General features: G+C 69.6%; 97 protein-coding genes, 1 tRNA gene and 6 pseudogenes (1 of these 104 running past the window's edge). 64 read left to right on the forward strand and 40 right to left on the reverse strand.

All coding sequences use genetic code 11. The annotated features are described in order from the left end of the window. Nucleotides 1-636: 636 nt before the first annotated feature. Complete coding sequence (locus tag ACFY16_RS12145; RefSeq protein WP_390646985.1) at nt 637-1,002, reverse strand: hypothetical protein; 366 nt, start codon at nt 1,000-1,002, stop codon at nt 637-639. A 166-nt stretch (nt 1,003-1,168) separates the two neighbouring features. After that, complete coding sequence (locus ACFY16_RS12150; RefSeq protein WP_390646986.1) at nt 1,169-1,291, reverse strand: hypothetical protein; 123 nt, start codon at nt 1,289-1,291, stop codon at nt 1,169-1,171. A gap of 179 nt (nt 1,292-1,470) precedes the next feature. Between ACFY16_RS12150 and ACFY16_RS12155 the strand changes: the two are divergent. After that, nucleotides 1,471-1,961, forward strand: a pseudogene (locus tag ACFY16_RS12155) (hypothetical protein); the annotation flags it as partial. Between the two features lie 15 nt (nt 1,962-1,976). Here ACFY16_RS12155 and ACFY16_RS12160 read toward each other — a convergent pair. Next, nucleotides 1,977-2,050, reverse strand: a tRNA-Gly gene (locus tag ACFY16_RS12160). Between the two features lie 520 nt (nt 2,051-2,570). Between ACFY16_RS12160 and dcd the strand changes: the two genes are divergently transcribed. Both dcd and ACFY16_RS12170 read left to right on the forward strand, forming a co-directional pair. Continuing rightward, complete coding sequence (gene dcd, locus ACFY16_RS12165; protein ID WP_390646987.1) at nt 2,571-3,146, forward strand: dCTP deaminase; 576 nt, start codon at nt 2,571-2,573, stop codon at nt 3,144-3,146. Beyond that, nucleotides 3,143-3,646: a phosphoribosyltransferase gene (locus ACFY16_RS12170; protein ID WP_390646988.1), complete on the forward strand. Its 504-nt coding sequence runs from the start codon at nt 3,143-3,145 to the stop codon at nt 3,644-3,646. Before dcd ends, ACFY16_RS12170 begins: the two co-directional genes overlap by 4 nt. Nucleotides 3,647-3,744: 98 nt before the next feature. Here the strand turns inward: ACFY16_RS12170 and ACFY16_RS12175 are convergent, their stop codons facing one another. Further along, a complete protein-coding gene (locus tag ACFY16_RS12175; RefSeq protein ID WP_390646989.1) occupies nt 3,745-5,958 on the reverse strand; it encodes a trypsin-like serine protease in 2,214 nt (737 codons plus the stop codon). Between the two features lie 55 nt (nt 5,959-6,013). After that, nucleotides 6,014-6,505 (reverse strand): hypothetical protein, encoded by a 492-nt coding sequence (locus tag ACFY16_RS12180; protein ID WP_390646990.1) that lies wholly within the window; start codon nt 6,503-6,505, stop codon nt 6,014-6,016. Between the two features lie 640 nt (nt 6,506-7,145). Here ACFY16_RS12180 and ACFY16_RS12185 point away from each other — a divergent pair. From ACFY16_RS12185 to ACFY16_RS12200, 4 genes are all read left to right on the forward strand, one after another. Beyond that, nucleotides 7,146-10,700, forward strand: coding sequence for an ALF repeat-containing protein (locus tag ACFY16_RS12185; RefSeq protein WP_390646991.1), 3,555 nt, complete (start codon nt 7,146-7,148; stop codon nt 10,698-10,700). A 3-nt stretch (nt 10,701-10,703) separates the two neighbouring features. Continuing rightward, nucleotides 10,704-11,102: a hypothetical protein gene (locus tag ACFY16_RS12190; RefSeq protein WP_390646992.1), complete on the forward strand. Its 399-nt coding sequence runs from the start codon at nt 10,704-10,706 to the stop codon at nt 11,100-11,102. 76 nt (nt 11,103-11,178) lie between these two features. Further along, nucleotides 11,179-11,382 (forward strand): hypothetical protein, encoded by a 204-nt coding sequence (locus tag ACFY16_RS12195; protein WP_390646993.1) that lies wholly within the window; start codon nt 11,179-11,181, stop codon nt 11,380-11,382. Continuing rightward, the gene (locus tag ACFY16_RS12200; RefSeq protein WP_390646994.1) at nt 11,379-11,855 is read left to right on the forward strand and encodes a hypothetical protein; all 477 of its coding nucleotides are present in this window, start codon (nt 11,379-11,381) and stop codon (nt 11,853-11,855) included. The genes ACFY16_RS12195 and ACFY16_RS12200 overlap by 4 nt, the downstream gene beginning before the upstream one ends. Nucleotides 11,856-11,940: 85 nt before the next feature. Here the strand turns inward: ACFY16_RS12200 and ACFY16_RS12205 are convergent, their stop codons facing one another. The 3 genes from ACFY16_RS12205 to ACFY16_RS12215 form a co-directional block, all read right to left on the reverse strand. After that, nucleotides 11,941-12,996: a YIP1 family protein gene (locus tag ACFY16_RS12205; protein WP_390646995.1), complete on the reverse strand. Its 1,056-nt coding sequence runs from the start codon at nt 12,994-12,996 to the stop codon at nt 11,941-11,943. Between the two features lie 61 nt (nt 12,997-13,057). Continuing rightward, a complete protein-coding gene (locus ACFY16_RS12210) occupies nt 13,058-14,530 on the reverse strand; it encodes a VCBS repeat-containing protein (protein ID WP_390646996.1) in 1,473 nt (490 codons plus the stop codon). A 271-nt stretch (nt 14,531-14,801) separates the two neighbouring features. Further along, nucleotides 14,802-17,084 (reverse strand): (Fe-S)-binding protein, encoded by a 2,283-nt coding sequence (locus tag ACFY16_RS12215; protein ID WP_390646997.1) that lies wholly within the window; start codon nt 17,082-17,084, stop codon nt 14,802-14,804. Between the two features lie 230 nt (nt 17,085-17,314). On the opposite strand from ACFY16_RS12215, the gene ACFY16_RS12220 reads away from it, so the two are divergent. The 5 genes from ACFY16_RS12220 to ACFY16_RS12240 all read left to right on the forward strand — a co-directional run bounded on the left by ACFY16_RS12220 (nt 17,315) and on the right by ACFY16_RS12240 (nt 22,632). Then, on the forward strand, nt 17,315-18,355 hold the full coding sequence (locus ACFY16_RS12220; RefSeq protein ID WP_390646998.1) for an MraY family glycosyltransferase: 1,041 nt from the start codon (nt 17,315-17,317) through the stop codon (nt 18,353-18,355). A 94-nt stretch (nt 18,356-18,449) separates the two neighbouring features. Then, nucleotides 18,450-20,303, forward strand: coding sequence for a molecular chaperone DnaK (dnaK, locus tag ACFY16_RS12225; RefSeq protein WP_390646999.1), 1,854 nt, complete (start codon nt 18,450-18,452; stop codon nt 20,301-20,303). Then, the gene (gene grpE / locus ACFY16_RS12230; RefSeq protein ID WP_390647000.1) at nt 20,300-20,956 is read left to right on the forward strand and encodes a nucleotide exchange factor GrpE; all 657 of its coding nucleotides are present in this window, start codon (nt 20,300-20,302) and stop codon (nt 20,954-20,956) included. The genes dnaK and grpE overlap by 4 nt, the downstream gene beginning before the upstream one ends. Before the next feature lie 36 nt (nt 20,957-20,992). After that, nucleotides 20,993-22,174 carry a molecular chaperone DnaJ gene (gene dnaJ, locus ACFY16_RS12235; RefSeq protein WP_390647001.1) on the forward strand — a complete coding sequence of 394 codons (1,182 nt, stop codon included), beginning with the start codon at nt 20,993-20,995 and terminating at the stop codon, nt 22,172-22,174. Nucleotides 22,175-22,179: 5 nt separating this feature from the next. After that, nucleotides 22,180-22,632, forward strand: coding sequence for a heat shock protein transcriptional repressor HspR (locus tag ACFY16_RS12240; RefSeq protein WP_390647002.1), 453 nt, complete (start codon nt 22,180-22,182; stop codon nt 22,630-22,632). Nucleotides 22,633-22,724: 92 nt separating this feature from the next. On the opposite strand, the gene ACFY16_RS12245 is transcribed toward ACFY16_RS12240, so the two are convergent. Continuing rightward, nucleotides 22,725-25,154, reverse strand: coding sequence for a PA14 domain-containing protein (locus ACFY16_RS12245; RefSeq protein ID WP_390647003.1), 2,430 nt, complete (start codon nt 25,152-25,154; stop codon nt 22,725-22,727). 306 nt (nt 25,155-25,460) lie between these two features. Here ACFY16_RS12245 and ACFY16_RS12250 point away from each other — a divergent pair, with 306 nt between their 5' ends. Beyond that, nucleotides 25,461-26,558 (forward strand): sugar ABC transporter substrate-binding protein, encoded by a 1,098-nt coding sequence (locus ACFY16_RS12250; protein WP_390647252.1) that lies wholly within the window; start codon nt 25,461-25,463, stop codon nt 26,556-26,558. 243 nt (nt 26,559-26,801) lie between these two features. After that, nucleotides 26,802-27,839 carry a LuxR C-terminal-related transcriptional regulator gene (locus ACFY16_RS12255; protein ID WP_390647004.1) on the forward strand — a complete coding sequence of 346 codons (1,038 nt, stop codon included), beginning with the start codon at nt 26,802-26,804 and terminating at the stop codon, nt 27,837-27,839. Here ACFY16_RS12255 and ACFY16_RS12260 read toward each other — a convergent pair. After that, nucleotides 27,802-28,782, reverse strand: a complete 981-nt coding sequence (locus tag ACFY16_RS12260) for a LuxR C-terminal-related transcriptional regulator (RefSeq protein ID WP_390647005.1) — start codon at nt 28,780-28,782, stop codon at nt 27,802-27,804. The genes ACFY16_RS12255 and ACFY16_RS12260 overlap by 38 nt on opposite strands. After that, on the reverse strand, nt 28,779-29,816 hold the full coding sequence (locus ACFY16_RS12265; RefSeq protein WP_390647006.1) for a helix-turn-helix transcriptional regulator: 1,038 nt from the start codon (nt 29,814-29,816) through the stop codon (nt 28,779-28,781). The genes ACFY16_RS12260 and ACFY16_RS12265 overlap by 4 nt, the downstream gene beginning before the upstream one ends. A gap of 331 nt (nt 29,817-30,147) precedes the next feature. Between ACFY16_RS12265 and ACFY16_RS12270 the strand changes: the two genes are divergently transcribed. Then, nucleotides 30,148-30,444: a (2Fe-2S)-binding protein gene (locus tag ACFY16_RS12270; RefSeq protein WP_390647253.1), complete on the forward strand. Its 297-nt coding sequence runs from the start codon at nt 30,148-30,150 to the stop codon at nt 30,442-30,444. Between the two features lie 161 nt (nt 30,445-30,605). On the opposite strand, the gene ACFY16_RS12275 is transcribed toward ACFY16_RS12270, so the two are convergent. After that, nucleotides 30,606-31,019, reverse strand: a complete 414-nt coding sequence (locus ACFY16_RS12275; RefSeq protein WP_390647007.1) for a pyridoxamine 5'-phosphate oxidase family protein — start codon at nt 31,017-31,019, stop codon at nt 30,606-30,608. Between the two features lie 145 nt (nt 31,020-31,164). Here ACFY16_RS12275 and clpB point away from each other — a divergent pair, with 145 nt between their 5' ends. Continuing rightward, complete coding sequence (clpB, locus tag ACFY16_RS12280) at nt 31,165-33,798, forward strand: ATP-dependent chaperone ClpB (RefSeq protein WP_390647008.1); 2,634 nt, start codon at nt 31,165-31,167, stop codon at nt 33,796-33,798. A 33-nt stretch (nt 33,799-33,831) separates the two neighbouring features. Here the strand turns inward: clpB and ACFY16_RS12285 are convergent, their stop codons facing one another. Further along, a complete protein-coding gene (locus ACFY16_RS12285; RefSeq protein ID WP_390647009.1) occupies nt 33,832-34,284 on the reverse strand; it encodes a hypothetical protein in 453 nt (150 codons plus the stop codon). Nucleotides 34,285-34,410: 126 nt separating this feature from the next. Here ACFY16_RS12285 and ACFY16_RS12290 point away from each other — a divergent pair, with 126 nt between their 5' ends. Continuing rightward, nucleotides 34,411-34,941: a YbjN domain-containing protein gene (locus ACFY16_RS12290; protein ID WP_390647010.1), complete on the forward strand. Its 531-nt coding sequence runs from the start codon at nt 34,411-34,413 to the stop codon at nt 34,939-34,941. Between the two features lie 14 nt (nt 34,942-34,955). On the opposite strand, the gene ACFY16_RS12295 is transcribed toward ACFY16_RS12290, so the two are convergent. Then, entirely contained in the window at nt 34,956-36,194 is a 1,239-nt protein-coding gene (locus tag ACFY16_RS12295; protein WP_390647011.1) for a glycosyltransferase family 39 protein, read from the reverse strand. Between the two features lie 163 nt (nt 36,195-36,357). Between ACFY16_RS12295 and ACFY16_RS12300 the strand changes: the two genes are divergently transcribed. The 5 genes from ACFY16_RS12300 to ACFY16_RS12320 all read left to right on the forward strand — a co-directional run bounded on the left by ACFY16_RS12300 (nt 36,358) and on the right by ACFY16_RS12320 (nt 42,490). Continuing rightward, a complete protein-coding gene (locus ACFY16_RS12300; protein WP_390647012.1) occupies nt 36,358-38,067 on the forward strand; it encodes a recombinase family protein in 1,710 nt (569 codons plus the stop codon). Between the two features lie 742 nt (nt 38,068-38,809). Continuing rightward, nucleotides 38,810-39,397, forward strand: coding sequence for a hypothetical protein (locus tag ACFY16_RS12305; protein ID WP_390647013.1), 588 nt, complete (start codon nt 38,810-38,812; stop codon nt 39,395-39,397). A 43-nt stretch (nt 39,398-39,440) separates the two neighbouring features. Then, nucleotides 39,441-39,731, forward strand: a complete 291-nt coding sequence (locus ACFY16_RS12310; RefSeq protein WP_390647014.1) for a hypothetical protein — start codon at nt 39,441-39,443, stop codon at nt 39,729-39,731. A 672-nt stretch (nt 39,732-40,403) separates the two neighbouring features. Further along, nucleotides 40,404-41,573: a phage major capsid protein gene (locus ACFY16_RS12315; protein ID WP_390647015.1), complete on the forward strand. Its 1,170-nt coding sequence runs from the start codon at nt 40,404-40,406 to the stop codon at nt 41,571-41,573. Between the two features lie 305 nt (nt 41,574-41,878). Continuing rightward, entirely contained in the window at nt 41,879-42,490 is a 612-nt protein-coding gene (locus ACFY16_RS12320; RefSeq protein ID WP_390647016.1) for a hypothetical protein, read from the forward strand. Nucleotides 42,491-42,672: 182 nt separating this feature from the next. On the opposite strand, the gene ACFY16_RS12325 is transcribed toward ACFY16_RS12320, so the two are convergent. From ACFY16_RS12325 to ACFY16_RS12340, 4 genes and pseudogenes are all read right to left on the reverse strand, one after another. After that, complete coding sequence (locus ACFY16_RS12325; protein ID WP_390647017.1) at nt 42,673-43,521, reverse strand: helix-turn-helix domain-containing protein; 849 nt, start codon at nt 43,519-43,521, stop codon at nt 42,673-42,675. Nucleotides 43,522-43,541: 20 nt separating this feature from the next. Continuing rightward, nucleotides 43,542-44,057: a DUF6879 family protein gene (locus tag ACFY16_RS12330; RefSeq protein WP_390647018.1), complete on the reverse strand. Its 516-nt coding sequence runs from the start codon at nt 44,055-44,057 to the stop codon at nt 43,542-43,544. Next, nucleotides 44,029-44,283 carry a hypothetical protein gene (locus ACFY16_RS12335; RefSeq protein WP_390647254.1) on the reverse strand — a complete coding sequence of 85 codons (255 nt, stop codon included), beginning with the start codon at nt 44,281-44,283 and terminating at the stop codon, nt 44,029-44,031. Before ACFY16_RS12335 ends, ACFY16_RS12330 begins: the two co-directional genes overlap by 29 nt. 709 nt (nt 44,284-44,992) lie before the next feature. Further along, nucleotides 44,993-45,433: pseudogene (locus tag ACFY16_RS12340) on the reverse strand (aminotransferase class I/II-fold pyridoxal phosphate-dependent enzyme); the annotation flags it as partial. A gap of 271 nt (nt 45,434-45,704) precedes the next feature. Between ACFY16_RS12340 and ACFY16_RS12345 the strand changes: the two are divergent. The 5 genes from ACFY16_RS12345 (at nt 45,705) to ACFY16_RS12365 (ending at nt 50,329) form a co-directional block, all read left to right on the forward strand. Further along, nucleotides 45,705-47,792 (forward strand): hypothetical protein, encoded by a 2,088-nt coding sequence (locus ACFY16_RS12345; RefSeq protein ID WP_390647019.1) that lies wholly within the window; start codon nt 45,705-45,707, stop codon nt 47,790-47,792. A gap of 117 nt (nt 47,793-47,909) precedes the next feature. Beyond that, nucleotides 47,910-48,656, forward strand: a complete 747-nt coding sequence (locus ACFY16_RS12350) for a UPF0158 family protein (RefSeq protein WP_390647020.1) — start codon at nt 47,910-47,912, stop codon at nt 48,654-48,656. A gap of 61 nt (nt 48,657-48,717) precedes the next feature. After that, nucleotides 48,718-49,287 (forward strand): transposase family protein, encoded by a 570-nt coding sequence (locus tag ACFY16_RS12355; RefSeq protein WP_390647021.1) that lies wholly within the window; start codon nt 48,718-48,720, stop codon nt 49,285-49,287. A gap of 209 nt (nt 49,288-49,496) precedes the next feature. Then, a complete protein-coding gene (locus ACFY16_RS12360; RefSeq protein ID WP_390647022.1) occupies nt 49,497-49,982 on the forward strand; it encodes a prevent-host-death family protein in 486 nt (161 codons plus the stop codon). Then, nucleotides 49,979-50,329 (forward strand): hypothetical protein, encoded by a 351-nt coding sequence (locus ACFY16_RS12365; RefSeq protein ID WP_354720386.1) that lies wholly within the window; start codon nt 49,979-49,981, stop codon nt 50,327-50,329. Before ACFY16_RS12360 ends, ACFY16_RS12365 begins: the two co-directional genes overlap by 4 nt. A gap of 136 nt (nt 50,330-50,465) precedes the next feature. Here the strand turns inward: ACFY16_RS12365 and ACFY16_RS12370 are convergent, their stop codons facing one another. After that, on the reverse strand, nt 50,466-51,659 hold the full coding sequence (locus ACFY16_RS12370; RefSeq protein ID WP_390647023.1) for a pyridoxal phosphate-dependent aminotransferase: 1,194 nt from the start codon (nt 51,657-51,659) through the stop codon (nt 50,466-50,468). Nucleotides 51,660-52,467: 808 nt separating this feature from the next. Here ACFY16_RS12370 and ACFY16_RS12375 point away from each other — a divergent pair. From ACFY16_RS12375 to ACFY16_RS12440, 14 genes are all read left to right on the forward strand, one after another. Further along, nucleotides 52,468-52,986, forward strand: coding sequence for a DUF2617 family protein (locus tag ACFY16_RS12375; RefSeq protein ID WP_390647024.1), 519 nt, complete (start codon nt 52,468-52,470; stop codon nt 52,984-52,986). 115 nt (nt 52,987-53,101) lie between these two features. Next, a complete protein-coding gene (locus ACFY16_RS12380) occupies nt 53,102-54,748 on the forward strand; it encodes a polyamine aminopropyltransferase (RefSeq protein ID WP_390647025.1) in 1,647 nt (548 codons plus the stop codon). Nucleotides 54,749-54,835: 87 nt separating this feature from the next. Continuing rightward, nucleotides 54,836-55,684 (forward strand): SRPBCC domain-containing protein, encoded by an 849-nt coding sequence (locus ACFY16_RS12385; RefSeq protein ID WP_390647026.1) that lies wholly within the window; start codon nt 54,836-54,838, stop codon nt 55,682-55,684. Between the two features lie 71 nt (nt 55,685-55,755). Beyond that, nucleotides 55,756-56,544 carry an aldose 1-epimerase gene (locus ACFY16_RS12390; protein ID WP_390647027.1) on the forward strand — a complete coding sequence of 263 codons (789 nt, stop codon included), beginning with the start codon at nt 55,756-55,758 and terminating at the stop codon, nt 56,542-56,544. A gap of 10 nt (nt 56,545-56,554) precedes the next feature. Continuing rightward, entirely contained in the window at nt 56,555-57,127 is a 573-nt protein-coding gene (gene pyrE, locus ACFY16_RS12395; RefSeq protein WP_390647028.1) for an orotate phosphoribosyltransferase, read from the forward strand. A 173-nt stretch (nt 57,128-57,300) separates the two neighbouring features. Further along, a complete protein-coding gene (gene fbaA / locus ACFY16_RS12400) occupies nt 57,301-58,323 on the forward strand; it encodes a class II fructose-bisphosphate aldolase (RefSeq protein ID WP_390647029.1) in 1,023 nt (340 codons plus the stop codon). A gap of 102 nt (nt 58,324-58,425) precedes the next feature. Beyond that, entirely contained in the window at nt 58,426-59,925 is a 1,500-nt protein-coding gene (locus tag ACFY16_RS12405; RefSeq protein ID WP_390647030.1) for an MFS transporter, read from the forward strand. An 82-nt stretch (nt 59,926-60,007) separates the two neighbouring features. Then, entirely contained in the window at nt 60,008-60,421 is a 414-nt protein-coding gene (locus ACFY16_RS12410; protein ID WP_390647031.1) for a DUF3151 domain-containing protein, read from the forward strand. Nucleotides 60,422-60,572: 151 nt separating this feature from the next. Continuing rightward, complete coding sequence (locus ACFY16_RS12415) at nt 60,573-61,430, forward strand: tryptophan 2,3-dioxygenase family protein (protein WP_390647032.1); 858 nt, start codon at nt 60,573-60,575, stop codon at nt 61,428-61,430. Further along, nucleotides 61,423-62,721 carry a kynureninase gene (gene kynU, locus ACFY16_RS12420; RefSeq protein WP_390647033.1) on the forward strand — a complete coding sequence of 433 codons (1,299 nt, stop codon included), beginning with the start codon at nt 61,423-61,425 and terminating at the stop codon, nt 62,719-62,721. The genes ACFY16_RS12415 and kynU overlap by 8 nt, the downstream gene beginning before the upstream one ends. A 185-nt stretch (nt 62,722-62,906) precedes the next feature. Beyond that, nucleotides 62,907-63,791: an alpha/beta hydrolase gene (locus ACFY16_RS12425; protein ID WP_390647034.1), complete on the forward strand. Its 885-nt coding sequence runs from the start codon at nt 62,907-62,909 to the stop codon at nt 63,789-63,791. 106 nt (nt 63,792-63,897) lie between these two features. After that, the gene (locus ACFY16_RS12430; RefSeq protein WP_390647035.1) at nt 63,898-65,250 is read left to right on the forward strand and encodes a sensor histidine kinase; all 1,353 of its coding nucleotides are present in this window, start codon (nt 63,898-63,900) and stop codon (nt 65,248-65,250) included. Beyond that, nucleotides 65,247-65,912: a response regulator gene (locus ACFY16_RS12435; RefSeq protein ID WP_390647036.1), complete on the forward strand. Its 666-nt coding sequence runs from the start codon at nt 65,247-65,249 to the stop codon at nt 65,910-65,912. Before ACFY16_RS12430 ends, ACFY16_RS12435 begins: the two co-directional genes overlap by 4 nt. Before the next feature lie 71 nt (nt 65,913-65,983). Next, complete coding sequence (locus tag ACFY16_RS12440) at nt 65,984-67,201, forward strand: cytochrome P450 (protein WP_390647037.1); 1,218 nt, start codon at nt 65,984-65,986, stop codon at nt 67,199-67,201. 9 nt (nt 67,202-67,210) lie between these two features. Here the strand turns inward: ACFY16_RS12440 and ACFY16_RS12445 are convergent, their stop codons facing one another. The 4 genes from ACFY16_RS12445 to ACFY16_RS12460 all read right to left on the reverse strand — a co-directional run bounded on the left by ACFY16_RS12445 (nt 67,211) and on the right by ACFY16_RS12460 (nt 70,577). Beyond that, complete coding sequence (locus tag ACFY16_RS12445) at nt 67,211-67,747, reverse strand: hypothetical protein (RefSeq protein ID WP_390647038.1); 537 nt, start codon at nt 67,745-67,747, stop codon at nt 67,211-67,213. A gap of 92 nt (nt 67,748-67,839) precedes the next feature. After that, nucleotides 67,840-68,058, reverse strand: a complete 219-nt coding sequence (locus ACFY16_RS12450) for a hypothetical protein (RefSeq protein WP_390647039.1) — start codon at nt 68,056-68,058, stop codon at nt 67,840-67,842. A 45-nt stretch (nt 68,059-68,103) separates the two neighbouring features. After that, entirely contained in the window at nt 68,104-69,612 is a 1,509-nt protein-coding gene (locus ACFY16_RS12455; protein WP_390647255.1) for an ABC transporter permease, read from the reverse strand. A 71-nt stretch (nt 69,613-69,683) separates the two neighbouring features. Then, complete coding sequence (locus tag ACFY16_RS12460; RefSeq protein ID WP_390647040.1) at nt 69,684-70,577, reverse strand: ATP-binding cassette domain-containing protein; 894 nt, start codon at nt 70,575-70,577, stop codon at nt 69,684-69,686. Between the two features lie 75 nt (nt 70,578-70,652). Between ACFY16_RS12460 and ACFY16_RS12465 the strand changes: the two genes are divergently transcribed. Continuing rightward, nucleotides 70,653-71,144: a GbsR/MarR family transcriptional regulator gene (locus ACFY16_RS12465; protein ID WP_390647041.1), complete on the forward strand. Its 492-nt coding sequence runs from the start codon at nt 70,653-70,655 to the stop codon at nt 71,142-71,144. Between the two features lie 14 nt (nt 71,145-71,158). Here ACFY16_RS12465 and ACFY16_RS12470 read toward each other — a convergent pair whose 3' ends face one another. After that, nucleotides 71,159-72,025 (reverse strand): diacylglycerol kinase family protein, encoded by an 867-nt coding sequence (locus ACFY16_RS12470; RefSeq protein ID WP_390647042.1) that lies wholly within the window; start codon nt 72,023-72,025, stop codon nt 71,159-71,161. 210 nt (nt 72,026-72,235) lie between these two features. Here ACFY16_RS12470 and ACFY16_RS12475 point away from each other — a divergent pair, with 210 nt between their 5' ends. Further along, a complete protein-coding gene (locus tag ACFY16_RS12475; RefSeq protein WP_390647043.1) occupies nt 72,236-73,519 on the forward strand; it encodes an adenylosuccinate synthase in 1,284 nt (427 codons plus the stop codon). A gap of 259 nt (nt 73,520-73,778) precedes the next feature. On the opposite strand, the gene ACFY16_RS12480 is transcribed toward ACFY16_RS12475, so the two are convergent. The 4 genes from ACFY16_RS12480 to ACFY16_RS12495 all read right to left on the reverse strand — a co-directional run bounded on the left by ACFY16_RS12480 (nt 73,779) and on the right by ACFY16_RS12495 (nt 79,120). Next, entirely contained in the window at nt 73,779-74,429 is a 651-nt protein-coding gene (locus tag ACFY16_RS12480; RefSeq protein WP_390647044.1) for a hypothetical protein, read from the reverse strand. A gap of 68 nt (nt 74,430-74,497) precedes the next feature. Next, on the reverse strand, nt 74,498-76,927 hold the full coding sequence (locus tag ACFY16_RS12485) for a dolichyl-phosphate beta-glucosyltransferase (RefSeq protein ID WP_390647045.1): 2,430 nt from the start codon (nt 76,925-76,927) through the stop codon (nt 74,498-74,500). Nucleotides 76,928-76,947: 20 nt separating this feature from the next. Next, nucleotides 76,948-77,649: a GntR family transcriptional regulator gene (locus tag ACFY16_RS12490; RefSeq protein WP_390647046.1), complete on the reverse strand. Its 702-nt coding sequence runs from the start codon at nt 77,647-77,649 to the stop codon at nt 76,948-76,950. A gap of 115 nt (nt 77,650-77,764) precedes the next feature. Beyond that, nucleotides 77,765-79,120 carry an aspartate aminotransferase family protein gene (locus ACFY16_RS12495; protein WP_390647047.1) on the reverse strand — a complete coding sequence of 452 codons (1,356 nt, stop codon included), beginning with the start codon at nt 79,118-79,120 and terminating at the stop codon, nt 77,765-77,767. A gap of 122 nt (nt 79,121-79,242) precedes the next feature. On the opposite strand from ACFY16_RS12495, the pseudogene ACFY16_RS12500 reads away from it, so the two are divergent. Then, nucleotides 79,243-79,734 (forward strand): annotated as a pseudogene (locus ACFY16_RS12500) (serine/threonine-protein kinase); the annotation flags it as partial. Nucleotides 79,735-79,747: 13 nt separating this feature from the next. After that, nucleotides 79,748-79,912, forward strand: a pseudogene (locus tag ACFY16_RS12505) (phosphate ABC transporter substrate-binding protein); the annotation flags it as partial. Between the two features lie 14 nt (nt 79,913-79,926). Here the strand turns inward: ACFY16_RS12505 and ACFY16_RS12510 are convergent. Continuing rightward, nucleotides 79,927-80,673: an SLATT domain-containing protein gene (locus tag ACFY16_RS12510; RefSeq protein WP_390647048.1), complete on the reverse strand. Its 747-nt coding sequence runs from the start codon at nt 80,671-80,673 to the stop codon at nt 79,927-79,929. A gap of 280 nt (nt 80,674-80,953) precedes the next feature. On the opposite strand from ACFY16_RS12510, the gene ACFY16_RS12515 reads away from it, so the two are divergent. From ACFY16_RS12515 to ACFY16_RS12525, 3 genes are all read left to right on the forward strand, one after another. Further along, nucleotides 80,954-81,298, forward strand: coding sequence for a YbaB/EbfC family nucleoid-associated protein (locus ACFY16_RS12515; RefSeq protein ID WP_390647049.1), 345 nt, complete (start codon nt 80,954-80,956; stop codon nt 81,296-81,298). A gap of 100 nt (nt 81,299-81,398) precedes the next feature. Then, complete coding sequence (recR, locus tag ACFY16_RS12520; protein WP_390647050.1) at nt 81,399-81,998, forward strand: recombination mediator RecR; 600 nt, start codon at nt 81,399-81,401, stop codon at nt 81,996-81,998. Beyond that, the gene (locus ACFY16_RS12525; protein WP_390647051.1) at nt 81,991-82,653 is read left to right on the forward strand and encodes a DUF5063 domain-containing protein; all 663 of its coding nucleotides are present in this window, start codon (nt 81,991-81,993) and stop codon (nt 82,651-82,653) included. Before recR ends, ACFY16_RS12525 begins: the two co-directional genes overlap by 8 nt. Before the next feature lie 40 nt (nt 82,654-82,693). Here ACFY16_RS12525 and ACFY16_RS12530 read toward each other — a convergent pair whose 3' ends face one another. Continuing rightward, entirely contained in the window at nt 82,694-83,413 is a 720-nt protein-coding gene (locus tag ACFY16_RS12530; protein WP_390647052.1) for a sulfite exporter TauE/SafE family protein, read from the reverse strand. Nucleotides 83,414-83,810: 397 nt separating this feature from the next. Between ACFY16_RS12530 and ACFY16_RS12535 the strand changes: the two genes are divergently transcribed. The 4 genes from ACFY16_RS12535 (at nt 83,811) to ACFY16_RS12550 (ending at nt 88,442) form a co-directional block, all read left to right on the forward strand. Continuing rightward, nucleotides 83,811-85,085: an aspartate kinase gene (locus tag ACFY16_RS12535; protein ID WP_390647053.1), complete on the forward strand. Its 1,275-nt coding sequence runs from the start codon at nt 83,811-83,813 to the stop codon at nt 85,083-85,085. Continuing rightward, on the forward strand, nt 85,085-86,152 hold the full coding sequence (locus tag ACFY16_RS12540; RefSeq protein ID WP_390647054.1) for an aspartate-semialdehyde dehydrogenase: 1,068 nt from the start codon (nt 85,085-85,087) through the stop codon (nt 86,150-86,152). Before ACFY16_RS12535 ends, ACFY16_RS12540 begins: the two co-directional genes overlap by 1 nt. Before the next feature lie 533 nt (nt 86,153-86,685). After that, the gene (locus ACFY16_RS12545; RefSeq protein ID WP_390647055.1) at nt 86,686-87,273 is read left to right on the forward strand and encodes a SigE family RNA polymerase sigma factor; all 588 of its coding nucleotides are present in this window, start codon (nt 86,686-86,688) and stop codon (nt 87,271-87,273) included. 116 nt (nt 87,274-87,389) lie between these two features. Next, nucleotides 87,390-88,442, forward strand: a complete 1,053-nt coding sequence (locus ACFY16_RS12550; RefSeq protein ID WP_390647056.1) for a hypothetical protein — start codon at nt 87,390-87,392, stop codon at nt 88,440-88,442. A gap of 140 nt (nt 88,443-88,582) precedes the next feature. On the opposite strand, the gene ACFY16_RS12555 is transcribed toward ACFY16_RS12550, so the two are convergent. Further along, a complete protein-coding gene (locus ACFY16_RS12555) occupies nt 88,583-89,365 on the reverse strand; it encodes an SURF1 family protein (RefSeq protein WP_390647057.1) in 783 nt (260 codons plus the stop codon). 159 nt (nt 89,366-89,524) lie between these two features. Between ACFY16_RS12555 and ACFY16_RS12560 the strand changes: the two genes are divergently transcribed. Then, nucleotides 89,525-91,351, forward strand: a complete 1,827-nt coding sequence (locus ACFY16_RS12560; protein ID WP_390647058.1) for a prolyl oligopeptidase family serine peptidase — start codon at nt 89,525-89,527, stop codon at nt 91,349-91,351. Between the two features lie 84 nt (nt 91,352-91,435). On the opposite strand, the gene ACFY16_RS12565 is transcribed toward ACFY16_RS12560, so the two are convergent. After that, nucleotides 91,436-93,439: an NAD-binding protein gene (locus ACFY16_RS12565; RefSeq protein ID WP_390647256.1), complete on the reverse strand. Its 2,004-nt coding sequence runs from the start codon at nt 93,437-93,439 to the stop codon at nt 91,436-91,438. Nucleotides 93,440-93,610: 171 nt separating this feature from the next. Here ACFY16_RS12565 and ACFY16_RS12570 point away from each other — a divergent pair, with 171 nt between their 5' ends. Continuing rightward, nucleotides 93,611-94,660 (forward strand): permease, encoded by a 1,050-nt coding sequence (locus ACFY16_RS12570; protein WP_390647059.1) that lies wholly within the window; start codon nt 93,611-93,613, stop codon nt 94,658-94,660. After that, nucleotides 94,657-95,403 carry a TIGR03943 family putative permease subunit gene (locus tag ACFY16_RS12575; RefSeq protein ID WP_390647060.1) on the forward strand — a complete coding sequence of 249 codons (747 nt, stop codon included), beginning with the start codon at nt 94,657-94,659 and terminating at the stop codon, nt 95,401-95,403. The genes ACFY16_RS12570 and ACFY16_RS12575 overlap by 4 nt, the downstream gene beginning before the upstream one ends. 18 nt (nt 95,404-95,421) lie before the next feature. On the opposite strand, the gene ACFY16_RS12580 is transcribed toward ACFY16_RS12575, so the two are convergent. Beyond that, on the reverse strand, nt 95,422-96,171 hold the full coding sequence (locus tag ACFY16_RS12580; protein ID WP_390647061.1) for a hypothetical protein: 750 nt from the start codon (nt 96,169-96,171) through the stop codon (nt 95,422-95,424). 62 nt (nt 96,172-96,233) lie between these two features. Continuing rightward, the gene (locus tag ACFY16_RS12585; protein ID WP_390647257.1) at nt 96,234-96,860 is read right to left on the reverse strand and encodes an RNA polymerase sigma factor; all 627 of its coding nucleotides are present in this window, start codon (nt 96,858-96,860) and stop codon (nt 96,234-96,236) included. Nucleotides 96,861-97,226: 366 nt separating this feature from the next. Between ACFY16_RS12585 and ACFY16_RS12590 the strand changes: the two genes are divergently transcribed. The 3 genes from ACFY16_RS12590 (at nt 97,227) to ACFY16_RS12600 (ending at nt 102,275) form a co-directional block, all read left to right on the forward strand. Continuing rightward, nucleotides 97,227-99,521 (forward strand): peptidoglycan recognition protein, encoded by a 2,295-nt coding sequence (locus tag ACFY16_RS12590; protein WP_390647062.1) that lies wholly within the window; start codon nt 97,227-97,229, stop codon nt 99,519-99,521. 39 nt (nt 99,522-99,560) lie between these two features. Next, nucleotides 99,561-100,889: a YncE family protein gene (locus ACFY16_RS12595; protein WP_390647063.1), complete on the forward strand. Its 1,329-nt coding sequence runs from the start codon at nt 99,561-99,563 to the stop codon at nt 100,887-100,889. A 174-nt stretch (nt 100,890-101,063) separates the two neighbouring features. Continuing rightward, nucleotides 101,064-102,275, forward strand: coding sequence for an amidohydrolase family protein (locus tag ACFY16_RS12600; RefSeq protein ID WP_390647064.1), 1,212 nt, complete (start codon nt 101,064-101,066; stop codon nt 102,273-102,275). Between the two features lie 244 nt (nt 102,276-102,519). On the opposite strand, the gene ACFY16_RS12605 is transcribed toward ACFY16_RS12600, so the two are convergent. From ACFY16_RS12605 to ACFY16_RS12615, 3 genes are all read right to left on the reverse strand, one after another. After that, on the reverse strand, nt 102,520-103,275 hold the full coding sequence (locus tag ACFY16_RS12605) for a glycosyltransferase family 2 protein (RefSeq protein WP_390647065.1): 756 nt from the start codon (nt 103,273-103,275) through the stop codon (nt 102,520-102,522). 8 nt (nt 103,276-103,283) lie between these two features. After that, complete coding sequence (locus ACFY16_RS12610; RefSeq protein WP_390647066.1) at nt 103,284-103,901, reverse strand: UTRA domain-containing protein; 618 nt, start codon at nt 103,899-103,901, stop codon at nt 103,284-103,286. Between the two features lie 270 nt (nt 103,902-104,171). Further along, nucleotides 104,172-108,215 carry an AAA family ATPase gene (locus tag ACFY16_RS12615; protein WP_390647067.1) on the reverse strand — a complete coding sequence of 1,348 codons (4,044 nt, stop codon included), beginning with the start codon at nt 108,213-108,215 and terminating at the stop codon, nt 104,172-104,174. 650 nt (nt 108,216-108,865) lie between these two features. Here ACFY16_RS12615 and ACFY16_RS12620 point away from each other — a divergent pair. From ACFY16_RS12620 to ACFY16_RS12635, 4 genes and pseudogenes are all read left to right on the forward strand, one after another. Further along, nucleotides 108,866-109,474, forward strand: a complete 609-nt coding sequence (locus ACFY16_RS12620) for a DJ-1/PfpI family protein (protein ID WP_390647068.1) — start codon at nt 108,866-108,868, stop codon at nt 109,472-109,474. Between the two features lie 898 nt (nt 109,475-110,372). Next, nucleotides 110,373-110,678, forward strand: coding sequence for a hypothetical protein (locus tag ACFY16_RS12625; RefSeq protein WP_390647069.1), 306 nt, complete (start codon nt 110,373-110,375; stop codon nt 110,676-110,678). 330 nt (nt 110,679-111,008) lie between these two features. After that, nucleotides 111,009-112,859 (forward strand): hypothetical protein, encoded by a 1,851-nt coding sequence (locus ACFY16_RS12630; RefSeq protein WP_390647070.1) that lies wholly within the window; start codon nt 111,009-111,011, stop codon nt 112,857-112,859. An 83-nt stretch (nt 112,860-112,942) separates the two neighbouring features. Further along, a pseudogene (locus tag ACFY16_RS12635) lies at nt 112,943-113,086 on the forward strand (site-specific integrase); the annotation flags it as partial. Between the two features lie 48 nt (nt 113,087-113,134). Here ACFY16_RS12635 and ACFY16_RS12640 read toward each other — a convergent pair. Then, the gene (locus ACFY16_RS12640; protein ID WP_390647071.1) at nt 113,135-113,593 is read right to left on the reverse strand and encodes an Lrp/AsnC family transcriptional regulator; all 459 of its coding nucleotides are present in this window, start codon (nt 113,591-113,593) and stop codon (nt 113,135-113,137) included. Nucleotides 113,594-113,686: 93 nt separating this feature from the next. Here ACFY16_RS12640 and ACFY16_RS12645 point away from each other — a divergent pair, with 93 nt between their 5' ends. Further along, a complete protein-coding gene (locus ACFY16_RS12645) occupies nt 113,687-114,505 on the forward strand; it encodes an LLM class flavin-dependent oxidoreductase (RefSeq protein WP_390647072.1) in 819 nt (272 codons plus the stop codon). Further along, a complete protein-coding gene (locus ACFY16_RS12650) occupies nt 114,502-114,939 on the forward strand; it encodes a nucleoside deaminase (protein WP_390647073.1) in 438 nt (145 codons plus the stop codon). Before ACFY16_RS12645 ends, ACFY16_RS12650 begins: the two co-directional genes overlap by 4 nt. 19 nt (nt 114,940-114,958) lie before the next feature. Here ACFY16_RS12650 and ACFY16_RS12655 read toward each other — a convergent pair. Further along, a pseudogene (locus ACFY16_RS12655) lies at nt 114,959-115,129 on the reverse strand (helix-turn-helix domain-containing protein); the annotation flags it as partial. A gap of 73 nt (nt 115,130-115,202) precedes the next feature. After that, a protein-coding gene (locus tag ACFY16_RS12660) for a hypothetical protein (protein WP_390647074.1) crosses the window boundary here: on the reverse strand, nt 115,203-115,343 show its 3' portion. It continues 72 nt past the right edge of the window; the window shows 141 of its 213 coding nt (coding positions 73-213); its start codon lies off the right edge, out of view; the stop codon is at nt 115,203-115,205.

The raw sequence follows: 115,343 nt of genomic DNA on the forward strand, positions 1-115,343 counted from the left end.
TGAACACAGTGGTGATGGCGAGCACGCGGGCGATCGTGTCAGAGACCGTGATCCAAGGATCGGGTACGCCAAGGAGTCGCACGAGCTCTGCGATCACTACGACCAGCCCGAACATGAACGGCAACCATTCCCAGTGAGTCCGTGAACGCCACCTCACTGCTGCCTGGCGCCTGCGTCGCCACCGACGAGTTACCAAGCTGAGGATGAGACTTAGGACCATCAGCAAAACAGGTGCTGCCAGATCCTCCCAGTGCACAGTGAGCTGCACGATTCCTCCCCGTCCTGCGGCTCTGAAGCCTGCCTATGCGGGCGGTGAGGGTAGCGCACGGTCGGTGTAGCGACTTTGGCCGGGAGCTGCTTCGGCGCGAGTGATCATGGCCCCGTAAGCTTCCGGCGCGTCGGGCGGTCTGTGGACCTGCCCGGTAAAGCACGACGTTGGGGCCATGATCTGCGAGGCTCGCGCCAAAGTGGTCGATCCCCGGTTGGCGCTGCTTGCCTCAGAGGCGAGAGCACATCTTGCCGCGTACCCATCCATGGACAGGCGTTCTGAGGCGGGAACATGGAGACCCGGCCTCAAACGGAGGCCGGGCCGAATGTGCGTCTCACTCAATACAGTTGGTGAGCGCTGTCCCTGATCTATGAGGCGCTGGCGGATCCGCTGGATGCCGGTGACTCTTCCTCAGCCGGGGCGCCGCGTCCGATGGTTATGGACCAGCGGACGGCTGAAGGAGCTGTGACGGATACGGTGCCGCTGCGGTCCACACCGCTGACTGCCACCTGGTTGTAGGTGGTGCTGACTTGGCCGGCGACGCACTCCAGGGGGAAGGAGACGTGGACGGACGGCACCGCCACCTTGATCTTCCCCTGGCCCTGGCAGCGCACCGCGACGATGAGGGCGTCGCCTGTTCTGCCCTTGCTGAACTGGAGACTGGCGTTGCCGTTGGTCGCGCTCTGACGGCCGGCGAGTGTTTCGTCATCGTCGAGTTCAGGGGGCTGTTGCACAGAGGGCTGTGTCGTGCTGGGGGATGCTGCAGCAGAGGTTGGTTCGGAGGAGTGCGTGGGGGGCGCGGACCGTTTGGCGTCCGTGGTGTTGGATGTGCATGCCGTGACTGGCACGAGTATCGCGATACAGACGATGCTCAGGCCTGCAAGAGTCCGGTGGAACATGTCACCCCTCCCGGATTGCCCAGCCGATGCGGTGCGGCGTGTAGATGGTGAGGTTCTTCTTTGCGCCCTTGGTGCAGTTGAGGTGCGTGTACTGGCTGTAGCCGTAGCTCTTGAGGCGGTACACGCCGTAACGGGCGTAGGTCGTCTTGCGAGAGGGGGTGTCTAGGCGTGCGCATGACATTCTTCTTGATCAGGGGAGTACCGCACAGTGAAATCAATTTCCCCCCGGCGGCTGTCGACATCATGTCTGGGTGTGTAGGTGGAGGCCTGGCTTCCGGGCGTTTTCTGAGCAAGATGTGAGGTAGGGGCGACGCGGGTGTCCGTGCCGTCGTCCCTTCCGGCCTTTCTCCACAAGGAGGTGAGGCAGCACCTCGCGTACGCCGAGAAGGGCCCTGACGGCCTGGTCTTCGTCGGCGAGAAGGGTGCACCTTTTCGACGCACCTCGTTCGGGCGGAAGTGGCGTCGGGCTCGCGCCGCCGTCGGTCTCCCGGACGGCTACACACGCTCTCGACCCGTTCGGGCGCCACCCTCAAGGACACGATGGTCCGTCCGGCCAGTCCTCCGAGAAGGCGGCGCTGATCTATCAGCACTCCGACGAGGAGCGGCAGCGGGATGTAGCGGCCGGGCTCGACGACATGGTGCGCGCCGAGCGTGCGAAGCACCACGAGGACCACGACGACAGCCGCGCGCACCACAAGGAGAAGCCCACCGGCAGCCAGACCGGTCCTTATGGTGCGGATGGGGTGCGCGCCCCGCTGACCGGTCTAGACAACAAAGAACCCCCGGGTCTCTGACCTGGGGGTTTCGCATGGAGCGGGTGACGAGAATCGAACTCGCGCTCTCAGCTTGGGAAGCTGATGTTCTACCATTAAACTACACCCGCGTAAGACGCCGGTCGAAACCGGTGTCGGAACGCTCCGTCACTCTACCCCATCCCAGACCCCGGGCGCTGAAGCCTGCGGGTCTGAGTGCGTTTCAGGGGAGGGATCGGGCTGCGGGGGGCCGGAGTTGGGGCGTACGGTGGGGGACCGGAAGAGGACTGGAAGAGGGCTCGGCCGGGTAGGGGTGCCGCCTGGAGGGCCGTCCCGTTCGTCCCGTAATGTGGCTTTCGTTGTCCGGCAAGCAGCAGCCGGACGCGGCTCTTTGGGGAAGGGACTCTAGGACTTGATGGAGCGCACCGTCGTCCGTTGTGCCGATGGGCACGTGTTCAGCACCGCTTCGTTCCCGATGCAGCAGGCCGAGCGGCTCGGTCCCGGACGGCTTGTCCGGTGCCCTCGCTGTGCCCGGCTTCGCAGTGTCGTGCCGGTGACCCTCGAGAAGCGGTAGCCGAGAGGCGGTACAGGCCCGGCGCGCGGAGTCGTCCGATTGCGGGCGCTCCGCGCGCCTTGCGTATCCTCGGGAACGTGCTTCTCTCAGACAAGGACATCCGGGCCGAGATCGACGCCGGACGGGTACGGATCGAGCCCTACGACGAATCCATGGTGCAGCCGTCCAGCATCGACGTGCGCCTCGATCGTTTCTTCCGGGTGTTCGAGAATCACCGGTACCCCCACATCGACCCCTCCGTCGAGCAGGCGGACCTGACGCGCCTTGTGGAGCCCGAGGGGGACGAACCGTTCATTCTGCATCCCGGGGAGTTCGTGCTCGCCAGCACGTACGAGGTCATCACGCTTCCCGACGATCTTGCGTCCCGGCTCGAGGGGAAGAGCTCGCTCGGGCGGCTCGGGCTTGTCACACACTCCACCGCCGGGTTCATCGACCCCGGGTTCTCCGGGCATGTGACGCTCGAGCTCTCCAATCTCGCGACCCTGCCCATCAAGCTGTGGCCGGGGATGAAGATCGGGCAGCTGTGCATGTTCCGCCTCACCTCGCCGGCCGAGTCCCCGTACGGCAGTGAGCGGTACGGGTCCCGGTACCAGGGGCAGCGCGGACCGACGGCCTCCCGGTCCTTCCTCAACTTCCACAGGACGCAGGTATGAGCGCCGCAAACGTACGGGAGAACCTCACCTACGAGCGGTTCGGCGTCGCCATCCGCGAGCTCGCGCAGACCATCGCCGACGACGGGTACGAGCCCGACATAGTGCTCTCCATCGCCCGCGGCGGCGTCTTCGTCGCCGGTGGGCTCGCCTACGCCCTCGACTGCAAGAACCTTCATCTGGTCAACGTGGAGTTCTATACCGGGGTGGGGACCACCCTTGAGATGCCCGTCATGCTCGCCCCCGTCCCCAACGCCATCGACTTCAGCGACAAGAAGGTACTCATCACCGACGACGTCGCCGACACCGGCAAGACGCTGAAGCTCGTGCGCGACTTCTGCCTCGACACCGTCGCAGAGGTGCGCTCCGCGGTGATCTATGAGAAGTCCCACTCCCTCGTGAAGTGCGAGTACGTGTGGAAGCGGACCGACGACTGGATCAACTTTCCGTGGTCGGTTCAACCGCCCGTGGTGAAGCGCGTGGGACAGGTCCTCGACGCCTGAGAGCCGGAGCGGTACGAGCGGTATGCCAAGAGAGGGCCCTCGACACAGGTCGAGGGCCCTCTCCATTGCTGGGTCAGCGAGGTTGACGTGCTACCGGACTACCGGGCCGCGTAGCCGAAGCGGTCGCCGACCGCCGGGAGGCCGCCCGTGCCGGGCTGGTAGGTGGTGACCGCGGCGACGGTGCCGCCGGCGGTGACGTTGGACAGGGGCAGGGCGTAGAGGGTCCCGTAGGTGCTGGGGCCCAGGGGCATGCCGACGTACAGCTTGCTGCCGGTGTAGTGGATGCTGGTGCCGAGGAGCTGGCCGGCGCCGGGGGTGCCGGGGATGCCGTCGCCGTCGCCGACCTCGAGCCAGCGGTCGTTGGCGCCGGGGGCGCCCAGCAGGGAGAAGGTGTGGACCGCTCCCGCGTTGGCCGTCGTACCGATGGTCTCGTTGGGGGTGCCGACGGCCAGCTTCATCGTGGCGGTGGTGCTCAGGGCGCGAGGGGCGGTGTTGATCGCGGTCAGGGCGGCGCCCATGCGGTCACCGGCCTCCGAAGTGCCGTTCACGTCGTCGTCACCGGTGCCCTGGGAGATGCCGTAGAGCTGGGTGAAGGTGCCGGCGGCGGTGATGCGGAAGGTCAGGACGGTGCCGGCGTCGGCCTTGGCGACGCCGTCGATGTCGAGGTCCTCACCGGGGGAGCCGACCGCGAGGATCGACTCGGTGGCGCTGGTCGCGCCGGAGGGGCGGTACGGGGCCAGGGCCAGGGCGTAGCCGAACTGGTCGGCGGCCTCGGCGGCGCCGGAGACGGTGTCGAGGTCCTGGTCGAGACCGAACTTCGGGGTGGGCAGGCCCGCGGAGGTCAGGGTGTGGCTGAAGACCGCGATGTTGCCCGCGCCGTCGTCGCTGCCGATGGCCTCGTCGGGAGCGCCGACGGCGAAGAAGTTGGTGTCGGCCGCGACCGCGCCGCCGAAGCCGTCGCCCGCTTCCGCGCCGCCGGGCACGTCGGTGCTGTCCTGGTGGATGATGATGTTGGTGCTGCCGTGGATGTAGAAGGCCGCGCCGGCCTTGGCCAGGCCGCTGACGGTCTCGCCGGGCGCGCCGCTGACCACGAACGGCTCACCGTTGGCTGTGACGCCGGCGGCGATGGAGTCGCCGAAGCGGTCGCCGGCCTGGGCTGCCGCCGTGGCCAGGGAGCCGGTGCCGGAGCCCTCTTCGAAGTGGGTGTACTTGACCGCGCCGGTGCCGAGGCCGCCGGGAGCGCCGTGCAGGATGTCGACCATGCCGGCGTCGGAGGTGCTGCCGAGGTCCTCGGCCGGGGTGCCCACGACGAGGTCGGTGCAGCCGTCCTCGTCGTAGTCGACGGTGGCCAGGGACTCGCCGAACCAGTCGCTGGCCTCGGCGCCGCCGGGAACCCAGTCGAGGTTCTGGTTGATCTCCGCGGTGCCCTTGCCGGCGCCGTAGACGATCCGGATCAGGCCCGCGGCGCCGACTCCGTCGACGGTCGCCCGCGGGTCGGAGACGGCGATGTCCTCGGCGCCGTCGCAGTTGAAGTCGGTGACGCGGACCGCGCCGGTGGCGGAGTTCACCCAGGAGGCAAGGTCGTCCACGCGCGTGACGATGCCGCCGGTGCGGGTCTCGGTGGCATCGATGCCGTAGCAGCCGCCCTGGTACGACTGACTGCCCAGCGCGGCGAGTTGGGCCGTGCCGCCACTGACCCGGACCAGCGGGCCGCCGGTGTCGCCCATGCACGCGGCCACGCCGGCCGCCCCGGTGACCGAGGCGGTCGTGGTGGCGGCGGAGTCCACGGTGAAGGTGCCGGTGTGCAGGCTCAGCGGTGCCCACTCGCTCGCGGTGCGGCCGAAGCCGGCGAGCGTGAGGGTCTCGCCGGTGGTGGGCGCGGCGGTGGCCAGGGCGATCGGGGCGACGCCGGTGACCGGGCGGTTCAGGCGGGCCAGGACCGCGTCGCGGTCGGTACGCGGGACCAGCTCGACGATCTCGCGGACCGCGCCGGCGGTGCCGGTCAGGTCGGAGCGGCCGATGACCGCGGTGGTCTCCAGACCCGGCTTGCCCGCGGGCACGGTCAGGCTCACGGCCGGGTTGTCGGCGAAGCAACTGGCGGCGGTGAGCAGCCACTCGCGGTCGACCAGGACGCCGGAGCAGCCGCGGTCGTGGTCGCCGACGGTGATCTGGGCGGCGTAGGCGTAGGTGGTGTCGGCGGCGGCGACGGCGGGGCCGGTGACGGCGGCGGAGGGGCCGGCCGTCAGCGCGACGGAGCCCAGGGTCAGGGTGGCGGCCAGTGCGGCGAGGCGCACAGGTCTGGCGTAGGTCATGAAGTCGGTTCCCCGGTGGGTGGTGGCGGATCGGGCAGGAGGACTGAGCAGGGCGCTACTTGGAGGTCCGAAGCTCCAGGAGCGTCCACTCACGGGCCTCTTCGTCCGCGCTCTCACCCACGGCGGTCCAGGTGTTCTTGGTGATGTCGTACGTCGTCTCCTCGGTACCGACCGTCATGTCCGCCTCGGTGGCGTAGTCGTTGCCCCGGATGAGGTAGACCGAGGGGACCTCCAGGGTCAGCCAGCCGGAGTTGCCCTTGACGGCGAAGCAGATCTTGCTCTTGTCGCGCGCCATGACCTCCAGCTGACCGGTACCGGTCACACAGTCGGCGAGCGTGATGTGGCCGTCGCCACGCTTGAGCAGGATGTTCTTCTCGGTGAGGATCTTGTCCGCCTGCGGGTAGTCGAAGGTCTCGACGGCGTAACCGGGAGCCTCGTCAGACACCGCCGTCACTGCCCCGGACGCCCTGTTCGCGGTGGCCTCCTGGCCGGAAGCGCTGCCCGTCACGGCGGTCCACGCCAGGGCCCCGGCGGCCAGAGCCGCCATGGCTGTGCCTATGAGTCTCTTGCGGTGCGATCTCGACGGCATAAACGTCCCTTCATCACAATCCTGGCTTGTTGTTCCGGACTAGGAATCACAGGACGGAACGCATTTCGCGCACGGGCGTGAAGGAAGACGGAATCAATACGCAGCCCCCCACTCCCGGCAATGAAAAAGGTCCCTGACCGCCTGCCGGAAAACTGCTTGAACCGGCCATGCAACCTCGCGTCGTGGAGCCTGTCCACTTCGTGAATTCTCACAAATGGGGCGAGTCGTGGAGGGTTGGCATGAAGTCGATCACACTCGGAAAAGGTTGTACCGATCTCTGCAAAGAAAAGACAACCAAACGGTTGTGGAAATCTGCCCAAAATGGTGAGTAAAGGTGAGAAACCGCAGTTCGGGCGTGCCGAAGCCACCACACAGGGGACCAAGCTCCTTTATCGGAACCGGGCAAGGAACCGGCCGGGGTTGGCTGTGAATCGGGTGTGAAAACGGTAAGGTGCGGTTAAGGATCGGAGCTTGGCACGCCCGCGACCTGGCTGAAAATACGGGGGATAATCTGATTTCGGAATGTCCCGTGCGCCTGGCTCCGGTTCCCGCTGAATTCAAAACGAGCTGAATATCAACGGAACGAGGGAGCAATACGTTGAGTGTCAGATTGCGGGCCGTGCCGGCATGGCGCGGCTCGGTGGCGGCGCTGATAGCCCTGGTGATGGTCCTGGGCATCGACCCGAGGCCGGCGTCGGCCGAGGACGAGACATGGGTCTACTACAGATCCGACGTGCTGGAGGCCTGGGAGTACGGCGGTCCGGGCGTGCGTGCGGCGGCCGAAGTGGCCCTGGCCGGCTCGGACGCCGACATCCAGACGTTCATGAGCGTGGACATGCCGAGGCTGGAGGTGGAAGACCTGCGGGTGCAGGCGGCCACGCTCATGGCCTCCGGCGGCCCGGCCGTACGGGACGAGGCCGACGTCGCCCTGAGCGGCGGCGAAGAGGAACTGCACGCCTTCCTGGACAACGGCTTCACCACCGCCTACGAGGAGGATCAGCGCGTCCAGGTGGCGCAGGTCATGGCCTTCGGCGGTCCGGGCGTGAAGAAGGCGGCCAATACGGCGCTGAGTGGCACGGCCGACGACGTGAGCGCGTTCCTCGAGACGGGGCAGTACAAGGCGCGGGCCGACGACAACCGCGTCCGGGTCGCCCGGCTGCTGTACACCGGCGGCACGAACGTGAAGCTGCTCGCGGGACAGGCGCTGGACGGTACGGACGAGGACGTACAGGAGTTCCTGGACGACGGGTGGGCGGTCGCGGCCGCGCGCGACCAGGAGACGATCACTGTCGCGCAGCTGGCCGAACTCGCCGACACGGCGCAGAAGCGAGCCAACGAGCTGACCGAGACCGCCAAGGAAGAGGCGGCCAAGGCGGCGAAGGCCACGCAAGAGGCCAAGGAGGCGGCGCAGGTCGCGGCGGCGGAGGCTGCCGCGGCCAAGGATTCGGCCGGTGCGGCGGCGGCCGCGGCGTCCCGCGCCGCTGCCGCCGCCGACCGGGCGGCCCAGTCGGCCCGTACGGCGGTGGCTGCGGCCTCGGCGGCGAACGCGACCGCGCGGGTGGCCGCGACCGCCGCAGCGCAGGCGGCCTACGCCGCCAGCCGGGCGGGCGGCGCGGCCTCCGCTGCCAGGTCCGCGGCAGCGGCGGCGGCGGGTGACGCCAGCCGGGGCGAACAGGCCCGTATAGCCGCGCAGAAGGCGCGCGACGCCGCCGACGGGGCCGAGAAGGCGGCGGACGCCGCCGACCAGGCGGGCATCGCCGCCGACAACGCGGCGAAGGCGGCTTCGGCCGCGGCCAGCGCGGGCGCCAACGCGGCCGCTGCCGCAGCCGCGGCGGCCGACGCGGGCCGCTGGGCCGGCGAGGCCGGCGCCAAGGGCGACGAGGCCGCGGCCGCGGCGGCGCGGGCCAAGCGGCTCGCCGACCAGGCCACGCGCGCGGCCAACTCCGCGCAGAGCAACGCCAACCAGGCCGCTACCGCAGCCCGGCAGTCGCGTGACGCGGCCAATGACGCGGCCGCGCACGCCAGGGCCGCCGCGGTGGCGGCCGACGCGGCGGCCGACGCGGCGGGTCAGGCGGTGGACGCCGCCGCGGCGTCCACCGAGGCCGCGAACGCGGCCACCGAGGCCGCGAACAATGCGATGACGGCCGCGGAGCAGGCCTCGACGGTGGTGGAGCTGGCTCGCAAGGCGGACGCGGAGCGGCTGGCCCAGCAGCAGGAAGAGGAGGTGCTGTCGGCCGAAGAGGCCAGCCTGGCCTACGACTCAAGCGTGGCCGCCGCCCAGCACGAGATGGGCCGGCAGCAGGAGCTCGAGGCCCAGACGCAGCAACTGTTGACGGATGCCGCTGCGGCCACCGACCCGGCGGTCAAGGCGGCCAAGGGCCGACAGGCCGCGGTCAACCTGCTGCCCGGCGCCGGGACCTGGGTGAAGCAGGCGGCCGAGATCGCCCTGCAGGGCACCGACGAGGACGTGGCCGAGTTCGTGGACTCCACGCTCGCCGTGGCCATGGAGCAGGACGACCGGGCCAGCGTGGCGTACATCGCCTCGACCACCGAGATCTCCGCGCAGCAGCAGGCCGCGCTGGATGTGATGGACAAGCCGATCGACCAGGTGCGCGAGTGGCTGCGCACGCGTGCCTACCCGGGCAAGGAGGACGACGACCGGGTTGTCGTGGCCAAGATCTCCGCCGCCGGCGGTCCGGGCGTGAAGGCTGCGGCGAGCGCGGCGCTCGACGGCACCGGGGACGACGTGGCGCACTTCCTGGAGGTCGGGCAGTACGAGGCGCGGGAGGACGACGATCGCGTCGCGGTCAGCGAGGCCCTCGCCACCGGCGGCCCGGAGGTCCAGGCCGCGGCGCAGTCCGTGCTGTCGGGCCCGCCGACCGGACTGCGTTCCTTCCTGGAGAGCGGCCTGTACAAGGCGCGCCAGCGGGACGCCAATGCCGCCGCCCACATCGCCGAGGTCAGCACCCTGCTCCAGGCCGCCTACAAGTCGGCGGCCCTCGCGCAGAAGGATGCCGCCGAGGCGCAGAAGGTCGCCGCGGAGGCTCGTAAGGACGCCGCCAAGGCCACCGAGTGGGCCAACAAGGCGAAGGCGTCCTCCGACCAGGCGAACACGTACGCCGAGCAGGCCGACACGTCGGCCGACCAGGCCGCGGACTCGGCCGCCGAGGCGGCTGAGTCGGCCAAGACGGCCAGGAACGCGGCCGCGTCGGCCCAGCAGTCCGCCCAGTCGGCGGCCCGCTCGGCGCAGTCCGCCCAGCACTCCGCCGGAGTCGCCAGGGGGTACGCCGCGCAGGCGGACCAGTCTGCCTACGAGGCGAAGTTGTCGGAGCTGGCGGCGGGGAAGGACGCCGCCGCGGCTGCCCAGGCCTACGCCGATGCGCTGACGATCACCGCGAAGAAGCTCGTCACGGAACTGAAGGAGCAGATCGAGAAGGAACTCCAGGAGTCCAGCAAGCCGATCTCGGACCAGGAGTTGCGCGAGGCGCTGGAGAAGCGGCTGGTCACGTACCGTCACGCGAACTGGGGCGACATCAAACCGGGTGAGACGCTTCTGGTCTGCGGCTCCGACGGAGCCGGCGGCATGGGCTGTATCACCAGCACGTACCTGGACCGCCTCATCGCCTGGTACGTCGGCGCGGACGAGATCGAGAAGTGCATCACCAAGCCGGACGTCTCGTGCTTCGAGGGCCTTGCGATGTCGGCCCTGCACCTCAAGCTGAAGGGGTTGAAGGCGCCCTGCGTGAAGAGCCTGAGCGGCATGTCGACGATGTCGCTGTCCGCGTCGTCCAGCGAGTGCAAGCTGTGGAAGAACCTCGAACCCGACGACAAGCCCATCCCGCTGGAGAAGGTGCCGCTCGAGAAGCTGGACGACCTGCACGAGGCGACCGGACGGTTCGTGTACGTGGTTCTGCCGGGCGGTGAGCTACGGGTCACCCGGCTCGGCAGCATCTACGGGCACATCGACCTCGCGCAGGGAGAGCAGGTCATCGCCGCCGGCGAGCTGAAGCTCTACCAGGGCAGGATCAAGTCCATCGACAACAGGTCGGGTCACTACCAGCCGAAGGGACCGGAGGCACGGGCCGCCGCCGAGCAGGCCTTCCGTGACGCCGGTTTCGATGTCGGCGAGAAGAGCTACAAGGAACGGTGGTAACGGATGCCTCGATCGGAGTCGCAACGGATGTACGAACTGCTCGTCGACGGATTCCACCAGGTGTCCGGGATCCTCGACCAGCGGAAGTCGACACTCGTTGCGGATCCGGTGCTGGCGGAGCTGGCCGCCCGGGTGGCCGCGGCACCGGATCCGGAGTCGGACGAAGTGAAGCGGGCCCTCCTGTACGCCCTCGACTCCCGGGAGCTGTCCGGGGCCGCCGAGGTCGTCCAGTACTTCGCTCACCGGTTCCGGTGGGCCTGGCTGCGCGGTGAGGTGGAACAGCGCTATCTCGACTGCCTCACACAGGTCAACCGCAGGCTCATCCGGCACTACGAGAGGATGCTGGAGGCATTCTCCTCGGACTGGGAGGACAGGGACCTGTTCCCGAGCCTGGACCACTGAGCACAGGACAGGGCCCCGCCGGATCACTCGGATCCGGCGGGGCCCTCTCAGGTCAAATACTTGATGGACATACTTCATGGACAACTTCTCCCACGTTCTGACATCGCCGGAGAAGACGTTCGACTGGAAGATCGGTGGCACCCAGGCCAAGGGCTTTGCCAAAAAGGTCAATGGCAAGGTGGTGGTGATTTTCGTGGCGAAGGAAGGGCCCTACCAGGGCAAGATCCTGAGCTCGATGGTGCCCGGAGCCAAGAACATGACGAAGTGGGGCCTCTGGTGAGCTCGCTCAAGGAGGCCATCAGCTGGAGCGGTCCCGCGGTCGTCGTTCTCTTCACGCTCGGGCGAGTCGAATCCTCCTTGCCGGAGGGCGAGTTCGACCTGTCCGGCACGCGTCCGGACGAGGTCGAGCTCTTCGGGATCTCCTCTGAGCCCTGGGAGAGGCAAGCCGTCGTCTGGGAGTACGACCTCACCTTCGAGGACGGTCACCTGGACGACCAGGATTTCCCCGCCTATCTGCGGGAGTGCCTGCGGAAAGCGTCTTCACACGCGGAGGGAATCGCGTGGTTGACGTTCGAGGGAGCCTTTCATTTCGACCACCTCTTCACGGACGACATCGCGGACCAGATCTATGGTTACTGCGTGGCAGGGGACGAACCTGTGTTCACCTGGGATCACGAGATCATGAAGAGTGATCGATGGAAGCGTGAGATCAGGCAGGTGCGATCGGTGCTGGACCGCACTTTCCCGGGGTAGCCGGTTTCCCCGGATGAGTGAGTAAGAAAAAAGAAGGGCTCCCGGCCCAGGCCGGGAGCCCTTCTTCGTCATAGCGCGAAAAAACCTAGAAAGTGCCCAGCTTCACGATCGACAGCAGGGCGATCAGCTGGATCGCCGAGGCGCCGAGAGCCTTCGGCCAGGGCAGGTCGTGGGAGGCCTTGACCATGAGGGTCAGGAGGGCGCCGGCCGCCACCCACGTCGCCCAGCCCAGCAGCTGTACGAACGACGCGTCGCCGCCGAAGAACATCGCGACGACCAGCCGCGGGGCGTCCGTGAGGGACATGATCAGCATGGAGAGGCCGACCGTCGGCTGCCACGCGCCGTCCCCGCCGAGCTGGCGGGCCAGGGTGTGGGTGACCACGCCCAGGATGAAGGAGCTCAGCACCATCGCCACGGCCGTCGTCAGGACGATCGGGATCGCGTTGGAGAGCGTGGCGTTGATCGCGTCCTCGCGGGCGCCGTCGAAGCCGAAGACCGCGAGCAGCCCGTAGAGGAAGGTGACGACGAGGGCGGGGCCCCACATCGTGTAGTCGCGCATCCGCAGGAAGGTCTGGTTGGGGGCGGTCACGATGCCCCTCAGCAGCTCCTTCCAGTGCAGAGGCGGGCCGATCGGGGCCGACGGGGCCGTCGAGCCCGCGTGGTAGGTACCGCCCTGGTTGTAGCCGGGCTGGTCGTCGATCGAGAACGCCTGGGTGTGGCCCGGGTTGTTCGCCGCGTACGGGTCGTGCGGGGTGCCCTGGCCGGGGGCGTACGGGTCATCGCCCCCGAAGTACTCCGGTTCGCCTCCGCCCGGACCGCCGTTCGCCTGCGGCCACGGGGAGCCGCCGCCGCCTCCGCTGCCGTACGGCGGCTGCTGGCCGCCCCGGTACTGCGGCCGCTGCTGCGGGTACGGCTGCTGCGCCGACGGGTAGCCGTACGACGACCCCGAGGGCCGCGCCGACTGTCCCTGGGGCGCCTGCTGCCCGTGCGGGGGGTGTTGCGGTCGCGCTTGCGGGGCGCGGTCGTCCCGGCCGCCGCGTCCGATCCTGAATCCAGCCACGCCTTCGAACGTACCTGGTCCCGGAGAGTGACGTGCGGGGCCGGGGCTTCCGGACCCGGCTTTGCTGCCGAGCTGTGACATCCCTTAAGGGAGGCAGGCGCATCCCTTAAGGGAGAGATCGGTCAAGGGAGATGTCGGGGCCTCAGTCCGCGAAGTTCGCGCCGAAGAACGGTGTGCCCGTCGTCGAGACGCCCGCGTCGCCCGGCCAGATGCTGCGTGCGCCGGTCGGGGCGATCTTCGTGCCGTTGGACGGGAGGTAGGTGACGGAGCCGTCGCCGCTGTTCTCGCCCGAGCCCACGATCAGGTCCGCCTTGCCGTCGCCGGTGACGTCGTCGAGCTTGACGTCGAGGCCGAAGTTGTCGTTCTTCTCGTCGTTGCCGGGGACGCCCGGGTCGTTCTGGCCGAAGGCCTGGGCGCCGGTGATGGTGTCCAGGCCGTTCGCCGAGCCGTAGAGGACGGTGACCATGCCGGTGTGGGCGACGCCGTTGAGGGTCTCGCCGGGGGAGCCGATCACCAGGTCCAGGTAGTTGTCGCCGTTGATGTCGCCGAGGTCCAGCTCGTAGCCGAAGCCATCGGCCGTCTCCGAGGAGCCGGGGACGCCCGCGGTGTCCTGGGTGATGCCGGTGGCCGAGCCCGGGCCGCTCGCCGTGCCGTAGGTGACCCACACCTTGCCGCCCTTGGCGGAGTCGGGGATGGTCGTGCCGTCGCCCGTGGTGGGGTCCCACTCCGCGCCGCTGACGATGTCCCCGTAGCCGTCGGCGTCGATGTCGCCGATCGCGGTGATCACGCCGGGCTTGAGCGTCTTGGCGGAGGCCACGCTCAGGCCGCTCGCCGAGCCGGGTATCCAGTAGTTGCGGTTCCAGCCGTACTGCGTGGTCGTCTCGTAGCCGTCGACCACCAGGTCGGTACGGCCGTCGCCGTTGACGTCGCCGGCGGTCAGGTTGAGCGCGCCGATGCCCTCGCCGGAGTAGACCGGAGGCTTGATCGTGTAGCGGCCGCCCGGCGTGCCGGACGTGGTGAAACCGCCCTTGTAGACGTAGATGGTGGAGTTGTTGCTGCCGACGGCCAGGTCGGCCTTGCCATCGCCGTCGAAGTCGCCGGCGGCGAGGAAGCGGCCCCAGTTGTCGTGGCCGGTCTGCGCCGGGTCGGGGATCGCGATGCCCTTGCCGGTGATGCCGGACGCCGAGCCCCACAGGATGGACACGGCGCCGCCGTCGACGTCGGTGCCGACGTCCTCGCCCGGGCTGCTGACCGCGAGGTCGTCGTAGCCGTCGTGGTTGAAGTCGGCGTACGCCGTGTCGGAGCCGAACGCGTCGCCCGCCTCCACACCGCCCGGGGTGCCCGAGGTGTCCTGGCTGATGGTGGAGCGCTTGGCGGCGGTCACGCCGGTGCTGGTGCCGTACAGGACGACCAGCTGGCCGGCGCCCTTCTTGCCCTTCACGTAGGCCTCGGAGGCGGAGAAGGCGACATCGGCCTTGCCGTCGTTGTTGAAGTCGGCGAAGGGGGTGGCCGTGGAGTCCGCGGCGGTCGCCGCCGTGGACGCGAAGCTGAGCAGACCGCCCGTCAGCGCGGCCGCGGTGGCCGTCGCGAGGGCGGTGCGCAAGTGCTTGTGCATGCGGGTTCTCCTGCGGCATGCGGGGGATGCCCGGTGGCATCCGTGGGCGATGAGGTACGGACCGTCCGTGTTTGCCGGAGCTTGTCTCTCCGTTTACCGGGCGGACCTGTGATCAGGAGACCTGCGGTGAGGGGTGAGGGTTGTACGAGGGGCCGGTGCTTGTTCGAGTTCTCGCCGACTGCACCTCTCGACTTCGGGGCCGAAGCGGAAAGCCGATACCCCCGTGACCGGCCGGTCACGGGGGTATCGGTTGGGCCGAAGGGGCGAGGGGCTACTTCACCGGTTCCGGCTCCGGCTCGCTCTCCGCCTCCGTCTCGCCCGCCGGGTCCATCGGCGTCTTCACGGATTCGAGCAGCAGCTGGGCCACGTCCACCACCTGGACGGACTCCTTGGCCTTGCCCTCGTTCTTCTTGCCGTTGACCGAGTCGGTCAGCATGACGAGGCAGAACGGGCAGGCGGTGGAGACGATGTCCGGGTTGAGGGAGAGGGCCTCGTCGACGCGCTCGTTGTTGATGCGCTTGCCGATCCGCTCCTCCATCCACATCCGCGCGCCACCGGCGCCACAGCAGAAGCCGCGCTCCTTGTGGCGGTGCATCTCCTCGTTCCGCAGACCCGGGACGTTGGCGATGATCTCGCGCGGAGGCGTGTAGATCTTGTTGTGGCGGCCCAGGTAGCAGGGGTCGTGGTAGGTGATGATCCCCTCGACGGGCGTCACCGGGACCAGCTTGCCCTCGTCCACCAGGTGCTGGAGCAGCTGGGTGTGGTGGATGACCTCGTAGTCGCCGCCGAGCTGCGGGTACTCGTTGCCGATCGTGTTGAGGCAGTGCGGGCAGGTCGCGACGATCTTCTTCGCCGACTTGGGCTTCCGCGACTCCTCGGTGACGTTGCCCTCGTCGTCCGTCTCCTCGCCGAACGCCATGTTCAGCGCGGCCACGTTCTCCATGCCGAGCTCCTGGAACAGGGGCTCGTTGCCGAGGCGGCGGGCGGAGTCACCGGTGCACTTCTCGTCGCCGCCCATGATCGCGAACTTGACGCCCGCGATGTGCAGCAGCTCGGCGAAGGCCTTCGTGGTCTTCTTCGCGCGGTCCTCGAGGGCGCCCGCGCAGCCGACCCAGTACAGGTACTCGACCTCGGTCAGGTCCTCGATGTCCTTGCCGACGACCGGGACCTCGAAGTCGAGTTCCTTCGTCCACTCCAGGCGCTGCTTCTTGGCCAGGCCCCAGGGGTTGCCCTTCTTCTCCAGGTTCTTGAGCATCGTGCCCGCCTCGGACGGGAACGCGGACTCGATCATGACCTGGTAGCGGCGCATGTCGACGATGTGGTCGACGTGCTCGATGTCCACCGGGCACTGCTCGACGCAGGCGCCGCAGGTGGTGCAGGACCACAGGACGTCCGGGTCGATGACGCCGTTCTCCTCGGCGGTGCCGATGAGCGGGCGCTCGGCCTCCGCCAGAGCCGCGGCCGGCACACCGGCCAGCTGCTCCTCGGACCCCTTCTCCTCGCCCTCCATGGTCTTGCCGCCGCCGGCCAGCAGATAGGGGGCCTTGGCGTGCGCGTGGTCGCGCAGCGACATGATCAGCAGCTTGGGGGAGAGCGGCTTGCCCGTGTTCCAGGCGGGGCACTGCGACTGGCAACGCCCGCACTCGGTGCAGGTGGAGAAGTCCAGCAGGCCCTTCCAGGAGAACTGCTCGACCTGGGAGACGCCGAAGACGTCGTCGTCACCGGGGTCGGTGAAGTCGATCGGCTTGCCGCCGGAGGTCATCGGCAGCAGCGCGCCGAGCGAGGTGGCGCCGTCCGCGTTCCGCTTGAACCAGATGTTCGGGAAGGCCAGGAAGCGGTGCCAGGCGACACCCATGTCGGTCTTCAGGGCGACCGTGATCATCCAGATGAAGGAGGTCGCGATCTTCAGGCCCGCGAAGAAGTAGGTGAGGTTCTGGAGCGTGGAGACGTCCAGTCCCTCCAGCCACGACACCACCGGGTACGAGATGAAGAACGAGGACTCGTAGCCGTCCACGTGGTGCTGGGCGCCCTCCAGTGCGTGCAGCATGAAGATGCAGACGCCGACGATGAGGATGACGGCCTCGACGAAGTACGCCTGGCCGAAGTTGGAGCCGGCGAAGCGGGACTTGCGGCCCGGCTTGTTCGGCTTGCTCAGCTGGCGGATCACGATGAGCGTCAGGATGCCGAGCACGGTCATCGTGCCGATGAACTCGACGAAGACGTTGTACGGCGCCCAGTCGCCGATGACCGGCAGGATCCAGTCGGCCTGGAACAGCTGGCCGATGGCGTTGACGATCGTCAGCAGCAGCGAGAAGAAGCCCACCGCCACGAACCAGTGCGCGACACCGACGATGCCCCAGCGGTTCATCCGGGTGTGACCGAGGAACTCCCTGGCCACGGTGACGGTGCGCTGGACGGGCTCGTCGGTGCGGGTGCCCGCGGGCACGTTCTGGCCGAGCCGCATGAAGTTGTAGATCTGCAGGAGGGCGCGGCCGAACAGGGCCACGCCGACCACGATCAGAACCAGCGACACGATGATCGCGGCGAGTTGCATTTCGGGGCTCCTCGGGCCTGCGAGGGTTTTCTCGAGCGAGATTACTAAGCGGTAACTTATGCAGTCCGTCTGAGACTACCCGCATCCTCCGCCGCACTGTAGTCAGCCGCTCGGTGATCTGCGTCGCTGAGGGTTGCCTCACGATCCGGTCGGATCCGGTCGCGCGATCCGTCGCGGATCCGATCGTGTTATTCGTACCAAATTGATACATTTACCCCTAACTTATATCCGTGCTCTACGGGATCGCCGCCGCCACCGCCGCCCTGCTCCTCGCCGCCCTGCTCGCGGCGATGCTCCGAACGCCTGCTCGCCGGCTCGGGATCCTCGACCGACGGCGGCAGCGGCCGGTGCCGCTGCTGGGGGGAGCGGCCGTCGTGGTCGCCACCTGCGCCGTCGCCGCGGCGGGCGAGGGGACGGGGATCGCCCCGCTGGGGGTCGGGGTCGGGGAGCTGCTCGTCGCGGGCGTCGCGGTCGCCGCGCTCGGGCTGGTCGGAGACGTGTGGCGGTTGAAGGCGCGCTTCCTGGTGATCGGTACGGCCGTGGCGGCGGCCTGTGTCGTTCCGTACCGGGAGACAGGGGTGCCCGGCGGGCTGCTGGCCGTGGGGTGGATCGTGTGGGTCGCGGTCGCCTTCAAGGGGCTCGACCATGCCGACGGCCTCGCGGGCACCGTAGGGGTCGTCACCGCCTTCGGGGTGGGCGCCTGTGCCGCCGCCGAGGTCATGGACGGGCTCGCGGTGCTGCTCAGCGTGCTGGCCGCCGCGCTGACCGGCTTCCTCATGCACAACTGGCATCCCGCGCGGGTCGGTCTCGGGGCCTGCGGGTCGCTGTTCACGGGCTTCATGCTCGCCTCGGCCGCCGTGCTCACCCGGAGCGGGTACGCGCTCGCCCCCAGCGCGGGCGTGCTGTTCGCGCTCACCGCGGTCGCGAGCGCCGACGTCGTTCTCGTGGTCCTGGCGCGCCGCGTCGCCGGGCGGCCGCTGCTGCGTCGCGGGCCCGACCATCTCGGCCACCGGCTGCGGCGGCTCGGGCTCACCCCGCAGGGGGCGACCGTGGTGCTCGGCGCGGGCGCCTTCTCGGCGGTGCTCGTCGGGGTGCTGGCGCACGCCGGGTGGATCGGCGCGAGCGCCGTGCTGTGGGTGGCGGGGGTGGCGCTGGTCGTCGTACTCGGGTTGCTGCGGCTCCCTCCGCCCAGTGCGCGGCGAGCTGTGCCTCATGCGCGGCGGACCACATCGGCGCAGGTCAGGCCCCAGTTGCGTGTAAGGAACGGATAAGAGTTGAGTCCGTGTGACTCAGCTCTGTTGACCGGGCGGGGGCCTTCGTGCACACTTGAGTCCGTTCCACTCAAGTCAGCTGGAGGAAATCACCATGGCACGTGCGGTCGGCATCGACCTGGGCACGACTAACTCCGTCGTCAGCGTTCTGGAGGGCGGCGAGCCCACCGTCATCACCAACGCCGAGGGTGCCAGGACCACGCCGTCCGTCGTCGCCTTCGCGAAGAACGGTGAGGTGCTCGTCGGCGAGGTCGCCAAGCGCCAGGCGGTCACGAACGTGGACCGGACCATCCGCTCCGTGAAGCGTCACATGGGCACGGACTGGAAGATCGAGCTTGACGGCAAGGTCTTCAACCCGCAGCAGATGTCCGCGTTCATCCTGCAGAAGCTGAAGCGCGACGCCGAGGCCTACCTGGGCGAGAAGGTGACCGACGCGGTCATCACCGTCCCGGCGTACTTCAACGACTCCGAGCGTCAGGCGACGAAGGAAGCCGGTGAGATCGCCGGTCTCAACGTCCTTCGTATCGTCAACGAGCCCACCGCGGCCGCGCTCGCGTACGGCCTCGACAAGGACGACCAGACGATCCTGGTCTTCGACCTCGGTGGCGGCACCTTCGACGTGTCCCTGCTGGAGATCGGCGACGGCGTCGTCGAGGTGAAGGCCACCAACGGTGACAACCACCTCGGCGGTGACGACTGGGACCAGCGCGTCGTCGACTACCTGGTGCAGCAGTTCAAGTCCGGCCACGGCGTGGACCTCGCCAAGGACAAGATGGCCCTCCAGCGCCTCCGCGAGGCCGCTGAGAAGGCGAAGATCGAGCTGTCCTCGTCCACCGAGACCTCGATCAACCTGCCCTACATCACGGCGTCCGCCGAGGGCCCGCTGCACCTGGATGAGAAGCTCACGCGCGCCCAGTTCCAGCAGCTCACCGCTGACCTGCTGGAGCGCTGCAAGACGCCGTTCCACAACGTCATCAAGGACGCCGGCATCCAGCTCGGCGAGATCGACCACGTCGTCCTCGTCGGTGGCTCCACCCGTATGCCCGCCGTCGCCGAGCTCGTCAAGGAGCTGACCGGTGGCAACGAGGCCAACAAGGGTGTGAACCCGGACGAGGTCGTCGCCATCGGCGCCGCCCTGCAGGCCGGTGTCCTCAAGGGTGAGGTCAAGGACGTCCTGCTCCTCGACGTGACCCCGCTGTCCCTCGGTATCGAGACCAAGGGCGGCATCATGACGAAGCTCATCGAGCGGAACACGACGATCCCGACCAAGCGGTCCGAGATCTTCACCACCGCCGAGGACAACCAGCCGTCCGTGCAGATCCAGGTCTACCAGGGCGAGCGCGAGATCGCGGCGTACAACAAGAAGCTCGGGATGTTCGAGCTGACCGGTCTGCCGCCGGCCCCGCGCGGTGTCCCGCAGATCGAGGTCGCCTTCGACATCGACGCCAACGGCATCATGCACGTCACGGCCAAGGACCTCGGCACGGGCAAGGAGCAGAAGATGACCGTCACCGGTGGCTCCTCGCTGCCGAAGGACGAGGTCGACCGCATGCGCCAGGAGGCCGAGAAGTACGCGGAGGAGGACCACGCCCGCCGCGAGGCCGCCGAGGCCCGCAACCAGGGCGAGCAGCTCGTCTACCAGACCGAGAAGTTCCTCAAGGACAACGAGGACAAGGTCCCGGGCGAGATCAAGACCGAGGTCGAGGCGTCGGTCGAGGAGCTGAAGACCGCGCTCAAGGGCGAGGACACCGCCGAGATCCGTACGGCGACCGAGAAGGTCGCTGCCGTCTCGCAGAAGCTGGGCCAGGCCATGTACGCCGACGCCCAGGCCGCGCAGGGTGCCGCCGGTGGTCCGGAGGGCGCTGCCCCGGGTGGTGCCGCCGCCGCTGACGACGACGTCGTCGACGCCGAGATCGTGGATGACGAGCGCAAGGACGGTGCCGCGTGACGGAGGAGACCCCGGGCTTCGAGGAGAAGCCCGACGTCCCCTCCGGCGCCACCCCTGACGACGCCGAGCCGAAGGCCGCCACCCCCTCCGCGGAGGAGGCGGCGGCCCCGGCCGGGGACGCGAACCAGACAGCGGGACTGGTGGCCCAGCTGGACCAGGTGCGTACGGCGCTCGGCGAGCGCACGGCGGACCTCCAGCGGCTCCAGGCCGAGTACCAGAACTACCGCCGCCGGGTCGAGCGCGACCGGATCGCGGTCAAGGAGATCGCCGTCGCGAACCTCCTGACCGAGCTCCTGCCCGTACTCGACGACATCGGCCGCGCTCGGGAACACGGCGAACTGCTCGGCGGATTCAAGTCCGTCGGGGAGTCGCTGGAGACCGTCGCGGCGAAGATGGGTCTGCAGCAGTTCGGCAAGGAGGGCGAGCCCTTCGACCCGACGATCCATGAAGCCCTGATGCACAGTTACGCGCCGGACGTCACCGAGACGACGTGCGTGGCGATTCTGCAGCCCGGGTATCGGTTCGGCGAGCGCACCATCCGCCCCGCGCGGGTGGCGGTGGCCGAACCCCAGCCGGGAGCGCAGACGGTCAAGGCCGACGAGTCGGCCGAGACGGCTGACGACAAGGAGAGCGGTGGCCCGGACGAGGGCTGACGTTGCGATACGGATGAGGAAGGAGGGACGTCGGGGATGAGCACCAAGGACTTCATCGAGAAGGACTACTACAAGGTTCTCGGCGTCCCCAAGGACGCCACCGAGGCCGAGATCAAGAAGGCGTACCGGAAGCTCGCCCGCGAGTTCCACCCGGACGCCAACAAGGGCAACGCCAAGGCGGAGGAGCGCTTCAAGGAGATCTCAGAGGCGAACGACGTCCTCGGTGACGCCAAGAAGCGCAAGGAGTACGACGAGGCCCGCGCGCTCTTCGGCAACGGCGGCTTCCGTCCGGGGCCCGGCGCGGGCGGCGGCTCCTTCAACTTCGACCTGGGCGACCTCTTCGGAGGCGGCGCCCAGGGCGGCGGTTCCGCGGGCGGCTTCGGCGGCGGCATCGGTGACGTCTTCGGGGGCCTGTTCAACCGGGGCGGCGCGGGCACCGGCACGCGCACCCAGCCCCGGCGCGGCCAGGACATCGACACCGAGGTCACGCTGAGCTTCACGGAGGCGATCGAGGGCGCGACGGTCCCGTTGCGGATGACCTCGCAGCAGCCGTGCAAGGCCTGCTCCGGCACCGGCGACAAGAACGGCACACCGCGCGTGTGCCCGACCTGCGTCGGCACCGGCCAGGTGGCACGGGGCTCCGGCGGCGGGTTCTCGCTGACGGACCCCTGCCCGGACTGCAAGGGCCGCGGTCTGATCGCCGAGCACCCCTGCCCGGACTGCAAGGGCAGCGGCCGCGCCAAGTCCTCCCGCACGATGCAGGTCCGCATCCCGGCGGGCGTCACCGACGGGCAGCGCATCCGGCTGCGCGGCAAGGGCGCGCCCGGCGAGCGGGGCGGCCCGGCCGGCGACCTGTATGTCGTCGTGCACGTCGACTCCCATCCGGTGTTCGGCCGCAAGGGCGACAACCTCACCGTCAGCGTCCCGGTGACGTTCACGGAGGCGGCGCTCGGCGGCGAGGTCCGGGTCCCGACCCTCGGCGGCCCGCCGGTGACGCTGAAGCTGCCCCCGGGCACGCCCAACGGCCGCACCATGCGCGCCCGCGGCAAGGGCGCGGTCCGTAAGGACGGCACCCGCGGCGACCTCCTGGTCACCGTCGAGGTGAGTGTCCCGACGGACCTGTCGGGGAAGGCTCGTGACGCACTGGAGGCGTATCGCGAGGCGACCGCGGGTGAGGATCCGCGGGCGGAGCTGTTCGAGGCCGCGAAGGGAGCTTGAGAGTGATGGAAGGCCGTCGGCGTAACCCGTATGAACTGACCGAGGAGACCCCGGTCTACGTCATCTCGGTGGCGGCCCAGCTCTCCGGCCTGCACCCGCAGACGCTGCGCCAGTACGACCGGCTGGGCCTGGTCTCCCCGGACCGCACCGCGGGCCGGGGCCGGCGCTACTCGGCCCGCGACATCGAACTGCTGCGCACCGTTCAGCAGTTGTCGCAGGACGAGGGCATCAACCTGGCCGGCATCAAGCGGATCATCGAACTGGAGAACCAGGTCGCCGCCCTCCAGTCCCGCATCGCGGAGATGGAAGCGGCCCTGGACGGCGCGGCGGCCGCGATGCAGCAGCGCGAGGCCGCGGTGCACGCCTCCTACCGGCGCGACCTGGTCCCGTACCAGGAGGTCCAGCAGACCAGCGCGCTGGTGGTGTGGCGGCCGAAGCGGCAGCAGTCCTCGGACTGACGGTCCGACGGTACGCGTGCGAAGGGGCCCGGGACATCTCCCGGGCCCCTTCGTGTGTGGTCGGAGCCGTGCGGCCGGAGCCGTGTGTGCGGTCAGAGCCAGGAGACCCAGATGCCGTGCGCCACCTGCTCGACGACCTCCTCCTTGCCCGTGGGGTCGATGTAGACGGCCCGGTAGTAGTACAGCCCGAGCAGGTCCTCGTGCACGGTGGTGTCCGTGTGGGATTCCGGGTCGGTCACCTTGCCCGTGGCGAACGTGGTCCAGGTGCCGGCGGCCGCGTCCCACTTCTCCCAGCGGTAGTCCGTGTAGTCACCGCACGGCATGTCGTAGATGGTCTCGCCGCAGCGGACGTAGAGCTGCGGGTACTGGCCGTCACGGACCTCGGTGCCGGTCCAGCCCGGTGGGCGGGTGTCCGGCAGGGTGACGGCGACCTCGGCGGGGTGGAAGGCCTCGACGTCGTCCGGGTCGGCGAGAGCGGTGCCGTCCGTGGCGGCGACCCGGTAGAGGTGGGTGGCGCCGTCGGGGACCGTCGGGCAGATGATCTCGGTCTTCGACATCGAGGTGCTGGACCAGCAGTTGGAGTCCCAGACCGTCTCGCCGGTGTCCGGGTCGGTCGTGCTCTGCCACACGTGATAGCCGCTCACGTCGTCGTCGGCGGGCGGTGTCCAGGTCAGCCGGACTCCGAGTGGAAGCTGTTCGGCCGTCAGGTTCTCGACCGGCGCCGGACGTACGGTGTCCGACGTGGTCGCCGTGCCGGCCGGACCGGGCGCCGACTCATGGCCGTACGGGTCGATCGTCACGACCGTGTAGTCGTACGTCGTCTCGGACGCGCCGGAGATGTCCCGGCAGACGCCGTTGATCTGCTGGGGGCCGGCGTAGGCGGGGGCGTCGTCACCGGCCCAGGTCCAGTACGTGTGGGGGTCCGTCACCGGCAGGTCCTGCGAGCTGTTCGGCTTGCACCCGGTCACGACGCTGCTCTCGCCGGTCGCCTTGTCGGTGCGGACGATCCGGTAGGTGAGCAGCGGCTGGTCCGAGTCGAAGGTCCACGGGTCGGCGCCGCTCCACTCGATCGACACGCCCTCGCCGTAGTTGACCGCGCGGGTCTCGAACGGGGCGATGGCCTGCGGCCGGTCGGCCATCGCCAGGGTGATCTCCGCCGGGGCGGCGGCGTTGCCCTTGGCGTCCACCGAGCGCACCGCGTACCGGTAACTGTCGGTGACGGCGAGCAGCTGGCGCGGTACGACGTCGGTCTGCGCGGTGCCGCCGCTGCCGGGCAGGGCGTCGGAGTAGCCGCCGGTCGAGGGGTCGTACTGGAGGACCTGGTACGAGGCGGCCCCGGTGACCGGGGACCACACCAGGTGGGGAATGCCCGACCGGTACTCGACCCGGACGCTGGAGACGGGCGCCGGCGGTGTCAGGTCGGAGGTGGTGAACGTGGTGGCGGCCGAGTACGCGGACCAGTTCCCGGCGGCGTCCCGGGCCCGGCCGCGGTAGGTGACCTTGGTGCCGTCGGCGGGGCGGCCGGTGTCGCAGATCGCGCCCTTGGCACCGGAGTAGACGGTGCTCCAGGTGTTGGTCGCGGGGTTGAGGCGCTGCATCTCGTACCACGCGATGTCGGCCGCGTTCTGGGCGGTGGTGACCAGCTCCGGGCCCGCATAGGGCTGGCCGACCGGGCACGCGTCCATCTCGACGAAGGGTGCCGCGGGCGGCGTCTTGTCCACGGTGACGACGGCCTGGTCGGCGGTGCCCGCCGACGCGTTGCCCGCCTTGTCGTAGGCGCGGACCTCGTAGTAGTAGGTCGCGCCGGTCTTCGGCACGGTCGCGTCGGTGTACGAGGTGGAGGTGGTCGTCGCCAGGGGCTTGGCGGGGTACGCCGCGCCCTTCAGCCGCCGGTAGACGCGGTAGCCGGCGAGGTCCATCTCCTTGTTCTTCGCCCAGGCGACCTTCGCCCTGCCGGTGGTCTTGTCGTACGTCACCGAAGTCCCCGTCGGGACGAGCGGCTTGACCTTGTCGACGCTCGCGGAAGTGCGGGGCGTGTAGGTGAACTTGACGTTCGCCGAGCCGGTCCAGTTGACGTAGTCGACGCGCAGGGTGTGCTTGCCCGACGGGATCGTGACGTTGGCCGTCTTCGTCACCGTCGACGAGACGTTCTTCCAGATGTCGACCTTGCGGACGCCGTCGACGTAGACCCGTACGCCGTCCTGCGCGGCGGCCGAGAACGTGAAGGGGCCGCCGGAGCCGAAGTCGCGGGTGACCGTCCAGCGGACGCCGAAGTTGTTCGTCGGCAGGCCGGAGGCCGGGGCCTTGGTGCCCCAGTTCTGGTCGATCGCGCTGTCGCAGTCCGTCCTCTTCGGAGTGCCGTAGAAGGTGGTGTTCGCGTAGAACTGCCGCTTGTAGACCGGGGAGGTACAGGTCGTGGCGGCGGACGCGGGTGCGGCCACGGCGGTGAGGAGGCCACCGGTGGTGGCGAGCACGACGGCGCCGGCGGTCGCCGTGGACGTGCGTCGTCTGGCTGGGTTCATGCGGTCCTCTGGTCGGGATCGGGGCGGGGGCCGAAGCCCGTCGTGATCACGACTCGCGAGGAGGCGGGTTGGTTGTACGGATCTTTACCCCCGCATGAACTCCCGTTGGGTGGAGGGTCCGTAAAGAGCGTTTGGAGAAGATTCCGCTTCGTCTTCACGATCGAGTTTGAGCGAAGCGGAGCGTGATGTTGCTATCTCGTTAAGTAGTTCCGCTTGACGCCGATGGTTGCCGACGCGTTGGCTTTTCAGACACCTGGGTCACCATGCCGCCCCCATGTCCGGAACGCACCTGAAGTGAGCTCCCGAATGCGCCGTATCGCCATGTCCGTGGCCGCGTCCACCCTGACCCTCTCGCTGGCCGGCTGCGGCATGCTGAACGTGACGGGGGACAGCACCGACGCGAGCCCGACCAAGGGCAACGACGTCACGGTGGGCGTGTTGATGCCGGAGAAGACGAACACGCGCTACGCGGAGTTCGACTACCCCATCATCAAGGCGAAGGTCGCCTCCCTCACCAACAAGCAGGGCAAGACCGAGTACGCCAACGCCGACTCCGACGAGGACACGCAGGCGAGCCAGATGCAGAAGATGATCGACGAGAAGGTCGATGTCATCCTGCTCGACGCCGTCGACTCGCACGCCATCGCGGGCATGGTGAAGAAGGCCAAGGACGCGGGCATCCCGGTCATCGCCTACGACCGGCTGGCCGAGGGCCCGATCGACGGGTACGTCTCCTTCGACAACGAGCTCGTCGGCGAGGTGCAGGGGCGCACTCTGGCCGAGGCCATGAGCGACACCTCCGACAAGATCGTCATGATCAACGGTTCGCCCACCGACCCGAACGCCGCGCAGTTCAAGGAGGGCGCGCTCTCCGAGCTCAACGGCAAGGTGGCGATCGCCGCGACCTACGACACGAAGGACTGGAGCCCGGAGATCGCCAAGTCCAGCATGACCAAGGCGATCAAGAAGATCGGCAAGAACAACATCGCCGGCGTCTACTCCGCCAACGACGCCATGGCCGGCGGCATCATCAAGGCTCTGGAGGCCGCGGGCGTCACCGAACTGCCGCCGATCACGGGCCAGGACGCGGAGCTCTCGGCGGTGCAGCGGATCGTCTCCGGCGAGCAGTACATGAGCGTCTACAAGTCGTACCCGGACGAGGCCGAGGCCGCCGCGCAGATGGCCATCGCCAAGGTCCAGGGGCACGACATCCAGTTCGACGCCCTCGCCCGGGACTCGGTCGACAGCCCCACGAACAAGAAGATCCCCGCGCAGCTGGTGACCGTCGTCGCCCTGACGCAGAACAACATCGAGGAGACCGTCGTCGCGGACGGCATCTACAAGGTGTCCGACATCTGCACCGCCAAGTACAAGGCGGCCTGCTCGACGCTCGGACTGAAGTAGTACCCGCGGCCGTCGAGGCGGCCTGGTGGCCCATGAGCCTCCCCCTCCCCGATCCGCGATGTACCCGTAGGGCACGGGGCGCCACCATCAGCTTGTTGCAGTGCGACGGGCGGAGGTAGGCGGATAGCGGGGCGAACCGGTTGTTTTCCATGGTCGTAGCGGGGGGAGCCGTGTTGCGGAGCAGGTCCGGTCCGCGCATAGTGGCGCCTGCGGAAGAGGCTGCAACCGGGGGTGGGCTGGGCGATGGCCGGGCGCGGGACGGAGGAGCATCCACACGGTGCCGACCGACTGTGCGGGACCGGGGATCGCGTGTATTCCCGGGCCGTACGGCGCGGCCGTGTGCGACGCCGTGACGCCGACCTGGTCCCCTGCCTCCTGGAACTCGCCCTGCTGCACCCGGACCCCGACGACATGGACTGGCTGGTGCCGACCGCACCGCAGGAGGTCATGACCCGGCTGCTGCGCGGGGTGTACGACGAGGTCAGCGCGAGCCAGCGGCGGGTGGGCGCGGCGGTGGCGGCCGTCGAGTGGTACGCGGGCCTGGGCGGCCGGCTGCCGTCATCCGGGACCGAGGGCAGCGCGATCCGGGTCCTGGACGGCCTTTCCCGTATCCAGACGGCGATGGACGAGGCGACGGAGGCGTGTACGACGGAGGTGCTGACGGTGCAGCCGGGCGGCATCCGCCGCGAGGCCGAACTGTCGGAGGGCCTGCACCGGGCGCTGGCGCTGCGCGGGCGCGGGGTGCGCATGCGGGACCTGTACAACCACGTGGCCCGGCACGGCCAGGGCCTGCTCAACTACCTGGAGCTGATGGGCGACACGGTCGAGGCACGCACCCTCGACGAGGTCATCGACCGCCTCATCCTCTTCGACCGCACGGTCGCCTTCATCCCCGCGAACGCCGACCACACCATGGCCCTGGAGCTCCGCCATCCCGCCCTGGTCGGCTACTTCGCCACGGTCTTCGAACGCCTGTGGCGGCTGGCCATCCCCCTCACCGCCCCCCTTCCCGACACCGGCATCGAGGGCATCTCCCACCGCGAACAGTCCATCGCGGCGCTTCTCGCCGAGGGCCACCAGGACGCGGTGATCGCGGAGCGCCTCGGCATCAGCGTCCGCACCTGCCGCGCCCACATCGCGCGCCTGTCGGAGACCCTGGGCGCGGCGAGCCGCACCCAACTGGGGGTCCGCATCGCCCAGGTCGGCCTGGACGGCCCCGCGCACACCCCCGACATCCCCCGCCTCACGCTTCCTGATCAAGGATCCCCGACCGTCCTATGAGATAGCCGAGCTGTGCCCTGCTCTCGCTGCCGAGGGTGGTGGCGAGTTTGGCGATGTGGACGCGGGCGGTGCGGACGTTCATGCCGAGGCGGTCGGCGATGACGGCGTCGGTGTGTCCTTCGACGAGGAGGGTGGCTATGGCGCGCTGGCGGGGGGTGATGCCGTTGAGGGTGGGTTGTTTGACGGCCTGCGGGTGCATGGGGGTTGCCAGGCGCCAGAGGCGGACGAAGGCGGTGACGAGGAAGTCGACGATGGCGGGCTGGCGGATCTCCAGGGCGAGCGTGCGGTCCTTGTTGGCGGGGATGAAGGCGACCGTGCGGTCGACGACGATCAGGCGCTGGGTGACCTCGTCGAGGGTGCGGGCTTCCACGTCGCCCCGCAGCCTTTCGTAGCGGGCGAGGATGGAGGGGGCGTGGCGGAGGGTGTGCTGATAGAGGGTGCGGATGCGGCCACCGCGGTCGAGCAGCGCCTGGTCGCGGGCGAAGGCTTCGGCATGGAGAGGCGCAGGCGCATGGGTGTGACCGGTGTGGGGCTGGATGGTGAGGACTTCGCCCGAGGAGTCGGCCATGGCCTGGCCGATGGCCCGGCCGATGAGGTCGAGGCCGCTGAGCACGCAGACCGTCGGGATGTCCGAGCCTCCGCTGTGACGGCCGTCGATCCGCATGAGCGGCTCGAACATGTCGGCCAGCTGTTGCTCGCGTCGCCGCTCCTTTGCGATGCGTTCCTCGGCGGTCCGCAGCATCCGGTGGAGGGCGACGGCCGGAGGGACGGGCTCCAGAGTGTTCAGGTCCGTGACGGCGGGGTGCAGCAGACCGAAGTCGACCAGACAGGGCGCGTCTTCGGCGTCGGCACTGCTCACATGCCCTTCACGCAGGGCTTGCTCGTACAGCTTCGCTCCTGCCGCGCACAGCTCCTCCGCTCCGTGCGTGTGAGCCCCGGTCACGAACGGTCGGCTCCCCCCGTGATCGGCTGGTCCGACGTCAGCATCCCCGACTGGGCTATGAGGAAGCCGAGTTGCGCGCGGCTGCCGCTGCCGAGGGCGGTCGCCAGCTTGGCTATGTGGGCTCGACACGTGCGCACGTTCATCCCCAGGCGGCGGGCGATCGCCTCGTCGACGTGGCCCTCCACGAGGAGTTTGGCGATGGAGTGCTGGATATCCGTTATGCCGTCGGGGGCGGTTTCGTAGGGGGCACCGGCGTTCAGGGGGACCGCCCGGTTCCACATGAACTCGAACACCTTGATCAAGTACCGGACGAGACCGGGATGACGGAGTTCGAGGGCGACCTGCCGGTCGTCGCGGGTGGGGATGAACGCGACGGTCTCGTCGCAGATGATGAGGCGCTCGACGAGTTCGTCGATGGTGCGGTACTCCGCCTTGCCGTCCGTGAAATGGTCGACCCAGGCGAGCCTCTCCTGGCTGTACCTGGCCGTGTGCTGGTAGAGGGTCCGGATCCGCACCCCTCGTTCGGTCAGCGGCTTGTCGCGTTCCAGCGCCTCGATGAGCCTGCGTTCCGGGTGGCGGTGGCTCGGCTGGACCGTGAGCATCTCGTTCCGGCACTGTGCCGTCGCCAGGTCGAGGGCCGCGTTGATGCGGTCGAGGCCCTCCAATACGGTGATCGAGTGAGTGGACGCCGTCACCTGGGCGCTGAGCGCCATGAACGGCTCGAAAGCGTCGGCCATCTCGATCGACAACCGCCTGCGTTCGGTGATCTCGCGTTCAATGGGATTGAGCCGCTGGGCCAGGGCGACCGACGGGGGAACCGGACGCAGCCAGTTCGCGTCGTCGGGATCGGGGTGGAGCAGGGCGAACTCCATCAGGCAAGGGGCCGGCTCCGCGTCGGTGCGGGCGATACGTCCCGTGCGGAGTGCATTCGCGTAAAGACGACTTCCTTCCTCGCACAGCTCCGTCACCGCATGGGGATGCGCTGCTTTAGTCCGATTCGCTGCCAAATCTCCACCCCCCAGGGTCCTGAACATGCAGGAACATGATGCACCGATCGTGTGGCCATGACGTGCCCGAATGAGCCATCGTCTTACTCGACGGGGGAGTGAGGGGACCTTCAAGTGAGGACGAAGCCGACTATGCGTAAGAGAATGCTTCGCTCGGTGCTTGTCGCCGCCTTCTCCGCCGTTGTGGCCTTCGGAACGCTGAGTGGCCTCTCTGGCGCGAAGAGTGACGTGCGAGCGGACAGTGCCTGGTCGTTCGTGGCTGCCACCGACGCCGCGGGCGATACTTCTGTCGGCACAGATGACAGCGCGTGGAGTTGACGTGACCACCCCACCCGACGACCGCTCCTTCCGTCGCGAAATGGCCACGGCCTACCGCTCCGGCTGGCACTTCATCGACCTGGTCACCGCCATCCCCCACCAGGGTGACTCGCTGATGGTGACAGTCTTCGGTGAGCCGGTCGTCGTCACGCGGGACGACGAGGAGGACGTACGGGCGTACCGGTGCCTGCGGCGGCCTCGGGGGGCGCCGCAGCCTGTGCGGTGTGCCATCCGGTACGGAATGATCTTTGTGAACCTGGACCAGCGGGACCACCGGCTTACGGAGCCGGATGTTCCCGACATCAGGGCCATCTCTGCCACCCCCCGCAGTGCCTGACGCGATTCCCCCGTCGTAACAGATCGCTCAGGTACTTCCCCCCGCAGCGGCGTCACCGTGACCTGAACACGGTGACGCCGCTGCAGTTTTACGGGATATTTCGGGGTATCGGTTCGCTCAGGGGTGACTGGAAACCGTCACTCGGAGCCCGCGGCCCACCCTCAGCCCCGCCCCATCGCCCGGGTCAGCTCGATCTCGATCACGACGCGGGACGGGTTCGGTGCGGGTACGCGTTCGTAGCGCTCGGCGTAGCGCCGCTCCGCCTCCGCGATCCGATCCGGTTCGGTGCGGACGTAGGCCCGGCCCTCCAGCGTCGCCCAGCGGCGGCCGTCGACCTGGCACACGGCGACGGGAGCGCCGCCGGGGCCGGCGGCCAGTACGTTTCCCGCCTTTGTGCTCGCCTTGTTCGTGATCACCCGAGCCAATCGCGCCTCGGGGTCGTATGTCACCCCGACGGGCACGACGTGCGGGGTGCCGTCCGGGCGGGGTGTCGTCAGGGTGCACAGGTGTCTTTCCCGCCAGAAGGCGAGATACGAGGGGTCGGGGGTGCCCGGGTCCTGGGGGTATGCGGCCATGTCCGGGAACTTAGCCGCTCGGAGGCCCTCCCGGCACCTCCTTGAGTGGAATAGACTCAACTTTGTGTACGTTGGCTGAGTCAGCACTGGGAGACCAGCACTGGGAAACGCGGCAGAAAGCCGACGCTAGGAGGAGAAAGCGAACGTGGACGCCGAGCTGACCAACAGGAGCCGGGACGCGATCAACGCGGCCGGCAGCCAAGCCGTGTCGGAGGGGCATCCGGACCTCACCCCTGCCCACCTGCTCCTCGCTCTGCTCCAGGGGCAGGACAACGAGAACATCATCGACCTGCTGGCCGCCGTCGACGCCGATCAGGCCGCCGTACGCACCGGCGCCGAGCGCGTGCTCGCCGGGCTGCCCAGCGTGACCGGGTCCACCGTCGCGCCCCCGCAGCCCAACCGCGAGCTGCTCGCCGTGATCGCCGACGCCCAGCAGCGCGCCGAGGAGCTCGGCGACGACTACCTCTCCACCGAGCACCTGCTGATCGGCATCGCCGCGAAGGGCGGCGCGGCCGGCGACGTACTCTCCCAGCAGGGGGCCGGGGCCAAGAAGCTGCAGGAGGCCTTCCAGAACGCGAGGGGAGGGCGCCGCGTGACGACCGCGGATCCCGAGGGGCAGTACAAGGCACTCGAGAAGTTCGGCACCGACTTCACCGCCGCCGCGCGGGAGGGCAGGCTCGACCCCGTCATCGGGCGGGACCAGGAGATCCGGCGGGTGGTGCAGGTGCTGTCCCGCCGCACCAAGAACAACCCCGTCCTCATCGGCGAGCCCGGCGTCGGCAAGACCGCCGTCGTCGAGGGGCTGGCGCAGCGGATCGTGAAGGGGGACGTGCCCGAGTCCCTCAAGAACAAGCGGCTCGTCGCCCTCGACCTCGGCGCCATGGTGGCCGGGGCGAAGTACCGGGGCGAGTTCGAGGAGCGGCTGAAGACCGTTCTCGCCGAGATCAAGGACTCCGACGGGCAGATCATCACCTTCATCGACGAGCTGCACACCGTCGTCGGGGCCGGCGCCGGCGGGGACTCCGCCATGGACGCCGGCAACATGCTGAAGCCCATGCTCGCGCGCGGTGAGCTGCGCATGGTGGGTGCCACCACCCTCGACGAGTACCGGGAGCGGATCGAGAAGGACCCGGCCCTGGAGCGGCGCTTCCAGCAGGTGCTGGTCGCCGAGCCGACCGTCGAGGACACCATCGCCATCCTGCGCGGGCTCAAGGGGCGCTACGAGGCCCACCACAAGGTCCAGATCGCCGACAGCGCGCTGGTCGCGGCGGCCACCCTCTCCGACCGGTACATCACCTCCCGCTTCCTGCCCGACAAGGCCATCGACCTCGTCGACGAGGCGGCCTCCCGGCTGCGCATGGAGATCGACTCCTCGCCCGTCGAGATCGACGAACTCCAGCGCGCCGTCGACCGGCTGAAGATGGAGGAGCTGGCGATCGGCAAGGAGACCGACGCCGCGAGCAGGGAGCGCCTGGAGAAGCTGCGCCGCGATCTCGCCGACAAGGAGGAGGAGCTGCGCGGCCTCACCGCCCGCTGGGAGAAGGAGAAGCAGTCCCTCAACCGGGTCGGTGAACTGAAGGAGAAGCTCGACGACCTGCGCGGACAGGCCGAACGCGCTCAGCGTGACGGCGACTTCGACACCGCGTCCAAGCTGCTGTACGGCGAGATCCCGGACCTGGAGCGCGATCTGGAGGCCGCGTCCGAGGCCGAGGAGGAGGTCGCCAAGGACACCATGGTGAAGGAGGAGGTCGGCTCCGACGACATCGCGGACGTCGTCGCCTCCTGGACCGGGATTCCGGCGGGCCGCCTGCTGGAGGGCGAGACGCAGAAGCTGCTGCGCATGGAGGACGAGCTCGGCAAGCGGCTCATCGGGCAGTCCGAGGCCGTACGGGCCGTGTCGGACGCGGTACGGCGCAGCCGTGCCGGTATCGCCGACCCGGACCGGCCCACCGGTTCCTTCCTCTTCCTCGGCCCGACCGGCGTCGGCAAGACCGAACTGGCCAAGGCCCTCGCGGACTTCCTCTTCGACGACGAGCGGGCCATGATCCGCATCGACATGTCGGAGTACGGCGAGAAGCACAGCGTGGCCCGGCTGGTCGGCGCCCCGCCCGGCTACGTCGGCTACGAGGAGGGCGGTCAGCTCACGGAGGCGGTCCGCCGCCGCCCGTACAGCGTCGTACTCCTCGACGAGGTGGAGAAGGCGCACCCGGAGGTCTTCGACATCCTCCTCCAGGTGCTGGACGACGGCCGCCTGACCGACGGTCAGGGCCGCACGGTCGACTTCCGCAACACCATCCTGGTGCTGACGTCGAACCTGGGCAGCCAGTTCCTCGTCGACCCGGTCACCAGCGAGGAAGAGAAGAAGGAGCAGGTGCTGGAGGTGGTCCGGGTGTCCTTCAAGCCGGAGTTCCTCAACCGGCTCGACGACCTGGTCGTCTTCTCGGCCCTGTCGAAGGAGGAGCTGAGCCGGATCGCCCGTCTCCAGATCGACCGTCTCGCCAAGCGCCTGGCCGAACGCCGCCTCACCCTGGAGGTCACCGACGAGGCCCTGGCCTGGCTCGCCGACGAGGGCAACGACCCGGCCTACGGCGCCCGCCCGCTGCGCCGCCTCGTCCAGACCGCCATCGGCGACCGCCTCGCCAAGGAGATCCTCTCCGGCGAGGTCAAGGACGGCGACACGGTCCGCGTGGACGCCTTCGGCGACGGGCTGCTCGTCGGGCCGGCGACCGGCAAGACGCTGCAACGCTCCGCGCGACGCGGTGACGCGGTGACGCGGTGACGCGGTGACGCGGTGAGGCGTGAGGCGTGACGCTCAGTACGTGGAGGCCTCGAACGTGACGAGGGCGGTGTTCCCCGGGGACTCGCCCTCGTAGCGCACGCTGACGCTCACGTCGTAGGCGCCCGTCGTGTCCTCGTCGTTCGGGTCGTTGCTGACGATCACGCACAGGTCCCCGTCGCACGTCGCCGGGCGCTCGGCGTCGGGGAACGACGTGGCCAGCCACCCCCGCACCGCGGACCGTGGCATACGGAACGTGCCGTCGTACGCCTGGTCCTGCCAGCTGTACGAGGTGCAGTCCTCCTCGCTCGTGCCTTCGGGCATCGAGGCGCCCGCGAACCGCATGGCCTCGGCGCAGCCGACCTCGTTGACGGTGTCGGAGGGGTCGTCGCTCGACCCGGAGGTGAACATCCCCCGAACGAACCACCCCCCGACCGCGACCGTGAAGACCAGACACAGCCACCACAGGCCCCACAACAGCTTGCGCACTCGCGCCACCCCCCTGCCATCGGTGACCAGATCATGGCAGTACCGCGCGACAGACCCCGTCCGGGGTTGCCACTCCCCGCCCCGCATGGGGGAGGATGGCAGGATCCGTACGAAGGGAAAATCACGGTGACCATCGACCCGTCCTCGATTCCGAACTTCGGGGGCCAGCCCGAGCCGCAGCCGCAAGGACCGGCGGGCCCCGTCGTCCCGGATCAGGACCTCGTGAAGCAGCTCCTCGACCAGATGGAGCTGAAGTACGTCGTGGACGAGGAGGGCGACCTCGCGGCGCCCTGGGAGCAGTTCCGCACGTACTTCATGTTCCGCGGCGAGGCCGACCAGCAGGTCTTCTCGGTACGGACCTTCTACGACCGGCCCCACAAGATCGACGAGAAGCCCCAGCTGCTGGAGTCCATCGACGACTGGAACCGCCGCACGCTGTGGCCCAAGGTCTACACCCACACGCACGACGACGGCACCGTCCGCCTCATCGGCGAGGCCCAGATGCTGATCGGCACCGGAGTCGCCCTGGAGCACTTCGTGTCGTCGACGGTGAGCTGGGTGCGGGCCGCCATCGAGTTCGACAAGTGGCTCGTCGAGCAGTTCGGCCTCGAGCAGGAGGTCAACGACACGGAGGACCCCGAGGACGGCGAGGCGTAGTCCGCCCCCGAGTCCTACAGCGGCGTGTGCGCGATCACTACCAGGTACGCGCCGTAAGCGAACGAGAGCCCGGCCAGGGCGCCGACCACCACGGTCGCGTGCCAGGGCCGGGCTCTCGCCGTGCGTACCAGCGCCCGCGCCGGTGGCAGCAGCAGCGGAAAGGCGGGCAGCAGGAAGCGCGGCTTGCACTCGAAGAATCCCGAACCGCCGAGGGCGACCAGCAGCAGTACCCCGCTGTGGACGAGGAGGGGCAGCGGGGCGCGGTCGGCGAGGAGCAGCGCGTAGAGGAGGACGGCCGCCGCGACGATCACCATCGTCATCGGGAAGACGAAGCGGCCCCCGTGCAGCAGGAGATGGTGGACGAAGCGGAGCGCGCCGCGTCCGAGGTCGAAGCGTGAGCCCCACAGACGCTGCACCTCGAAGTAGCCGCCGAGCAGGTCACCCTTCCGCCGGCCCACCCACAGGACGTACGCGGTCCAGCCGAGCGGGGCGAGCGCCACACCCATCCACAGCCTGTGGGAAACCCGGCCGAGGTGCCGGCGCTCGCGCCAGACCTCGCAGGCCGCGGCCGCGAGGACGGCCGCGGCCACCGCGAAGCCGTTCGGCCGGGACAGCCCCGCGAGCGCGGCCAGCGCGCCCGCCCACAGCCAGTGACGGGTGAGGACCGCGTACAGCGACCAGGCCGCGAACGCCGTGAGCACCGGTTCGGTGTACGCCATCGACAGCACGACCGAGTGCGGGAGCAGCCCCCACAGCAGGACCAGCACGGAGGCGACCGCCCGGCCGTACAGCAGGGCGCCGCACCGGTAGATCCCGCAGGCCGCCACCGCGGCCGCCAGCCAGGACACCACCAGACCCGCCGCGCCCCCGCCGAGCGGGCTGAGTGAGGTCACCAGGCGCACCAGCGCCGGGTAGAGCGGGAAGAACGCCAGGTCGCTGTGGACGACGCCCGGGTGGAGGGCGAGGGTGCGGCCGTAGCCGTGCGCGGCGATCTCCAGGTACCAGAGGGAGTCCCAGGACCGGCCGAGCAGCGCGAGCGGCTGCCGGCCGGTGGCCCAGGCGGTCGCGGCCAGCACGGCCACGCCGGCCAGCCGGGCGGCGGCGAACAGGCCTACGGCGGTGCCGGCCGCCGTCGGCTGGGGCAGTCGAGGGCGGGCCCGGCCCCGGATCCCGGGCTCCGGCCCCGCGGGGCGGGGGAGGGGGGAGGTGCCGGCGTGGGTCACACCCCGGGTGGAAGTACTGGTGTGGGTCACACCCCGCACCTTGCAAGGGGCGGGGTGTACGCGCGAGCAGGGCGCGGCCGAGCGGGTACGACTTCGCGGTGCCCGGCGTGGCGGCGTGACGTCAGGCCGACAGGGCCTTCAGCCGCCGCACCGCCTCCTCCAGCACCCCCGTCTGCTTGCATCCGGTGAAGACATGAGCAGCAACGGCAAGCCGTTACGCTCCAGTGCCAGCAAGCCCGCTGACCTGCCGGGTCTCACCAGGACGCAAGGGGGGCCCGTGAGCGTTCCGACGTTCCGGCCGATGACGACGCCACACAAGACGATTGACCCGAAGGGGGACCTCGATATCTACGCCCGGAAATCCGTCGCCCGGAAGGGTCAACGAGACACAGAACTGAGCGTCGGCCAGCAGATCGAGGACGGCATCCGCTGGGCCAAGTGGAACGGGTACGCACCCCGGCACGTATGGGTGGACCACGGCATCAGTGGGTCGAAGGACGTCAAGCGGCCCGGCTATGATGCTGGCCTAAACGCGCTGGAGACCGGAGAAATCCGTTGCCTCTGGTCGTACAAGCTCGACCGTTTCAGCCGTCGCGGTGCGCTGGCCGTTCTCACCATTATGGAACGGCTCGAAGGACGGCGAATCTTCTTCGGCGCCGACAATCTCGACACCAGCGAACCGAAAGACCGTCGCATGATCATGTGGCGGGCGGAAGACGCGAAGGAGTTCAGCGACCAGCTTTCTGACCGTGTGACAGACTCCTGGCGCTACTCGAAGGATCAAGGCTATTGGCTGGCCCCGCGCGTTCCCTACGGGCTCAAGAAAACCAAGGGGCGGAAGCTCGTCGCTGACAACGCCCCGGCAATCCCCGAGCAGCCTGGCGGCCCGACGAAAGCCGACGTGATCCGGCGCATCGTTTCTGACGTCAACGAAGGGGCGACTGCCCCGACAATTGCGGCACGCCTTACCGCTGAGAGAATTCCGTGCCCGAGCGGCGGGAACTGGTCGCCGCAGTACGTTTATCGAGTGGTTAAGAATCCCGCGTACATAGGGCTCCAGCCGTCCTCAAAGTGGCTTGAGCGAGACGACCCGATTCACCGAAATTCCGAAGGACGGCGCGTCAGTGTCGGCGAAGCGCTTGTCAGCGAGGCTGAGCAGATGCGCGCCCGTGAGGCAGTCAAGGGCCGTACCAAGCTCTTCGGGGGAGCGAGTAGCCCCGCGCGCCGTGGCGTACGCAGCGTGCCCCGGCATCTGCTTTCCGGGCTTCTCTACTGCGCCGGATGCGGACGGAAAATGGTTCGGCGCGGCGTTTCCTACAACTGCACACACAAGACGCTTGGCGGTCGGCCGTGCACTGCTCCGGCTTCTGTAATGGCGAAGTACGCCGATGACTTCGTATTCGCAGCATTCGTGAACCGGCTTACGACCAGCAAGCCGGATGACGCGCTTGTCCTGGCCGTGGCTTCCCGCTGGTTGGCAACTCACCGGCCCGACGCGGTGAGCGAGCGTAAGGGGCTTGAAGAGCAGGTGGAAAACGCAAAAGCGGCGCTGCGGGATCTGCTCGACGCCCGCTACAAGCGGGGGGAGTTCAGCGGCCCGGCGGCGGAATACTTCCCCGGCTTGCTGGCGGAAGCCGAACAGACCGTTAGAGCGACCGAGCAGGCCCTTAACGCGCTGCCGGAGCCGACGGTGGAAGTTGGCTTTCTCTTCGAAGCTGAGCTAATCCAAGAGGCTTGGCAGGCTGCGACCGAAGACGAGCGCCGGGGCTTGCTGGCACTGGCACTGGACGGCGTATGTGTGCGGCAGAAGTTCGGTGCCGGGCGAACCAAGGTGACGGCGGATCGGTTCCATTACGCGTGGGCAGGCTTCACACGTATCGCCGACCTGGAGCGCCCTGAGTAACTGAAGGCAGTGGGGCCCCCGTTCGGAGCGATCCCGGCGGGGGCCCTTTGTTGTGTCCGGCAACGCGCAGCACAGCAACGGGCGAGTAGCGACGGCGCAAGAGCGGCCGTGTGAGCCACCGAGAGCCCCTTGCAGCCCCGTTCGGCCCCTGTTGCCGGGCGGGGCTTTCTCATGCCCTCAGACGGCCGTACAGCGGCTCGGCGTATTCGTCATGCACGCTCTGAATGATCAAGCTCAGACCAGCACCGATGATGGATGACGAATAGACCCCATTTTCCAGTACCGCATAAGAAGTTCTATAGCGGTACCGAAAAATGGGTTCGTTTCGTCAACCGTCAGGGCCCGGAAAATGGCAAATAACTAGAGCAGCCCTCTCTAATGAAGGTAGCGAGCGGGAATCCCGCGCCCAAACACTTCCCGGCGGACTGAGGGCCTCTCGCACTAGCTCCACCTCCCAAATTTGGGACGTGTGAACACGCCCGGTCGGACGCCGACATTCCCGGGCCTCGTGTACACCCGAGCATGCAGGGTTACAGCATGCCGACGAAGGGTCCCGGTTCGCGCCGGTACTTCTGCTGCGGATTGGCGTCCGTGCGGCAGAAGTCCACGCGACCGGGACCCTTTGTCATTCCCAGGCAAACAAAGGACGCCAATGAGTGCACGCTCCCAATACTTCCAAGCCCATCGCCGCATTGACGATGTCAGAGGAAAAGCCCGTACGCATGTCTGTGAATGGTGCGGCGTGACCGCCGATCACTGGGCTTATGACCACCGCGACGAAAAGCAGCGCGAAGCAGAGGGTTATGTCTGGTCCGATGACCCGGCGCACTACATCCCGCTATGCGCTGTAGACCATCGGGCATTTGACCGCGCATTCCGGCGTGGCACCGCGATAGCCCCGCTAAAGGCTACGGCGGCTCGACGGCTGACAGAGGCTCAGAAGGCTTGGTACTCCGAGCAGTGTGCGCAACAGTCTCTGATTGACGACAAGGTCAATGCCGCTGCCTCGCGCGAGCGTTCCGAAAAGCGTGATGCACAGCGAGCGGCGGAGCGGGAAAAGCTAGATCGGCAATCGGATCGCGCAGCAAGGCCGATCGATAGCCTCGCAGGTTTCTTCCCCCTGGTTGCTGTACTGGGCGGAGATTCGCACCGCATAACCGGGGTCGACGCGTACGGCCTGTATGAGGGCTGGTGCCGCGCTGAGTGCATTACGCGCATCCTCGGCCGGACCCAGTTCTACGCGGCGCTTGTCGCTATCCCGGGTATCACACGCAAGCGCACCACCAAAGGTGTTGAGTTCCTCGGGCTGCGCCGGACGGCGGACCTATGAACGAAGGGCCGAAAGCGAAGATCCCTATGCCCTAGGGGGGCTCATGGACGGGTATGACCTGCTGCTATCGCAGTGCACCCAGTACAACGAGAGTGCCCGCATATACCACGCGGCGCAGCTATCGGCGCTTGAGGGGCGCTTGTCACGGCTGGAAGAGGCTACGTGGCGAGCGGTTGAAGTGGCGGCCGACCAGGGCAATATGCCCCGCTGTAATGCGCTGCTGCGTGACCTGGCTGAACTGCGAGGCGAGGCTAACGAAATGTGGCGAGAGATCGAGCGACCATGTCCCGACTGGAGCCGTTTCTATGAACCGGCCGAAGGGAATCGATCGTGACACCGCTGCGGACTTGTCGAACCTGTTGCCAAAAGCGCTCATTCTTTGAATTCAACAAGCCCAAGCATGGGGTGCATTGTGACGAGTGCCAACACGCTAAGGCGCTGGACGCTCTGTATCGAATCTGGGAAGCCAGCTTCGGCCGTTGAGGCACATCCCAATTCGCTAGGTGCTTGAGGGGTATAGCGGGGACCACACCAGGGGTAGGGGGAGGTCGAAAGTTGGCCAAAGCCCCTCCGGCAGCCCCGCCTCCCCTCGGAAAGAACGCGCGCATGTTTCCCGGAATTGGTGGAAAACTCGCAGGTCAGCGCGTTTCTCGTATTTTCTCGCACATTCCTTTTCATTTCCTCGCAATCCTACTCGCTGCCCCGATATCTGGGTTCCCCCGCTGGGGTTGAACCAATGGTGGCAACGAGCAGCATGTTTCCCGCGCCGCATTAACCAAAGACTTCCGGCGCTTGCCGCCGGGGGCACGGGATGGTCAGCGCTTTGGGCGGGCGCATAGCGAAGCAGCGCGGTCCGGGTTCCTCTCTGACTTGGGCCGTGCTGCTCTGCGACCTATTAAAGCGACCAATCCCAAAGCCTAAATTCGCCTAATTGCTGGGGCCGAGCCGGCCTGCGGCGATTTTTTATGCCCAAATCCCGGGCCCGTTCCTGATGTAGGAGACTGTTTTGGACTACAAGAAGTTTGCTCAGAATGCGCTAGAAAAGCGTGCTGCGGTCGTCGATGAGATGCGCTCTGTTCGCGAAAACTCCAAGCTGTCCGATGCCGAGAAGCGTAGGCGGATCGATGAGCTTGACCTAGACGCGAATCGCTTTGAGGCTGAAGCCCGTGACTACGTCGAGCGCGCTGAGCGTGAGGCCGAATCGCGTGCTGCTATTGGGCGCTTCGGTTCTGCGCTGACCGGCCGTTCAGAGCGTGGTGAGATCCGCGACGAGGGCGACGAGTGGCGGGGGCTGCTGCCGTCTGGCAACGAATACCGCACGCTGATTGCCGGTGGTTCACCTTCAGCGGGCGGTTACGCGGTTCCTGCAACCGTCGCTGATAAGTGGGTCGAGCATCTACGAAACTCGTCGGTCTTCCTGAAGGCTCCGGGCGTCAACGTGCATCGGTTTGAGGGCGGCTCTTTCATCCTGCCGTCGCTAACCAGTTCCAGCACTCCCGGTGTCACTGCCGAAGGTGCAAGCATTACTGAAAGTGCGGCAACTTTCGCCGGGCTGACTTTCGCGCCTCAGAAGTACGCGGACTTCTACAAGGCGAGCAACGAGGTTATCAGTGACGCCAGTTTCGACATGCGTAACCTTATCGCCGGGGTCATGACGCGTAACCTTGCCGCGAAGGTCGATCTGGATTGCTTCCAGGGCGCCGGAACTTCGCAGCTAACCGGTCTCACTAAGTCCGGTGTCGCTACTGCGGTCAACCTGACGGCGGGTAACACGGTCGTTAAGTGGGATAACGTCATTAGCGCTTACAGCGACATCGAGGGTATCGGCGCGACGCCCGGGGTTATCTGGGCTTCTCCTGATATGGCGAAGGCACTACGGACCGAGCGGGAAAACTCCACCAACGGTGGTTATCTGGCGGGCCAGGTTACCGACCCGGTGGCTAAGGCGGGGGTCGGTCTTCCGCTGCTTGTCTCTGCGAACCTTCCGGCTAAGACGGTAATTGTTGCTGACCCGACTCGGGTTCACATTGGCGTGCGTTCGGATGTGGCTATAGCCATGTCTGAGGAGTTCCTTTTCGACAAGGACGCTGTGGCGTTCCGTGCCACGTTCCGCGTGGCTGGTCTCGCGGTCGATAACCCTGCTGCGGTTGTCGTAATCAAGGCTTCCGCGACCTAACAAGACTCCCCGGGTTTGGCGACCCGGGGTTGGCGCCGTCGGCGCGTAATCCATTAACGAGAGCCCCTGCTCTTGCTGCTTCCGGCGGCAGGGCAGGGGTTTCTCTTTTTGGGGACGAGTATTCCTCAGCTCTAGCTGAGATCCTGGCCCAAACTGGGCGATCTGGCGTGACCTCTTGCTGGGCGGCTGGGCCCCGTACCCGCTGCCTTCCTGGTGGCCGGTGCGGGGCCTTTTGCGTTTGGGGCACCTAGGAACGTTCCTAGGTGCTCTCGACAGCGCAGCGGCCTACGGCCAATAATCGCAGCATGGATTCTGGACTGGCAGCGGTGTTGGGCGCAGTGGCTGGCTCCGTGGGGGGTGTCGTCGGTTCGATAGTCACCGGCAGGGTTCAGCGAGACGGCGTGCTGATGTCCGTAAGGGCTGAGCATTTGAAACAGAGACATCAACCCCGGCATGAGGCTTATAGGGTTTTTCTGCGGTCGATGACCGAACTGAAAGATCGTGTCCTCGTTGAGAGCTATGAAAGTACGGGCCCAGCAGACGAGGACGCTTTCAGGAAGGAAATTAACGAACGGTGGATTGAACTCAGCCTCTTTGGTCCACCTTCCGTTAGTGCGGCAGACGGAATTTTGGTGCGTGAGCATGCGCGCCTAGTAGTTGACGCAATGGCGGCAGCCCGGGAACGAGAGTCTGAGTTACTTCGGTTGCCCGGGGATTACACCCCGGAAGTCCTACAGGATGCGGAAGATGCAGCCGGTCAAGCCGTGGACCATGTGCAAGCAGCGGCGCGTGCTCTGGCGAGAGCGATTGATGGCTTTGCGCTGACTGCTAGTGCTGCTCTCAACGATGACGGCACCAAGCGTCAACAAAAGCCGCGCTTTATGTTCCTCAGTAGACGCCGCCTATATCGCCAATGATTGGCCGAGATACGTTCTAGGCGGCCCACTCCCGATCGTTAGTCGATTTCTCACTGAACACACCCGGACTGCACATTCAGGGTGGCCACCTTTCGACGGCTGAGGGAGCCTGGTGTCCTGGCCTGCACTTTCCTTGGCTGGCGCCCCTGATTGCCTGTGCACTGCCGTTAACTGACAGTCCATCAGTCCAACGCACCAATTGCCGATACGATGAGCGCGCGGGCATTCGCTCCGTAGGCGGCAACATCTTTCAGGTTCCCGAATGCCTTGAGGTAGAGCTCTACATCACTCGGTTGAGTTTCCTTGATAGCTGCCGACAGGGTCTCTACGTGGACGCGCTTACGGTCAAAGATGGTGAACGTTTCCAGCGGCCATGCTTGCCGGGGTGCCGTGAATGGGATGACCCCCAGCGAGATTGAAGGGAGCGCCATTACGGACAACAAGTGCCCTAGTTGAGCGGCCATGACTTCCGCGCTGCCGATCCGGTACCGCAAGACTGATTCCTCAACCAGTACGGCGAATCGGTGGTCACCTTCACGGATGACGTGTGATCGGTCCATTCGCGCTGTCACGGCGTCTGACACGTCGTCCGGCGTCCCTCGGAACCTTGCAATCGAGGTCAGCAAGGCCGTTGCATAGCCGGGCGTCTGGAAGAACCCCGGCACCACGTTGGAGCAGTAGACGTGAAACTGTCGTGTCTGCTCGTAGAGAGGTACGCCTGACTCCTGTAGCCGCCGCAACCCGGTTCGCTGTAGCCGCTTCCACTGGACGTATGCCTCAGCAGCCTGCCGGTTGGCCGCAATCAGATCATCGGCCTGTCCTGGGGCGCCGCACGCCGTGCACCAGGACCTAATGTCAGAATCGCTGGCTGGCGTCTTCGCATGCTCGATGCGCGACGACTTGGATTCACTCCACTCGCAGCGGACAGCCAACTCACGCGCCGTGATTCCTGCGTCTAGCCGGATCTCTCGCAACCGACTGGCTATGGCTTCCCTGGCTTCTTGCGCCCGGGATGATGGAGACGACGACATGAGTTGGCTGTCCGTTGGTACTAGAGCGTGTATTCGCTGTGGGGCGTTGCGTGCTGCCAGATTTCCTCAAAGGCGGCAGCGCATGACTTCAGTGTCTCGGCATCGGTGCTGAGTTCATCCGTGACGTGGCTACCGTCCCCCGCGAAGTGATGGATGCGGAGTAGGGTGCCGTCGAATAGCCAGAAGTCGTTGGCTGGCACCAGGAAACCGGTCACCTGTTTGCGCGGCAACCAGCGCACATCTTCGCCAGCAGTGACGTTGGCATGCGTCGCGTAGTGCTCCCAGCGGATGTATTCGCTGACCGGCTCCGAGACGATGCGGGCACGGCGGACTGCCACACCACGCACTACGGCGTCCGCAATGGTCTGGTGGAACGGATGCCACCAGGATTCACGGTCATCCCAGTCAACGCGCTCTCCGCGCTGCCATGCCTCTAGCCGGGGATTGGTGCCGTAGTCATCCCGCATCTCCAGATGCACGGCGGATTCCCTGGTGTTGGCCAGTAGCTCACTGAAAGGCGGAACGCTCAACGGCATCGCACGCTTCCCTGATCATCGGCACCATCCGCGCCGGAATCCTGATGACTTCTTCGCTGTCCGGGATCGGCCCTTTGGCCGGTGTGTTTGCCTCGCAGGCTGCCCGAAGATCGGGGCTTGCCTTCCATCCCTGGATTACAAGCTCTCCTGACTGCTCGTCAGCCCACACAGTGGGGCAGTGCTCAAGGTCGGTGTCCGGGTCGACACCGACGAACCGTAGCGCCATGTCAGCCTCCATCAGTGCGCGGTTTGCTTCGGCTTGCACAGACATCCTCTCTCCATGATGGCCAGCGTCAAGACCGCCTGCGGATTAACTGATGTGCAAGCTCATGCAAGTTGATGGAGTCACGCGCCGCCCCAGTCGTTGACTGCTGATCTGACGACAGGGAAGCGACGCAGGGGGTTAGGCGTGAGCAAGCCGAAGACCTACCCGAGTGATCCGGTTGACCTACCGCTGAGACTCGACAAGGAGCCTGAACCTTCTGCCGGTTGTGACGTGTGCTTCGCGCTGGATTCTGAGCGGACGGAAGCCAGGATGCGCGGGGACCTTTCGAAGGTCAGTGACCTCAACGTAGAGATCCGCCGACATGCGCACAGGTCATGAGCGCGCCAACCGCTGAACGACCGGCTAAGCCATACCATCCCAAGCCACGCGCCGGACGCACAGGCGGTAAGCCTCCCTGGTCGCTGTGGAAGTACGGGAATCTGTGTGGGTACTGCGCTGGCTTGCGCGAAATCTGGTGTGACGGCTGTTGCGGATTCGGGGGCTGTCATCTCTGCCGGTGGACTGAGAAACGGCCGTGCCCCGAATGCGTGGGCGGAAGCGCGGAACTTATCCGCTGGTGAGTCTCCGGCGCGCTGAGGACGGCCCAAGCAAGGCTGAGCGTGTCGGCTGCCCCGTCTGTGCATCGTTCCCCCGTGGCGCATGGGCGATGTCACTGTTTCCGCAGGTCAGACAGCCTGTCGATTGCTGCGCGCAACTTATCTGTACGCTTGCAGAACGCGAAGCGGACGAAGGGGGCGCCGGCCTCGCGGTGGTCGTAGAAGACCGCGTTGGGGATGGCCACGACGCCGGCCCGTTCCGGCAGGGCGCGGCAGAAGGCGAAGCCGTCCGTCTCGCCGAGGGGGCGGATGTCGGTGGTGACGAAGTAGGTGCCGGCCGGTTTGAAGACCTTGAAGCCCGCCTCCGTGAGGCCCGTCGCCAGCAGGTCGCGCTTGGCCAGCATGTCCGCGCGGAAGGCGGAGAAGTAGGAGTCGGGCAGGGAGAGGGCCTCGGCGACCGCGTACTGGAACGGGCCGGACGACACGTACGTGAGGAACTGCTTCGCCGAGCGCACCGCCGTGACGAGCCCGGGGGCCGCCGTGACCCAGCCGACGCCTTGTTCGTGCACCTATTCGCATGATGCGCGGCACGCCCCCAGGGAGGCCGGCGAGGTCGGGCGACCCGTTGCCGTGAGTCCGTGTGGCGGAGAATCCGGTTCGTCGCACGGAGGTTCAATGCCGCAGTCGCTGGGGGTGACACCCCCATGTACGGCCCTTGCGGTAGCCGGCCGCTCGCCTTCAGCCGAGTTGTCCTGTCGGCCCCGGACGGGCGATAGCGTGAGGCGGCAAGGACTGTTTCTGACAGGGCGGACGATTTTCATGCGGATGCGGTTCGAACCCGAGGCCGAGGAAGAGTTCGAGGCGACGTGCGGGCTGCTGGTCGACCGCCTCGTCAGGTGGGCCGGGGAGCAGGCGCTGCCGGTGGACGGGTTCACGGCTGAGACAGCGCTGGACTACCGGCACCGGGCGACTGCCGACGGCCGACTGGGACTGTGGGAGTCGCGCCATGTGGAAGAGCTACTCCTCTCCTGGCTTCCTGAGCAGGTCACCGAGGGTCCCGGGGAGGAACACGCCGACGCTCCAGGCACACTGCGCACGCTGCTGCGCTATCTGCACGCCACGCAGTTGGCGGACCCGCGCGGCCCCGCCCTTGAGGACTCCCTCGCTGCGGTCGACGCGACGGCGGGGCAGTATCCGGCGGCGATGGCGGACCACACCCACTGGGGGATGGCGAAGTTCTGGGCCATGACAGCCGCCGAACAGGGCGTGGACGTCTTGGACGGGGCGGCATTGCAGCGGTTCGCGGAGCGGGCGCAGCGTGGGGAGGTCGTCTACGACCAGCAGGTCCTCGATGTGATCATGGAGCGGCGGCTGACCGGCAACACACTGCACGGTGTCGAGCGGGCCGAGCCGCAGCTGCCTGTGATGCTCCCCCCGGACGGCGAGCTGCGTCGACGGGCCGAGGCACTGGCGATTCTCGCGCAGTTGCGCGGACTCGCCGAGTGGGCGGGGCGCGACGGCCGCGCGGTGACGGCGGCGGGGCGGCTGCGGATGGCAGATGCCCGAGAGCTGGTGGACGTACTGGACACCGGGGACAAGGTCGACGGGGTGCGCTCTTCGGCCGACCTGCCGCGGCTGGGCCTGCTGTTGGAGTGGGCCAAGAAGGCGCGGCTGGTCCGGGTGGCCAAGGGGCGGTTGTACGCGGTGGCCAAGGCAGGGCCGGTGCTGGCCGACCCGCTCCAGCTGTGGCTGCGCGCCTTCGACGCTTGCTTCGAGCTGCGGCAGGCCCTGATCGGGGCACGCAGCGGCTGGCACGTCGAGTCGATGCTCTTCGACGTCTACGAGGACATCCTGGAAGATGTGCTGAACACGCTCTACAGCCTGCCGTACCCGATGCCCTGGCCGCGGCTGCGTGACTCCGTACACCTGGCCTATCGGGCCCGCTTCCAGCTGGACGGCCGGTCGGATATCCGGCACGGGATGTGGTTCGAGCACGCCGACCGGGACCTGCGCACGGTACTCGGCCTGCTGGATGATCTGGGCGCGATCGAGCGTGACCGCGGGATGGCCGACCCTGTGTTCCTGGACGTCGACCTCTCCGATACCGGACCCGAGCTGCCCGTGGACATGCCGCCGGAGCTCGCGGAGCTGCTGGGCGTCGCGGAGGCGGCTACGGATCCGGCGGCGCGGGAGCGTGCCGATGCCCGGCGAGAGGAGCTGACCGCTGGGCCGGTCGAACTCATCCGTCTCACCGAGCTCGGTACCCGGGCCGTACGACAGCGGTTGCTGGCGGCCGGCCGGGACGCACCGTTGGTCGGTGAACTGGCCCAGGCGTCGGCGGCCGGCCTGCTGGGGGTGCTGGCCGATGACTACGACCCGGATGCCGCCCGCACGGAGCTGGCCGGCTGGATCACAGCACGCGGCGAGCGGGAAGGTGCCTTGCGGCAACTGACCGACGCCGTAAGGACCATGACCTTCCGCACGCGAGCGCAGGCGATGCTCGACGTGCTGCTGGCGGCGTTGCCGGACGGTGAGGGCGAGGGGCTGCTGCGCACGCTGCGGCGAGACGCACAGCTGGCGCCGCTGGCGCTGAACGAGCTGGCGCACCGTGAGCTGCTGTCCCCGGAGGACATGACCGATGCCGAGCATCTGCTGGTGCTCGCCGAGAGCCTGCTTCAGCTAGTGGAGTTGGCGGGCGGCGGGGACGGCGCCGAGGAGATGCTGCGCGCCCAGGGCCCCCAGGCCAGGGACGCGGTTGCCGCCGCGTTGGACTCGGCGCACCCGGACCGGGCAGGACTCGACGAGCTCAGGCAGTTGGCGGCCCGGGCACTGGGTACCCACGGCGCCCGCGTCGGCCGCGCCCGGAAGGCCCGGCGCTCCTCTGGCAGGAGCGGCCGCAAGCGGCGCCGCTGACCGGGCAACTCCGCCTGGCCCCCAGACGCCGGGTGCGCCAGTCCTGGCATGGAGCCGGGAGGAGGGAGACCGATGGTCCTGGCGTCATGCGTCCTTGGTGGCGCTACCGTCGAGGTCGTGGTTGAGGGATGGGGCGAGGACGGACTGCGGGCCCTGCGTGGCGCGCTCCACGCGCAGGACGGGGTGGCGCTGCAGGCGGCGTTGCGTCGTGGACCCGAGCGTGAGGTGCTTCAGTTGGCCGGCGACGGTGTGGCCGGGGCCGCGGTGCAGGGCCTGCCGGGGGCCGCGGAGACGGCGGCCTTGTTTCTCGCCGCGCTCCAGGAGCGTGGCTTCCGGGGCGACAGGGAGCTGGCGGACCGGTTGCGCGTGGCCACGGGAGATGCGGCGATCCCCCTCCTGCGTCCGCTCGCGGTCGATCTGGAGATGCTCGCCATGCTGCTGGAGGGCGACCCGGCCGAGTCCGGTGGCCGGATCGATCTGTCCACCGGGGAGTGCTGGCCGGCGTTCACCGATGAGCTGGGGCCTGGGCCCGAGGCTGAGGAGGACGACGATCCGGAGCGATGGCTGTATGTGCCGGCTCTGGGGTCCAGGGCCGGTTACCGGGACATGGAGTTGTTCATCGAGGAGATGGAGGACGCTGCCCTTGCCGACCGGCTGCGGATCGCCATCGGCGGGCGGGGCGCCTTCCGGCGCTTCAAGGCCGTCCTCGCGGGTGACGAGCGCTCCTGGAGCCGCTACCACCGGTTCCGCGATGAGCGACAGCGCGGCCGGGCCCGCGCCTGGCTGGCGGAGGAGGGCTACTGCCCGCCCATCACCTTCCGCGTAGAGCCCAGCTCGGGTTCGTGTTCTCCGGGGCCGGCATGACTCTCCATTTGTTTCTGAGGGCTGTCCCGTAACTGCTGGTCACGGGTTAGATGATCTTTCTGTGGCTGGTGTGATCACGGCGGCGGAGCCGTCCTGGATAGCCCCGTTCACAGGGCTGAGCCCGCGTCAGTTCGGCAAGCTGATCACCGCGTTGCGGCGTGAGGGCGCGGACCCGGTGCGCAAGGGCCGGCCGTGGAGCCTGCCGCTGGAGGACCGGGTCCTGCTGGTCGCCGCGTACTGGAGGACCAACCTCACGCTGCGGCAGCTGGCGCCGCTGTTCGGGGTGTCGAAGTCGGCCGCGGACCGCATCATCGACCACCTCGGCCCCTCGCTCGCGCTCCAGCAGCGCAAGCGGTTCCGCACGGACACCGTGCTGATCGTGGACGGAACCCTGGTCCCCACCCGCGACCACAGCATCGCCGAGCAGTCGAAGAACTACCGGTATTCGACCAACCACCAGGTCGTCATCGATGCCGACACTCGGCTCGTCGTCGCGGTCGGCCGGCCGCTGCCGGGCAACCGCAACGACTGCAAGGCGTGGGAGCTTCGTGACCGCCGCCTGAAAGGCGACGGCGTCCGCCACGCCATGCTCGGCATCGCCCGCCTGCACAACCTCGCCCTCGCCGGATGACGGGGAAACGCTCAGGCCATCCTGCATGCAGGAGATCATTTACGGGACAACCCCTGGCTCCGCGTCGGGCCGGGGCGGTTCCCCGGTGAACTCGTTGCCGGCGCAGCAGCAGCGTCGGAGGGAGCGGGTCCTGTCGCAGGAGTGGGGCTTTCAGCTGCTGTCCACGTCGCGCGATAGAAATCAGAGCACAATCTGAGTACAGTCTGAGTATGAGTATCGCACCCTTGGCATCCGAATCGGAGTCCGTCTCGTTCACCGATCTGTCGCGGAACCCGAAGGCTGTCGCAGCCAGGGCCGCCGCCCTGGGATGTCTGCGCGTCACGCACCGGGACGCGCCCGACATGGTCTTGACCACGGCCATATACGCAGAGCGCGCCGAGGAAAACCTGACCACGGCGTCCCGGCTGTTCCTGGCACTGCTGAAGCAGGACGACGGTGCCAAGTCGCTTTTGCTCGCGCTGCCCGAGGTGTTCCCGTGGGTGCGCCACCTGGACGCCGAGGAAGTCCGGGAATTCACTGTCGAGCTTCTGGAAGCGCTGTCCGACGCCGCTGAACTGGGCGCCAGGGAGGCTGTGCACCGAGCGATCGTCTCGTGGCGGGCCACCGCCCGCATCAACGCCGATCCTGACCAGCTCAGGGAAGCGCTCCGTCCGCTCGGTGACGTCGACCTCGGCCCCGTCGAGGTGCACGAGTGAGTCCGAAGAAAGGCGATCGCGTCAGTGTTCCTCCGCTGAGCGGCTGGAACGTCATTTACGGCACGACCGAGGCCGCGACCGGTTGGGAGGAGCTGTGCCGGGTGGCGTTGCCGAACGCGCACCGCTGCCTGGAAGCCCTTCGCGCAGACCCGCTGTCGCGGGCCAACTGGAACCGCCAGCACCAGCTCCGAGGCAGACACGCCACCAGGGAATGGAAGGGCTCTGAGCTGGAGCAGTGGGAGTACGAGATCACCAGCGGCGGACGGGTCCGCTACCTGGTCAGCCCGGACACCTCGACTGTGATCCTTGTGTACGCCTCCCCGCGACACCCGAAGGACACCGAATAGCCTCCGGTGTTTCGCCCGTGCGGAAGGCGAGGCGAACCGGGGCGCGGGTTGCGATGGGATCTTGCGGCGCAGGTGGCGGGCCGACCGGAGTCGGAGGACGGCCGCGCCAAGGACGAGTGGCCCCATGCAGCGGCGGTCAGTGTGCGAACGCCTTGCGCAGCCGTTCCGCCGCGTCCGCCAATACCTCGACGCGTTTGCAGAACGCGAACCGGACGTATGGTGCGCCGGCCTCTTTGTGGTCGTAGAAGACGGCGTTGGGGATGGCGACGACACCCGCCCGCTCAGGCAGGGCGCGGCAGAAGGCCAGGCCGTCGGCCTCGCCGAGGGGCCGGATGTCGGTGGTGACGAAGTAGGTGCCGGTCGGCCGGAAGACGGTGAAGCCGGCGTCGGTGAGGCCGGCGCTGAGCAGGTCCCGCTTGGCCTGCATGTCCGCGCGGAACCCCTCGAAGTATGTGTCGGGCAGCGCCAGTGCCTCGGCGACGGCGTACTGGAAGGGCCCGGAGGCGACGTACGTCAGGAATTGCTTGGCGGAACGGACGGCGGTCACCAGTTCTGCGGTTCCGGTAACCCAGCCGACCTTCCAGCCGGTGAAGGAGAAGGTCTTGCCCGCCGAGCCGATGGTGACCGTCCGCTCCCGCATACCGGGGAAGGCGGCGAGCGGCAGGTGTTCGGCCTCGTCGAACACCAGGTGCTCGTACACCTCGTCCGTGACCACGAGCAGGTCGCGCTCGACGGCCAGCTCGGCGATGGCGGTGAGCTCCTCGCGGGTGAGCACGGTGCCGGTCGGGTTGTGCGGGGTGTTGATGAGCAACAGGCGCGTGCGGTCCGTCACCGCGTCGCGCAGTTCGTCGAGGTCCAGGCGGAAGCTGTCCTCATGGGGGCGCAGGGTCACCGGGACGCGCGTGCCGCCCGCCATGGCGATGCAGGCCGCGTAGGAGTCGTAGTACGGCTCCAGGGCGATCACCTCGTCGCCCGGTTCCAGCAGGGCGAGGAGGGTGGCGGCGATGGCCTCCGTGGCGCCCGCCGTGACCAGCACCTCGCTGTCGGGGTCGTACGACAGGCCGTAGCGGCGCTTCTGGTGCGCGGCGATCGCCGTGCGCAGCTCGGGGACGCCCGGGCCCGGCGGGTACTGGTTGCCGTGCCCCGCGCGCAGCGCGCGGACCGCCGCCTCCCGGATCTCCTCGGGGCCGTCCGTGTCGGGGAAGCCCTGGCCGAGATTGATCGACCCGGTGCTGACGGCCAGGGCGGACATCTCGGCGAAGATCGTCGTCCCGAACTCGGCGAGCCGACGGTTGAGGAAGGGGCGTGCGCTGGAGGTCATGCAGGTCATCCTGCGCCGAAGCTCTGGACTTCCTCAACTCTGCTTTGGCACGTGAGACGGCCGGGCATCCCCAGTTCACGCAACGAGCGAGGCGCCCACGGGGGGCCGCTTCGGGGGAAACGGAAGGAGGGTGACGCCATGCTCTTCGGCATCATCCTTGCGGTCGTCGGGGTTGCTTTCCTGGGATTCGTGGGAGCTGTCGTATCCGCCGCGCGTCGGAACAGCGCCGTCACGTCGTACAGCGGGGGTCGCCGCGGCACGAGCGGCAGCAGGGGCAGCAGCGGCAGCAGCGGCAGCTGGTGGGCCGGCGGGGGAGACGCCGGCGCGTCGTGCGGCTCGTCCTCGGGTGGGCACTCCGGCGGCCACTCGTGCGGGGGCGGCTCGTCCTGCGGAGGCGGGTCGTCCTGCGGGGGCGGGGGCGGATGCGGCGGAGGCAGCTGACACGGGGCAGCTGAGCTCCAGCAGGGGGAGCCGTATCCGCACGGCGGGGTCCGGGCTTGTTCCGGACCCCGCCGCGCGCGGGCGTACGCCTGGGGGTCACCGGCGCACGCCGTAGTTGAACAGTTGAGCTCTGGAGCCCTCTGAGGGATGGAAACCCTACGAAGTTGGGTAAAACCGCTGTGGCGGAGCCACAGTTCATGATTCCCTCTAAACCACCATCACACACCATCGCAGCCCATCGGACGACTTGCGCGAACACCCGTTCCCACTGGGCTGACTGGGCCGAACTGCCGCCGGCGGCCGGAGTCGAGCGGAGTCGACCGGGGTGCACCGGACCAACCCCCCACCTTTCTTTGCGTGCTTGCGGAGCCGATCCATGCTCACGACTCTTAAGACCTCTTACACCGACACGCGCGCGGCAGACCTCGCCTGGACCCTGGGGCGTGAGCCGCTCCCCGCGCTGGCCACACTCGACCTCGAACTGGGCGGCGCGAAGCTCCAGTTGAGATTGCTCGGCGCATCCCACCAGGTGCTCCTGGAGCAGGAGCAGGGCTGTTGTTCTGAGACGGTGGCGTGCATTCCCGGCAGCAGTACCCCCCTTCCGCTCGGCGTGGCCAAGCGGGTGGGCGACTGGGAGTACGAGTTCGCCGCGCGGGTCGAGGTCCTGTCGCCCGGCTCGTTCGCGGGCCGCGCGCAGGAACTGCTGGCCCTTGTCTCCGACCATCCGAACGGTCTTGCGGGCGTCTTCCCCGGCAGCCCCCACGCCTTCACGGCCATGCTGGCCCAGCGCCACGAGGGGCATGTGCACTGGCGTACATGGCACGCGTATCCGCAGGACGGGCAGTTGGTCGCGACGCGGACACGGGTGGGGGTGCGGGCCCCCAGGGTCCGTTAGGCCAACTCGGCCGGACCGGGGCCCGGGTCGGGTAAACCTCCGACACTCGCATCACGGGCAGTTCCACACGTGTGGGTGACGAAGCGTGCCACGGTCGTGACGTAACGTCGCAGTCGTGATCGAGCCGCTTGCCCCCGCCCCGCCCGGCACTCCGCTGCCCTGGGGCCGCCCCGCGTTGCTGCCGGTCCGGCCGGGGACCGGACGTTTCCTGGTCCTCGCGGGTGTCTTCGTCTGCGCCGCCTGCGGGTTGGTCTACGAACTCGAACTCGTCGCTCTGGCTTCGTACTTGATCGGCGACTCGGTCACCCAGGCCTCCGTCGTGCTGTCGGTCATGGTCTTCGCGATGGGCCTCGGCTCCCTCGCCGCGAAGCGACTGTGCCGGCACGCGGCCGCCGGCTTCGGCGCGGTCGAGGCGGTCCTCGCCCTCGTCGGCGGCTGCAGCGCGATGGCGCTGTACGCGGTGTTCGCCTGGACCGGGGACTGGGGCGGAATGTGGGGAGACGGCCCGCGCTGCCTGCTGGTCGTCTTCTCCCTCGCGATCGGCCTGCTGATCGGCGCGGAGGTCCCGCTGCTGATGGAGCTGATCCAGCGCATCCGGCGGCAGGACGCGGGCGGCGCGGTCGCCGACCTGTTCGCGGCGGACTACGTCGGCGCCCTGGTCGGCGGCCTCGCCTTCCCCTTCCTCCTGCTGCCCTTCCTGGGCCAGCTGACCGGCGCCCTGCTCACCGGCGCGGTGAACGTCGTCGCCGGCGGCGCCCTCGTCCTCGGCCTGTTCCGCCGGGACCTGAGCCGCCGCGCCCGCTGGGTGCTGCTCGTCGCCAACCTCACCGTGCTCGGCGTCCTCGCCGCGGCCGCCGTACTCGTCGACGACTTCGAACAGGCGGCGCGGCACGAGGTGTACGGCGACGACGTCCGCGTGGCGATCCAGACCGACGTCCAGGAAGTGGTCCTCACCGGCGGCACCCACGGCCGTCCCCTCAGCCTCTTCCTCGACGGCCGACTGCGGGTCGGCGGCCGCGACGAGCAGCGGTACCACGAGGCACTGGTCCACCCCGCGATGAACGGCCCCCACGCGCGCGTGCTCATCCTCGGCGGCGGCGACGGACTGGCCGCCCGCGAGGTGCTGCGCCATCCGGACGTGCGCCGGGTCGACATCGTCGAACTCGACGCGGGCGTGGTGCGGTTGGCGCGCACCGACCCGGCGCTGTCCGCACTGAACGGACATGTGTACGACGACCCGCGCGTGCACGTGACGACGGCCGACGCCTTCTGCTGGCTGCGCCGGGCACCGAGACAGGCGCCGTACGACGTCGTCGTCTCGGACCTGCCGGACCCGGGCATCACGGCCAGTACGAAGCTGTACTCGCAGGAGTTCTACGGTCTGACGCGGCGCGTACTGGCGGACGGCGGCCGTCTGGTGGTGCACGCCGGGCCGGTCTCGTCCCGCCCGCGCGCCTTCTGGACGGTGGACGCGACGGTCCGCGCCGCCGGTCTGCGCACCGCCCCGTACCGCGTGGCCGGCCGCGACGCCGGCTTCGCGGGGGGCCCCGACCGGTCCGCCTCCATCACACGCGCGCCACGCGACTGGGGCTTCGTCCTGGCAGCGGCCGGCACCCGGCCGGCCCTGGACTTGGGGCCGGGCCGTGTCGAACCGCCGCTGCGCACGCTGACCCGGGCCGGGCTCGTGGCGGACGCGCGGGCGGCGGCGCGGACGCGGATCGGGGGGTTGGCGGCGTCGACGTTGGTGCATCCGCGGTACTGAATTCGGCGCTTCCGCGGTACCGAACGACGGGGCGACTTCCGGTCGAGGGGAGGTATTCAAGGCGCCCCCTGGGTAGGCTCCCTCGACATGGAGCATGAGGTGTTCGTTCCGGTTCCCGCCGAGAGGCTGAGGGTGGCGCTGGCCGACCCCGCGCGGGTCGCCCGGGCGGTTCCCGGGCTCCAGCAGGACGCCGGCGGCGAGCCCGGCACCGGGCGGCTGAAGGTGCGCATCGGGAGTCACAGCATCACCTACCGCGGTTCCCTGCGGGTCTCGGGACGGGACGGCGGTTCGTACGCCGTCGAAGGAGACGCGACCGAGGCGCGCGGCACGGGTTCGGTCAAGCTCGCCCTCGCCCTCCGCGTCCGCGACACGGACGGCGGCTCCGCCCTCACCTTCGACGGCACGGCCACGGCGGACGGCCGCGTCACCGAACTGCCCAGGGACGCGGTCGACGCGGCCGTGACACGGCTGCTGAACCGCTTCGCGGAGAACCTGGGGACGGAGGCGGAGGCGGAGGCGGAGACCGAGACGGAAGCGGGGGCGGAGGCCGACGTCGACGCCGGGGTGCCGGTGGAGTACACGTCCGTGTTCGAGACCGAGGTTCCGCCGCCGTCCCTGGACCCGGCCGTCGAGCCGGACGAGCCCGTCGAGCCGGACGAGCCGGTCGAGCCGGACGAGCCCGTCGAGCCGGTCGAGCCCGTCGAGTCCGCAGAGCCCTCTTCCGAGCCCCCCGCCGAGGCAGCGCACGCGCGGCGCACGATGATCGGGCGGAGCGCGGAGGAGGTCGACCACGCGCCGCCGCGCGGCCGGTACGCGCCCGTGCCCGCGCCGCAGACCGTCGCGCCGAACGCGACCCTGCGGTGGGCCGCACCGGCGGCGGCCCTGGTGGTGGCCTCGGCGATCGTGGTGGGGCGGGCACTGCGCAGGCGACGCTGAGCGGGTGGGTCGCCACCCGAACCCCGGCGGTCAACCGGCGGCCCTCTTGATCCGCCCAGTAGGGTCGTTCCGTGAGTAACGAAGACATCACGTTGGCCGCGGGTGACGCGGAAGTCGTAGTGCAGCCGGGGAACGGGGGCCGGATCGGCGGGCTTCGTGTCGGAGGCGTCGAACTGCTCCGGCAGGGTGACCGCTTCGGCTGCTTCCCGATGGTTCCCTGGTGCGGGCGGATCCGCGACGGACGGTTCCGGGACGGGGGCACCGTCCGCCAGATGCCGGTCAACTCCCCGCCGCACGCCATCCACGGCACCGTCCGCGACGGCGCCTGGCGTGTGGCGCGCAGGTCGGCGGACGAGGCCGTCATCACGTACGACCTCGTCGACCCCTGGCCCCACACCGGCCGGGTCACCCAGGTGGTCGCCCTGACACCGGACGCCCTCACCCTCACCATGTCCGTGGAGACGTACGAGTCCTCCTTCCCGGCGCAGATCGGCTGGCACCCCTGGTTCAACCGCAACCTCGGCGGGGAGGACGCCCGGGTCGCCTTCGACCCGGCCTGGCAGGAGGAGCGCGGCGACGACCACCTGCCGACCGGCAACCGCATCGACCCCCGGCCGGGCCCCTGGGACGACTGCTTCGGCATGCCCGGCGGGGTCGACGTCACCCTCACCTGGCCCGGTCAGCTGGAGCTCAAGGTGGCCAGCCCCGAGGAGTGGGTCGTCGTCTACGACGAGCAGGAGGCGGCCGTGTGCGTGGAGCCGCAGACCGGTCCGCCCAACGGGCTGAACACCCTGCCGCGCCTGGTCACACCGCTGGAGCCGCTCGAGGCCACCACGACCTGGAGCTGGCGGCACATCTAAGCTGGCTGGCATGACGGACGTCAACGAAGTAAAGCCGCCAGGCACACGTGGCGCGCTGCTGCAGCAGATCAAGGACAAGGCCGTGGTGCACGGCAAGGTGACCCTCTCCTCGGGTCTGGAGGCCGACTACTACGTCGATCTGCGCCGCATCACCCTCGACGGCGAGGCCGCCCCGCTGGTGGGCCAGGTGCTCCTGGACCTGACGGCGGACCTCGAATTCGACGCGGTCGGCGGGCTGACCATGGGCGCCGACCCGGTGGCCGCCGCCATGCTGCACGCCGCCGCGGCGCGCGGGCGGAAGCTGGACGCCTTCGTCGTGCGCAAGGCCGCGAAGGCGCACGGTCTGCAGCGGCGTGTCGAGGGCCCGGAGATCGCGGGTCGCCGCGTCCTGGTCGTCGAGGACACCTCCACCACCGGCGGCTCCCCGCTCACCGCCGTCGAGGCGGTGCGCGAGGCGGGCGCCGAGGTCGTCGCCGTCGCCACCATCGTCGACCGGGCGACCGGCGCCGCCGAGAAGATCGAGGCGGGCGCGGGAGTGCCGTACCGCTTCGCGTTCTCGAAGGACGAGCTGGGCCTGGACTGAGCCGGGGCCGGCCGCCCAAGGACCGGACAGAAGTTGTCCACAGGCCGGTACGGGCTGGACCGAGCATGGGCCCATGTCTGGAAAGATGGGGACGACGATGACGTCGCACCCAAGGTCTAGGTCAGGGCCGTAAGTACGCAGCAAGCCAACCCGCACATACAAGGAGCGGACAGATGCCCATCGCAACCCCCGAGGTCTACAACGAGATGCTCGACCGGGCGAAGGCAGGCAAGTTCGCCTACCCGGCCATCAACGTCACCTCGACCCAGACCCTGCACGCGGCGCTGCGCGGCTTCGCGGAGGCGGAGAGCGACGGCATCATCCAGATCTCGACGGGTGGCGCCGAGTTCCTGGGCGGCCAGTACAACAAGGACATGGTCACCGGTGCCGTGGCCCTGGCCGAGTTCGCGCACATCGTCGCCGAGAAGTACCCGGTGACGGTCGCCCTGCACACGGACCACTGCCCGAAGAACAAGCTCGACGGGTACGTACGTCCGCTGCTCGCGATCTCCGAGGAGCGCGTCAAGGCCGGCCGGAACCCGCTGTTCCAGTCCCACATGTGGGACGGCTCCGCCGAGACCCTGGCCGACAACCTGGCCATCGCGCAGGAGCTGCTGGAGCAGGCCCGCCGCGCCAACATCATCCTCGAGGTGGAGATCACCCCGACCGGTGGCGAGGAGGACGGCGTCTCCCACGAGATCAACGACTCCCTCTACACCACGGTCGACGACGCGATCCGCACGGCCGAGGCGCTGGGCCTGGGCGAGAAGGGCCGCTACCTGCTGGCCGCGTCCTTCGGCAACGTCCACGGCGTGTACAAGCCGGGCAACGTGGTCCTGCGCCCCGAGCTGCTGAAGGAGCTGAACGAGGGCGTGGCCGCCAAGTTCGGCAAGCCGTCCCCGTTCGACTTCGTCTTCCACGGCGGCTCCGGCTCCTCCGAGGCGGAGATCGCCACCGCGCTGGAGAACGGCGTCGTGAAGATGAACATCGACACGGACACGCAGTACGCGTTCACGCGCCCCATCGCCGACCACATGTTCAAGAACTACGACGGCGTCCTGAAGGTCGACGGCGAGGTCGGCTCCAAGTCGACGTACGACCCGCGCACCTGGGGCAAGCTGGCCGAGGCGTCGATGGCGAAGCGCGTCGTCGAGGCGACGCAGAACCTGCGGTCGGCGGGCACGAAGATCAAGTAATCCCGCGGGGTCCACGACCACGACCCACGGGTCGGGGACCCGGTGACCCACGGGTTCGCCGGAAAGCTGGCCCGGGGACAGCCATGGGGGGATGATCCCCTCATGGCTGTCCCCGCGCAGCACGTCCCCGCCGTCAGGATCTCCACGCCCACCGGCAAGTGGATCCTGCTCACCACGGTCCTCGGCTCCAGCATGGCCATGCTGGACTCGACGGTCGTCAACGTCGCGCTGCCCACCATCGGCCGCGATCTCGACGCGAACCTCTCCGCGCTCCAGTGGACGGTCAACGCGTACATGGTCACGCTGGCCGGGCTGATCCTGCTCGGCGGCTCCCTCGGCGACCACTACGGCCGACGGAAGATCTTCGTCCTCGGCGTGGTCTGGTTCGCCGCCGCCTCCCTCCTGTGCGGCCTCGCCCCGAACGTGGGCGTCCTCATCGCGGCCCGCGCCCTCCAGGGGGTCGGCGGCGCCCTGCTGACCCCGGGCTCGCTCGCCCTCATCCAGGCCTCCTTCCACCCCGACGACCGGGGCAGAGCCGTGGGCCTGTGGTCCGGCTTCGGCGGCATCGGCGCGGCCGTGGGCCCGTTCCTGGGCGGCTGGCTGGTGGACGGACCGGGCTGGCGCTGGGTCTTCCTCATCAACGTCCCGGTGGCGCTGATCTGCGCCCCCGTCGCCGTACGCCACGTCCCCGAATCGGCCGACGGCCGCGCTCACGGCCGTTTCGACGTGCTCGGCGCGACCCTGGGCGCCCTGGCGCTCGCCCTGGTGACGTACGCGCTGATCGAGGCCCGTCAGAGCTCCCTCGCCGTCGCCCTCACCGGGGTCGCGGGCGTCGCGGCGGCCGTCGCCTTCGTGTACGTCGAGAAGCATCGCCCCGACCCGATGATGCCGCCCGACATCTTCAAGTCGCGCCAGTTCACGGCGGTCAACCTCGTCACGGTGTGCGTGTACGCGGCCTTCGCCGGCTTCTTCTTCCTCGCCGCGCTCCAGCTCCAGGTCGTCGCCGGATACTCGGCCCTCGGCGCCGGTACGGCACTGCTGCCGACGACCGCCCTGATGCTGCTGCTCTCCGCCCGCTCCGGTGAGCTGGGGGAACGGATCGGCCCGCGCATCCCGCTCACCGTCGGGCCGCTGCTCTGCGCCGCCGGCATGCTGCTGATGCTGCGCGTCGGACCGGACGCCTCGTACATCGTGGACGTCCTTCCCGCGCTGCTCGTCCTCGGGCTGGGCATGGTCACGCTCGTCGCCCCGCTGACCGCCACCGTGCTCGCCTCCGTGGACACCTCGCGGGCGGGCCTGGCCAGCGGCGTCAACAACGCGGCGGCCCGCGCGGCCGGGCTCGTCGCCGTGGCCGCGCTGCCGCTGCTGGCCGGGATGGGGCCGGAGGCCTACCGTTCGGCCGACGCCTTCGACGCCGCGTTCCGGCGGGCGATGCCGCTGTGTGCGGGCGTGCTGCTGGTGGGGGCGGTGATCGCCTTCACGACCGTACGCCGTCCGGCCCCGGGCTGCCGGCGTCCGCAGTGCCGCACGCACGGCTGTGTGACGTCCCCGCCCGTGGAGCCCCAGCGCGCCGCGGCTTCCGGTACTGGTCCGGCCGAGTGACGAGGGTGCACCTGGAAGGACGGGTTCCGGCAGAGGACCCGCCACCGTCACCGATCAAGAGCGATGCAGCAGACTGGAACCCATGACGATGCACGAGAACCTCCTCGGGGGCCCGCCCCCGACCCACCTCCCCGACGACCCCGAGCCGCGCGAGCTGCTCGCCGGCGGCACCGCGCCCGCCGACGTCGCCGCCAAGTACCCGACGTCCTCGCTGGCCTGGGCCCAGCTGGCCGACGACGCGTTCGAGCGGGGCAGCGTCGTGGAGTCGTACGCCTACGCCCGTACGGGCTACCACCGCGGTCTGGACTCCCTGCGCCGCAACGGCTGGAAGGGCCACGGCCCGGTGCCCTGGGAGCACGAGCCGAACCGCGGCTTCCTGCGCGCCCTGCACGCCCTCGCCCGCGCCGCGCAGGCGATCGGGGAGCAGGAGGAGTACGAGCGCTGCTCGCAGTTCCTGAAGGACTCCTCGCCGACGGCGGCCCAGACGCTGGGCTAGTACGGCTTTCCCGGGGCAAGGCCCGCCTGTGACCAGGCGGGCCTTGCCCTTTCGAGGGACGATCGCGGAGGATGCCCGATGGGGACCGGGGCCCCCGTGTCGGTAACGGCAGGGGCGGACCGCTACCCGGAGTACACAACAGGAGACAGCGATGTCCCACGAGGCTCGTGAGGCCCAAGAGCCCGAGACCCCGCATCTCGCCCCGAAAATCAATTGGAGCAGCGCAGGCACGACGCCGTACGAGGACTACGTCAAGGCGGATGTGCTCACCCACCTGCAGCACACCCTCTCGGACGATCCCGGAGAGATGGTCTTCCTGGTCACCACGCAGGTGATGGAGCTGTGGTTCACGGTCGTCGTCCACGAGTGGGAGACCGCCGCGCGGGCCCTGCGTGAGGACCGGGTGCCGGTGGCGATCGACGCGCTGAAGCGTTCCGTACGGGAGCTGGAGGCGCTGAACGCCTCCTGGAAGCCGCTCGGGCAGCTCACCCCGGCCCAGTTCAACTCGTACCGTTCGGCCCTCGGCGAGGGTTCCGGTTTCCAGTCGGCGATGTACCGCCGCATGGAGTTCCTGCTCGGTGAGAAGTCCGCGTCGATGCTGGTCCCGCACCGGGGCGCGCCGCGCGTCCACGCCGAGCTGGAGAAGGCGCTGCACGAGCCGAGCCTGTACGACGAGGTGTTGCGGCTCCTCGCCCGGCGCGGGCACGCGGTTCCGGCCTCCGTCCTGGACCGGGACGTCTCGCGGCGGTACGAGTCGTCCCCCGAGGTGGAGGCCGTCTGGACGGCCGTGTACTCCGGTGACGCCGGCGACGAGGTCGCCCGGCTCGGCGAGGCGCTCACCGATGTCGCCGAGCTGGTGTGGCGGTGGCGCAACGACCACCTCGTCGCCACCCGGCGCGCGATGGGCGCGAAGCCCGGGACGGGTGGCTCGGCCGGTGTGGCCTGGCTGGAGAAGCGCGCGCAGAAGAACGTGTTCCCCGAGCTGTGGACGGCGAGGTCGCATGTCTGAGATATCTGACATTTCCGGCGTGTCGGAGCTGGCGGTCAAGGCGCAGAAGCTGGACGCCGTCGACGAACTGGCCGCCAAACGCGCGGAGTTCGTGCTCGACACCGTGTCCGATGATGCGGCTGACGCCGCGGGTGTGTACCTGGACGGCAACTCGCTGGGCGCGCTGCCCGCGGCCGTCCCGGGCCGGGTGGCGGACGTCGTCGGCCGCCAGTGGGGCGAGCTGCGCATCCGTTCCTGGGACGAGAGCGGCTGGTGGACCGCGCCCGAGCGGATCGGCGACCTGATCGCTCCGCTGGTGGGGGCGGCGCCGGGGCAGATCGTGGTCGGCGACTCCACCAGCGTCAACGTCTTCAAGGCGCTGGTGGCGGCGGTGCGGATGGCGGGCGCCGGGGCCGGGGGCGGGCGCGACGAGATCGTCGTGGACGCCACCACCTTCCCCACGGACGGGTACATCGCCGAGTCGGCGGCCCGGATGACCGGGTGCACGCTGCGGCCGGTGACCCCGGCGGAGGTACCGGGTGTGCTGTCCGGCCGTACCGCCGCGGTGCTCCTCAACCACGTCGACTACCGCACGGGCCGGCTGCACGACCTGCCCGGCCTCACGGCCGCGGTGCACGCGGCGGGCGCGGTGGCCGTCTGGGACCTGTGCCACAGCGCGGGCGCGCTCCCGGTCGGCCTGGACGAGCACGGAGTGGACCTCGCGGTCGGCTGCACCTACAAGTACCTGAACGGCGGCCCGGGTTCACCGGCGTACCTCTACGTACGCCATGACCTCCAGGACCGCTTCGAGTCCCCGCTGCCCGGCTGGAACTCGCACGCCGAGCCCTTCGGCATGCGCAGCGCCTACGAGCCGGCGGCGGGTGCGGTCCGGGGCCGGGTGGGCACGCCGGACATCCTGTCGATGCTCGCCCTGGAGGCGGCCCTGGAGGTCTGGGACGGCGTCTCGATCGAGGCCGTGCGCGCCAAGTCCCTCGCCCTGACCGACTTCTTCCTGGAGTGCGTGAGCGCGTACGTGCCCGAGGGGCGCGTCGAGTCGCTCACTCCCGTGGCGCACGGGGAGCGGGGCAGCCAGGTCGCGCTGCAATGTGAGGACGCCGGGCAGGTCATGAAGCGGCTGATCGAGCGGGGGGTCGTCGGTGACTTCCGGCACCCTGACGTGCTGCGGTTCGGCTTCACACCGCTGTACGTGGGGTTCGCGGACGTGGAGCGGGCGGCTCGGGTGCTGGGCGAGGTAGTGGGAGAAGCAGGGGGAGAAGTCCAGGGAGAAGTACGGGGTGAGGCGCTGAGCTAGTCGTCGGCGGGAAGGTGGGCGCTCGGTGCGGTCCCCGGGGCAGAACCGTCGGCCCTCACCGAGCGTGACATCCGCGTGTCGGCGCACGTCACGGGCCTGGTACCGTCCCCGCCAACGGCCGAATGCTCTTCTTGTTCCGCCAAACTCGGTTCGCCAAGTCCGTTTCGTCGCTGAGAGGTTGGAGCATGTCGGACGACGCAGCAGCAGCCCGTGCCGCCGCAGAAGAGGAGTCGGCCTTCTCGCATCCCGCCGTCGACCCCGACTCCACCGCCTCGTACGGCGACCATCCCGACCAGGTGATCGACTTCTACGCTCCGCGCGCAGAGGTGGGGCCGGGCGGTTCCGCGCCCCTGGTCGTCGTCCTGCACGGCGGCGCCTGGCGCGCTCCGTACGACCGGCGGCACATCACTCCGTTCGCGGACTTCCTCGCCCGCCGGGGCTTCGCCGTGGCCAACGTCGAGTACCGGCGCGGTGCCTCGATCCCGTCGCAGGGCGGCACCGGACCGGTCGCGGGCCGCTGGCCGGACACCTTCGACGACGTGGCCGCCGCCCTGGACGCGCTCCCCGCGCTCGTCCGGGAGGCCCTCCCGCAGGCGGACCCGCGCCGTACGGTCGTCACCGGTCACTCGGCGGGCGGCCACCTGGCCCTGTGGGCGGCGGCCCGGCACGTCCTGCCCGCCGACGCCCCCTGGCGCACCGGCGGACCCGCCCTCCTGCGCGGTGTGGTCGCCCTCGCCCCGATCGCCGACTTCGCGGTCGCCGAGAAGCTGGAGGTGTGCGGGGGAGCGGCGGGCCAGCTCCTGGGCGGCCAGGAGCACTTCGCCGACCGGCAGCCGTATGCCGACCCCGCGCTGCTCCTGCCCACCGGCATCGCGACCACGCTCGTCCAGGGCCGTACCGATGTGGTCGTCCCGCAGGCGGTCGCCGAGGCGTACGCGGAGGCGGCGGGGAAGGCGGGGGAAATCGTGGGCCTGACGCTCCTCGAGGACGTCGGCCACTTCCCGCTGATCGATCCGGCGGCGGACGCGTGCGCGGTGGTGGCGGAGGAGATCGCGCAGCTGGCCTGGTGATACGCAGCCGGGCGTCCTCGCGGCACCCGTAGTACCTGAGGGGGAGGCCGAAGGACCCTTCTCACTGGTGACGACCGCGATCTGCTCCTCCGCCTACGGTTTTCATGTGACCGAGACGACCCAGACGCAGACGATGCCGCCGGGCGGCGGGGCCAAGCCGCGCAGCCCGGAGTTCCGGCTGGCCGTGGACGCCCTGCGCGGGCTGCGGCAGGACCTGTTCCACGACGCCTTCGCCTACCGCCCGCTGCCCCGCATGAACACCGACGGCCCGCTCACCCGCCGGCTGTCGGGCCGGATGCGGGAGTACGCGACCTGGACGCCGCACGCCGTGATCACCGTGGCCGGGTTCATCGCCCTGCTCATCGCCTCGGACGGCACCAGCCGGGGCGGCGCTCTCAACGCGTTCCTCGGGCTGCTCGCACTGGCCCCGGTGCTGCTGACCATGGTGCGGCCGGTCGGCGCGTTCTGGCTGTCGATGGTCGCGACCCCGCTCGCCGCCGTCCTGGGAAGCGACTGGGACAGCGAGTGGCCGTGGCTGCCCGGCAGCTTCGCCTGCCACCTGGTGGTGCTCACGCTCGTGGCCATACGCACCAGGCCGCGCACGGCAGCGTGGATGTGGGCTCTGACGGGGGCGTACGGCATGGTCTCGGAGAGCGCCTTCCGCGGCGGCCGCTACTTCGGCACGAACACCGTCGAGCTGCTGTTCATCTCCGCCCTGGCCCTCCTCGCCGTCACCGTCTGGCAGATCCGCCGCGAGGCCCGGCAGGAGGTGACCGCCCAGCAGACGGTGACCGCGCACGAGCGCTCCCGCCGCACCCTCCTGGAGGAGCGCACCACGATCGCCCGCGAGCTGCACGACGTGGTCGCCCACCACATGTCGGTGGTCGCCATCCAGGCGGAGGCCGCGCCCTACCGGGTGGAGAACCCGCCGCCGGAGCTGGAGCGCGCCTTTGTCACCATCCGGGAGAACGCGGTGGCGGCGCTCACCGAGCTGCGCCGCGTCCTGGGCGTCGTCCGCGCCGAGGACTACGAGGCGCCGGACGCCCCGCAGCCCACGCTCGCCGACCTGGACACGCTGCTGGCCAACGTGCGGGACGCGGGACTGAGCGTGGAGAAGGCGGTGACGGGTGCGGTGCGCGAACTCCCGCAGGGCGTCGAGCTGTCGGCGTACCGGATGGTCCAGGAGGCACTGAGCAACACCCTGCGGCACGCGCCGGGCGCGAGCGCACGGGTCGAGATCGGCTACGTCCTCGGCGGGCTGGGGCTGCGGATAGTCAACGGGCCGGTGCCCGAGCTGTCGCTGGTGAAGCCCTCGCCCGGCGCCGGGCACGGCGTCACCGGGATGCGCGAGCGCGTCTCCATGCTGAACGGGGAGATGACGGCCGGGCCGACGGAGGAGGGCGGGTACGAGGTGGCGGTGTTCCTGCCGGTGGCCGCCGTGAGCGAGGGTGACGTATGACCATCCGGGTACTGATCGCGGACGACCAGATGATGGTGCGCGAGGGCTTCTCCGTCCTGCTGAACGCGATGCCGGACATCGAGGTCGTCGGCGAGGCCGTCAACGGGCGGGAAGCGGTCGAGCGGGTGCGGGAGCTGACCCCGGACGTCGTGCTGATGGACATCCGGATGCCCGAGCTGAACGGCATCGAGGCGACCCGGGAGATCGTCGCCGCGGACGGTACGGCGAAAGTGCTGGTGCTGACGACGTTCGACCTCGACGAGTACGTGTACCAGGCGCTGCGGGCGGGGGCGTCCGGCTTCCTCCTGAAGGACGCGTCGGCACGCCAACTCGCCGACGGGGTCCGGGTGGTGGCGGCCGGTGAGGCGCTGCTGGCTCCCTCGGTGACCAAGCGGCTGATCACCGAGTTCTCGAAACTGTCCGACGGCCCGCGACTGACGCCGACCGCGCAGGCGGCGTACGGGGATCTGACCGAGCGGGAGACGGAGGTGCTGGTGCTGATCGCGCAGGGCCTGTCGAACGCGGAGATCGCCGGGCGGCTGGTGGTCGCCGAGTCCACGATCAAGACGCATGTGAGCCGGATCCTGGTGAAGCTGGGGCTGCGGGACCGTACGCAGGCGGCGGTGTTCGCGTACGAGGCGCGGCTGGTCACCCCGGGGTGAGGCGGCGGCGTGCCTGACCAGGGGTGAGGCACCCCTGGTCAGGCAGGGGGGTGCCGGGCTAGCGTCCGTGCATGGCAGCTGCTTCCGACCTCGCCTTCGACCCCTGGGACACAGGGTTCGTCGCCGACCCGTACCCGGCCTACGCCGAACTGCGCGCCCGGGGCCGCGTGATCCACTACGAGCCCACCGACCAGTGGCTGGTCCCGCACCACGCGGACGTCTCGGCGCTGCTGCGTGACCGGCGGCTGGGGCGGACGTACCAGCACCGGTTCACGCACGAGGAGTTCGGCCGTGGCGCGCCGGCGCCGGAGCACGAGCCGTTCCACACGCTCAACGACCACGGGATGCTGGACCTGGAGCCGCCGGACCACACCCGTATCCGGCGCCTGGTGTCGAAGGCGTTCACGCCGCGTACGGTCGAGCAGCTCAAGCCGTACGTGGCCCGGCTCGCCGGGGAGCTGGTGGACCGGCTGGCCGAGGCGGGCGGCGGTGATCTGCTCACGGACGTCGCCGAACCGCTTCCCGTGGCCGTCATCGCCGAGATGCTGGGCATCCCGGAGTCGGACCGGGCGCCGCTGCGGCCCTGGTCGGCGGACATCTGCGGGATGTACGAGCTGAACCCGCCGGAGGACGTGGCGGTGAGGGCGGTGCGCGCGTCGGTCGAGTTCTCCGACTATCTCCGTGAGCTGATCGCCGAGCGCCGCAAGGAGCCCGGCGACGACCTGATCTCCGGTCTGATCGCGGCGTACGACGAGGGCGACCGTCTCACCGAGCAGGAGATGATCTCGACCTGCGTGCTGCTGCTGAACGCGGGGCACGAGGCCACGGTGAACGCCACGGTCAACGGCTGGTACGCCTTGTTCCGCAACCCCGACCAGCTGGCGGCCCTGCGCGCCGACCACTCTCTCGTCCCCGCCGCCGTCGAGGAGCTGATGCGCTTCGACACCCCGCTCCAGCTCTTCGAGCGCTGGGTGCTGGACGAGATCGAGATCGACGGCACGACGATCCCGAGGGGCGCGGAGATCGCGATGCTGTTCGGTTCCGCCAACCACGATCCCGAGGTGTTCCAGGACCCCGAGAAGCTCGACCTCACCCGCGGGGACAACCCGCACATCTCCTTCAGCGCCGGCATCCACTACTGCATCGGCGCCCCGCTGGCCCGTATCGAACTGGCGGCCTCCATGACCGCCCTCCTGGAGAAGGCGCCCACGCTGAGCCTGGCGGCCGAGCCCGAGCGGAAGCCCAACTTCGTCATCAGGGGACTCGACGGTCTTCGGGTGACGGCGTAGGCCCTGCCGTCAGGACGCGCCCAGGCGGCGGGCGGCGAGCTGGACCTCCCGGGGCCCGCCCGGGCGTTCGAGGATCATGAAGCCTGCCTCCTCGCCCCGGTGATAGACCTTCAGGCGCGGCCCGTCGACGGCCAGCCGCAGGTCGGCCCAGGGGTGGGCCCACAGCAGGTCGGAGTGCTCCCAGAGCTGGAGGTGCCGGGAGGTCAACCGCAGCTGGAAGGGCGGGTTCTCGTACGGGGTCGGGCCTCGCTCGGGCGTGAACGGCGGCCGTACGGTGTAGGTGCTGAGCAGATACTCACCCGGTTCCAGCGACTCCGCACGGACGGCGTCCTCACGGCCGGTCTTCGTCCCCGACCATCCGGCGAAGGCGCTGCACAGCACGGTGAACGGCACGACGAACCACCAGGGGACGCCGCCGGTGAACCCCTCGACGGCGACGGACGCGGCCCCGAGGCTGGCCGTGACACCACCGGAGACGGCGGCCCGGCGGAGCCGCCGCCGTCTTTCACCCTCCGGGGTTCCGCGCTCCGCCCGCTGCCGTGCCATGTGGCATCCCCCTGCACGTCGGTCTGACCGTCCGCAACGTGGTGGAAGACGCGGCGGGGCGTCAGGTGGTTGCATCGTGCACGGATTCGCCGTCACTGTCCGACGCGTCGGACCAGGGCCCAGACGGTGAGGGAGGCGGCGATTCCGCCGAGGATCGCAAGCGGCAGCTCGGCGTAGAGCACGCTCCAGTCCGGGCTCTGTTCGAACCGCCAGAACCGCGCCCGGAAATCCATGGCCCACACCGTGAGTCCCGCGCCGGCGCCGAGGGCCGCGGTCAGGCATCCCGCGGCGGCCTGCATACGTTGTCCCATGTCCGGCATGGACGCGCCAAGGCCGCCGAGGAGTTCCCGCGTCGGTCAGGTCGTGAGGTCCCGGCGTCGTAGCCCGGCCAGTCCCGCGGCCACCAGCACCACCGACAACCCGAGCAGGATCAGTACCGGAGTCCACTCCATCGCCCCGCCCGGCAGCTTCGGCAGGTGACCGAAGGGGGACACGTCGAGCACCGCCTGCGGAACGTCCAGTGCCGGTCCCACCCAGCCGATGAGCAGGACCGTGCCCGCGACTCCCCATGCCGCCGTCGCCGCCCGGGGCAGCACCCCGTACAGCAGGACCGCCACCCCGCCGATCACCCACACTCCGGCGACCTGCACCAGACAGGCGCCCAGGATCGGCCCGACCTCCTTGCCGTAGCCGATGGCGAAGCCGAGCCCGGCGAGCAGCATGATGAGCACGGTCCCACCGAAGGCGATCACCAGGTGACCGGCAGCCCACCGCAGTCGGCCCACCGCGTTCGCCAGCAGCGGCTCCGCCCGCCCCGACGTCTCCTCGCCGTTCAGACGGAGGACGGACGCCACCACGTACAGCGCGGCCACCAGGCCGAGCATCCCGACCATCGAGGCGAGGAACGCGTCCGTGATCCCCGACTGGCCGCCCATGCGCTCGAAGATCTCGCGAGCGTTGTCGTTGTCCCGGACCAGATCGGCCGCCTCGTCGGTCAGCCCGCCGTACACGACCCCCGCGAGGAAGAAGCCGACGCTCCAGCCGAGCACACTGCCCCGCTGCAGGCGCCAGGCCAGTGCGCCTGCCGTGCCGAGACGGCCGGCCGCCGGTCCGGGGCGCGTCGGCAAGAAGCTCATGCCGATGTCCCGGCGGCCGGCGAGCTCGTAGGCGACCGCGCCCTGCACCAGCACCGCCGCCGCGAACAACAGCAGCACCCACCACCGTTCGCCGGCGAAGGACCGCAGGTTCTCCAGCCAGCCGAGCGGGGACAGCCAGGTCAGCACCGACGAGCCGTCGTCCGTCGCCGAGTCGCCCGCCGCGCGCAGGACGAAGGCGGCGCCCAGGACCGCCGCCGTCAGACCGCGGGCCAGGCGTGCGCTCTCCGTCAGCTGGGCGACGATCGCCGCCATCGTCGCGAAGACCATCCCGACGGCCGCGAGCCCGAGCCCGAAGGCCGTCGCCCCGGCCGCGCCCTGCCCGGCCAGTCCGGCCGTGACCAGCAACGCCAGTACGGCGTTGGCGACCGCCGCCGCGAGCAGCGCCGACGTCAGCGAGGCCCGCCGGCCCACCATGCCCGAGGCCAACAGCTCCTGGCGGCCGCTCTCCTCCTCGTCCCTGGTGTGCCGTACGACGACGAGCAGGCTCATCACCGCGGCCAGGGCGCCCGCGTAGACGCCGACGCGCCACGCCGTCAGCGCGCCGAGCGAGTCGTCGAAGACCGGTCCGACCAGCGCGCGCAGGGAGGAGTTCGTCGCCATCTGCCGCATCAGGTCGGCGCGCTGGGCCGGGGTGCCGTACAGGCCCTCGAGGGTGTTCGGCATGGAGAGGACCATCAGGGTGTTCACGGCGACCCAGACGGGCATCATCAGCCGGTCGCGACGCAGCGCGAAGCGCAACAGGACGCCCGTGCCGGTGAGTTGCCTCGGCGCGATCGTGCTCACCTCGGCACCTCGTCCTGGTAGTGCCGCAGGAACAGTTCCTCCAGGGTCGGTGGCGTAGAGGTCAGCGACCGTACGCCGGACGCGCTCAACGACCGCAGTACGGCGTCGAGCTTGTCCGTGTCGACCTGGAGCCGGACCCTCCTGCCCTGTACGTCGAGGTCGTGGACGCCGGGGAGATGCGCCAAACCGTTCGGCGGGCCGGCGAGTTCGGCCGTCACGCTGGTCCGGGTGAGATGCCTCAGGTCCGCCAGCGAACCCGTCTCGACCGTGCGCCCCGTGCGGATGATGCTCACCCGGTCGCAGAGCTCCTCGACCTCGCTGAGGATGTGGGACGACAGCAGAACGGTCCGCCCCCGTTCCCGCTCCTCCTCCACGCACCGCTGGAAGACCTCCTCCATCAGCGGGTCCAGGCCCGACGTCGGCTCGTCCAGGATCAGCAGGTCGACGTCCGAGGCGAAGGCGGCGACGAGGGCGACCTTCTGCCGGTTGCCCTTCGAGTACGTGCGGCCCTTCTTGGTGGGGTCCAGCTCGAAGCGTTCGATCAGGTCGGCGCGGCGCTCGGTGTCCAGGCCGCCGCGCAGACGGCCGTACAGGTCGATGACCTCGCCGCCGGAGAGGTTGCGCCACAGGGTCACGTCGCCGGGGACGTACGCGATCCGGCGGTGCACCTCCACCGCGTCCTTCCACGGGTCGCGGCCGAGCACCTGCGCGGCGCCCGAGTCGGCGCGCAGCAGGCCGAGCAGGACACGGATGGTGGTGGACTTGCCGGCGCCGTTGGGGCCGAGGAAGCCGTGGACCTCGCCGGTCTCGACGTTCAGGTCGAGGCCGTCGAGGGCGTGGGTCCTGCCGAACGACTTGTGCAGTCCGGAGACGGTGATGGCCTTCGTCATGCTTCAGAACGTACGCTATATTCAGAAACTTGTGAAGATAGGGAAGCCTCTGAATCGCCGGATAGGATGGTCCACATGACTGACGTGGCGGGACGCGACCCGGAGGCGGTCTCGAAGTTCGTGGAGAGCTTCGCCGCGCAGCTCGTCGAGGCCGGCATGCAGCGGATGCCGGCCAGGGTCTTCGCGGCCCTGCTGTCCTCGGACTCGGGCACGCTGACCTCCGCCGAGCTGGGCGAACAGCTCCAGGTCAGCGCGGCCGCCGTCTCCGGGGCCGTGCGCTACCTGGCCCAGCAGCACATGGTCGCGCGCGAGCGCGAGCCCGGTTCGCGAAGGGAGCGGTACCGGGTGCACAGCAACCAGTGGTACGAGGCGCTCACCAACCGGGAAGCGGTCCTCAAGCGGTGGGAAGGGGCCCTGCGGGAAGGTGTCACGAGCCTCGGCGCCGACACCCCGGCGGGACGCCGCATGGCGGAGACGCTCGCCTTCTTCGAGTTCGTCGACGGCGAGATCGCGGCCATGATGGAACGCTGGCGTGTCCACAGGGACCGGGTGTTCGGCGCTTCCTAGCGCAAGCCGGATTCTCAGCTCGACGACGGCAACGTCAACCCCAACCCGCCCTCCCGCACCGTCCACGTCCGCCTCCGCACCGGCCCCCAGACCCCCGCGTCCGCCCGGTACCGGAAGTCCGCTCCGGACACGGTCACCAGCCGCCCCCGCGCCAGCAGGGGCGCCGCCTCCGCGCCCACCGACGCCGGCCGCACCTCCACCGCCGCCGCTCCGGCGCCGCCCGGCGTCACCGACACCGCCTCCACCGGCTGGTCCAGGTCGACCAGCGTCACCCCGTCGACCTCCACCCGCAGCCGGGACGGCCCGGGCCGGGGCACGTCGACGGCGGACGGGGCCCTGGACGGCCGGGACGGCACCAGCGTGCGCACGAGTGACTGGCACGTCCGCAGCCAGGGGTGTGCCGGGTCGGCCGAGGGTTCCGGTTCCTCCGGCGTCCGGAACACCGGAACCGGTGGTATCCGCAACGCCCCCAGCACCACCCCGTCACTGTCGTCGACCAGCAGGTCCAGCCGGCGCTCGGCCCCGTCGAGCACGGCCCGCGCCGCCGCCACGGTCCCCGTCGGCACCCCCAGCGAACGGGCCACCGACAGCGCACTGCCCACCGGCACCACCGACAGCACGCATCCGGCCAGCTCCCGCTGCCGGTGCAAAAGGGACACCGCCCGCACGAGAGTCCGGTCGTCGCCGATGACCACCGGCCGACGCGACCCCCGTCGCGCCAGTGCCCGGGCGAATTCCTCGGGCCCGTCCGGCAGGCACACCTTCGTCGCCGCACCCCCGCTGAGCACGTCTTTCGCGATTCGTACGGCCTCGCCGTCCGTCTGCCGGGCGACCGGGTCGATGACCACCAGCAACTGGTCGGAAGTCGCCACCTCGGTCATGCCTCGCTTCCTCGGGTAGCATCTTGGTGCAAGAGCCCCTTGCGCTATTGCGCCAGGGGCTTCGTCTATTCCGGGGCATCCGGGTCCGACGGGTTCGCGGCCGACGACGGCCGTCGGTGGCCGACGATGGTCGCCGGTGTACAAGGCACAAGGCCGTGCCGCGTACGCCCCTGACCTTGGACATGCCCCGCCCGGAAGGGGTGTACGCGCGTGCCCGCACTTGTGCTGCTCGGTGCTCAGTGGGGTGACGAAGGCAAGGGAAAGGCGACGGACCTGCTGGGCGGCTCCGTCGATTATGTGGTGCGCTACCAGGGCGGCAACAACGCCGGCCACACGGTAGTCGTGGGCGACCAGAAGTATGCCCTTCACCTCCTCCCTTCCGGAATCCTGTCCCCGGGGTGCATCCCGGTCATCGGCAACGGTGTCGTGGTCGACCCGTCGGTCCTGCTCTCCGAGCTGAGCGGTCTGAACGAGCGCGGCGTCGACACGTCCAAGCTGCTGATCAGCGGAAACGCTCACGTCATCACGCCGTACAACGTCACCGTCGACAAGGTGACGGAACGCTTCCTCGGGAAGCGGAAGATCGGCACGACGGGGCGTGGCATCGGACCGACCTACGCGGACAAGATCAACCGCGTCGGCATCCGGGTGCAGGACCTGTACGACGAGTCGATCCTGACCCAGAAGGTCGAGGCGGCCCTCGACGTCAAGAACCAGATCCTCACCAAGCTGTACAACCGCCGCGCCATCGCCGTCGACCAGGTGGTCGAGGAGCTGCTGGGCTACGCGGACAAGCTCCAGCCGTACGTCGCCGACACGGTCCTCGTCCTCAACCAGGCGCTCGAGGACGACAAGGTGGTCCTCTTCGAGGGCGGCCAGGGCACGCTGCTGGACATCGACCACGGCACGTACCCCTTCGTCACGTCGTCGAACCCGACCGCGGGCGGTGCCTGCACGGGCGCGGGCGTGGGCCCGACGAAGATCAGCCGGGTCATCGGCATCCTCAAGGCCTACACGACTCGCGTCGGCGCCGGCCCCTTCCCGACGGAACTGTTCGACGAGGACGGCGCCGCGCTGCGCCGTATCGGCGGCGAGCGGGGTGTCACCACCGGCCGTGACCGCCGCTGCGGCTGGTTCGACGCGGTCATCGCCCGCTACGCGACCCGCGTGAACGGCCTGACCGACTTCTTCCTCACCAAGCTCGACGTCCTCACCGGCTGGGAAGAGATCCCGGTCTGCGTCGCGTACGAGATCGACGGCAAGCGCGTCGAGGAACTCCCGTACTCGCAGAGCGACTTCCACCACGCGAAGCCGGTCTACGAGAACCTCCCCGGCTGGTCCGAGGACATCACCAAGGCGAAGTCCTTCTCCGACCTCCCGAAGAACGCCCAGGCGTACGTGAAGGCCCTGGAGGAGATGTCCGGCGCCCCGATCTCCGCGATCGGCGTGGGCCCGGGCCGGGACGAGACGATCGAGATCAACTCGTTCATCTGAGGTCGTGCGGCAACAGGCCGTGCGGCAACAGCAAGAGGGGCGCCCCGAGGGCGCCCCTTTTTTGCATTGCCGCCGGTGTTCTGAGTTGCCGCCCGGGGGCTCCCTCAATCAGGCGTGCAGTCGGGGCAGTTGAGCGGAAGGCCCAGGCAGGGGTGCAAGGACAGCGTCAGTCTGTGGTCGATGGACGCGGGCAAGTTCTGAGCGGGGGCACCTGCGGGTGGGTGTCCCCGCAGGGCTCTCCCGGTTCGGGCGCTGACCGTCAGCTGAACACGATCATCGATCCCTGCGCCAGACTCCGCGTCGCCGCCGCGTGCAGCCCGAGCCAGACGTGCCGCTCGCGCGCGAAAGGGCTGGGGTCGTGCGGTGCCGGTACGGCGGGTTCCTCCAGCTCCGTGGGAGCGGACGGCGGGCTGGGTGCCGCCGGAGGGTTCGCCGGGTCGATACCTATCGTCGGGGCGACGTACTCCAGCTCCCGCAGCAGCGACTGCGAGGAGCCCAGCGGGCCGCCGCCCGCGAGCAGTTCGTCGTTGGACAGGGGCTGCGGGAAGTCCACGGGCACATACGCGCCCGCGTGGTCGTAGTGCCAGACCAGGTGCGACTGCTGGGCCGTCGACTCGAACATCTCCAGAAGCTGCTCGTAGTCGCCGCCCAGATCGTCCACCGGCGTGACCGGCAGCCCGCACACCTGGAGGAGATAGGCGCGGCGCAGGAAGTGCAGGGCGTCGTAGTCGAAGCCGGCCACGGGGGCGACCTCGCCGGACAGACCCGGCATGTACTGGTACACCGGCACCGGCGGCAGCCCGGCTTCGGCGAGCACCTTGTTGTACTGCGCGAGTTCCTCGGCGAACGGGTTGTCGGGCGTGTGGCACAAGACGTCGACGAGCGGTACCAGCCACAGGTCACAGGCCAAAGAGAGCTCCTCGCTCAGCGTGTAGCACGGCGGTCAGGGAAGGGAAGAGTAGTCGGTGCGGCACGGGTTCAGCTCCCCTCGTGCAGGTCCCATACCCACACCCCGCCGGTCCACCTACCGGGCCGGCCCACCAGCTTCTCCAAGGCCTGGCGCAGCAGGGCGTCGTTGGGCTGCGGGGCGAGGACGATCACGCCCGCCTTCCAGAAGGCGAAGTCCCGTGCGGCCTGCGCCTGCCAGTTCTTGCCGATCGTCGGGACCTTGCCCGAGTAGCGGATGTCCCGCAGCAGATTGGAGGTGTAGCGCGGGGAGGCGCCGTAGATGCCGATGCGGTCGTCGCCGTAGGGGCCGTTGAAGTAGCCGCCGGGGAGTTTGAAGCCCAGGTGCGCGGCTGTCTGCCAGTGCAGCGCCTCCGCGTTGCCGGGGTCGGGCAGCGGCACCGGTACCAGGCTCTCGCCGTCGCGGACGTACGACTTCCACATGCCGTCCGTGATGAAGGCGGGGACGTCCGGGCGGGCCGTCGACTTCAGGGGGGCGGGTATGAGGGGGAGCAGGGCGAGGGAGACGGCCAGCAGTCCGGCGTAGACCGTGCCCACGCGGCGGATCGCGGCCAGCCGGTCGACCGCGAGCGCGAGGAGCATGCCCAGCGCGGGGGCGCAGATCATCGCGACCCGGCCCTCGATGACGGACTCGAACAGCGGTTTGTCGGAGAGGAGGGCCCAGGGGCCGGGGAGGACCGTGTCGGTCAGCGGGAAGCGGATCTTCGGGCCCAGCGACAGCAGGGCCGCCGCCAGTGCCGTGAACGCCAGCGCCTTGACCACGGCCCGCTCCCACAGCCGTACGACGATCGCGAACGCGAGGAGGGCCAGCGGCCAGCCGTAGAAGGCGTTCTGCTCGGTCGGGTTGAGGGAGAGGGCGTTCGCGCGCTCCGCGTCGCCCGCGATCAGTGAGCGTTCGGCGAAGGAGAGCAGGGCGAGGGGGCTGTTGCCCGCGTTGTCGCCGTGCAGGACGCTCCGGTAGCTCTGCGGGCCGGCGAACTGCCAGGCCAGCGGGTAGCAGATGATCGGCAGGCAGACCGCGGCGGCGATCAGCAGGCCCCGCAGCAGCGGGCGCCAGGCCGCCTTCGTCACGTCCCGCCGCAGGACCCCGTAGGCCACGGCGAACAGCAGCATCCCGATCGACGCGAGCAGGAGGGGCTCCTCGCCGAGGAAGACCTGGTAGGCCGCCATCAGGCCGAGGATCACCGCGTCCCGTACGACCCGCGTGCCCGCGCACAGCCGCAGGGCGCGGTCGATGATCAGCGGGATCATGAACAGGATCACGAAGTTGGGGTGGGCGTTGGCGTGGCTGACCATCGGCGGGGCGAACGCGGCCAGCGAGGCGCCGAGGAAGGCCGCCGCCCGCTGCCGTACGACCCGTTTCACGATCAGCCAGTACCAGGCGGCCGCGGTGGCGGCCAGGCCCAGGGTCATACAGAGGCTGAGCGCGACCGCGGGGCCGAAGAGCAGCGTGATGGGGGCGAAGGGGACGGACAGGCCCAGCATGACCGTGTTGGCCATGAGGTTCACGCCGTCGGGGAAGCCCTGGAGGTCGGTGAAGAGCGGGTTGTGCAGATGGGCGACGCTGTCGGCGGCCACCGCCAAGAACCACTCCCACTGGTTCTGGTCCTGGAGGGAGTCCGGGAGGTAGCGGTGGGCGGGGTCGAAGAAGCGGCCCGAGTACAGGGCCACCGCCATGAGGAGGAAGAGGACGGCCACGAAGGCGTCGGCCGGGCGCAGGGCGCGGGCCTTGAGGCGGCCGAGTTCGCCGAGGACCCGGGCGTAGTCCAGGGGCCGCAGCTTCGAGCCGGACTGGTGGGACCAGGTCACCGGGACCTCGGCGACCGGCCAGTCGGCCCGGCGGAAGTGCTGGAGGACCTCGACGTCGATGCCCCAGCCGTTGAGCCGGGAGCCGGCGAAGGCGGCTCGCGCCCTGTCGCCGTCGAACAGCTTGAAACCGCACTGGGTGTCGCGTATCCCGGGGACCGCGACCCTGCGTATGAGTAAGTTGCCCGCGCGGCCGAGCAGTTGGCGCAGGCGGTGCTGGTGGTCGCCGATCGTCGCACCCGGGACCGAGCGGGAGCCGACGGCTGCCGCGTTCCCTTCGCTCAGCGCCTTGTCGAGCTTCTCCAGCTCCTCGATCGGCGCCGCCAGATCGGCGTCCGTGAGCAGCACGCGCCGGCCGCGTGCGGCGGCTACGCCGAGCCGCAGGGCGTGGCCCTTGCCCCGGTTGCGGGGGCTGGTGACCAACTGGATCCGGGGGTCGCGGCGGGCGGCGACGATCTCGCGGGTGGCGTCGGTGGAGCCGTCGTCGGCGACCACGACCTCCCACTCGCCCCAACGGCCCTCGGGTTCGCCCAGGTAGCGGGTGATCGCGTCGAGCGTCGGGCCGAGCCGCTGCTCCTCGTTGTAGGCGGGGACGACGACGGACAGGTCGACAGTGCTCCCGGCGGCGCCGCTCATCCGTCGGGTGCCCGGGCCGCTCATCCGTCCGCCAGTCGCTCGATGAGGGCCAGGGAGTGCGCGTTGTACTCCGCGACGATCGATCGGGCGGCGGCGGTGTCGCGGTGGGCGAGGGCGTCGACCAGCCGGGTGTGGCCGGACCACAGGTGGCCGCGCAGGTCGGCCAGGTGGCGCAGGTGCTGCACCGCGCACACCCAGGACTGCACGCGCAGCCGGTGCAGGAAGTCGACGAGGTAGGGGTTGCCGAACAGGGCGCTGAGCTCGCGCCAGAACCGCAGGTCGTAGCCGATCAGGACCATCAGGTCCCCGGCGTCGGCGGCGCGCTGTGCCTCCTCGCCGCGCCGGCGGACGCCCGCCACGGCGGCGGCGACCCGCGGGACGTCGAGGTTCTGGTAGCCGTTGTGGCCGGATTCGAGCGCATGGAACATGCCCTCGACGACCAGTGAGCGGGCCTCGATGATGCCCCGGAAGTCCTCGACCGAGTACTCGTGCACGCGGAAACCGCGGTGCTGGTCGGCCTCCAGGAGGCCCTGCGCGGAAAGATCGACGAGTGCCTCGCGCACCGGGGTCGCGGACACCCCGTACTGCTCGGCGATCTCCTTCACCGTGAACTCCTGCCCCGGTTGAAGCCGCCCGGCAAGTACTTCGTCACGAAGCGCGTCCGCGATCTGCTGCCGCAGGGTGCTGCGGTTCACGGCGCCGCTGCCGCTGGGGCCGGGCATGGTCAGGGTGTCTCCCTCGTCACGTGTAAGGGGCGTGCTCGTCCGCGTCGCTCGTGTACATCCACGAGCACGCCACCTTACGCGTTCGGGTTCCCGGGCCGCCCGGGTGAGGCGCTTACTCCGTGTGCTCGTCGGCCACGGAGAGCGCGGCGTCCAGGGCGGCCAGCCCCTCCTTCAACTCGGCCTCGCCGGCGTTGCACGGCGGCACGAAGTGCGTCCGGTTCATGTTGATGAAGGGCCACACGCCGTGCTTCTTCGCGGCGGCGCCGAACGCGGCCATCGGCGCGTTCGCCGCACCGGCCGCGTTGTACGGCACCAGCGGCTCCCGCGTCTGCTGGTTTTTGACCAGCTCGACGGCCCAGAACATGCCGACGCCGCGCACCTCGCCGACGCTCGGGTGCCGCTCCGCCAGCTCCCGCAGCCCGGGCTCGACGACGGACGCGCCCAGCTTCGCCGCGTTCTCGACCATGCCCTCCTCGGCCATCACGTTGATCGTCGCGACGGCGGCCGCGCAGGCCAGCGGGTGCCCCGAGTACGTCAGACCGCCCGGGTACGGCCGCTTCCCGAACGTCTCCGCGATCGCGCCGGAGATCGCGACCCCGCCGAGCGGCACATATCCGGAGTTCACGCCCTTGGCGAAGGTCATCAGGTCCGGCACCACGTCGAACAGGTCGGCCGCGAACCACTCACCGGTGCGCCCGAACCCGGCCATGACCTCGTCCAGGATGAAGACGATCCCGTACTTGTCGCAGATCTCCCGCACCCCGGCCAGATAGCCCGGCGGCGGGACCATGATCCCGGCCGTGCCCGGAATGGTCTCCAGGATGATCGCGGCGACCGTCGACGGCCCCTCGAAGGCGATCGTCGTCTCCAGGTGCTCCAGCGCCCGAGCGCACTCCTGCTCTTCGGTCTCGGCGTAGAAGCGGGAGCGGTACAGGAACGGCGCCCAGAAGTGCACGACCCCGGCCGCGGCACCGTCGGACGCCCAGCGGCGCGGGTCACCGGTGATGTTGATCGCCTGCTGGGTACCGCCGTGGTAGGAGCGGTACGCCGAGAGCACCTTCGGGCGGCCGGTGTGCAGCCGCGCCATCCGCACCGCGTGCTCCACGGCGTCGGCGCCACCGTTGGTGAAGAAGATCTTGTCGAGGTCGCCGGGGGTGCGCTCGGCGATCAGCCGGGCCGCCTCCGACCGTGCCTCGACGGCGAAGGCGGGCGCGAACGTGGACAGGGTCGCGGCCTGCTCCTGGATCGCGGCGACGACCTTCGGGTGCTGGTAGCCGATGTTCGTGAAGACGAGCCCGCTGGTGAGGTCGAGGTAGCGGTTGCCGTCGTAGTCCCAGAAGTACGACCCCTCCGCACCGGCGACGGCGAGCGGGTCGATGAGCTCCTGGGCGGACCAGGAGTGGAAGACGTGCGCGCGGTCCGCGGCCTTCACGGCGGCGCCGGCCTGGGGGTCGGTCTGAGGGGTCATGCGGGTGAGCGTAAATGTCCGCGATGCGGAAGCGGTATCGGCGTCCTGTCTGTGGACGGGAGGTTTCCGCGACAGGTTGTCCAGGCTCCCGGTCGTGCCCGACCTCGCTTTTCGGCGCAGCCATGGAGAAGTTGGGACCGGGGGATCTGCCGCGGATCGGCGCGTACCGGCTGCTGGCGCGGCTCGGGGCCGGCGGGATGGGGCAGGTGTACCTCGCGCGGTCCGACCGGGGGCGCACGGTCGCGGTGAAGCTGGTGCGCCGGGAGCTGGCCGCGCAGGAGGAGTTCCGGGCGCGGTTCCGGCAGGAGGTGCGGGCCGCGCGGCGGGTCGGCGGGCACTGGACGGCGCCGGTACTGGACGCGGACACCGAGGCCGCGGTGCCGTGGGTCGCCGCCGGGTATGTCGCCGGGCCCAGCCTTCAGCAGGTCGTCGGGCAGGATCACGGAGCCCTGCCCGAGCGGTCGGTACGGATCCTCGCCGCCGGGCTCGCCCACGCTCTCCAGGACATCCACGCCGCCGGGATCATCCACCGCGACCTCAAGCCGTCCAACGTGCTGGTGACCATCGACGGTCCCCGGGTCATCGACTTCGGGATCGCGCGGGCCATGGAGACGCTGGGAACCGAACCCCTACCGGGAGATCGAGTACGCCTACACCTACGGCCGGCCCCCGGCCGACTCCCTGGCGTCGGGCTTCCTGACATACCTGGCACGGGGCAACGGCCAGGACGTGATCCGCACCCACGGGCACATTCCGTGCTGGACACCGGAGGGGATGAAGCTCTGCGCCCAGGCCGGTGCCCCGGGTCAGCGGGGTTCGGGCGGGCGCTGTCGCGGCATGTTCGGCCGGGCCGGCCCCGGCGGCAGGGGGAAGCGGCCCTGCCCGCCCCCGGCGTCCTGCCGGGGCACGGAGGACATCGCCGACTGGATGCCCAGCGGCGTCGACCCGGTACGGAACTCCACCATCCAGTCGGCGGTCTCCGTGCGCACCAGCTCGATCACATCCTCCGAGAACCTCCGCAGCACCCCGAGACACCGGTCGGCGGCTTCGCTCGCCGTGCCCTCCGCCGGACCCAGCACCTCTCGCACGCTCTCCGACGCCCAGTCGAACTGGAACATCTGAAGCCGCCGCTGGATGGCCTGCGAGGTCGCCACGTCCCTTATCCACCCCGACGTCACCCCGAAGAACCGGTCGACGCCCACACACGCCCCCGCGAGCAGCAGCGCCAGATATCCCCAGGGCGCCAGCCCGTCGACGACGCCGGTGAGGTCCAGGAAGGGCAGCGCGGCCCCCGCGACCGCCCCGACCGCCGCGCCCGTACGCAGCACCCGCGCGGTCCGCCGCTTCCACATCCGGTCGGACAGGTACCAGGCCGCCGTCTCCAGGGCCCCGCGTTCCACCCATCGGTACAGCTCGTCCAGCCGCTCCGCCGGCTCGCCCCAGTCCCCGAGCGGGAACGCCCGCCCGGCCAGATCGCCCGGCCGCAGCCCGGCCGCCCCCTCGCCCCGCCCGTCCTGAGGCGGACCCTCGGGCTGCATCTCCGGCTGACCCACCCGGCACTCCCTACTGATCCCGACCGATCACGTTGCGTGACACCGCGCACCGCGACACCGTGACATCTGATGCTGGTGCGCCGCACCTTCCTACCTCCCAATGGGTGGCGAAGAGGAAGGTTTCATTGCTTTTCCGCCCGGACGGGGGTCTTGATCAGGTATAGGGCGGACAATCAACTCACTCGAAAGAGTGCTGGAGCGATGCCTGCCTGGACCACGTAGGCTCGTGCCAGGCGGGGAAATCCCCGCTCCGACAGCCGTACGAAACCAGGAGCTGATCGTGATTCCCGGTGGTGGCCAGCCCAACATGCAGCAGCTGCTCCAGCAGGCCCAGAAGATGCAGCAGGACCTGGCGCGGGCGCAGGAGGAACTGGCGCAGACGGAGGTCGACGGCCAGGCGGGCGGCGGCCTGGTGAAGGCGACCGTGACGGGCTCCGGCGAGCTCCGCGCCCTGAAGATCGACCCGAAGGCGGTGGACCCGGAGGACACGGACACCCTCGCCGACCTCATCGTCGCGGCCGTCCACGCGGCCAACGAGAACGCGCAGACCCTCCAGCAGCAGAAGCTCGGCCCGCTGGCTCAGGGGCTGGGCGGCGGCAGCGGCATCCCCGGCCTGCCGTTCTGACGTTCGTGCCGAGTGAGGCCCGTACCGCCTTCCTCGAACGGGCGGCGGCCAACTACGGTACGTACTGAAAAGACCCTGAAGACCCAGGAAGGGCAGTCCGTTGTACGAAGGCGTGGTCCAGGACCTCATCGACGAGCTGGGGCGGCTTCCCGGCGTCGGTCCCAAGAGCGCGCAGCGGATCGCCTTCCACATCCTCCAGGCGGAACCGACGGACGTGCGCCGCCTCGCGCACGCCCTCCTCGAGGTGAAGGCGAAGGTCCGCTTCTGCGCGACCTGCGGCAACGTCGCGCAGGAGGAGCTGTGCAACATCTGCCGCGACACCCGCCGTGACCCGACGGTCATCTGTGTCGTGGAAGAGCCCAAGGACGTCGTCGCCATCGAACGCACCCGGGAGTTCCGCGGCCGCTACCACGTCCTCGGTGGCGCGATCAGCCCGATCGAGGGGGTCGGCCCCGACGACCTTCGTATACGGGAACTCCTGGCCCGCCTGGCCGACGGGACGGTCACCGAACTGATCCTGGCCACGGACCCGAATCTCGAAGGCGAGGCGACGGCGACGTACCTCGCCCGCATGATCAAGCCCATGGGCCTGAAGGTCACCCGCCTGGCCAGCGGCCTCCCGGTGGGTGGCGACCTGGAATACGCGGACGAGGTCACGCTCGGCCGCGCCTTCGAGGGGAGACGACTCCTAGATGTCTGACGCCACGCTGCACGCGACCGAGCGGAACCCGGACGACTTCGCGGTCCAGATCGCGGACCAGGTCGAGAGCTTCCTGGTGGCCGTCACGGAGGTCGCGAAGGGCGACGAGCCGGACTCGGCCGTGCCCTTCCTCCTCCTGGAGGTGTCCCAGCTCCTCCTGGCCGGCGGCCGGCTCGGCGCGCACGAGGACATCGTCCCCGACGAGCGTTACGAGCCCGACCCGGGCCCGGAACCGGACGTGGACGATCTCCGCGAGAACCTGGCCCGCCTCCTGGAGCCGATCGACGTGTACTCGGAGGTCTTCGACCCGTACGAGCCCCGCAAGGCGCCCGTCCCGGCCCGTATCTCCGACGACCTGGCGGACGTCATCGCCGACCTGCGTCACGGCATGGCGCACTACCGCGCCGGCCGTACCACGGAAGCCCTCTGGTGGTGGCAGTTCTCCTACTTCTCCAACTGGGGCACCACGGCCTCGGCCAGCCTCAGGGCCCTGCACTCCGTCCTCGCCCACATCCGCCTGAACCAGCCCCTGGAGGAGCTGGACGGCCTGGACACGGACCAGGACATGGGCGACGACGCCCTGGAGATCGAGGCCGGCCGGGTGATGGCGGAGGAGATCGGCGGGTCGCTGGGGCTGGGGACGGCCAAGAAGTAGCGCCCCGGCCCTCGCCCCGGCCCTCCGGCTCGCGGCACTGTCAGAGCCCCCACATGCCCTTCCCCAACGTCGTCACCCCGCCCGTCAGAGCGAGCAGCAGCACGAGCAGGCGGGCCCGTTTCTCCGGTATCCGTCGAGCGAGCCCCCTGCCGATCAGTCCGCCCGCCACCATCGCCGCCACGACCAAGGTCCACCTCGGCGCACTCAGCTGCGGCACTCCGTTCGCCGCCACCGAGAACGCGTTGACGACGACGCCGTAGAACTGCGCGTTCGGTACGAACTCCCGTACCGTCCAGCCCGCGTTGACCGCGTACAGGGACACCGGCGGTCCGCCCACGCCCGCCGCGGAGTTCATGAAGCCGCCCACCGCGCCGGCGGCGACCGCCCCCTTCGTGCCGCGCAGGGTGGGGAGCCGGGCACCTCGGAGGACCAGGACCACGGCGACCGTGACCAGGGCGCCCATGAACAAGAGCAGGGCAGGCTCGGGGAGCCGGCGGGTCAGCCAGGTGCCCGCCGGTACCGTGCACGCCGCCGCCACGCACAGCGGCACCATCGCGCGCGCCCGCACCCGGCGCCAGCCGCCCGCGAGACCTACGACGCTGATGGCCCCGGCGGCGCAGTTGGCGAGGACGACTCCGTCGGCCGGGCCGAGCAGGAGGACGAGGCCGGGGACGGCCACGAGGGCGAAGCCCATGCCGGTGAGCCACTGCACGCAGGATCCGAGCAGCACGATCCCGGCCAGCAGAAGATCGTTCGTCACCACGGCATGCTGCCCTGGTGCAGTCAGCTACACCAGGGGTTCGGGAGCGTCCTCCCTCGTGACGGCCGTGCGGAAACGGGACTGTCGTGCGGGACCGGGGCAAGGGGGCGGCCGCCTGAGAATCGGGGCGGCCAGGGACACCGCCACTGCCGTTGGCGCCGTCGGCACCGTGGGCGTCGGCGTCAGCACGGACCGCACGTCAGCGCCTGAAACTTAATTCACAGCGATCACTTGTGTGTCATTGGTGTCAGTGGGCAGGGAGTGTTCTGGAACGGGCGGCCGGACATCTCACCATGCGGTACCGCAGAGGTGAAATTCGGGCGCTCGATAGACTGAGACGACCCGCAGTACACCGTTGTATGCGCGGGAAAGAAGACGAACTGAGCGAGGAGCGCACGTGGGCCTTGTCGTGCAGAAGTACGGAGGCTCCTCCGTAGCCGATGCCGAGGGCATCAAGCGCGTCGCCAAGCGAATCGTGGAAGCGAAGAAGAACGGCCACCAGGTGGTCGTCGTCGTTTCCGCGATGGGCGACACGACGGACGAGCTGATCGATCTCGCCGAGCAGGTATCCCCGATGCCTGCCGGCCGTGAGTTCGACATGCTGCTGACCGCCGGAGAGCGAATCTCCATGGCGCTGCTGGCCATGGCGATCAAAAACCTGGGACACGGAGCCCAGTCGTTCACCGGTAGCCAGGCAGGCGTCATCACCGACTCGGTCCACAACAAAGCCCGGATCATCGACGTGACGCCGGGCCGGATCCGCACCGCGCTGGACGAGGGCAACATCGCCATCGTCGCCGGGTTCCAGGGCGTCAGCCAGGACAAGAAGGACATCACCACGCTGGGGCGTGGTGGGTCCGACACCACGGCCGTGGCCCTCGCCGCCGCGCTCGACGCCGAGGTCTGCGAGATCTACACCGACGTCGACGGCGTGTTCACCGCCGACCCGCGCGTGGTGAAGAAGGCGAAGAAGATCGACTGGATCTCCTTCGAGGACATGCTGGAGCTCGCCGCGTCCGGCTCCAAGGTGCTGCTCCACCGCTGCGTGGAGTACGCCCGCCGCTACAACATCCCGATCCACGTGCGCTCGTCCTTCTCCGGACTGCAGGGCACCTGGGTCAGCAACGAGCCGAAGCAAGGGGACAAGAAGGTGGAGCAGGCCATCATCTCCGGTGTCGCGCACGACACCTCCGAGGCCAAGATCACGGTCGTCGGCGTGCCGGACAAGCCGGGCGAGGCCGCCGCGATCTTCCGCACCATCGCCGATGCCCAGGTCAACATCGACATGGTCGTGCAGAACGTGTCCGCCGCCGCCACCGGCCTGACGGACATCTCCTTCACGCTGCCGAAGACCGAGGGCCGCAAGGCCATCGACGCGCTGGAGCGCAACCGGGCGGGCATCGGCTTCGACTCGCTGCGCTACGACGACCAGATCGGCAAGATCTCCCTGGTCGGCGCCGGCATGAAGACCAACCCCGGGGTCACGGCGTCCTTCTTCGAGGCGCTGTCCGACGCGGGCGTGAACATCGAACTGATCTCGACCTCCGAGATCCGCATCTCGGTCGTCACGCGCGCCGACGACGTCAACGAGGCCGTCCGCGCCGTGCACACCGCCTTCGGACTGGACTCCGACAGCGACGAGGCCGTCGTCTACGGAGGCACGGGCCGCTGATGGCCCGAACCGGACGCCCCGGACGGCCGGCGCTGGCGGTCGTGGGAGCGACCGGTGCCGTCGGCACCGTCATGCTCCAGATCCTGTCCCAGCACGCGGACATCTGGGGCGAGATCCGCCTGATCGCCTCCCCCCGCTCGGCCGGCCGCAAGCTGGCCGTGCGCGGGGAGGAGGTCGAGGTCGTGGCCCTGACGGAGGAGGCCTTCGACGGGATCGACGTCGCCATGTTCGACGTACCCGACGAGGTCGCCGCGCGGTGGGCGCCGGTCGCCGCCGCCAAGGGTGTGGTGGTCGTGGACAACTCGGCCGCCTTCCGGATGGACCCGGACGTCCCCCTCGTCGTGCCCGAGGTCAATGCGCACACGGCGCGGGTGCGTCCGCGCGGGATCGTCGCCAACCCCAACTGCACCACCCTGTCCATGATCGTGGCGCTGGGCGCGCTGCACGCCGAGTTCGGGCTGCGCGCGCTGGTCGTCTCGTCGTACCAGGCGGTCAGCGGGGCCGGCCGGGCGGGCATCGAGACCCTGCGGCAGCAACTGTCCCTGGTCGCCGGTACGGAACTGGGGACCAACCCCGGTGACGTACGGCGGGCCGTCGGGGACAACACCGGGCCGTTCCCCGAGCCGGTGGCGCTGAACGTCGTACCGTGGGCCGGATCGCTGCGTGAGGACGGTTGGTCGTCGGAGGAGATGAAGGTGCGGGACGAGTCCCGCAAGATCCTCGGACTGCCGGAGCTGCCCGTCGCGGTGACATGTGTACGGGTGCCGGTCGTCACCACGCACTCCCTCACCGTCCACGCCCGCTTCGAGGGCGAGGTCACCGTCGACCGGGCCCGCGAGATCCTCGCGACGGCGCCCGGGGTCGTCCTGTGCGACGACCCGGCCGCCGGTGAGTTCCCGACGCCCGCCGATGTGGTGGGCACCGATCCGACCTGGGTCGGGCGGGTGCGGCGGTCGCTGGACGACCCCACCGCGCTGGAGTTGTTCGTGTGCGGGGACAATCTCCGCAAGGGTGCCGCGCTCAACACCGCGCAGATCGCGGAGTTGGTGGCGGCCGAGTTCTCCTGAGGCCCTGGGGCGGACGGAAAATGCCTGGCGGAAGGCGTGAGGGTTCGTAGTATCTGTGGGTCAGATGTGACTCGGATGTGTGTCCGATGTCGGTCGGGTATGAGGCGAATGTGATCCAGGTGGGAGCGGACCGATGGTCCGGACCACTTGAATCATGGGCCTGTACAACCGAAGATTTTCTCCCCGCCCTCCGCAACCGTGCCGAGGGCGGGGAGCGTCTTTGCGGTCGCCCTTCCGGAGCATGGGGGCGCGTGCGAGCCAGGCGTGGGGACGCCGTGGTGTGGGCGTGGGGACGCCCACCGTATGGGACATAGGGGAAGAGCGGGGCGCATGAGGGCATTTGAGGCAACGTCAGTTGTGCTGCCTGACGCGAGAACGTCGCCGGTCGCGTCGGCCATCACGTCTGACGCAAAAGTGACGCCCGGCACGTACAACCCTCACTGGGGGGAACGTGTCCAACTGGCGTGGCAGAGGTACTCGAATTCTCAACGGCGACGCGCGGCACTGCGCTGCGACCGCCCCGACGGCCCCGCATGCCCGGTGGCATGCCGGTGATCGCGCCCATGCCCGCAGCGCGGCCCACCCGCATACCGACCCAGCGTGACGGCGCCGACGACGCGGCGGCGGCCGGCACCACCGTCGACCACCTCACCGAGACCTACCGCGCCCACTACCGCTCGCTGCTGGGTCTCGCGGCGCTCCTCCTCGACGACACCGCCTCCTGTGAGGACGTCGTCCAGGAGGCCTTCATCCGTGTCCACTCCGCCCGCAAACGGGTCCGCGACCCGGAGAAGACCCTCGCCTACCTCCGCCAGACGGTCGTCAACCTCTCCCGTTCCGCGCTGCGCCGCCGCATCCTCGGCCTGAAGCTGCTCTCCAAGCCGATGCCGGACATGGCGAGCGCCGAGGAGGGGGCGTACGACCAGCTGGAACGCGACTCCCTGATCAAGGCGATGAAGGGCCTGCAGCGCCGCCAGCGCGAGGTCCTGGTGCTGCGCTACTTCGCCGACATGACCGAGGCCCAGGTCGCCGAGACGCTCGGGGTGTCGCTGGGTTCGGTGAAGGCGTACGGCTCCCGCGGTATCGCGGCCCTGCGCATCGCCATGGAGGCGTCGGCGTGAGGGACGAAGCCGAGGGCAGGGACTCCCACGAGCGGCACGAGCCGTTCGCGTGGCACGAACCGATGGCGCCACCGCACAAGCAAGAGCCGAAGCAATCGCACGCTGGGAACGGAACCGTGAACCACAGCCCTGACGAAAAGAGCCCCTCCGGGCTCGACTCGGACGAGCTGGCACTACGCAGTCTGCTGCGCCAGGCGGTCCAGGAGATGGAGCCGCGCGACGGCACACTGGACCACCTGCGACGGGCAGTGCCCGCCCGCCGCGCGCGCAAGCGGCAGGCCGCCGTCGGCATGGCGGCCGCGGCCCTCTTCGTCGGCACCGCCATCCCCGCCCTGTGGCACGTGTCCAACTCCGCCGGCTCCGACGCCGATCCGTCGATCGCGGCCAACAGCTCCCAGGTGCAGGGCGGCGCCACGTCGGGCAAGGACCCGGACGGTGGGGCGAGTACCTCCGCAGGCTCCGGCGACAAGACCTCCGGCACGGGCCAGGCCGATCCGAAGGACACCGGGAAGGGCGAGGAGACGGGCACCGCCACCGGCGCGTCCGGCGGCTCCGACCCCTCGGCCACCAGTGCGGCGACCGCGCCCACCTGCAAGGCCGACCAGCTCGGCTCCGCCACCGCGACCGCCGAGGTCCCCGACTCGGCCGGCATCGTCTACGGCACCTTCCGCGTCACCAACGTCTCCACCACCGGTTGTACCGTCAGCGGGCCCGGCAGTGTCACCCCTCTCGCCCAGGGCGCCGCGGACGCCACCAAGATCACGGTCGTGGAGCATGCCGCGGGCGACGCGGCCGCCGCCCTGCCCGCCCCCTCCCTCTACGTCCCCCGGCTGACCATCGCACCCGGCTCCGCCTACGAGGTGAAGTTCGCCTGGGTGCCCTCCGAGACCTGCCCCACCGCCGGCACCAGCGGCGGCACCGACACGGGCGGGCCCAGTGCCGACCCGAGCCCGAGCACGGGCGCGAGCTCCGCCTCGGGCACGACCACCGGCACCGGGACCGACACCGGCACCGGCACGTCCACCCAGCTGATCACCGAGGACGGCACGGCCGACGGCAGCGTGGTCGTCTCGCACACCCCGGAGGCGGGCTCGCCGACGGTTTCGGTGACAGTGTCGAACGCGTGCGCGGGGACGGTTTACCGGACGGGTCTGCTGGCGGGGTCGTAGGGAGTCGTCTTGCGGAGTCCTGAGGGGTCCTTGAGGGCTCTACGGGATCCCGGGGAGTCCTGAAAAAGGGGTCCTGAGGGGTCCCGAGGGGTCCTGAGGGGTCCCCGAGAGGTCCCGAGGGGCATTCAGGCGGGCGCCGGTCAGACCGTCGCGTGCTGCTCCTCCTCGGGTACCAGCCCGAGCTCCGCGTCCCGCGCGAACTCCACCTCGCGCCGGAGCAGCCGGAACCACATGAAGACCACGAACCCGGCGAACACGAACCACTCACCGGTGTAGCCGAGGTTCTGGAACGCCTTCAGGTCCAGCCCCGTGTCCGCCGCGGCGGTCGCGGGTACGGCCTTCATCCCCGAGTCGCCCCGGTTCAGCGTGACCCACGCGTCGTAGACGTCGTACGGCACGAGGTTCACCAGCGACGCCGAGCTGATCGCCGCGGTCTGCCCGGCCGGCAGCCCGCCCTGCGCGCTGACGCCGTTGTCGCCGGGGGTCTCGGACGCCTGGAGCGAGCCGGTGACGGTGACCTCGCCGGCCGGCGGCGCGGGAGCCTCGGCCGGGTCGGCGTCACCGGGCAGCCAGCCGCGTACGACGGGCAGGGCCTTGCCGTCCTCGGTGCGCAGCAGGGTCAGGACGTAGTAGCCGTTCCTGTCGTCCAGCTCGCGGTCGGGGACGAGCAGCTGCTTGCCGTACCGGCCGGTCGCGGTGACCTGGTCGCCGGACGTCTCCTTGTCCACGGGCAGCAGCTCGGCCAGCGGCCGGGCCGCCTGCGTCCGGTCGGACTCGGCCTGCTCGGTCGCGTCGCGGTGGTCGGCCACCCGCGACTCGAACCGGCTCAGCTGCCAGGACCCCATGAAGACGCAGAAGGGGATGGCCAGCAGCACGAATACGTTGATCCCCCACCAGCGGGGCGTCAGCAGGAACCGGTACACGCCTCAAAGGTACGGGGCGGACGCGGAGGACCGGGCGGCGGGGGAGGGGGGACGAAAAGCAAGGAAATCGGAAGCGGATCGGAAAGGGACCCCTCGAAGTTATCCACAGGCTGGGGACCTCTTCGGCGGATTGTCGGGCGGTGCGGGCAGTATGGGGTCATGACTGAGAGCCACGGGTCCGTCTCGCCGGATCAGCAGGTACAGCGCGAGGAGATGCCGGACTGGGAGAAGCGCTTCCGGGCGCCAAGGGTGTCGCTGCCCGACTGGGCGGAGGACGCACCGCACCGCTCCCTGTTCGTGTCGAACGCCACGGGGACGTACGAGCTGTACGCCTGGGACCGTTCGACACACGAGCAGCGCCAGGTCACGAACCGGCCGAACGGCACGACGGACGGCGTGCTCTCCCCGGACGGCACGTGGATCTGGTGGTTCGACGACAAGGACGGCGACGAGTTCGGCGTGTGGCGCCGCCAGCCGTTCGGGGGCGGCGAGGACGAGCTCGCCACGCCCGGCCTGGACCCGTCGTACCCGGCGGGCCTGGCCCTCGGCAGAGACGGCCGTACAGCGGTCGTGGGCCGCTCCACGGACGACGACGGTACGACGATCCACCTCGCGCGCGTGGGGGAGCCCCCGGCGGAGATCTACCGTCACCGCGAGTCGGCGGGCGTCGGCGACCTCTCGCACGACGGCTCCCTGATCGCGATCGAGCACACCGAGCACGGTGACGCGATGCACTCGGCGCTGCGTGTGCTGCGCCCCGACGGCACGGCGGTCACCGAACTGGACGACACGGAGGGCGGCACGCGGGAGCTGGGACTTGAGGTGCTCGGCTTCGCCCCCGTGGACGGCGACACCCGCCTCCTCATCGGCCACCAGCGACGCGGCCGCTGGGAGCCCCTGGTGTGGGACGTCGCGACAGGCGAGCAGACGGACCTGGTGCTGGACCTGCCGGGCGACGTGAGCGCGGAGTGGTACCCGGACGGCAGCGGGCTGCTGATCGCGCACGGCTTCGAGGCCCGCAGCGAACTGCTGCGCTACGACCTCACGACGAGCGAACTGGTGAGGATCCCCACTGCGCCCGGCACCGTGTCCGGGGCGACGGCCCGCCCGGACGGCAGCGTGGAGTACCTGTGGTCGTCGTCCGCCGAGCCGTCCGCCGTCCGCTCGACGACGGGCGGGGTGGTCCTGGACCCGCCGGGCCTGAAGTCGCCGGGCTCGGTCCCCGTGGAGGACGTGTGGGTGGAGGGCCCGGGCGGCCGCATCCACGCCCTGATCCAGAAGCCGGCGGGCGCCACCGGCCCGCTCCCCACGGTCTTCGACATCCACGGCGGCCCGACCTGGCACGACAGCGACTCCTTCGCGGCGGCCCCGGCAGCCTGGGTGGACCACGGCTACGCGGTGGTCCGGGTCAACTACCGCGGCTCGACGGGCTACGGCCGGGCCTGGACCGACGCCCTGAAGCACCGCGTCGGCCTGATCGAACTGGAGGACATCGCCGCGGTCCGTGAATGGGCGGTCGCCTCCGGCCTCGCCGACCCCTCCCGCCTGATCCTCACCGGCGGCTCCTGGGGCGGCTACCTCACCCTCCTGGGCCTCGGCGTCCAGCCCGACGCCTGGACCCTGGGCATCGCCGTGGTCCCCGTAGCCGACTACGTCACGGCCTACCACGACGAGATGGAGGCCCTGAAGGCGATGGACCGCACCCTGCTGGGCGGCACCCCGGAGGAGGTCCCGGACCGCTTCGAGGCGTCCTCCCCCCTCACGTACGTCGACCAGGTCAAGGCCCCGGTCTACATCTCGGCCGGCGTCAACGACCCCCGCTGCCCCATCCGGCAGATCGAGAACTACGTCGAGCGCCTCGAAACCCGCGGCGCGGTCCACGAGGTGTACCGCTACGACGCGGGCCACGGTTCGCTGGTCGTGGACGAGCGGATCAAGCAGGTACGGCTGGAGCTGGAGTTCGCGGAGAAACATCTCGGGAGCTGACCTTCCCTCCCGTGACGCGGGGTCGAAGGGGCGGAGCACCTGGGGATGGTGGGGGAGGGCAAGGGCGGCAAAGGGGACTGTCCCCTACCCCTCGCCCCGCCCTCGCCCCCGCCTCCCGAGCAACTCCGCCAGCCCCCGCCGCGTGGCCGCCAGCACCACCCGGTCCTCGGCCCGCAGCACATACGTGTCGGGCAGACCCCACACCAGCTCCGACTCGCCCGGCCGAGCCTCAGCCGACCCCGACCCCGACGCCGACCCGGACGACGCCCCCGAACTCGCCGAACCTGCCCCCGACCCCGTCGAACGCGACCCCGTCGCATCCAACGCCAACACCCGCCACGCCCCCGCCCGAAACGCCTCCGCCACCGTCCTGCCCTCCAGCTGCGGATGCCCACCCACATCCACCGCCGCGAACAGCAGCACCCGCCGCTCCACCGGAATCGCCCCCAGGATCTGCCGTCCCAGCATCGCCCCGGCGAACGCGGGCGCCGCCAGATGGGTGACACTCCGGCTCCGGGTGAGCGCCTGTGGATGCGCGGCCCGCAGGGTCCGGTACACGGCGGTCGCGAAGTCGTCGTCGTACAACCGCAGCACCACCCGCAGATCCGGCCGCACGGCCCGCGCGTACAGCACGGCCTCGAGGTTCGTCGTGTCCGAACTCGTCACCGCGAGCAACGCATGCGCCCGATGGATCTTGGCGGCCTCCAGGACGCCCTCCTGCGTCACGTCCCCCAGCACCACCGGCACCCGCAACCGCCGCGCCGTGGCCAGCCCCCGCGCCTCCGGCCCGGCCTCCACGCACACCACCGGGATGTTGAGTTCCCGCAGCCGCGTCAGCACCCGCGTACCGATCTTGCCGAGCCCGAGGAGCACCACATGCCCGCCCATGCCGCGCGGCGGCTTCCGCAGCGCCGACGCGCTGCGGAACGTCCCCAGCGCCTCCAGCACCGCCGCCAGCAGTACCGGCAACAGCAGCAACCCGACCAGTCCGGACAGGAGTTGAAGCACCTGCCGCTCGGTGGACGCCCCGATCGCCGGGTCGTTGATGGCGAAGAGATCCAGCAGCGTCAGATACAGCGCGCCCAGCGGATGGATCCCGGTCGCCACCCACAGCGCCACGGCCAGCGCGAGCACACACCCCACGATCCCCGCCACCGACAACCGCAATCGCCGCGAGAACAGTGAGGCGAACGGCGGTACGACCCCCATCCCGCGCCCTGCCGAAGCCGACGCGGACGGTCCGGCGTACGACACCTGCTCCAGTACGACGGTCCCGCGCCCGGTGGCGGCCCGTACGGCCGCCGCGTCCGGCAGCAGCTGCGGCCCGTGTTCCCCGCTGCTCTCGGAACCGTCGGCGCCGGCCGGGTCGTTGCTCGTCGTGGACAGCAGCGCGAGCGTGGCCAGCCCCGGATCGGCCACCTGTCCGGGCCCCGGCGGCGGCCGGTCCACCGCGCGCAGCAGCAGCCCGTCCGTCTGTACGACCTTGGTGGTGCCGGCGACGGCGGACGCGGCCAGCGCGGGCGCCGCGGTGTCGGCATCGGACAGCACGGTGGTGGAGGCGTCGCTCCCCGCCGCCGTACCGTCATCGGCGGCGGTCGCCAACGCGGCGGCCTGATCGAGGAGTTCCTCGATGTGCTGGCCCAACCGCCTGTTGTAGAGGCGTAGGACGAGGTTCAGCCGGGGGTTGAGCCGGCGGGCGGTGAGGGCGGCACGGATGTTGGTCTCGTCGTCGTCGTACACGAGCGCCAGCGCGGCCGCCCGCTCCACGCCCGCCTCGGCGAGCACGGCCTCGGAGGGCTCGACGGCCTCCAAGGTCCGCTCGCGCCCGGCGGGTTCACCACCACCGGCGGCATTGCCGCCACCGCCACCGCCGCTGCTGCCGGCGCCGCCGTTGCCCGCCGCCCGGTTGACGGCCGCGCTCACCACCCGGTCGAGCAGCGCCGCCGACACCGCGCGGGCCCGCCCGACGACCGGCGGCCGGATCGTACGCTCCGAGGGCGGGACGACGAGCGTCACCTGCTCGCCGTACACGCCGCGCAACTCGGCGGCGAGCCGGTGCGCGAGCCCGTCGTCGCCGCACACCACCATGTGTGCGCCGACGTCCGTCGGCAGGCCTTGATTCGGAACGTTCCCCACGAGGGAGAAGACTGCCTCACCGGGACAGGCGGTTCCAGGAGGCCGCCCAGGCGGCTGAACACCGCTCCCCACAGCCCCGTACTGAAGGGGAGGAAGAACACGGAAAGCGGAGGTGCCCGGCCCGTGGCGATCACCAACTCGGCCCCGCCCGGAGCCGACCACCGCGCCGACCCCGAACCACCCGAGGGGGACCAGGAGCGGGACCCCGAGCGGGGCCAGGTCGGCCGCCGCTTCGACTCCCCCCTCGCCCTGACGATGCTTCTGCTTCTCCTGGTGCTGCTCCAGGGGCCCCTGCGCCGCGCGCTGTCCGCGCCGGTGATGCAGAGCTGGACGACGGTGTTCGTGGCGGTGGTCGTGCAGGCCCTGCCCTTCCTGGTCCTCGGTGTCCTGCTGTCGGCGGCCATCGCCGTCTTCGTGCCCCCCTCCTTCTTCGCCCGCGCCCTGCCGAGCCGCCCCGCCCTGGCGGTCCCGGTCGCGGGGATGGCGGGTGCGGTGCTGCCCGGCTGCGAGTGCGCGTCGGTGCCGGTGGCCGGCGCGCTGGTCCGCCGGGGCGTCACCCCGGCCGCGGCGCTGGCCTTCCTCCTCTCCGCCCCGGCGATCAACCCGATCGTGCTGACGGCGACCGCCGTGGCCTTCCCCCGCGACCCGGAGATGGTCCTGGCCCGCTTCGTCGCGAGCCTGCTGGTGGCGTGCGTCATGGGGTGGCTGTGGCAACGCCTCGGCCGCGCGGACTGGCTGCGCCTGCCGACGCACGCGCCGCACGACGGTGAAAGCAAGGGCGCGGCGTTCTGGGGTTCGGTCCGGCACGACGTGATGCACGCGGGCGGCTTCCTGGTGCTGGGCGCGATGGCGGCGGCGACCCTGAAGGCCGTCGCGCCCGCGAGCTGGCTGCGTACGGCGGCCGACAACCCGGTGCTGGCGGTCCTCGCCCTGTCGGTCCTCGCCGTACTGCTGTCGATCTGCTCGGAGGCGGACGCGTTCGTCGCCGCGTCGCTCTCCCAGTTCTCGCTCACGGCCCGGCTCGCCTTCCTGGTCGTCGGCCCGATGATCGACCTGAAGCTGTTCGCCATGCAGGCGGGCACCTTCGGCCGTGGCTTCGCCCTGCGCTTCGCTCCCGCCACGTTCGCCCTCGCCGTCACCGTGTCGGTCCTGACGGGGACGGTGCTCCTGTGAACCGCCTCGCCCAGGCGGCGGTTCTGTTCCTCCTCGGTGCGGCCCTGCTGCACGCCGGCGCGACCGACCTCTACCTGCGCTACGTCAAGGCGGGTCTGCAACCGCTGCTGCTGGCCTCGGGCGCGGTGCTGATCGCGGCGGCGGTGGCGACGGTCCGGTACGAGCGGCGGGAGGCAAAGGCAGTTCGACAAGGTGAGCCAGAGCCGGCCCGACAGGAGGAACATGCGCGCGTCCACCGCGAACCCCGAGTCTCCTGGCTTCTGATCCTCCCCCTCCTGGTCCTCATCCTGGTCGCCCCGCCCGCGCTCGGCTCCTACAGCGCGACCCGCACCGGCACGGCCCTGCAACAGCCCCTCGCCTATCCGCCCCTCCCCACCGCGGACCCCCTCCGCCTCAGCGTGGTCGACTACGCGGGCCGGGCGGTCTACGACCACGGCCGTACCCTCACCGACCGCCGCATCCAGCTCACCGGCTTCGTGGCCCTCGACCACGACGGCACCCCGTACCTGGTCCGCATGGCTCTCAACTGCTGTGCCGCCGACGCCCAGCCGGTCAAGATCGGCCTGACCGGCCACATCCCCCCGGTCCTCCAGCCGGACACCTGGCTCCAGATCACCGGCAGCTACACCTCCAGGCAGGCGAAGGACCCCGTCAACAACGGCCCGATCCCGTTCATCGAGGTCACCGCCGCGAAGCCGGTCCCGGTGCCGCACGACCCGTACGACGAGTCGTGGAACACCTGACGGCTCGCCACTGAAGTGCTAGCGCCTGGGCTCCGTGCCATTGGATTTGATGTTCGGCTTTTCGCTTGCCTTGGCTGCGCCCGTCTGCTTCGGCGTCGGCGTCCCCTTCGGCGTCTGCTTCGGCGTCGGCGTCGGTGTCTGCGCCAACCGGTCGGCGCAGTAGGCAGCGACGTTGTCCGATCCGCCGGCGGCTGTGACGAGTCGCTGCCAGGCCGTCGAGTTCACCGCTCTGCCGCGGCCCTCCACCGATGCGTACGCGCGACAGTGGGCCTGGATGTCCTTGGCCGTGGGCGGGCGGTCCGGAAGGACAGAGGTGGCAGGACCGCGCGACGCGGCGGCTTCCGGCATCGCCGTGGAGGGTCGGGGAGCGGTCGGTGACGGATGCCGTCGTCCGTCGCTCCTGTCCTGCGGGGCCCCGTCGGAGCCGGGCGAGCCGATCGCCGCGATCGCGACACCGCCCAGACTGAGACTGGCGACGAACAGGGCAACGGTGGCTTTCAACCGGCGCGGGACCGGACTGCGTCGCACCCGCCAGTCGTCCCGATTCCGGGTCCGCGCCTCCTTGTGCATGCCGGCGTCCCGGGCGGCGCGGAAGGCCGCCACAGCCCCCTCCTCGCCCGACGCGCCAAGGGCGTCCGCGCACAACGCGTGGCCGAGCGCCGATGCCAGCCGCGTCGTCCCGACCGCGCTGTCCGCACGGGACGCGCGGCCGCCCGCGCCGGCGCGCCGACGGGTCGATGCTCCGCCGGCGCTGTGTCGGTCGCCCATGCCCGTGTCCGTCCCTGCGTGATCTTTGTTCGTTGGTCTTACGTGTCCGGCGCCCTCGCCGCTCACTTCGACTGCCTCAGCGTATGAGCGCCGTTTCCTGTCACAGCCGAGGCATCGGGGGTGCCGAGTTGGCGGGCCAGACGTTTGAGTCCGCGGTGGGCGGCGGTGCGTACCGCGCCGGGACGCTTACCGAGGACGCGGGCGGCGGCCGGACCGCTCAGGCCGACGACGACGCGCAGCAGCACTGCCTCGGCCTGATCGCGAGGCAGGCCACGAATCAGTTCCAGCGCGTGTTCCGTCGAGAGGGCTTCCAGCGCCTGGTCGTGGGCGCTGTCCGGCCCGGGCAGCTCCAGGCAATGCAGATCGACCGGGGCGATCACGGGGCGGCTTCGGCGGCGGCGCACATGGTCCAGGGCCCGGTGGCGGGCGATGGTCGCACTCCAGCCGCGAAAGCCGGCGCCGTCGCCCTTGAACCGCCTCAGGTCCCGGGCGATCTCCAGCCAGGTCTCGGACGCCACATCCTCGGCATCCTGGTCGACCAGCCCGCGCAGGTAACCGAGCAGTCCAGGCTGCACGATCCGGTACACGACCGCGAAGGCGGCCTCGTCACCGTCCTGGGCCCGAGCGACGGCGGCACCCAGCTCCGCGTCCCGCGCCTGCGTGCCGCGGCGCTCACCTCCCTGGCCCAAAACCCGTCCTCGTCCGCACCGTTCGTCGAGCACACGGCGGCAGACCCCCGATGCGATACCGCGGGCCCTGCCCCTCCCCTACTTGGTCATCAGCGTCAGGCCTCACAGAAATGTCACAGAGACCCGCAGGCCCCGATGGCCGCGGTCGGCAAGGCGGCTGACCGATGCTTGTGCGCCGCTGCCGAAGTGATCTATGTCACGACAACGTGCTTGCCTGTGACGTTTATCGGGCCAGGCACGCTGTGGAGGCGGGTCACCTTAGTGACAGGTGTGCCTTGAGTGACTTTCCTTTGTGGCCTTTCCGGCCTTCTGTGGGGTGGATTCGTCGTGAGTCGTCGTACGTCGCATGCGTACAGACCGCTGAGCATGAAGCGACGGGCGTGGTTGACGCTCGGTGCCGTGGTCCTGGGAGGCGGGGGCGTGGTGACCTACGCCGTGGCCAGCCCTTCCGATGATCCCGGCGCGGCAGGCCGGGCCAAGCGGCCGGTGAAGGTCTACGGCCTCGCGCTGAAGGGCACCGCGGGCGGCAAGCAGGAGCTGCCCGGCACGGACACCAAGCAGTTCTCGATGCTCGGCGTCTCCTGGGACGGTGCCGCCAAGCGGCTCGACGGCAAGGCGCAGGTTCGCACCCGTAGCCTTGAGACCGGCAAGTGGAGCGACTGGCGGGAACTCGAGGTCGACGTCGACCCGCTGGAGAAGCCCGGCCCCGGCGCGCGGGGCGCGTCCGAGCCGTTCTGGGTCGGCCCCTCCGACGGCGTCCAGGTGCAGGTCGTCGGCAAGAACGGCACCTCCGCCGGGCTGCCCAAGGGACTCAAGGTCAACCTCGTGGACCCGGGCGTGGTGACCGATGCCGAGGCCAAGGCCGCCGGCACCGAACCCGCCGCGTTCGTCGCCGAGGACACTCCCAGCGCCGCGGCCACCGACACCGTCACGGCCACCGACTCCGCCTCGCCGAGCGACGGCACCACCGGCACACCGACGGACGAGCAGACCAGCGCGTCCGCGTCCCCGGCCGACACCACGCCGGCGGCCCCTGCCACCGACTCGGCATCCGCGTCACCCTCGACGAGCGCGAGCGCGAGCACGAGCACGTCCCCGAGCCCGTCGGCCACCGTGCCCACCGCACCGCCGTCCACCGTGGCCAAGCCACCGATCGTCTCGCGCGCCGGCTGGGGCGCCGACGAGTCGCTCAGCCCCGACCCGTCGGAGTACAACGCCGATGTGAAGGCCGTGTTCGTCCATCACACGGATGGGGTCGACTACGACTGCTCCCAGTCGGCGTCGATCGTGCGGGCCATCTACGCGTACCACACCGCCCCCACCCCCAACGGCAACGGCTGGAACGACCTCGGCTACAACTTCCTGGTCGACAAGTGCGGCACGATCTTCGAGGGCCGCAAGGGCGGCGTCGACCTGCCGGTGCTCGGCGCGCACACCTACGGCTGGAACCGTGAGGCCGCGGGCATAGCGGTGATCGGTAACTACGTCTCCACCAACGCCAGCAACGCGGCCCTGGCCTCGGTCGCCCGCGTGGCTTCCTGGAAGCTCGGCCAGTACAACGCCGACCCCGCCACCACCGTGCAGCTCAAGGCGGGCGCAACCCAGACGAACTACTCCGGCACGAGCTTCACCGCGGGCAAGTACTACACCTTCAACCGGATCTCCGGTCACCGCGACGGCTACAACACCCAGTGCCCCGGCAGCTCCCTCTACGCCCAGTTGCCGACCATCCGCACCTGGGCGTCCGGCCCGGTGCAGGGGCTGAAGGTCACCTCGGTCGGCGGCGCGGGCCTTTCGGGCTCGACGTACTACACAAAGGGCGCCATCACCGTCCACTGGACGGCCACCACACCGGCCTCGCTCATCTCCGGTTTCCAGTTGCTGGTCGACGGCAAGACCGTCGCCACCACCTCCGGTACGGCCACTTCCGCCACCGCCACGCTGGCCCTGGGCAGCCACACCGTCGCCGTGCGGGCCGTGCACCAGTCCAAGAAGACCGCGACCAGCACCGCGCTGAACGTCGTGGCGGAGACGACCGCACCGACCTTCACCACCACCCCGAAGCTCTCCCTGCGCACCGGCACCGTCAGCACCACCGCGGTCCCGGTCACGCTCGGCTGGAAGGCCATCGACGACAAGGCCCTGAGCTCCGTCAAGCTGCTGGCCCCGACCACGGCCACGTTCGGCCCGACCGTCACCAGCTCCAGCCGCACCGCCAAGCCGGGCACGGCCACCACCTGGTCGATGGGGGCCTACGACTACGCAGGTAACTCCCGCACGTCCTCGCTCGCCTACACCCCCGTGATCCTGCAGGAGAGCTCCGCCACCAAGTCCGGCAGCTGGACCACCCGCTCCTCCACCAGCTACCTCGGCGGCAAGTCCTACTCCAGCGGTTCCAAGGGCGCCGCCCTCACCTGGACGTTCACCGGTCGCTCCGCCGCCTGGGTGGTCTCCCGCGCCACCAGCTCCGGCCAGGCATACGTGTACGTCGACGGCACCAAGGTCGCGACCGTCGACCTGAAGTCCGCCACGACCCTGTACCGGCAGGCGATCTGGACCAAGACCTGGTCGAGCAGCGCCAAGCACACGGTCAAGATCGTCGTGGTGGGCACCAGCGGCCGTCCCACCATCACCACCGACGGCCTCGTCTACATCAAGTAGGAAAAGCGACTTCTGGGCTCATCAAGGAGGCTCATTCACTTGCGTATCCACAAACACTCGGCCGTCGCGGCGGTCGCCGCGATGCTCGGCTCGTTGTCCCTGCTCGGGGCGGGGGCGTCGCAGGCCGCCGCCGACGACACCAGCGTGGCGCTGCCCAGTGCCTCGTTCCGGGACATCGTCGTCGACGGCGTGCACGACCGGGTGTTCATCAGCGACCCGACCGGCGGCAGCGTCGTCGTCACCGACTACGCCGGCGCGGTCGTCAAGCAGATCACCGCCGAGGACGGAGCCATGGGGCTCGCTCTCTCGGCGGACTCCGGCAAGGTGTACGTCGCGTTGTCGTCCGTCGGCGCGATATCCGAGATCGACACCGGCACGCTGACCGAGACCAACCGCTACGCGACCGGGGCGGACACTTCGCCCCAGAGTCTGGCGACGGCCGGCGGGAAACTCTGGTTCGGCTACACGGTGGGCAGCAGCGGGGGCATCGGCTCGCTCGACATCTCCGTCGCGGATCCCACCGCTACGCTCGTCCCGAGCGGGATCTACTGGTACTACGCGCCGTCGCTCGCCTCTTCGCCGGCCGATCCGGACGTCCTGGTGGCGGGCCAGGAAGGCGTCAGCCCGGCCACTCTGGCGGTGTACGACGCGACCTCGACCGGCCTGGAGAAGCGGACCGAGCGTCTGTTCACCAGCAGTCCCTCGATCTCCTACCTCAACGATTTCGCGGTGACGGCCGACGGCCAGAACATCGTCCTCGCGGCCAACAACCCCTCGGACCACCAGGTCGTCCGGATGTCCGACCTGTCGGCCAACGGCAGTTACTCCAGCTGGACGTTCCCCAACGCGGTGGCCGTCGCCTCCGACGGCACGGTCGCGACGGGCGCGTCCGACTACTTCGTGCGGACCTACCGGCCCGGATCGTTCATCCCGCTGCACGACCTCTCGGTGAACGACCTGCAACCCGACGGTCTCGCGTGGGCGCCGGACGACAACCGGCTCTTCGCCGTCTCCGCCTTCTCCACCGGCGGGGCGCCGACGCTTCATGTCCTGCCGGACGCCGGCAAGGTGGAGAGCACCCTCACGGTCCAGGCGCCGTCGACCACTGCGAAGGGCAAGACGCTGACCGTCACCGGGCGGCTGACCGCGGACGAGCCCTTCGCCGCCGGGACGACGGTCGAGGTGACGCGCACTGACGCGGAGTCGCCGAACGGCACGTCCCTCGGCAGCTTCCCCGTCTCCATGGGCGACTTCTCCTTCACGGACCGCCCCCGCACGGCCGGCCAGGCCACGTACACCGTCCGTTTCGCGGGCGACGTGCAGCACACTGCGGCGACCACTGAGGCGGTCGTCACCGTCACCAAGTAGGACCCACCGTCCGCGCTGATCTGTCAGACCATCAGCGACTGCGCCCCGAGCCGGCTTCGGTCGGCTCGGGGCCCGGGCCGGTCCCGCCTGCCCCTTGCGATCGAGGTGAGCACCGCCTAACTTGAAAACTGACGATCCGTCAGATCTGCGGATGGGGCAGTGAGGAGTTGGGTCATGGTCGGCAAGGACGGCGACACCAGGGACCTGCCCAAGGTCATCAGCGTGGACGATCACGTGATCGAGCCGGCGCACCTCTTCGAGACGTGGCTTCCGACCAGGTACCGGGACAAGGGACCGAAGCCCTTCACCGCCGGCATCGGCGACCTTGCCTACGTCGGCGGGAAGTACCGGTTCACCACCGATCCGGACGGCCAGCTGACCGACTGGTGGGAGTACGAGGGCGAGATCTTCCCGTACAAGCGCATCATCGCGGCCGTGGGCTTCTCCCGCGACGAGATGACCCTTGACGGCATCACCCGGGAGCAGATGAGGCGGGGCTGCTGGGACCCGAAGGCCCGGTTGGCCGACATGGACCTCAACCACGTCGAGGCCTCGCTCTGCTTTCCGACCTTCCCGCGGTTCTGCGGGCAGACCTTCGCGGAGGCCGACGACAAGGAGGTCGGGCTCGCGTGCGTCCGCGCCTACAACGACTGGATGGTCGAGGAGTGGTGCGGCGACAGCGGCGGGCGGCTGATCCCGCTGTGTCTGATCCCGCTGTGGGACGTCGGCCTCGCCGTCGCGGAGATCCGGCGTAACGCGGCCCGCGGCGTGCGGGCGGTGACCTTCAGCGAGATCCCGACGTACCTGGGGCTGCCGTCGATCCACTCCGGCTACTGGGACCCCTTCTTCGCGGCGTGCGCGGACACCGGGACCGTCGTCAACATGCACATCGGTTCGTCGTCGCAGATGCCGGCGGCGTCCCCGGACGCGCCCCCCGCCGTCCAGGCCTCGCTGAGCTTCAACAACGCCATGGCGTCGATGATGGACTTCCTTTTCTCCGGGGTCCTGGTGAAGTTCCCCCGGCTGAAACTCGCGTACAGCGAGGGGCAGATGGGGTGGATCCCGTACGCCCTGGAGCGCGCCGACGACGTGTGGGAGGAGCATCGGGCGTGGGGCGGGGTCAAGGATCTGATCCCGGAGCCGCCCTCGACGTACTACTACCGGCAGATCTTCTGCTGCTTCTTCCGGGACAGGCACGGCATCGAAGCGATCGAGACCGTGGGTGTGGACAACGCGACCTTCGAGACGGACTACCCGCACGTCGACTCGACGTGGCCGCACACGAAGGAGGTGGCGGCGGAGCACGTGGCCGGTCTCTCCGACGAGGTGACGTACAAGCTGCTGCGGGGGAACGCCATCCGGATGCTGGAACTGCCCTTCGACTGAGCGCTCCGCTGGAAGCGCGATGACGAACCCGCGGGCCGGTGGGGGCCGGCCGCGCCGACGCGGCGGAGCCGTACATCCACACAGCCCCGCGCCCCTTTACGGGGCGCGACACCGCACCGGACTTCGTCCAGGCTGCTCAGCGATCCCTGACGGGCGATCCCTGACGGGCGATCCCTGACCCGTCTCTGGTGTTCGCGGGCGGCCGAGCGGTGTCCGTCGCAGGCCATCAGCGTCACCGGGTGAGTCAGGTGGCCGGATGACGCCACTGGAAGGAGGCCAACGCCCTGGCCCTTTCCTCCACGACGGCCATCCGCGCATCGCGCTCGGACGGGTCCACGTGGGCTGCCTGGCCGGTCGCCTGCCCCTCCCACTTGCGGTACAGGAGCCCTGCCGTCGCGGAGAACCAGCCTCGGCTCACGGAGTTCAGCGCGAGCAGGAGGCCGGTGTCCTCGGATGCCGGCAGCGCCATCCAGCCGCCGAGGGCGACCAGCAGATCCCGCCGCACGAAGAGCGTCGCCGGATGGACCTGGGCACGGAAACCGTTCGCCTTCCAGAAGTCGAGCACGGCTCCGCGCTCGACGGGCCCGTCGTCCGGGTCGCCGGGAAAACCGGCCGTCGAGCCGTCGGGCATGAGGTCCAGGACGCGGGAGGTCGTCCAGCCGATGGTGGGGTCGGCTTCGAGGACCGCCAGATCGCGGGCCAGGGCACCCGGGGTGAGCTGGTCGTCGGCGTCCAGGACCTTCACGTACTCGCCGCCGGTGTGGGCCAGGGCGATCGTGCGGGCGACGCCGGGGCCACCGGGGCGGCCCTGCCCGAAGGTCACCCGCTCGTCGTCGGGCACGTAGGGGCGGACCTCGTCGGTCCTGCCGTCCTCCTGGATCAGCCAGTGCCACTCCCAGCCCTCCGGCAGCTGCTGCTCGCGGAGGGACTTGTACGCCTCCGGCAGGAACCGCGCCGAGGGCGAGTGAACGGCAGTGACGATGATGATGCGCCGGCTCACGGCAGCATTCACCACCTTTCCAGGGAAGTGGTGAAGAGCAACTCCGTGCGGTCGCCGGGCAGCGTGATGTCGGAGATGTCCACAACGCGGTCATTGATGTCGTACGACGTCTTCCGGAGCAGGATCACCGACGTCCCGGGCGGCAGTTCGAGCTCGTCCGCCTCTTCGGGTGTCGGCGGACGGGCGGTGAAGCGCTCCTCGATGCGGTCCAGCTCGATGCCCACCGTGTGCAGCTGGTTCTGGGTGCCGCCCGGCCAGGGCTCCTTCGACTCGTTCAGGAGGTCGGGGTTGGCGGCGATCATGTCGCGGACGAGGTAGGAGGTCACGAGCTTGAACGGCGATGTCTCGGCCGCGTACCGCGTCCGGTAGGTCCGTTCGAGGAGCTCGGTGCCCACGGGGACGCCGAAGGCGGCCGCGAGATCCTTCGCCGCCCTGATCACGCGGTACTTCGTGAAGAAGACGAGATCCCGCGGTTCGAGGCCGGTGTCGTGCTCCGTGGCTCCGGTCTTTGCGCGTGTGGCCTCCGGCTTACGGGCCCGGTCCTTCTCCCACTGGTGCCGTGTGTTCGCGCGGACCGCCGATCTGCGGGGAATGTCGTCCGCGATCACTTCGTACGCCTTTGGCACTGGTGCTCACCGACCCCAACGACTCCACCCTGAGCCTACGACTCCTGAAGAGGCCTTGACGACCGGGGGCGAGTGCGGGGCGAGCGGAGGGCGGTTGGGGGGCGAGTTGCGGCAGGTGGGTGCCGTGGTCGACGGCACACAAGCGCCCGACCGCTGGCGACGGGGGATGCACCAGCGATCGGGCTATGGCCAAGACTAACAAGGCTGCCTCTCCGGCGGGAGACGACTGCTCAGCCGCGACGAGGCGGTGTGATCGGGATCACGACTACGTCACTGACCGCACGGAGGCTCGTACGAGAGGCGGGGCAGGTACTCGTGCCATTTCTCCGGCGTCAGAACACCCCGAGTGGTGGCGCAGATACGCCGAATGGCGTCGTCGGCATCCAGTTTCCACAGCCGGAGGGTGTCGGCGCCGCTCGACACCCCGAGCATGTGGCTGTTGGGACTGAACGACAGGAAATTGCCCGTCTTGGCGTTGGGGCTCATCGACTGGCCGATGGGAGCGGCACCGGACGGGTCGGTGATGTTCCAGAGTCGGACGGTGTTGTCGTCGCCGCCGCTCGCCAGGGTCCGGCCGTCCTCGCTGAACGTCAGCGAAACGACCGCTTCGGTGTGGCCGGTGAGGGGGGACCGCAGCCGGGTCGCCCTGCTGGGGTCGGTGATGTTCCAGAGCCGGACCGTGTCGTCGTCGCTGCCGCTGGCCAGGGTGTGGCCGTCCGGGCTGAAGGCGAGGGAGTTGACGGGACCCAGGTGGCCCGTGAGGGGCTCGCCGAGCGGTGTCGTACGACGCGGGTCCGTCGCGTCCCACAGCCGGATGGTGCCGTCCGCGCTGCCGCTGGCCAGCGTGTTGCCGTCCGGACTGAACACGAGGGAGTTGATGTAGCCCTTGTGGCCGGTGAGCGGGGCGCCGAGGGGCACGGCATGGGAGGGGTCGCTGACGTTCCACAGCTGGATGGTGCGGTCGTCGTAGGCGGTGGCCAGGGTGCGCCCGTCGGAGCTGTAGGCCAGCGCTTCGGCGCCCATGAAACGGGTGCGCAGGGTGATCGGGGGCCCCGAGGAGACCGGGTGGGACGGGTCGGTGACGTTCCACAGGTACACCGCCCGGCTCGCCGTCAGCACGGCGAGGGTGCGGCCGTCGGGGGAGAACGCGAGCGAGCGGTCGCCACCGTCCCCCGGCATGAACGGCTCGCTCAGTGACCGGGGACGGTCGGTGGCCTCGACGTTCCACAGCCGGATCCGCCCGTCGCGCGCCGCCGTGGCCAGAACCCTGCCGTCCGGGCGGAACGCTCCGCTCCGGCCGATCATGTCCGAAGTCGGGATCGACCACAGCCGGACCTTGTTGTCGCCGCTGCCGGTGGCGAGGGTGGCGCCGTCGGGACTGAACCCCAGGGCGTACATCTCGCCGCTGCTGCCCGCGAGGGGCTCGCCGACCTGGGACGGGTACGCCGGATCGCTGACGTTCCACAGGCTCGCCGTGCTGTCCGCGCTGGCGGCGGCGAGCATGGAGCCGTCCGGACTGAAGGCCACCGACCAGATGGGACCGGTGTGGCCGGTCAGTGGCCCGCCGAGCGGTGCCGCGCGGTCCGGGTCGCTCACGTCCCACAGGCGGACGGTGTCGTCCGTGGCGCCGCTGGCGAGGGTGCGGCCGTCGGGGCTGAAGGCGACGGAGTGCACCGTGCCGTCGTGGCCGGTGAGCACCGGTCGGACGGCCTTCGGGTGGCGCGGATCGGCCGTGTTCCAGAGCCTGATCACGCTGTCGTCGCCGCCGGTCGCCAGCGTCCGGCCGTCGGGGCTGAACGCGAGGGAGCGTACGGCGCCGGTGTGGCCGGTCAGGGTGTCGAGGGCCGTCGGTCTGCTCGGGTCCGTCATGTCCCACAGGCGGACGGTGTGGTCCTCGTCGGCGGTGGCCAGAGTGCGGCCGTCCGGGCTGAAGGCGAGCAGGTAGACCGTGCCGCCGTGCCCGGTCAGGGGGGCGCGCAGGGGGCGTGGGCGGCTCGGGTCCGTCACGTTCCACAGGCGGACCGTGCCGTCGTCGCCGGCGCTGGCGAGGGTGTGGCCGTCCGGGCTGAAGACCGCGCTGCTCACCCAACTGGTGTGGCCGGTGAGCGGCTTGCCCAGGGGCACGGGGTGGGAGGGATCGGCCACGTTCCACAGGCGGACCGTGCGGTCGTAGCTGGCGGTGGCCAGAACCTTTCCGTCGGGGCTGAACGAGGTGAGGTAGACGGCGCCGGTGTGGCCGAGGAGCGGGGTGGCCAGCGGGGCGTTCACGATGGAGATGAGGCGGTTGCTCGCGCCCGCGTCGTCCGGGCGCAGGCGGTGGGCGACCAGGTCGAGCTGGGCGGACAGCGACGGGTCCGTGTACTGCACGCGGTCGGCCTCCGCGACCACCTGCTCGAACACGGCGTCGTTACGCTGCTGCCAGGCGATCACCGCCGCGCCGGCGGCGAGGATCGCCAGGACGACGAGCGTCGACACCGCGGCCCGGCTGATCCACACAGTGCGCTTGCGCAGCCTGGCCGACGCGGCGAGGAAGTCCACCGCGCTACGGGTCAGGAAGGTGTTCCCCGCCGACCTCGCCCAGCTGTGAGCCTGTTCCAGTCGCGAGCCCCGGTAGAGCAGCGAGGAGTCGCGACCGGAGCCCTCCCAGGCCCGGCCGTCCTCCTCCAGCCGCTGGCGCAGCAGATGGTCGCTGCGGTCCTCGTCGATCCAGGTGCGCAGCCGTGGCCAGGCGGTCAGCAGCGCTTCGTGGGTGATCTCCACGGTGTCCGAGTCGAGCGTCACCAGCCGGGCGCGAACCAGCGCTTCGAGCGACTCCTCCGTCTTGTCGGGGTCCGTCGACTCCTCCGCCAACTGGCGCCGCGTCCCCCGCCTACGGGTGGCCTGTGTGTCCTCGCCCAGCCGGACCAGCCTGAGGAGGAGCAGCCGCGCGGCCGCGCGTGCTGCCGGGTCCAGGCCGGACCAGGCCCGCTCGGCGGTCGCCGCCACCGCGCCCTGGATTCCGCCCGCCGCGCGATAGCCGGCCAGCGTCAGCCGTCCCGCCTTCCGTCGCTGCCAGGTGGCGAGCAGGGCGTGGGAGAGCAGCGGCAGCACCCCCGCGTCGTGCGCCCCGCGGGGTCCGTCGGCGCTCACTTCCCGGACGATCAGCTCCGCCAGCCCCGGTTCGAGTTCCAGCCCCACGGCCTTGGCCGGCCCGGTCACCGCTTCGCGCAGCTCCGTGGTGGTCAGCGGCCCGAGCACCATGTGCCGGTGTTGCAGCGCGTCGGCCAGTTCGGGATACCCGAGGCACTGCTCGTAGAAGTCGGCGCGTATGCCGAGCACCACGAGCACGGGGGCCGTGCCTTCCGGGTCGGGGGGCGTGCACGCGGCGTGGAGGAACTGGATGAAAGTGCGCCGGTACGCCTCGTCGGAGCAGAGGGTGAAGGCCTCCTCGAACTGATCCACGATGACGACGGGAGGGGGCGCGGAGGCCGTCTCGCGCTGCGCCCATGCCGTGAGGGTCTCCCGCACGGCGTCCGCGAACTGCGGAGTACGGGACGGAGTGTCGGACGGAGTACCGGACTCCTTTGCAGCCGCTTCCTTCGCCGTGGAGACGACGGGTTCGAGCTCGGGTATCCGGCGGGTCAGCTCCGCGAAGGGATCCGCGCCCGGCACCAGCTGAAGCACCTCCCTCGCCCGGCTGCCCTCGTCACCCAGTCCGCCGTCCTGCAAGGTGGGTACGAGGCCGGCGTTCAGCAAGGAGGACTTCCCGGCCCCCGAGGCGCCCACGAGCATGACCAGGCCACCCGTCCCCTCCGCCGCGCGGAGCTGAGCGACGAGTGCGTCCGTGCTCCGCTCCCGGCCGAAGAACCACCGGGTGTCCTGCCGGCGGTAGGGAGCCAGCCCCCGGTACGGGCACACCCCGCCGGGGACGGGCACGGCTTCGGCCGGCGGGTGCCCCTTCTCCTCCGCGGCGGATGGCGCAGGGGTGTCGCCGACGGGGTCGGCCACCGCGCGCTCCCACAGCCGCTGCCACTGGCCCAGGTCGTACAGGCCCGGGGACACCGGCGCGGGCCGCGAGCGCCGTGCCTCGGGGATCAGGATGTGCAGCACCGCGCCGAGGGCGGCGAACTGGGCCGGCACGTTCCTGGCCCGTCGCCAGTCGCTGATCCGCTGGACGGACACCCGCACGGGCCGCCCTCGTTCGTCGACCCGCTGAAGCCGCAGGACCGCCTCGGACACGCTCTTGAGGGGAGGATTGCCGGCCTCCTTGTACAGCAGCGCGAGACGCTCCGCGAAGGCCGTGCGTGCCCCTGAGTCGGAACTCAAGGCCCCCACCCCTTACTTCCCTCGCACTTGAACATCCGGACCGGAAAACTCACTTTATACGGCTGACCTGCGACGAAGCCCTCGTCCGGACGCCGGAACCTCCTCGGCGGGCGCCCCAACTGGCAGGATCAGGCCGTAGCAGCGCAGTAACAGGGCGTTGCCCGGACACCTCATCACACCCCCATCAGCCTCGATCCGCGCCGACCCGCCGGCACGGCCCGGATCGACGCCGCTCGCACCGTTCGACACCGGTCCCCGCGAGGGGAGGGACCGGTGTCGAACGCCGCGATGCCAGGCGATTCGAAGAGGCCCCCTCCTACGGGAGGGCGGCCTCTTCGACGTACCCAAGGACTACCCGCCCTCAACCGGCCGCGCGGAGATGGTTCTGGGACCGGCAGGAAACTGTCGGGCAGTCGTGCGGTGAGCAGCTCGGTCAGTGCACGGCCCGGCCGCCGCCGAGGACAGGTGAAGCCGAAAGTGTCACACATCTCCCAGATCTGTAACACTTTCAGCCGGTACACCCCTCCGTGGACACGACCCGGCGAGGGCCGTGGCCGTACCGGGGTGATGAGCCACCGATCGCCGACTGGCCCGAGACCTCGGTACAGCGTCCCTGAGACACTGCGTCTCCAGTGCCGTGCTTCGAGGAGATGCCATCCATGCAGGTAGCCGTGGTCACCTTCGACGGATTCAACGAGCTCGACAGCTTCATCGCCTCCGCGCTGATCAACCGGTGCCGAAAGGACGGCTTGGAGGCCTTCATCACGACGCCGACGCCGACGGTCACGTCGATGAACGGTGTCCAGGTGACCGGGCAGCGCCCGATGGAGTTCGTGACCGAAGCCGACGTCGTGCTGATCGGTAGCGGAGTGAAGACGCGAGACGTGGTCGCCGACGACCGGCTGATCTCCAGGCTGCCTCTCGACCCGTCCCGACAGCTGATCGGTGCGCAGTGCTCCGGCGCGCTGGTGCTCGCCCGGCTCGGGTTGCTGGATGGCATGCCCGCCTGCACGGACCTCAAGAGCCGGCCCTTCGTCGAAGCCTTCGACGTCACCGTGCTGGACGCGCCGTTCCACGCTGACGGGAACATCGCTACGGCGGGCGGCTGCCTGGCGTCCCAGTATCTGGCCACCTGGGTGATCACCCGAACCCTCGGCGAGGACGCCGCACGCGACGTCATCGGCTACGTGGCTCCGGTAGGCGAAAACCAGGAGACCGTCGAGCGCGCCATGCATGCCGTCCACACAGGCGAGACCGCACTGCGCTGATGGTTTCACGGCGCCGTTGGGGCGACCTGTGCTAGAGACAGGCGTCAGCAGAACGACTTTGCCCGCGCCCTCAGCTTGGGAAGTTCAGGTGATCCAGGGGCAGTTGTTGGACTGACCTGCACAAGAGCGGTACTGACGACCGTTCGGTCGCCGATTGGTTCCCGCTGTTCCCAGCCAAGAGCGAGACCTGCCAGCGCCGATTCCTGGCACCAACAGCCACATCTGCACCAACGTGGGCGGTCGCGCGCGACCGTCCATCGTGTCAGCGAGCGGTTGCAGCCGCAGTGGCCGACTACCAACAGCCATCAGGAGCCTTCCGAACAGCCATCGGTTCTCGGTGGACCTTCAGCCAGTGGTTCGGGAGGAAGAGGCGCGCGGCCGGCGCTGGGCAGGCAGACCACGATGCAGGGCACGCGCCGCGCACCAGTGCGCCACGGCAGCAGTTCGGCAGCGGTTGTGGCCGCCTAGATGGGGTTCAAGATGGAGAAAGTGGCGGATTGAAAGCCAAAGATGGTCGCAGTGCCGGACCAGTCGCCCTCGGAAGCAGCCCGCCGCTTCCCTTGCACGGCTCCCCGTACTGAGCGCCAGATCGCCTCGATGCCTGGGAGCCTCCACTCGATCAGTCCGGGGCCACAGGCGTTTCCGGGCAGCGACCCGAATTCCACAGGCCTGTGCAAAACGGCACCCCGTCTCTCGATTCGGGCTGTCTCCGGAGACGTGGAGCAGAGCGGGACTGACGGCGAGAAGGAAGATCGTGATGCCAACCGACACTGAGCTCCTCAAGACCGACGACAAGTAGCTTGAGGAGCTCTTTCGTAAGAGTCCTGCGGGCGAGATCCCCAAAGGCCCGATGGAGGGTCTAGCGATCTTGCCGGGGGCGGGGCCTTCGGGGGCACGGTTGCTCGCCCGCCTGGTGCATCTGTTCTGGTGGCGGGGCAAAGTCTTCAGCCCCGACGGCTACCTCAGCAATCGACTGTTCCCGCTGGACATGCTGTCCATCGTTGCCATGGTGGGGCCGGGACCCAGCCGTCTGGACGACCAGGAGTGCATCGTCATCGACTATTCCCACACGTCGCTGGTGTTCGGGGGCGTGCGCGATGAGCTCCGCCAGGTCGACCCACACCTGTACTTGGGCCTGATCTGGCTGTCCAGCCGCAAGATCGGATGGTTCACGCTGCGCGACCCGAACAGCAGCAACGGATAGAACCGATCGCGCCGAACCGGGGCCACTGTGATCACGACCGCAACGAGGGCCGCTGTCGTGCGCGGTCTCTCCGTCAAGTCGCGACATCCGGTTGATGGGTTGGACCCCGCCTGTGAGCGCACATTCTGACCCGAGCCGACATGACGAAAGGCCCCGACCTTGCTTCCCCCGACCATTCACCCCCGCAGATCAGCACTCCGCGTTCGTCGCAGCGTTGGGAAAGCCAAGCCCCGCCGACTCCTTCCAGGCACCGCTTTGGCCGCATCGGCCACCATGGCACTGGCCCTGACGGGGCTTCACGCAACCACGCCTCCCGGCACGCCGGCCCCGTTGCACGGCACAGCCACCAGCGCTGGAAAGCCGCTGTCCCACGCCGACGTCACGCTCTTCGCCGGAGACCGGCAAGGCACTCGGGAACTGGGACATGCCACCACCGACGCCAACGGAACCTTCCAGATCCGGCCCAGCCACCGCACGGGCTCGGTGCTGTACGTCGAAGCCGTACCCGCTGGCGACCGGTCGTTGCGTCTGCGCTCCGTCGTGGGAGTCGGCCCCGGCGGTGGTGTGCCGCAGCGCTTCGAATCCGCTGTCACGGTCAACGAATTCACCACCGTCGCCGCCACCTACGCACTGGCCCAGTTCACCGACCAGCGCGGCATCACGGGGCCTAGCCCCGGCCTGGAGAACGCCGCAGCCACGTCCTACAACCTCGCCGACCCGGCCTCAGGAAGGCCCGGCAAGGTCGTCACCGACCAGAACAACGGCACCAAGAACGACACTCTGGCCACCCTCGGCACCCTGGCCAACCTCGTCTCCCTCTGTGCGCCGGGAGCGGACACCGGGCGATGCCAGGACATGCTGCGCCTGGCAACACCGCAGCACGGGACCGCTCCCGCCGACACGGCACAAGCCGTGCTCAACCTCACCCACAACCCGAGACTGGCCACCGGCCAGCTGTACGCCCTGGCAGGCCGGGCACATACCTACACCCCCGCGCTGACCGCGGCCCCGGAGGCGTGGGTCCTGGCCCTGCACTACACCGCCCCCGACGTCTACGCCCCCGGCCGGATGGCCATCGACGCCAAGGGCAACGTCTGGGCCTCCAACAACTGGCTGCCCGGAACGCGAAACCCCAGCCCCTACGTCACCGTGCAGGACCCGGTGGGCAACCCCACCCTGAACAGCCCCATCAGCGGCGGCGGCATGAAGGCAGGCGCCTGGGGCATCGCCATCGACCACGATGGCTCCGTATGGGTGCCCAGCTACGGCGGCGATGCCATGTCGAAGTACTCGTCGACCGGAAAGCTGTTGTCGCCCGGCACAGGATTCAAGAACGGCGACCTGAACCACCCCCAGGGCACCGCCGTCGACCAGAAGGGCAACATCTGGATCGCCAACTTCTACGGCCTGAAAGGCAACCGTGGCCAGGGAAGCGTGATCGTCTACCCACACGGTGACCCCTCAAAGGCGATCACCATCAAGGGCGGCGGCCTCGACCACCCGTTCTCCATCCAGATCGACGGCTACGGCCGGGCCTGGGTCAGCAACGCCCGCCTCAACGGGGCGAAACTCCTGGACACACGCGTACCCAAGGGCCACGTCGGCGGGAGCGTCACCGTGATCGGCCCCGACTTCAAGCCGACCTCGTTCTCCCCCATCAAGGACAACTCACTCGACTGGCCCCTCGCACTCGCCGTCGACTCCAAGAACAACGTCTGGGTGCCCAGCTTCGTCAGCAACTCGGTCACCAGAATCGGGCCGAGCGGAAAGATCACAGGCGAGTACAAACTGCCGACCGCGATCGCACCCTGGTCCCTGGCCATCGACGGATCCGACCGCATATGGATCGCCGGCTTCGGCGCCCCCTCCGTCTCCGTCCTGTGCGGCGTGAACACCAGCGCCTGCCCGCCCGGCTCCTCCACCGGCTCCCTGCTGACGCCGCCCCACGGCTACCGCAGCAACTCCATCCAGCACCTCACCGCCATCCAGATCGACCAGTCCGGCAACGCCTGGCTGGCCAACAACTGGTCCAAACTCGTCCCACCCACCGGTGGCACCGGCCTGGTCGAACTCATCGGAGCCGCCACACCCGTCTGCACACCCCTGACCCCGGTACCCGCACGCCCGGCAACGACCAGCTCAACCGCCTGCCCCGCCCAGACCAGCACGCAGCCCAGATGACAACGGCCCAGTGATACCGCTGTCGGGCGAGCCGACCGCTCCAGCCACGACGTACCCCTTCTCTGGGGCCAGGCGCTGCCAAGGGAGCCCGCACGGAAGAGCTGCGGGCCCTCACCTGGGACCACGTCTTGCTGAAGGGGCGACCCGAGATGGACCCGCCGCAGCCTCCGCACATCGCGGTGTGGCGGTCGGTGCGGCGCAGTGGGGACACCAAAACAAGGGGGAGCTGATCGGCATTGATGACGCCGGCTCGGCAGGGCGACGCTGAATCGCGGTCATGCCGTCGAGCAGGGCCGGCCGGGTGCACGATGGGGCAGCGTTTGGCTGTAGACGACGCTCGTGGTCGTGCTGCCGAAGCCGGCCAGTTCGTCCACGAGCATCTCCAGGTGCTCCATGGAGGTCGCGGCCACCTTCAGGGTGTAGCAGTCGTCGCCGGTGGTGCGCAGGCACTCCAGGATCTCCCGCCGCTCGGTGAGCAGCCGGCGCAACGGCTGGTGGTGGTTGCCGGGGTACTTCAGCCGGACGACGGCGAGCACGGGATAGCCGACCTTGGCCAGGTCGACCACGGCGTGGTAGCCGGTGATGACGCCCAGCGACTCCAGATTCCGTACCCGTTCCGTGGTCGCCGAAGAGCTGAGATTCACGCGCCGCCCCAACTCGCTGAGGGGGATACGAGCCTCCCGTTGCAGCTGCCCGATGATCGCCCAGTCGATGTCGTCAAGATTCACGGCCATGTCGTGACCTTACCGGCAGAACCACGGAAGAAGACCTCCTTCACCGGGAAGATTAGGTTCCGAATGCCGTGATCCCCTGGATACCCTCGGATCATGCAACTGGGCGTCAACGTACCGAACTTCGGGCCCGGCACCGATCCCGGCATCCTGCGTGAATGGGCGCGGATCACGGAGGGGCTCGGCTTCGACCTCCTCATGGTGTCGGACCACGTGGCCGTCACCCCGGACGTGGCCGAGCGGTACCCCGAGCCGTTCTACGAGCCGTTCACCACGCTGTCCTGGCTGGCCGGCCTCACCACGAGGCTGCGACTGGGCACGACGGTGCTCGTCCTGCCCTACCGACATCCCCTGCTGGTGGCTCGGATGGCCGCCAACCTCAGCCAACTCAGTGGCGGCCGGTTCGTCCTCGGGGTGGGAGTCGGCTGGGCACGTCAGGAGTTCGACGCGCTCGGCGTACCGTTCACCGCGCGCGGCCGACTGACCGACGAGTACCTGGGAGCCCTGCGGAACGCCTGGCACACGGGCATCGGGGACGGCGCCGCCCCGGCACCTGTCTGGGTCGGCGGCCACAGCGAGGCCGCGATCCGACGCACGATCAGGTTCGGCGACGCCTGGCACCCGCTGCGGCTGCCACTCTCCCGCATGCGATCGGTCCTGACGAACCACTCGCTGCCGGGATTCGCGCCCCGCATCGCCCTGCGGATGACCGGCGCACCGGTCGACGACCCCGAACGGCCCGCCGGTGTCGGCACCATCGAGCAGATCCTCGACGACCTCGACCAGCTCCGTCTGCTCGGCGCGGACACCGTCGTGTTCGACCCCTACCACGGAAATCCGCAGGAGACCTGTCGGCCCCACGCGGCCTGGCAGGCGCTCACCGCCGTGGCCACACACTGGAGGACCCCATCATGAACACCATCGCCGACGAGACCCTCCTGCGGCGCGCGATCGCCATCGCGGCGCACGCGGTCACCTTGGGCGACGCACCGTACGGTTCCCTGCTGGCCGGTCCGGACGGCGCGATTCTCGCCGAGGCCCACAACACGGTTCGGCGTGACAACGACATCACCGCCCACCCGGAACTGAAGCTCGCCCGCTGGGCTGCCCGAGAACTCGCCCCGGATGCGGCCGCCCGCACCACCATGTACACCAGCTGCCAGCCCTGCACCATGTGCGCCGGCGGCATCGTCCGCTCAGGTATTGGCCGGGTCGTCTACGCGCTCTCCACCGAACAACTCGTCGAACTCAACCCGCAGTCGGGCGAATGGCCCACGGTGGCCCAGGACGGGCCGGCCCTGTTCGAGGAGGCATGCGTCCCCATCGACGCTTACTACCGACCGAACTGATGTCATCGTCTCGTCAAGAGCGGTCGAGGAGACCGAGCTCGCCGTGGCGCCGGTAGCGGTCGACCCACTTCGACGCGCACGCCCGGGAGATTCCCATCTCGGCGGCGAGGTGGGCGATTGGTCGGGTCTGGCATCGCTCGACCAGGCGTCGGCGGCCCTCGGCCGAGAGCGGAGCATTGCGGTGAGACATGGGGTGGGCTTTCCGGACGGCGTGGAGAGAGGGCCGGGGCGCGGGTCACGGCCCTCTCCAGGGGTCTGCCGGCTCAGTGGGTCGTCGTGGGTGCTGCGCTGATCAGCGCCGGGTCGACATCGGGCACGGCGAGCCTCGGATTGTGGCCGGACGCGACGACCCTCATGACGAATCCCGCGGCCTCTTCCAGCTGCCGGGTGCTGTCGAGCCCTCC

It is taken from the genome of Streptomyces sp. NPDC001315, assembly GCF_042896175.1.
In the GTDB taxonomy this organism is placed as follows: domain Bacteria; phylum Actinomycetota; class Actinomycetes; order Streptomycetales; family Streptomycetaceae; genus Streptomyces.

What these genes read in the sequence shown, in the direction of transcription:
- ACFY16_RS12170 (WP_390646988.1), top strand. Translation starts at nt 3,143, where the DNA reads ATGAGCGCCGCAAACGTACGGGAGAACCTCACCTACGAGCGGTTCGGC.
- ACFY16_RS12175 (WP_390646989.1), bottom strand. Translation starts at nt 5,958, where the DNA reads ATGACCTACGCCAGACCTGTGCGCCTCGCCGCACTGGCCGCCACCCTG.
- ACFY16_RS12180 (WP_390646990.1), bottom strand. Translation starts at nt 6,505, where the DNA reads ATGGCGGCTCTGGCCGCCGGGGCCCTGGCGTGGACCGCCGTGACGGGC.
- ACFY16_RS12190 (WP_390646992.1), top strand. Translation starts at nt 10,704, where the DNA reads ATGCCTCGATCGGAGTCGCAACGGATGTACGAACTGCTCGTCGACGGA.
- ACFY16_RS12195 (WP_390646993.1), top strand. Translation starts at nt 11,179, where the DNA reads ATGGACAACTTCTCCCACGTTCTGACATCGCCGGAGAAGACGTTCGAC.
- ACFY16_RS12205 (WP_390646995.1), bottom strand. Translation starts at nt 12,996, where the DNA reads ATGTCACAGCTCGGCAGCAAAGCCGGGTCCGGAAGCCCCGGCCCCGCA.
- ACFY16_RS12210 (WP_390646996.1), bottom strand. Translation starts at nt 14,530, where the DNA reads ATGCACAAGCACTTGCGCACCGCCCTCGCGACGGCCACCGCGGCCGCG.
- ACFY16_RS12215 (WP_390646997.1), bottom strand. Translation starts at nt 17,084, where the DNA reads ATGCAACTCGCCGCGATCATCGTGTCGCTGGTTCTGATCGTGGTCGGC.
- dnaK (WP_390646999.1), top strand. Translation starts at nt 18,450, where the DNA reads ATGGCACGTGCGGTCGGCATCGACCTGGGCACGACTAACTCCGTCGTC.
- dnaJ (WP_390647001.1), top strand. Translation starts at nt 20,993, where the DNA reads ATGAGCACCAAGGACTTCATCGAGAAGGACTACTACAAGGTTCTCGGC.
- ACFY16_RS12240 (WP_390647002.1), top strand. Translation starts at nt 22,180, where the DNA reads ATGGAAGGCCGTCGGCGTAACCCGTATGAACTGACCGAGGAGACCCCG.
- ACFY16_RS12245 (WP_390647003.1), bottom strand. Translation starts at nt 25,154, where the DNA reads ATGAACCCAGCCAGACGACGCACGTCCACGGCGACCGCCGGCGCCGTC.
- ACFY16_RS12250 (WP_390647252.1), top strand. Translation starts at nt 25,461, where the DNA reads ATGCGCCGTATCGCCATGTCCGTGGCCGCGTCCACCCTGACCCTCTCG.
- ACFY16_RS12255 (WP_390647004.1), top strand. Translation starts at nt 26,802, where the DNA reads ATGGCCGGGCGCGGGACGGAGGAGCATCCACACGGTGCCGACCGACTG.
- ACFY16_RS12265 (WP_390647006.1), bottom strand. Translation starts at nt 29,816, where the DNA reads ATGTTCAGGACCCTGGGGGGTGGAGATTTGGCAGCGAATCGGACTAAA.
- ACFY16_RS12270 (WP_390647253.1), top strand. Translation starts at nt 30,148, where the DNA reads ATGGCCACGGCCTACCGCTCCGGCTGGCACTTCATCGACCTGGTCACC.
- ACFY16_RS12275 (WP_390647007.1), bottom strand. Translation starts at nt 31,019, where the DNA reads ATGGCCGCATACCCCCAGGACCCGGGCACCCCCGACCCCTCGTATCTC.
- ACFY16_RS12300 (WP_390647012.1), top strand. Translation starts at nt 36,358, where the DNA reads ATGAGCAGCAACGGCAAGCCGTTACGCTCCAGTGCCAGCAAGCCCGCT.
- ACFY16_RS12310 (WP_390647014.1), top strand. Translation starts at nt 39,441, where the DNA reads ATGGACGGGTATGACCTGCTGCTATCGCAGTGCACCCAGTACAACGAG.
- ACFY16_RS12320 (WP_390647016.1), top strand. Translation starts at nt 41,879, where the DNA reads ATGGATTCTGGACTGGCAGCGGTGTTGGGCGCAGTGGCTGGCTCCGTG.
- ACFY16_RS12325 (WP_390647017.1), bottom strand. Translation starts at nt 43,521, where the DNA reads ATGTCGTCGTCTCCATCATCCCGGGCGCAAGAAGCCAGGGAAGCCATA.
- ACFY16_RS12330 (WP_390647018.1), bottom strand. Translation starts at nt 44,057, where the DNA reads ATGCCGTTGAGCGTTCCGCCTTTCAGTGAGCTACTGGCCAACACCAGG.
- ACFY16_RS12335 (WP_390647254.1), bottom strand. Translation starts at nt 44,283, where the DNA reads ATGGCGCTACGGTTCGTCGGTGTCGACCCGGACACCGACCTTGAGCAC.
- ACFY16_RS12345 (WP_390647019.1), top strand. Translation starts at nt 45,705, where the DNA reads ATGCGGTTCGAACCCGAGGCCGAGGAAGAGTTCGAGGCGACGTGCGGG.
- ACFY16_RS12360 (WP_390647022.1), top strand. Translation starts at nt 49,497, where the DNA reads ATGAGTATCGCACCCTTGGCATCCGAATCGGAGTCCGTCTCGTTCACC.
- ACFY16_RS12370 (WP_390647023.1), bottom strand. Translation starts at nt 51,659, where the DNA reads ATGACCTGCATGACCTCCAGCGCACGCCCCTTCCTCAACCGTCGGCTC.
- ACFY16_RS12375 (WP_390647024.1), top strand. Translation starts at nt 52,468, where the DNA reads ATGCTCACGACTCTTAAGACCTCTTACACCGACACGCGCGCGGCAGAC.
- ACFY16_RS12385 (WP_390647026.1), top strand. Translation starts at nt 54,836, where the DNA reads ATGGAGCATGAGGTGTTCGTTCCGGTTCCCGCCGAGAGGCTGAGGGTG.
- pyrE (WP_390647028.1), top strand. Translation starts at nt 56,555, where the DNA reads ATGACGGACGTCAACGAAGTAAAGCCGCCAGGCACACGTGGCGCGCTG.
- fbaA (WP_390647029.1), top strand. Translation starts at nt 57,301, where the DNA reads ATGCCCATCGCAACCCCCGAGGTCTACAACGAGATGCTCGACCGGGCG.
- ACFY16_RS12405 (WP_390647030.1), top strand. Translation starts at nt 58,426, where the DNA reads ATGGCTGTCCCCGCGCAGCACGTCCCCGCCGTCAGGATCTCCACGCCC.
- ACFY16_RS12410 (WP_390647031.1), top strand. Translation starts at nt 60,008, where the DNA reads ATGACGATGCACGAGAACCTCCTCGGGGGCCCGCCCCCGACCCACCTC.
- ACFY16_RS12415 (WP_390647032.1), top strand. Translation starts at nt 60,573, where the DNA reads ATGTCCCACGAGGCTCGTGAGGCCCAAGAGCCCGAGACCCCGCATCTC.
- kynU (WP_390647033.1), top strand. Translation starts at nt 61,423, where the DNA reads ATGTCTGAGATATCTGACATTTCCGGCGTGTCGGAGCTGGCGGTCAAG.
- ACFY16_RS12425 (WP_390647034.1), top strand. Translation starts at nt 62,907, where the DNA reads ATGTCGGACGACGCAGCAGCAGCCCGTGCCGCCGCAGAAGAGGAGTCG.
- ACFY16_RS12435 (WP_390647036.1), top strand. Translation starts at nt 65,247, where the DNA reads ATGACCATCCGGGTACTGATCGCGGACGACCAGATGATGGTGCGCGAG.
- ACFY16_RS12440 (WP_390647037.1), top strand. Translation starts at nt 65,984, where the DNA reads ATGGCAGCTGCTTCCGACCTCGCCTTCGACCCCTGGGACACAGGGTTC.
- ACFY16_RS12445 (WP_390647038.1), bottom strand. Translation starts at nt 67,747, where the DNA reads ATGGCACGGCAGCGGGCGGAGCGCGGAACCCCGGAGGGTGAAAGACGG.
- ACFY16_RS12450 (WP_390647039.1), bottom strand. Translation starts at nt 68,058, where the DNA reads ATGGGACAACGTATGCAGGCCGCCGCGGGATGCCTGACCGCGGCCCTC.
- ACFY16_RS12455 (WP_390647255.1), bottom strand. Translation starts at nt 69,612, where the DNA reads ATGATGCCCGTCTGGGTCGCCGTGAACACCCTGATGGTCCTCTCCATG.
- ACFY16_RS12460 (WP_390647040.1), bottom strand. Translation starts at nt 70,577, where the DNA reads ATGACGAAGGCCATCACCGTCTCCGGACTGCACAAGTCGTTCGGCAGG.
- ACFY16_RS12465 (WP_390647041.1), top strand. Translation starts at nt 70,653, where the DNA reads ATGACTGACGTGGCGGGACGCGACCCGGAGGCGGTCTCGAAGTTCGTG.
- ACFY16_RS12470 (WP_390647042.1), bottom strand. Translation starts at nt 72,025, where the DNA reads ATGACCGAGGTGGCGACTTCCGACCAGTTGCTGGTGGTCATCGACCCG.
- ACFY16_RS12485 (WP_390647045.1), bottom strand. Translation starts at nt 76,927, where the DNA reads ATGAGCGGCGCCGCCGGGAGCACTGTCGACCTGTCCGTCGTCGTCCCC.
- ACFY16_RS12490 (WP_390647046.1), bottom strand. Translation starts at nt 77,649, where the DNA reads ATGCCCGGCCCCAGCGGCAGCGGCGCCGTGAACCGCAGCACCCTGCGG.
- ACFY16_RS12495 (WP_390647047.1), bottom strand. Translation starts at nt 79,120, where the DNA reads ATGACCCCTCAGACCGACCCCCAGGCCGGCGCCGCCGTGAAGGCCGCG.
- ACFY16_RS12525 (WP_390647051.1), top strand. Translation starts at nt 81,991, where the DNA reads ATGTCTGACGCCACGCTGCACGCGACCGAGCGGAACCCGGACGACTTC.
- ACFY16_RS12540 (WP_390647054.1), top strand. Translation starts at nt 85,085, where the DNA reads ATGGCCCGAACCGGACGCCCCGGACGGCCGGCGCTGGCGGTCGTGGGA.
- ACFY16_RS12545 (WP_390647055.1), top strand. Translation starts at nt 86,686, where the DNA reads ATGCCCGGTGGCATGCCGGTGATCGCGCCCATGCCCGCAGCGCGGCCC.
- ACFY16_RS12560 (WP_390647058.1), top strand. Translation starts at nt 89,525, where the DNA reads ATGACTGAGAGCCACGGGTCCGTCTCGCCGGATCAGCAGGTACAGCGC.
- ACFY16_RS12565 (WP_390647256.1), bottom strand. Translation starts at nt 93,439, where the DNA reads ATGGTGGTGTGCGGCGACGACGGGCTCGCGCACCGGCTCGCCGCCGAG.
- ACFY16_RS12580 (WP_390647061.1), bottom strand. Translation starts at nt 96,171, where the DNA reads ATGGGCGACCGACACAGCGCCGGCGGAGCATCGACCCGTCGGCGCGCC.
- ACFY16_RS12590 (WP_390647062.1), top strand. Translation starts at nt 97,227, where the DNA reads ATGAAGCGACGGGCGTGGTTGACGCTCGGTGCCGTGGTCCTGGGAGGC.
- ACFY16_RS12600 (WP_390647064.1), top strand. Translation starts at nt 101,064, where the DNA reads ATGGTCGGCAAGGACGGCGACACCAGGGACCTGCCCAAGGTCATCAGC.
- ACFY16_RS12620 (WP_390647068.1), top strand. Translation starts at nt 108,866, where the DNA reads ATGCAGGTAGCCGTGGTCACCTTCGACGGATTCAACGAGCTCGACAGC.
- ACFY16_RS12640 (WP_390647071.1), bottom strand. Translation starts at nt 113,593, where the DNA reads ATGGCCGTGAATCTTGACGACATCGACTGGGCGATCATCGGGCAGCTG.
- ACFY16_RS12645 (WP_390647072.1), top strand. Translation starts at nt 113,687, where the DNA reads ATGCAACTGGGCGTCAACGTACCGAACTTCGGGCCCGGCACCGATCCC.
- ACFY16_RS12650 (WP_390647073.1), top strand. Translation starts at nt 114,502, where the DNA reads ATGAACACCATCGCCGACGAGACCCTCCTGCGGCGCGCGATCGCCATC.